The following is a 115,343-nucleotide window of genomic DNA, read 5'->3' on the forward strand; positions in this document are numbered from 1 at the left end:
GGGAGCCGGAACACAACCCCGCCCCTAGCCCCGCACCCCCCCCAGCCGTCGCCCCCTGCCACCACCCCCACCCCCGGGGATTCCACCGCTGGGGGGGCCCCCCGGGCCCGCCCCGGCCGCCCCCACACTGCTGTTCAATCCCGGTGTTCTGGTCGCTCAGTGATCGGAATAGCTGAAGTCGCCCACGGTCCAGGCGTTGATGTCCTCGATCGCGACGCGGTACATCCCGCCGGTTTCCGGGATCCCCACCGTGCCCTGCAGGATGCGGGCGACGTGGAAGTGCAGATGCGTGGGCGGCCCGTCCTTCTCCGCGGCGGTATCGAAGATGACGGAGAACTCTCCGAGATGGGTGGAGTCCGTCAGGACCTCCGAGACACGCTGGCGCCACGCTGCTTCGGGCGCCAGCCGACCGGTGATGACAGCTCCACCGGTGACGACGGTCAGGGACATCTGATTGCTCTGCCCGGACTCCACCAGGGCGGCGATGGAGACGAGCAACTCATCATGCTTCGACATGGGCGAAGTGTATTCGCCGATGCTCCGGCTGCTTCAGCGGTGGTACTACCTGGCGAGACGCGCGCTCACGATTTTACCGTCGGAGGCTCTGCGGGTGACTGCGGTGGTGCGGGCGAGGCGGTCCCCAAGGGCCAGGCGAAGCCTCCGGTTCCGCCGTTCAGCTCGGGAGCGCGACGACCAGGCGATGAACGCCTTGCTCCTACGCTCCGTCACTGTTCGAGGTCGATTGTCTCGCTGTCGAACATGCGGAAATCTGCAGTGGCAGGAGTAGACATTGGGTGGTGCGGTGGTTATGGTTTCTCTCGTAGCCGAGATCAAGCAGGGCCCGGCAGAGATGAACTGCCGGGCAGCAGTACCCGCTGGTGCAGTACGCAGGACGGTGCGGTGGTGGAGTTCCGAAGCCAGGGTTGTTGCAGGACGGTGACGGGGCTGACGACCGGACCGGGTGGCCCGCAGTGATCAGGGGCCGCCGCGAGCAGGACCGCAGTTCACGCAAGTGCAGTACCTGATAGTGCAGTTCGCAGTACCCAGCAGCGAAGGCAAGTGAGCAGCACCTCGGTGAAGGCGTCGGCTGCGGGCGCGCGCACCGGGAGGTTCGGCAGTGGGGTTCTAAGCCAGAGCGGATGCAGTACGGGCGACGGGGCTGGCTGCCGAAGAGTGGCGCTTACTCAGGTCACCAGCAGTTCGCATCACCGGTAGGACAGAGCACCACGCAGTACCAGCAATACGCTGTCCCCCTTCGGTAAGTAGTTGATCAAGAGGGAAGAACGGAGGAGCCTCGCGCCATCAGGATCGCCCGGGCGGAATGGCAGAGCCCGGGTACCGCAGGACATCGATAGTGAGGTGGTCTCCGGTCAGGCAACCGCGATCCCCGCATTACCCCTCTCCGAGTTGGGTGTGCGGAAACAGAAGGCCGGCGCAGTATCAGGGCCGGCAGATGGTGTAGCAGTTCCTCCGGGGCCCGGGTGCCAGTACAGCACCCGGGCCCCTCCATGTGTTTCGCAGTCTCCCCGACACCGGAAGTGCGTCAGTAGCCGGTGCCGCGCTTGACCTGCTCTCGCTCGATCCCGTGCGCAGCGCCCTTGTCGTCCAACGTGCGGCACGCGTCCTCGATGTCCTGGCTCAGGCGGTCGACCTGCTCGCGGCTCAGGGTCTCCTTGACCAGGGCGCGCAGGATCTTCACCTTCTCGGCGTTGGGCGGGAGCGTGTATGCCGGAACCATCCAGCCGCGCTCGGCCGAGAGTTGCCAGGCGATGTCGGACTCGTCGTAGGCGTGCTTGCCGGCGAGACGGAAGGCGACCAGCGGCAGCTGTTCGAGGTCGCTGCCGATCACTTCGAAGCGGCCGCTGCTGCGCAGGTTGTCCGCCAGGGCGCGGGCGTTGTCCTGCATGATCTTCATGACGTAGGTGTAGCCCTGGCGACCGAGCCGCACGAAGTTGTAGTACTGGGCGAGCACCATCGACGCACCGGTGGAGAAGTTCAGTGTGAACGTCGCGTCGGTCTTGCCCAGGTAGTTCTCGTAGAACACGAGGTCCTTGGCCAGGTCGGCCTCTTCGCGGAAGACCAGCCATCCGATGCCGGGATAGACCAGGCCGTACTTGTGTCCCGAGACGTTGATCGAACGGACCTGTTCGAGCCGGAAGTCCCATTTCGAGTCGGGGTAGAGGAAGGGCCATACGAATGCGCCGCTGGCGCCGTCGACGTGAATCGGGATGTCGAGGTCCCGCTTTTTGCGGACGTCCCGCAGGAGCTTGTCGATCCCGACGACATTGTCCTTGTGGCCGGTGAACGTGGTGCCCAGGACAGCGACGACGCCGATCGTGTTCTCGTCGAGGTGGGGCTCTACGTCTTCTGGGCCGATCGTGTACTTGCCCTCCGCGAGCGGCACGATCCGCGGTTCGACGTCGAAGTAGCGGCAGAACTTCTCCCACACGACGTGGACGTCCCCGCCGAAAATCAGGTTGGGCCGGTCGGCTGACAGGCCGGCCGCCTGGCGGCGCTCGCGCCACTTCCACTTCAGCGACAGCGCCCCGAGCATGATTGCCTCGGACGAGCCCTGGGTCCGGCACCCGGTCGTCGGGCCCGGCGCGTGGAAGAGGTCGGCGAGCATGCGCACGCACCGCTGCTCGATCTCGGCGGAAATGGGGTACTCCGCGTGGTCGATGAAGTTGCGGTGGAGGTTCTCGGCGATCAGCCGTTGCGCCTCCGGCTCCATCCACGTGGTGACGAACGTGGCGAGGTTGCGCTGTGGGTCGCCTTCCATGGCGAGATCCACATCCACGAGCCTCATCGCGTCCGTCGCGGCCATCCCTTCCTCGGGGAAGGTCTCCGAGGGAGCGGGCACGGTCAAGAAACGGTTCCCGAAAAGAGCGGAATCATCGTGCTTAGCCATGACTCGATCAAACAGCGCCGTGGCTTGCCGTGACGAGAGATGCGCTGGGGCGGGACGGCGGGTCCCACCCCTGGAACAGGGCTCGCGGAGCGGCGACCTGCACCTTCAGAGGTGTTGAGGTACGACGCGAACTGCCCTGCCGCCGATACGGCAACAGGGTGAACCTGCTCGCCGGAGGTGCCCTTCGCCAGCCGGCGACTCGCAAGTCGGCCAGGTCCGGATCGTTCCGGAAGCTGTTGAACGCCTCTTCGGAAGCTCCGAGGTGTGTGGCGGTGTCCGTGGGATGTCATCGGCGTGGGTCACGGCTCAGGCCGTGACCCACGCGCGGGTGGTGGAACGCGCCTTCTCGTGCGGAGCGCCAGGCGCGGGCGTGTCACTGGAACTGTGCGAAGAACCTCCAGATCTCTGCCTTGGTCCAGGTGGTGACGCCGCTTTCGCCGGAGGAGCCGTCGACCGGACCGGGTATGTGGCCACCGTCGAACGCGGCCCATTGGACCGGGTATCCGGCACGGCAGCCCGAGTAGGTGGTGGTGATGTGCGTTCGGCTGCCCGGCGCGGGCTCGCGCGGGCTCTGCGCGGTGCAGCCATTGTTGCGGACGAATGTGTCGCGCAGGGACCGTCCTTGCCCGATGTTGAGGACGTTGTCGCTGATGCCGTGGATTCCGAAGTAGGCGATGGGCTGGGTGCCGCCGCTGCATCCGCTGATCTGAGCGCCGGACATGACCGCGACGGCCCTGAAGGCGTTGGCCCGGCTGCATGCGAGTGCGTAGCTCATGCCGCCGCCCCAGCTGAATCCCGTGGCGAAGCGCTGTGCCGGGTTGACACAGAGACCGCCCTCGATCCGCCGGATCATGTCGTCGACGAAGGTGACGTCCTCGCCGCCCGAGTTGGCCCAGCCGTTTCCGAGGCCCTGGGGGGCGACGAGGATGGCGCTGTTGTTGGACTGTTCCTGTTGGCCGTAGTAGGACCAGGCGGTCCCGCTCGTGCCGCCGGAGGCCACCTCGCCGGCGGTTCCGCCGCGCCAGTGGAACGCGAAGATCAGCCGGTAGCGGTGGCTGTTGTCGTAGTTGGCGGGAACCCTGAGGATGAAGCTGCGGCTCTTGCCGCCGCTCTGGATCGTGTGCGTACCGCTCGTCAGAGTCGGGGCGCTGCCGCATCCGCCGCCGTCACCGCCACCGGTCGACAGCTTGATCATCTGCCACTGCTGGTTGGCGCCGGCCCAGTCGGAGTACTGGACGACGTTGGCACCGTCGGCGGTGGAGGCGCCCTGCACCTCAACCGCCTTGCCGCTGGTGCGGTTGATCAGCCGGACGTGGCCCGCGTCGGAGTCGGCCAGGCGGAACTGCTGATTGGCCCCGTTCTGGTCGGCCCACTGCTGGATCGCGGCACCGTCCGCGGTCGAGGCGCCGGCCACGTCGAGGACCTTGCCCGAATGCCGCGCCTTGAGCCGGTAGAAGCCGCCACCGGAGTCAACGAACTGCCACTGCTGGTTGGCTCCGTCGTGGCGCGTCCACTGGCTGACCCGCGCGCCGTCGGCGGTGGACGTTTCGGAGACGTCCAGCGCCTTGCCGCTGTTGCGGTTGACCAGGACGTACCAGGCATTGGTGTCCACCGTCGCCGCTTCGGCGGGCGCCGGGTTGACCACGGCGAGCATGCCGATCGCGAGGGCCGCCGCCACCACGGCGGCAATCCGGGACCACCAGCGATGTTTTGGTGGAGGAGCGGGAGCCGCATCGTTGGTCTTCATCGGTTCTCCCTCGTTGGTGACCGGGGCCATCAGGTGCGGGTCCAGCGTTGGTTGCTGCCGCTCGAGCAGGAGTAGAGCTGGATCAGGGTGCCGTTGGCGGTGCCGGCCGCGGCGGCGTCGAGGCAGAGGCCGGATTGGACGCCGACGATGGATCCGTCGGAGTTGAGGCGCCATTTCTGGTTGTCGGCGCCCCAGCAGCTGTAGATCTGGACTTTGGTGCCGTTGGCGGTGCCGCCGGCGTCCAGGCACTTGTTGCCGTAGACCCTGAGCTCACCGGCCGCGGTGTACGTCCACTGCTGGTTGGTGCCGTTGTTGCAGTCCCACAGCTGGAGCTGGGTGCCGTCGGTGGTGCTGCTGCTGGGTACGTCCAGGCAGCGGCCCGACCCGACGCCCTTGATCTGCCCGGCATCCGAAGGGGGCGTGGTGGTGCCGCCGTTGAGTGCGTTGAGGACGGCGGTGTAGGCGGGCTTCTTGCTGCCGTCGCCGTTGAACAGCAGCGGCGTGTCCTGCGCTCGCCAGGAGTCGGTGTCGCGCACACCCCAGACGGTGATGCCGAGGCAGCGCGAGACGGCCAGGCAGTCGTTGGTCACGTTGGCGTACGTCGTGGCCGAGGCACCCTGGATGTCGAGTTCGGTGATGGCCACGTCGACGCCGAGAGCGGCGAAGTTCTGCAGGGTGGTGCGGAAGTTGCTGTTGTAGGGGCTGCCACTGTTGAAGTGCGACTGGAAGCCGACGCAGTCGATCGGCACGCCGCGCTGCTTGAAGTCCCGGACCATGGCGTACATGGCCTGGGTCTTGGCCCAGGTCCAATTCTCGACGTTGTAGTCGTTGTAGCAGAGCTTGGCGGCCGGGTCGGCGGCGCGCGCGGTGCGGAACGCGTCCTCGATCCAGTCGTTGCCGGTGCGCTGGAGGTTGGAGTCGCGCCGGGCGCCCGAACTGCCGTCGGCGAACGCCTCGTTCACGACGTCCCACTGGGCGATCCGGCCCTTGTAGTGGGCCATCACGCCGTTGATGTGGTCCCGCATCGCCTGGCGCAGGGTGCTGCCGCTGAGGCTCTGCATCCAGCCGGGCTGCTGGGAGTGCCAGGCCAGGGTGTGGCCGCGCACCTTCTTGCCGTTCTGGACAGCCCAGTTGAAGACCCGGTCGGCGGCGGTGAAGTTGAACTGGCCCCGTTGCGGTTCGGTGGCGTCGATCTTCATCTCGTTCTCGGCCGTCACCGAGTTGAACTCACGGTTCGCGATCGACGTGTACGCCGAGTCGCCCAGCCTGCCTGAGGCGATGGCGGTGCCGAAGTAGCGGCCGCTTTGCGCCGCCGCGGCGCCCAGCGTGCTCTCGGCGGCGTGTGCGGGCGGTGGCGCGGCCAGTGCGGCGACCGTACCCAGGACGCCGGCGATGAGCGCCAGCAGCAGGCCGCGGATCTTCCGGCGGATAACGGGTCTGGGAAGGGCGTACGAGCCCATGGCTGTGCCTCCAAGGTAGAAATCACGGAAGGACTGAAACGCAGGGGAATGTGTCCGGCACGGGCGGCGCCCGGTCGGTTGTCGGGCGCCGTGCGGCGGGGCGGCGGCGGTGTTTCGACACAGGCACGGGGTACTCCATCGCGGCTCGGCCGGGGGAGCGCCACGCGCCTTCGCATACCTCTCCGACGGTGCGAAGAGCCAAGATGCGCTGGTGCGAACCTCACCGGAAACGTGACGGGGTGGCGCGGGTGCGTTGGTGCGCGGATCTGTCGTGCGGCACAGGTGGCCCAGGGGCCGACGCGATTCGATATATCGAACCTCAGCCGGGTTCTCGGGCAGCGGGTTGATTGAAGGGATGATTGAGGCATTGACGATGGACCGTCAATACTCTCCGCAGAAGAAATTTCGGTTGCGCGTCCGAAACATTCGGTAATCGCGCTGTGAACTGGCACGCCGCATCGCAAACCCCGGAGCGCTTCTGATCGGCGTGACAGTGCGTCAAGCTCTAGAGGGAAGGCGCTGTTTGTAGACAGATCGGCGACAGGCCTTGACCGGAGAGCCTCCCATTCCTAGCTTGTGGCGTCGAAGCATCCGGGAATTCTTCGAAACTTTCGGGATGCCTCTGATCCCTACACGTCCCCTCTGCGCTTCATCGGGGTCAACTCACCCCGCCCCCCAAAGGAGACCCTCTGATGTGGTTTCGCCACCCGTCCCCGGTCCGTCTCAGACGCTTACTCGCCGTCCTCGCGCCCTTGCTGCTCGTGGCCACCTTCCTCGGCGCCCAGCCCGCCAGCGCGGCGAGCGTGGACCCCAACGCCTCGTATGTGCTGGTCAACCGCAACAGTGGCAAAGCCCTGGACGTCTACAACCTGGCGACCAACGACGGCTCCCGCATCACCCAGTGGTCCAGGAACGATCAGGCCCAGCAGCAGTGGCAGTTCGTCGATTCCGGGGGCGGCTACTACCGCATCAAGTCCCGCCACTCGGGCAAGGTGCTGGACCTCTACAACTGGTCCACCGCGAACGGCGGCTCGATCGTCCAGTGGACCGACCTGAACGCCACCAACCAGCAGTGGCGGCTGGCCGACAGCTCGGACGGCTACGTCAGGCTCATCTCGCGCCACAGCAACAAGGCCCTCGAAGTACAGGGCGCCTCCACCGCCGACAACGCGAACATCGTCCAGTACGACGACTGGGGCGGCACCAACCAGCAGTGGCAGCTCGTCAAGGTCGGCGCCGACACCCCTGGCACGTGTGATCTTCCGTCGACATACCGATGGACATCAACGGGCGCGCTGGCCCAGCCCAAGTCCGGGTGGGTCTCGCTCAAGGACTTCACCGTCGTCCCCTACAACGGCAGGCAACTCGTCTACGCGACGACGCACGACACGGGGACGAGTTGGGGTTCGATGAACTTCGGTCTGTTCACCAATTGGTCGGAGATGGCCTCGGCCAGCCAGAACACGATGTCGTCCTCCACCGTCGCGCCCACGCTCTTCTACTTCGCACCGAAGAACATCTGGGTGCTCGCCTACCAGTGGGGCGGAACCGCCTTCTCCTACCGGACGTCGAGCGACCCCACCAACCCCAATGGCTGGTCATCCCAGCAGACGCTCTTCACCGGAAGCATCACCGGCTCCGGAACCGGACCCATCGACCAGACGCTCATCGCTGACGGCACGAACATGTACCTGTTCTTCGCCGGTGACAACGGCAAGATCTACCGGGCCAGCATGCCGATAGGGAACTTCCCGGGCAACTTCGGCTCGTCGTACACGACGATCATGAGCGATACGACGAACAACCTGTTCGAAGCCCCGCAGGTCTACAAGCTCCAGGGCCAGAACCGCTACCTCATGATCGTCGAGGCGATCGGCTCGCAGGGCCGCTACTTCCGCTCGTTCACGGCCACCAGTCTGAACGGCTCATGGACACCCCAGGCCGCGACCGAGAGCAATCCCTTCGCGGGCAAGGCCAACAGCGGCGCCACCTGGACCAACGACATCAGCCACGGCGAACTGATCCGCACCAGCCCCGACCAGACCATGACCGTCGATCCCTGCAACCTGCAGTTGCTCTACCAGGGGCGCAGCCCCAGCTCGGGCGGTGACTACGGCCTCCTGCCCTACCGCCCCGGCCTGCTGACACTGCAGCGCTGACAGCAGGACACGGATCCGGCTCCGGCAGGGAGCCGGCAGGGCGGGCTCGCCAGTAGGCGAGCCCGCCCCCGCGTGCGGCGCACCGCTGGCCGGGGGCACGGTCCGTGGCCGTACCGTCAGCCCCGTCGGACCGCCCCCAGTTGGGCCCGATGCAGGTCCGGGGCGGTGAATCGCTGTGCCACCGTGCGCAGGACGCGGGCCATCGCCTGGACGGGCGGGGTGGCGGGGCGTGCCGCGGCACGGGCGAGAAGGATGCGGCGGGTGGGCGCCGGGACGTCGGACGCGAACGGCAAAAGGCGTACGTCGCTGCGTCGGCTGGTGAGGGCCAGACGGGGCGCGAGCGCGATACCGAGACCGGCGGCGACCATGGCCTGCGCCTCCTGGTAGTCGTGCGAAGAGTAGGCGATACGCGGCTCGAATCCCGCCTGACGACAGCTCCGGCGCAGGACGTCGGCGACCGGGTGGTTGTCGGCACGGATGATCCACTCCTGGTCGGCGAGGTCGCCGAGGCGCACGGAGGGATGTGTGCGCAGGGGTGAGTCGGCGGGGACGACCAGCACCGTGGGGTCGTCCAGCAGGTGGGTGAGAACCAGCGCCGGATCGTCGAGGCGGTTCCATTCGTAGTCCCAGAGCAGCCCTTGGTCCACCTCGCCGGTGTGCAGCATCTCCCTGAGTTCCGCGAGGACTCCGGCGCGTACCTCGATGCGGATGCCGGTGTGGCGACGCCGGAACCGCGTGAGCGCCAGCGGCAGGAGGGACGCGCTCGCCGTGGGGAAGGAGCCGAGGCGCAAGGTGCCCTGGTCAAGGGCGGTGAAGGAGTCCAGGTCGGCCTGGGCGGCACGGAGTTCCCGGCGGATGGCATGACCGCGTTCGGCCAGCGCGGCTCCCGCCGGAGTGGGGCGGATACCGCGTGGCAGTCGCTCGATGAGGGGCTGGCCCGCCTCCTGTTCCAGCAGGGACATCTGCTGGGAGGCAGCGGAGGTGGTCATGCCGAGGGCCTCCGCCGCGGCGGTGAGGGAACCGCGTTCGGTGGCCTCGGTGAGCAGGAGCAGACGGCGGACGTTGAGCATGGCGATGACTTTAGCTGAGCTAAACCCAGGTGAAGCGAACTGCGATTGTTCCGAAGTCGCACCTCTGCGAAGGTCTCCGCAATCGCCGAGCGGTGCACCGGCTCGCAGTGCGCCGGCACCCGCCGCCTCGGCCCTCTCCCTCACTCCGTTGATCCAGGAAGAGCCTCAGACGTGTACATTCCCGCGACCCTGGTGCGTGGCGGCACAAGCAAGTGCTGGCTGTTCAACCAAGTCGATGTCCCTGCCGACCGTGACGCCCTCGAAAGGCTGCTCGTCGCCGCGTACGGCGCCGCCGACCCCGTGGAGCTGGACGGGGTCGGCGGCGCGACCCCCACCACCTCGAAAGCGGCCGTGGTCAGCGCCTCGCCCGAGCCCGGAGTCGATGTCGACTACCTGTTCGCTCAAGTCGGCATCGGGACGGGCTCGGTGGAGTGGACGAGCAACTGCGGCAACTGCGCCACCGGCGTTGCCCTGTACGCGGTCGCCAAAGGCCTGGTGCCGGTCACCGGCGACAGGACGCGCGTGGTGATGCGCAACACCAATACCGGCGCGGTCCTCGAAGGGATCGTCGACACCTCCGGAGGCGTGGTGCGCCACTTCGGCCGCCAGACGGTACCCGGCACCCGCGCCGGCGGGGTCGCCGTCGGCCTCACCTTCCGCGACCCCGCCACCACCACCGCCCTTCTGCTTCCCACCGGCCAGAGCGCCCAGGACCTGCGGATCGGCGCCGCGGAGCCGGTACGCGTGACCATGGTGACCGCAGGAGCACCGGTCGTCCTCGTCGACGCCGCCGGCGCCGGACGCACCGGTGCCGAGTCACTGGAGCGGATGAGCGCGGACGTCCCTTGGCTGCGCACTGTTCGCCACACCGCCGCACCTCTGATGGGGCTGCTCCAGCCGGGCGAAGAACCCGGCGACGCGGTGCCCAAGGTGGGCCTGGTCGGCCCGCCGGTGCCGTACACCAGCACCCTCGGTGAACGGATCGGCGCCGAGGACTACGACGTGTCGGTACGCATGCTCACCATGAACGCCCCCCACCCCGCCATCGGCCTGACCTCTGCCGTCGCCGTCGCGGCGGCCGGACTGGTGGAGGGGTCCGTGGTCTCCCGGGCCACGGACGGTCCGACCGACGGATGGCTGCGCCTCGGCACGCCCGCCGGCGTCGTCGCGGTCCGCTGCACCGAGGTGAGGGAGGGCCTGCCGCACCGGGTCACTGTGCAGCGTGCCGCTCGTCTGCTCGCCGACGCCCGCATCTACGTACCGGAAGCAGGCACTCAAGCCGCCTGAACCGCGACGCACCACACCTCGGTCACACCGGCTCCCCGTCATCCGGACCGGAACACCCTCGCGCCCTCGGGGCGCACCACCCCGTCCCCACCGCACCAAGGACAAAGATGTCTGCTGAAGTGATCTCTATAGGCGCCCTGTTGGTGATGTTCGTGGTCGGCACCGTGCTGCCGATCAACCTGGGCATCCTCGCCTTCGTCGCCACCTTCACGGTCGGGACCGCCTCACTCGGCCTCACCGAGGACGAGATCTTCGAGGGGTTCCCGGCGAAGCTCTTCGTCACCATCGTCGGCGTCACGTACCTGTTCTCCGTCGCCCGTCGCAACGGCACCATCGACTGGCTCGTCGCCGCCGGGGTGAGGCTGGTGCGCGGCAAGGTCGCGCTGATCCCCTGGGTGCTGTTCCTGGTGGCCGCCCTGTTGACGGCGTTCGGTACGTTCACCCCGGCCGCGGTCGCGATCCTCGCGCCGATCGGCATGAACTTCGCCTACCGCTACAAGCTCAACCCGCTGGTCGTCGGCATGATGGTGATCAGCGGCGGACACGCCGGCGCGTTCTCCCCACTGGCCGTCTCCGGTGCCCTGGTGCTCGGCCTCGTCGACCAGGCCGATCTGCATGTCTCCGCCGTGGCGCTGTTCAGCGCCAGCTTCCTGATCAACCTGGTGCTCTCGATCCTCACCTACGCCCTTCTCGCCAAGCGTCCCGCCCCGCTGGCCGAGGGCGCGCCGGAGACAGCCGACAACGAGGACCTCACCGTCTCCGGCAGGCCCGACTGGCGCCAGTGGCTCACCCTCGCCTGCCTGATGGCCCTCGTCGTCGGCGCGCTCGGCTTCCACCTGGAGATCGGATTCCTCGCACTGGCTGCCGGCGCGCTGCTGGCCCTGGTGGACATGAAGCGGCAGGAGAAGGCCGTGGACGGCGTCAGCTGGTCCACCCTGCTTCTGGTCGCGGGCATGATGACGTACATCGCGATGCTGGAGAAGGCCGGCGTCATCGAGGAGATCTCCGCACACGCCGCAGGACTCGGCGCCCCGGTCGTCGTCGCCCTGCTGCTGTGCTTCACCGTAGCCATCACGTCCGCCTTCGCCTCCTCCACCGCGATCCTCACAGCGATCATCCCCATCGCCGTCCCACTGCTGCTCTCCAGCCACCTCAGCGCCGCCGGACTCATCGCCGCGCTCGCCGTCTCCACGACGATCGTCGACACCTCTCCCTTCTCGACCAACGGAGCACTCGTCCTCAGCAACGCCCGTGGGGTGGACACCCGCCGCTTCTACCGCCAGGTCATCGGCTACACCGGTGGAATCGTCGCCCTTGGCCCGGTCGTCGCCTGGGGCGCCCTGGTTCTGCCCTGGTCATAGCGCAAAGACCGACGACGCACGGTGCCCTTCGTCGGCGACGGTGCTCTGCGCAGGCCCTCGGGCGTCTGGGCGTCGGCCATGTCCCGCACCTTCGTGCGGAGTTGAGCCTCGGCACGGCCTAGTTGGCGGCTCGGGCGGGGGAGGACCAGCTGTTCGTGTTCCAGCCGGCCGGACTTTGCGCGGCCCGCACCTCACGGAGCTTTTGGGAGATGAGACTGCACCGCGCGGCCCTGCCCAACAGGGGGGGGAAGGCCGCCGGAGTTGTACGACGCGATCGAGGGGGGCGGCGATGACGGAGCCATGTCCCTCGGACGGCAACGAGCCGCCCCGACACGCACGGTCACGTCGCTTCCTTGAGAGGCACACCCTCGGGGACAGGGGGTTGGCGTCGCGACATGAACAGCATCGTTGCGGCGGCCAGTGCCACGGTGACGCAGCACAGGTTCATCATCGTCACGACGCCCAGCGCCTCACTCAGCAGCGAGCCGGCCAGCATGCCCAGCAGGGAGGCTGCCGCCTGGAGAAATCCGTTGGAGGCGCTGACTCTGCCCAGTACGGCGTCAGGGGTGTGACGTGCGACGAACGTCCCGCTCGTGATGCCGAAGCAGACCATGGGCGCCCCGATGGTGAAGAACAGTACGGCGCTCCACCCGATCACAGGAGTGTTGAACGTCGCCGCGAAGGCCACGGCGAGCGCTGCGAGGGAACCCACCAGCACAGTGCGGTCGGAGAACTTCCGAGTGAGGGCGCGGTTCAGCGGCACCCCGAGCAGGAACCCCGCACCGAAAGCCCCGAAGAGCAGACCGAGGATAGGAAACGTGGCTCGGCCCGTGACATTCCGGTGACGCATCCCCGGCCCGAGCCGGCGGACCTGATCAACCGCGTCGTCCACGAGGAGGGGTATGCCGTGCCGGCGCGCATTGGCTCCTTAGCCGAGGGCAACTCTCGGCGACGGAAGGTGCCTGCGGCCAGGGTCGGCGGGCCGATCAGCAGCCGAGTACCGCGACAGCGCCGAGCGCGACGGACAGGCTGGTCAGTTGATCACGCCGATGGAACCGAGCGTAGGCGCGCCGGAACGCCCGCGGCCGCGATGGCAGGTGCGCAATAAGAAGATGGCTGGTTCACCACCCAGCGGGTGCGGCGTCAGCTAAACCCCTTTGAGACGGTTCACGATCTCTCCTAGGTTGGCCCGGATGACGATCGAGGTGCCCTACCAGCCCATTCCGGTCGACCAGTCGGACGTTCGCTACGCCCACGGCCCCGACTCGGCTCTTCAGCCGGACGTGCCCGTCGGGGAGACGACCACGTTCGACTGGAACGACAGCGCGATCTACCCGGGCACGTCACGGAAGTTCTGGGTCCATGTGCCCGCGCGGTACGACCCTGCCGAGCCGGCGTCGCTGATGGTGTTCCAGGACGGTTGGTGGTACCTGGACCCCGATGGGGAGGTCCGCGGGGCGATAGTCCTGGACAACCTCGTCCATCGCGGGGACATCCCGGTCACCATCGGAGTGTTCGTCGACCCCGGCGTCTTCCCCGACGCTGGGAATGCGAAGAACCGCAACACCGAGTACGACGCCTACGACGATTCGTATGTCCGCTTCCTCCTGAACGAGATCATCCCCGAGGTCAGAAAGCACTACTCGATCGCCGAAGACCCCGATCGGTGGGGCATCTGCGGTGGCAGCAGCGGCGGCAACTGCGCCTTCACCGCAGCATGGCTGCGCCCGGACAAGTTCCGCCGCGTCATCGGGTACCTGTCCAGCTTCGCGCAGATGCCGGACGGCAACCCGTACCCCGACGCCGTCGCCCGCGTTCCCCGCAAGCCGCTGCGGATCTTCCTGCAGGCGGGCCACCGTGACCTGCGCTGGAACGAGCCCGAGGCCAACTGGCTCGCCGACAACTTGTGTGTCGCGGCGGCGCTCGCAGAGGCCGGCTACGACTTCCGCCTTGTCCTGGGAGATGGCGGCCACAGCCCCAACCACGGTGGCGTCCTGCTCCCCGATGCCTTGCGCTGGTTGTGGCGATCCGATCACCGCCGCAACCAGCCGGTGGGATCGGGCGGAGCGACTTCGTAGAGGCGGCCGTCCCGGATCAGAGCCCACAGGGCGACGCTGACTCTGCGGCGGGCAACGGCGTTCGCGTTCCTCTTGAAGGCCGGCGCAGCCAGGGCGTCAACGTCTGGCCTGGGTAGCAGCGGGCCCCACATCCGGCTGCGTAACGGCGAGGCCAGACCTGCGCAATCGGCCCGGACGGCTGCGCACGCGCGGCTGCGACCATCCTCGTCACGGCGAGCCGCGCGACGCCGAGCGCTGAATGCGGCACTCGACGGTGCCGTCCTCGAGGGTGCCGCCAGTGCACCGTACGCCGACTCTGTCGGGCCACGACTCGCCGTGGACGGGGGCGGCTACTTGGAGTTCCTCTTGGCCAGGGCGTGTTGCAGCTTGCGGGTGAAACGGTGCATGTGGGGATCGAGTAGTTCGTCCGATTCCCCCAGCACTTGCTCGGGGGTCAGCCACCGGATCGCCTCGAACTCGTCTTCGTCGTAGGAAGTGATGGTGTTGGCGTCGGCGTTGAGGAGGTACCACAGTGAGACGTCGGTGTGGGTGCCCTGTCCGCGGGTCTGGGTGACGGTGAGGAAGAGGGGAAGCTCGCCGGTGATCGGCGATGCTTGTGCCTGGGTGCCCAGTTCCTCATGGCATTCGCGGACGACCGTGGTCCACGGGTCCTCGCCCGGCTCGACGTGTCCGCCGGCCGGTAGCCACAGGCCCGCCTTGCGGTGCGCGACGAGCAGCAACTGCCCGCGGATGTCGTCCAGGACGACGAAGTAGGTCACCAAGTGCATCGCGGGAACATCAGGCTTGCGTAGCCGGTAGATCGGGGCTCCGCTGGAGATCCACTGCGTGGCGGACGTGTGGTGGATGCGCTCCAGGTCGTCCCAGGCTTCGATGGCACCGACCAACCCCAAAAGGTGGGCACGTGGCTGATCGTCGTGGTGGGGGAGCGGGGGGCTGGTCGGGGTCATGGGCGCATCCTGGCAGGAGGCACTGACAGGCGATGCCGGACCCCGGAGTGCCTCTGCCAGGCAGGTCGATCGGCCGTGCCCAGCGGCCGGAGGGGTCCGGAGACGTCGGCCGTGACCCGGCCAACGTCGACCGCCTTCGCCTTCCCCTCGTCGCGACGATCGTCGGCGGCATGATTATCCGGCGCCCCGTCCCTGGTACTTGGGCATGGATCACGTGACGGCTCGGCGATAGACCTGCCGTGAACCGCCTTCGGGGCTGGGATCGGCGGCCCCGAAGGAGACGACCTCACTGCTGCCCGGGCCCCGCGCGAACCTGCGTATCGCCTCCGTCGTCAGCGCACGACCGGCGCACTTTCCGCGTTCCTTTTCGGAGACGACGAGTCAATGAACAAGGTAGACCAGGGCTTTTGCACCGAACAGGAGACCGCCGTGGACATCGGAGCCCGGTGGGACCGCGGCGAGCGCCCGGGACTGGCGATTGGTGTGGTCTTGGCGGGTCCGCTTCCGCCCAGCGCGTGGGCGGCTGGGCGGAAGCGGGGCGGTTTCCCCTCCGGTGGTTCTTGAGCACGAGGGGGCCGCGCGGCCTTCCAGACATGGAAGGTGCGACGCCGGGGGGCGTCCGTTCTTTATGGTCCGCCTTCCGGTGGGTGTCGCAAGGGGAAGTACGGGTTCGCCATCAAAAGGGTTCATTCAGGCATGATCTGGTGACAATATGGGTGCCGTTGCGGTAACGCGCCCTGGTATGCCGGGGGCTGACGGGGTGTCATCGACGCCGTGCGGTCGCCTGGTGACGATGTGTTCACTCGGCAACATTGTTCCGCAATCCCATGATCACGTTGAGTGGCGGCCGTCTCACACAGCATGCTGTCGTGCAACCTCTCCGGGGCGCGTGAGCACCGCCTCGGAGAGGCCTTTCCAGACACTGGTATGTCCTCCAAGGGAAGGTGCCATGACAGGCAAGCAGGTGATGACCGTCCTCGTTCTCGCGGCGGTCCTCGCATGGAGCACGGTGATGACCGTGCTGGGCCAACTCACCGCGCTGATCGCGCTGTTGCCCACACTGGGGCTCCTCATCCAACAGATCGTCTCCGCAATCGGCGGCCCGGACAGCCGGGCCACCACGGCGGCCGCCGCACCGACTGCCGTACCGGCGCCCGCGCCGGCCGCGGGGCCGGCGGGAAGTCAGGAGCCGCCCCAGTGACTACGTCCCCCATACCGGAGCGGCCCACTGATCCTCCCCATCGCCGTGGCCGCCCGCCGGAGCCGATCTGTGCGAGTGCCGGTCTCGCGCACCGCACCTGGCTGGAGCCGGTCCGCAGCCGCTTCACCGCCAGCGGCCTGACCCTGGACGACCTCGTCGGCCGGTCCGGGTTCTCCAAGACCCGCCTGTCGGAACTGATGCGGGGCAAAGGCCTCTACCCCACCTGGGAGATCACCTACAGCGTGGTCCGCGCCCTGGACTTACCCGTCGGCCCGCTGCGCCGGCTGTGGAAGGTCGCCGCGATCGAGGCGGACAAGAAGCCGTCCTGGATCGACGACCGTCTCCAGGCCGTCCCGCCCGCCGACACCGACGAACGGCCCCTCGCACACGTGGCGCTCTACCAGGCCATGGTCGTGCCCTACAACGCCTACGCCCAGGCCTTCCTGCAGTCCCTGCCCCGCGCCCGGCACGCGGTCGGAGAGGTCTTCGACCTGCTGTGGCTGACCTGGGACGAGGCCACCTCCAGCCCGGACACGCCCCGCCACGCCTGGCAGCTGCTGCGCGCCACCGTCCTGGCCCGCGCCGCCCAGCGGCCCGCCGGACACTACGACCTGCGCGCCGCGGCCTTCTCCACCGCCCACCAGGCCCAGGCCCCCCACCTGATCGAGCGCCTGGCCCGCATCGACGTCCTGGCCCGCTTCTTCGACGCGATCGCCCAGCTGCCCGACGACCAGATGGACGTCACCGTCCTGCGCTACCTGTGCGGTATCGACCCCGACGCCATTCCCGCCGTTGTCGGCCTGCCCCCGGCCCTGGTCCACACCCTGGACCACCACGCCCGCTGGGCCCTCAAGCAGCTCTTCCCCGACACCGAACCCCAGGAGTGATCCCGCCGTCATGAGCACCATCGACGACCTCCTCGCCCAGTCGCTACTGCTGCGTGACCCTCACGTCCCCGCCGACATCGTGCCCCACGACGAACCTGTCGACGACGACCTCCTGCTGGGGCAGCACCAGGCCAACGACACGACCGACACCGGCGCCGCCCACAGCCTCGACGCCCTGTGTGAAACGGTCGTCAGCCACTGCACCCCCGACCAGCTCGCCGACTTCCTCACCGACCAGATCCCCCAACCCCCCACCGCCCGCATCCTGGGCTGCGCCCTGCACCTGGCCGGCATCGACATCGGCGCCCGCTTCTGGTGGCAGTACGCCGCCGGCGCCGAAGACGCTCCCGCCTCCTACTGCCTCCACCTCCAACACCTCGCCCACGGCGAAACCCACGCCGCCGCCCTCTGGCACGCCCAAGCCGACGCCTACACCGCCGACCAGGACAACACCGATGCGCCCGAATACGCGCCGGCCCTGCAGTCGATGAACGCCGACACCAGCCTGGCCACCGTCCTGCGCGTCCTGGCCCAGCTCACCCGCACCCTGCCCACCCGACGCCACACCCCGGCCGCCCGCGCCGTCATCGAGTTCGTCGCCTCCGCCGTCGCCGGCGGCTACACCCGCCACCCCGACCTCGAAATCCCCCTGCCCGGAACCTACTTCGCCGAACAACTCGAGATCGTCGTCGCGGCCACCACCAGCACGCGCGCGCACTTCCAGCCGGCCCCCGCACAAACCGCGCCCACGAACACGTCATCGTCGGCCGATGACCTGCCCAACCGGCTCGCCCCCAACGAGGACCGCAAGCACATCCCCACCAAGACCACCCCCCGCGGCCCCGAACACCTCCTGGTCCAGGTCACCGCCGCCGACCACGAACCCACCACCGCGCATACCTTCTTCGAGAACGCCGCAGCCGTCTGCTGGAAGACCGCCACCGCCACCGAACAGGACACCCGCGGCAACTCCATGGCCTACCGCCTGCGCCGCTTCGCCCAACGCCTCTCGCCGGCGCCCTCCGGCTTCGGCCAGCTCAGAACAGCGTCACCCTCCGGCAGCGCACCGGCACCGCTGTACCGGTTGTAAGCCGACACGCGAGCCACAGCCCAAGGCGCACCCGGGCCAGCGGGGCACCGGGGCACCAGAGCACGAACAAACCTCAGGGCAGCCCTGTATGGCCGGCCATCCGTAGTGCCCGTGGCACCGAGGGGGTGTCGTGCGTGCCCAACCCCTGCTGCCGGTGCAGCGAGCGTCGGCGTCAGGCGTACGTAGTGGCGTGCGGACGCTGACCGGTCCGTATGTGTGAGGGGCCCATGAAAGGGATGCCGCAAGCGCTGCGGAAGGCGGAGATGTTGCTGCTGACGGTCAGCCTGAAAGCCGATCGGTACCTCGGCGTGGGCGGCAGGTACCGGCTTCCGGGGCCCATCGCGGTTCGCGTCGCCAGCCACCCGCTGCGCTCCGCGGCTGTCCTGGCAGTGCCGCTCGCAGCGCTGGCCGGCATGACCTTCGGGGCATTCTCCGACGGAACGCGCTTCTTGCAGGCGGCCTCGTTGGGTACTGGGCTGACGCTGTTCTTCGCACTGTGCCTGCGGCTGGAGCGCCTGACGCAAGCACCACGATCGCGCCGGCCACCCCAGTCCCCTCTCTGCCCGCGCTGTGCTGGGCGCAACTGCGGTCGGCTATTTGATGGAGGAGAACAACCGCGCACCGTGGCGGCACCGATGTGTCACAGCTCCCGGCGCATGCAGGCCCGCGGCCACCGGTCCAGGCCGTGCGCCGCTTCGCGCCGACGGATCTCCCGCAGACCAGGAGTGTGGCTGCTGTCGTCCAGGATCCGGAATCCCAAGCGCGCGTAGTAGGGGGCGTTCCACGAGACCTCGGTGAACGTGGTGAGGGTCAGTGCGGGCACTCCCTGGCTCGTGGCCTGGGCTGCCAGATGGTCCAGCAGCAGTCGGCCGATGCCACGGCGCGCGCTGCCCGGGTGCACCGATACCTGCTCGACGTGAAGGTTCCCGTCGACGCGGTCGGCGATCAGATAGGCGATCGGGGTGTCGGTGTCGTCGGCCGCGACCCAGGCCATCCCGGCGTGGTGGTAACGGGCGAGCTCACCGAGCGTGAGTGGCTCGTCGTCGGCGATCTCCGGCATGCCGATATCCCGGAAGCACTGCCCGGCGGCCCTCTCGATGTCCTGGAGGACGGTGAGTTCGTCCAGGTGCACGGCTCGGATATGCATGGATGCATTGTCCAAGGCCAGACGGATACGGCCACCGAATTAAGGTGGCCGTGACGGTGGTTCACGGGCGTTGGAGTGCTCCACACCGACCTGGATCGATGTGCGCACTCCGGAGACGTGTACTTCGGGCTTGATCTCTGGGCCGCAGCCTCAGCCCTTGGTCAGAGTGCGGCCGAGAGGGGCAACAGGCCGTCCCAGTGACGTGGCAGTGCGGCGGGGTTGAAGGCATCGGTGTCGAAATTGATCATCTGCTCCAAGGCAGTGCCGGTGACATTGGGAGCGGGCGGAGAGCCGTCAGCTTCATCGTCTGGCTTGCCCAGGTTCTTGACGGCGTGCTCGTACGCACCCTGGAGCCGATGAGGCGCGTCATCGTCGATGCCTCGTGATGCCACGCCGGAGATCAGTGGGTGAACGCTTCGGTCAGGCGTACCCGGTAGCCGTCCTCTTCCATCAGTACGACGGTGACGCCGAACGGGTCGGGGTGGTTCAGCTCGATCGGAATGAAGGCGTAGTTCACTGCGGCTTGAATCGGTGGCACGAGCTCGGCGCCGGGCTGTGGCGCAGGGGTCGGCAGCCAGTCGGGGGTGACCGACGCCCTGCCTTCGGGGCTGCGGGACAGAAGCTGTTCGGTGTAGGGGAACTGGTGCAGCACATGCTGGTCGGGGGTGGCGAGGACCATGTTCAGGCACGGGGCCGGGCCGACGATGGGCAGCTCGCAGACCGTGGCGACGTCGTGGGTCTCCCATGTGAGGACGACCTCGTCCGCGCGGGCCGCCGCGGCAATGTTCGACAGCTGGGCGATCCCGGTGAGTGCGTCTTCGCCGACCTTGAGAGGGCGGGCCCAGATCATCCCGACCAGCTCGCCGCCTACGAGCGGCATGATGAGCGGGCGCGGCACCGCGCCCTCGCCCAGGCCGGTGGCGTAGGCGCTCTTCGCCACCTTGACCAGCGCTTCCCACATCTGTGCTTCCACGGAAGCCCCTTCGTCTGCCGAATCCGATCACCGCACCCTGCCACGGGGGCTGAGGGCGTGTCAGCGAGAGGCAGCGAAAAGCCGAGACATCCGCGTTTGGATCAGTCGACGGTGATGTCGGCGGCCTTGGTGTCCAGCGTCGTGTCACCGTCCTTGGCGGTGGCCAGGACGGCGATGTGCCACAGACCACGCGGGGAGGTGTCGGCTTCGTCGCGGGTGACGGCGACCTTGTACGTGCAGCGCACGGTGTCCCCACCGGAAGGCTTGCAGTGGGCCGACTCGACGGCGGCCATGTCCTTGGCGGTCAGCCCCTGCTTGGCGAAGGACGAGTTCGCGGGCCAGGCCAGGACCTTCACGTCCTTGACGCCGGAGGAGGCCGTGACGTCGGTGGTGAAGGTCAACGAGCCGCTGCGGTCTTCGTCGGGAGTGGTGTATCGGGCGGCGCTGTGCGCAATGGCGGGGGGCTGCTCGCCGGCGTAGGCGAGGGCGTAGGCTCCGGCCCCTCCGAGGACGGCGACACCTGCGGCTACGGACAGAACGACACGTCGAGACATGAGAAGTTCCCCTATTCGAGATCCGGTGCGGTAGACCGGCGCTCTGGGCTGCGCCGTTGCACCAATACTGGCCGCGCGGCGGGCTTGGGGTATGAGCAGACGTACTCAACTCCGTTCTGAGTAGGGCCAGTCCGGGCCGATCGCGCGGTGAGCTCGGCGGGAAAGTCGCCTGGCCGTGGATGGCTGTTCGACAGCCACGACGCTGAAGCCGCGGAGGTGCTTGCGGTCGCAGCGGGGCGGACCACGGCCGTCTCCAAACGTTCTCGTTCACGCAGTCGGATTCCTGCCCGTGGCGCTCTGAGTGGCTGTCCGCTCGCACTCCCGTGGCTGGTCAGGGCCGTGGCGGATCGGAAACCAGGTGTGTATGAGCCGGTTCGCACTCGTATACTCGTGCGGGCTCATGGAGGGGGAGGTGAAGACGGTGAAGCTTGCTGAGGCACTGGCAGAGCGCGCGGAGGCGACGCGCCGTGTGGAACAGCTGCGATCGCGCGTCGTCAGCAGTGCGCGGTACCAGGAAGGGGAGACGCCCGCCGAGGATGCAGCTCAGCTGTTGGCTGAGGCCGGTGAGGTGCTGGAGGCTCTGGAAACGTTGATCCGGCGGATCAATCGGACCAATGCCGCTGTGCAGATGGGGCCGGACGGCACGCTCACCGATGCCCTCGCGCGGCGGGATGTCCTGCGGTTGCGTCACTCTGTGCTCACCGCGGCGGCAGACGCGGCGGCCGGTACGGGCGAGCGGGGATACGGCCGACAGCTCCGGTCCGAGTTGATGATGCTTTCGGCGCTTCCGGTCGCGGAACTGCGCGGTCAGGCGGATGCCGTCGCCCGGGAGATCCGCGAGGTCGATGTGCGGATCCAGCGTACGAACTGGGAGGTCGACTTGCTGGACTGAGCAGTCCAGCAAGCTGGAATGATGTGGAGCAGGTAGCTGCTTCGGAGGCGTGCACACACCGAGGGCTGGCGGTTTCCAGTCCACTCCTGGCGCGTGAAGAGCAACGCGGGGGTTCGACTCCCCAATAAACAGTGCAGCTCAGCACCGCGTACAGGTAACAGTGCACATCGCACAGCACATCACCACGTGCAGATCCGAGGCAGCGAGGGCGGGTTCGGGGCTTTCCACATCGCAGCACCATGGAGACCGCGATCTCCGGCGGAGCGTATGTTCATGCGGGGGCGTTCACCTGTCTGTCGGGTTATTGCCCGGATGGGTGAAGGTGTGCGACTGGTCGTTCGGCGACGGCGTTTCTTGCACAGCTCAGATGCTCAGCGGCTGCTCGGGTTGTGCCGGCACCCCGTCCCACACATTGCCTCCGTTCGCCCAGGTCCACAGCCACTGACGCAACGACGGCGCCGCGTACCGCAGTCCGTCGTGAGGATTCTGGCCCCGGTCCGGCTCCCAGTCGTCGGCGTCCCAGAGCAAGACCGGGTGATCGACCGCTATCAGCGAGACAAGGCCGCCTTCGGGCCCGAACCCCCTGTCACCGATTTCGGTGTAGATACGCCGGAGCAGCGAGGGCAGCCGACACCCGAGCGGTGGGAAAGCGTGGTGAGCGGTCTCCGGCGTGAAGCGCCGGGGTGTTCGGGGGCGTTGCTGGCGGTGCGGGAGGGCCGGGGAGTTTCCTTGACCTGAAGTGCGGTTGAGTTTCTAGCGTGTCCTCGAGTTGATCGTCTGACGACAGGAGGACGCGCTGATGATCCTCGTGACCGGTGCCACCGGGAACATAGGCACTGCGCTGCTGAGGGAGTTGGGTGAAGGCGGCGCGGGGCCGCTGAGAGGATTCACCCGCGACGCCGCACGGGCCGCGTTCCCCGAGGGGGTCGAGGCCGTCGAGGGTGACTTCGCGGACCAGGAGTCATTGAAGTCCGCTCTGGGCGGGGTGCGCTCGCTGTTCCTCGTATCGCGTCTGGGCTCCGATGCCGACATCCTGGACGCCGCCAAGCTGGCGGCTGTGAAGCATGTGGTGCTGGTGTCGTCCATCACGGTCCAGACCCACCCGCGCCTGGGGCCGGCAGGCGAGAACCTGGCGGTGGAGCGGCTGCTGCAGGACAGCGGTATGGCCTGGACGATTCTGCGGCCGACGCAGTTCGCCTCGAACGCTTCGATGTGGGCGACGTCGATCCGCGCCGGCGCGGGGGTGCGTGCGCCGTACGCGGATACCGGGCTGCCCACGATCCACCCCGCGGACGTCGCCTCGGTGGCGCGGGTGGCGCTGACCGAGCCCGGTCACCAGGGACGGACGTATGCCCTGACCGGCCCGGAGCCGGTGACGGCCCGCCAGCAGGTCGAGGCCATCGCCGCAGCACTCGGTCGGGACGTGCCCTTCAAGGAGATCAGCCGGCAGGAGGCTCACGCCCAGATGGCCGCGGTCTTCGGGGCCGAGGCGGCGGAGGCGGTGCTCGACGTCACGGGCGGCGACGTCAATGACGAGCTGCTGATGGTGCGCGACACGGTTGCACGGGTCACCGGGTTTCCGGCGCGACCGTTCCAGCAGTGGGCCGCGGAGAACGTCGACATCTTCCGTTGAGAGACCCGCCCGTCAGTGCCGGTCGTTTCTCGAGCGTGGGTTCCAGGTCACCGAACGTGACGCCTCCCCGTGATCAGTGCCGGCCCGCACGGGAGCGTCCTGCTCCGTCAACGAGCTGGCGCTTCGGGACGTCATCGCGGAGCTGGCCCGGCAGACCACCGTGCTGGTGGTCGCCCACCGCCTGTCGACGGTGACCGGCGCCGACCGGATCGTCGTCATGGACGCCGGACGCGTTCGGGCGGTCGGCATCCTCTGAACAGGAACGCGGTGAGCCCACGCCAGGCGCGCCGCCGGCCCTGGGCCGGCTGGTCGGGCTGGACCTGGCCCGGGGCCTGGCCGTCTTCGGCATGCACGCGGTCCACGTCGGCCCCGCCCCGGGCCAGAACGGTGTTTTCGGTTACCTGATGGAGCTGGCGCAGGGCCGTTCCTCCGCCCTGTTCGCCGTCCTGGCCGGCTTCTCGGTCGCCCTCATCACCGGGCGCCGCACACCGAAGAGCGGGTTGGCCGGCCGCCAGGCCGTCGCCAAGGTGATCATCCGGGCCGTGATCCTGATGGCCCTGGGCACCGCCCTGAGTCTGACCGGCACTCCGGTCGTGCCGATCCTCGCCTTCTACGGACTGTTCTTCCTGCTCGTGCTCCCGCTGTACCGGCTGGCGGCCAAGCCGTTGGCGCTGATCGCGGTGGCCTGGGCGCTGGTGGGCCCGCAGCTGTTGTACGCGCTGAAGCCAGTGGTGGGCGGCCGCGTATTCCTCTCCTACGGCCAGGCCGACGGCCCCGTCTCGCTGTTCTTCACCGGCGGATATCCGGCCCTGACCTGGGTCCCGTTCGTCATCGCCGGTATGGCGGTCGCCCGCTGCGACCTGGCCGCCACCGGCTACGGCGGCTCCTGGCTGGCACTGCGCCTCGTCCCCAGTGCCGCCGAAGCCGTTCGGAAAGCCGAAGGGGGGCCGGGCATGTCGTCCGTGTCATCCGTATCGCCCGACAGCATCGGCATCTTCGGCGACACCCCCGCCGGGATGCTGGCCTCCGCCCCGCACAGCGAGGCGACCCTGTCCATCGTGGCCGCCACGGGTGTGGCGATCGTGGTGATCACCTCGTACCTGGCCGCCATGGAGGCATTCCCCCGGCTGCGCCGCCTGGCCAGGCCCGTCATCGCTGTCGGCTCGATGTCTCTGACGGCGTACGTCTACCACATCGTCGCCATCTGGTCCCGCTTCTTCCAGCGGGGGCCGCTCGAGTGGCTGATGGGCCGGGCGACCGGGATCGCCCGGCGCATTCGCGGATGAGGAGGAGGCGAGGGAGGGCGGCCCGAGCCCATTGGAGGTCACCCCTGGGGCTGGGCTCCATCCGCTACGGCGGCCCGGGCGACCACGCGCCCACGGCAACCGTCCCTCGCCCGCACTCGTCTCCGCACAGGACGTGCCGACGTTCCCGCGCGCGTCGTCATACGGTGGCGGCCGGCGGGACCCACCGGTGGGTACGGGGTACGGCGCTGGTGATGCCGTAGTCCTCCTTGAGTGTTTCGGGGATCGCGTAGTGCATGACGCGTCCCCGGGTGAGGGAGGACAGCTCAAGGACTGTGGTGAGGTGGCCGAGGCGGTCCAGTGCCCAGGCGCCGAGCGGGGAGCGGTCCTCGATGGTCTCCAGGACGCCGAGGAGATGGGGTACGGCCTTGACGAGGGTGTCCCATGACGTGCGCGGGACGTGGAGCCAGTCGGCGCAGGTGTCGCCGACGAGGTGGCGGATGAGGGCGGAGACGATCGGGTCGAAGAAGGTGCCGGGTACCACCTCCTCGTAGAGGTCGATCAGCTGCCGGGTCAGATGGGTGCCCTCCTCGGAGGGGCCCATGTGCCGGAGCATGTACAGGTCCAGGAACTGGCGGGCCTCGTCGAGGGTCTGGGGGACGGCATCCTGGTCCACGCCGAGCATGGCGCCGACGACGCGCCACGCGTAGTAGTAGGCCTGCGCGCCCTCGGTCGACATGTGGATGCCCAGGCGGTGCAGGCTGTCCAGAACGAGCAGGGAGAAGAACATCTGCCCGCCGATCATGTCCTCCTGGCAGATCGGCGTTCCGTGGGCCGCGGTGTCCCACCGGTTCTCGCGGGTGAGGTGGTGGCGGATGGAGGCGTGCAGGAGGCGGACCTTCTGGGCGGCCGGGATGAAGCGGCTGCCGGCCTCGAAAGCGTCGGGCTGCATCAGATGGACGGTGAACTGACCCGTCTCCGCCATCCGTTTGGACGGGTACTTCAGGCCGTGGGTGGCCGACAGCAGCTTCGCCACGTGCGGGACGAGGTAGCAGGCGGGCATGGAGGCGAAGGACAACGCGGTGGAGATGTGCACGTTGTTGTCGATGAAGAACAGCCGTGCCTTCTCCATCTCCGCCCAGTCCACCCAGGCCGGTGGGGTGCGGGTGGCTTCCAGGTACTCGCGCGCGACGTCGGGCAGTCCGTCCGGCAGGGGCGCGCCGGCGGTGGAGACGTAGCGCATCAGGGTGTTGAACTTGCCCACCTCCCCGCGTTCGAAGAGCTCGGCGACGGTTCTGTCGGCGAGTTCGTCTCCGGCCTGGCGCAGGGTGTCCAGCGATGCGTCGGTGTACGTCATGGCGGGGTTCCTCGTCTTCGTCGGGATCGCCCGCGACGGGCGGAAGGGTCGGCAGCCCGGGACGGGGCGCCGCGGGCTTGCCTCACCTGGTTGCGGGGGTCAGGACAGGCGTACTGCCGCGGAATGCGCCAGCGCGGTCAGTCCGGTGGCGGCGTGCGCCGGTAGATCCAGTTCGTGGAGGGCGCCGAGAGCCTCCTCGACCCGTGTCCTGATCATGTCCTCGACGCGGTCGGGCGCCCTCAGTCTGCGCATCACCTCGCGCACCGCGTCCAGCCCGTCCCCGTCCAGGTCGCCCCGGCCCAGCAGGGAGTTCAACAGGTCGCGCTCCGAGCCGTCGGCGAGGCGCCAGGTCTCCGCCAGCAGGGCCGTGGGCCGACGACCGCGCACATCGTCGCCGTTGGCCTTGCCGGTGTGCGCGGGGTCTCCGAACAGCCCCAGCAGATCGTCCCGGAGCTGGAACGCCTCGCCCAGCGGCAGCCCGTATGCGGAGTAGCCCTCGCGCAGCCGGGTGCCCGCCCCGGCCAGCGCACCACCGATCAACAGGGGCTGTTCGACGGTGTACTTGGCGGTCTTGTACCGGATCACCTTCAGCGACGCCTGGGTGTCCGGGCCGGATCCGGTGCGCAGGATCTCCAGACACTCGCCCGCGATCAGCTCGCGGGCCATCACCGCCCACAACGGGCGGGCTCGGGCCAGATACGCTGCGGGCAGACCGCTGGCGGCGAACAACTGCCCGGCCAGCGCCATCAGCAGGTCGCCCACCAGCATCGCCAACGACCGCGCGGCGGTGTCCGCGTCCGGACGCGCCGCTACGGCCCCGCGCAGGGCGACATGGGTGGTGGGTCGCCCGTGTCGCAGCGGACTGTCGTCGATGAGGTCGTCGTGCACAACCGCCGCGGCATGCACCAACTCCATGGAGGCCGCCGCCCGCACCAGGGCGTCGCTGTCCGGTTGTCCCACCGCACGCCAGCCCCAATAGCAGAACGCCGCCCGTAGCCGCTTGCCGTCCGCGACCGCCGCCTCCAGCCCCTCGGCGACCGTGCCGAGCACCGGATCGATCGCCGCGAACTCGTCGGCCTCCCGGGCGACGAACTGCCGCAGTACCTCGTCCACTCGGGCCTTGAAGGCGGACCATTCCCACCGCTCAGACCCCACCGGCGGCCTTCCGGGCCAGGGCGCGCCGGGCGAGGATCTCCAAGTGGGCCGGGGGCGCGGCCGCGTACCGGTCCAGTACCAAACGTCCCCGCGTCGCGAGCTCGTTCTCGGCGTCCGCAGCCAACTCCGCGGCGTCCGAGCGGTGCAGCAGCCCGCGCACCGTCCCCAGGACCGAACCCACCGTGCTCACCGCCAGATCGGCCAGTCCGGCAGCCAGTAACAGCGCCTGCCCGTCCAAGCCCGCGCGCCGTCCCGCTTCTTGCGTCACGCCATCTCCCTCACCCGTCGTCCATCCCGGCAGCCCTGGGCGCACACCGCCCTTCCGAGCATCGCGGCCGACCGGGGGCGCCGGCGGAAGAACTCACGATCGAGTGATCCAACCGCTCGACCGTGCGGATCGTGGCTGCTGCCGTCCCAGATCTGCGGTCCAGGGTGCTCTGAGCAGCAGCGCGGGCGGCCCTCTTCAGCAAGGGATTTCGCATCGGGGCTGGCGCGATCAGAACCGCCCCTCCAGGTGATGGTCTCCGCGCGGCCGCGATTCGCGTGACCGACCCTGGCGCTCGGTCCGTCCTGTCCGCTCAGGCGCGGCGCGGCGCGGCGCGGCACGGATTCGGTCCTTGCGACCCCAGCGGCGAGCAGGGCGAAGCCCAGTGCGAAACCGGGCATTGTCCATACGCTGCGGGCCAGAAGATATGGCTGTCCGTGAAGAACCAGCCGGCTACCAGGAGGACCATCGCTCCGGGAATGACTCGCGCGCCGTGTTTCGGGAGCATGCTCGACCGCGGTCCCCGCCGCGATACCGGCCACCGCGTCGAGACCGGTGTAGAAGGCCACGTATGCGAACGCACTCGTCCAGGCCACCGCCGTGGCGAAGCCCGCGCGAGGTCTGGTCGGGGGCGGTGCCACAAAGGGACGAGGAGGCCGAGGGCAAGCAGCGGAAAGACAGGCAGCAGCGCGATGTGCAAGTGCGTCCAGTCCGCGTCTGTCGCCATGGACAGGCCGTGCCGGTGCACGACGAGCCACGAGCACCGCGAGCAAGGCCGGTCCGCAGCCCGCCGCGGTGCTGGAGGTACGGGAGCGGTCAGCGTGGCGTCTGGTCAGGGCTGGCCGGCGAGGTGGGCCGGTCGGCGGGCTGGAACAGCTCGATGAGGTTGCCCGCCGGGTCGGCCAGCAGAATCTGGCGTCCGCCGGGACCGGCGAGCACCTCGCTGCTGAAGGAGAGACCGGCGCTGCGCAGCCGAGTGATCTCGGCATCGAGGTCGTCGTAGGTGAGGTGGATGCGATTGCCGCCCGCGACGGCAAGTTCCTTCGGGGTGACCCGGGCGCCCGAACTCGCCGCGCCCGACAGCAGCAGCCGCAGCCGGCCACGGACCACGTCGGCGAAGGCGGGGACGGCGCTGGAGTGCAGGGTGAAACCGAGATGGGCGGTGTAGAAGTCGATGGCGGCCTGCACGTCATCGACGAGGTAGCGGACGCTGACGTATTCGTCGTGAGTGGTCATGGCTCGGACCTCGCAACGGTCTCGGGGGTGTTCAGGACCGGCATCAGGTACCTGATGCGGGTGTCGATGTCTGCCGCCGTGTGCTGAAAGGCCGCATAGCCGGCCTGGCCGGTGTCCCCGGCGCCCGGGTCGGCCATGCTCCAGTGGACCTGTCGCGAGCCGAACCCCGGGCAGACTTCACGGGCTTTGTCGCACAAGGTGATCACGTGGTCGAAGCGGCGGCCGACCAGATCGTCCACGTGCTGGGTGCGGCGACCGGACAGGTCGATGCCGAACGACTCGCGCAGCACCCGGACAGCGTGTGGGTGCACCTGCGGCTTGGGACTGGTGCCGGCGCTGGCCGCAGTGACGCGGCCGGCGGTGTGGTGGTGCAGGAGGGCTGCGGCGATCGGCGAGCGGGCACTGTTGCCGGTGCACACGAAGAGCACTGCAACACGTCGGGTTCGCGAGTAGACGACCGGACGGCCCGGCGGGGAGGGGGTTTGGCGCAGCGCCGGGTGCAGGGCGGCACCGCTGGCCGTCAGTGACTCGGCGCAACGCTCCAGGTCCAGGCGGTAGTAGCTGTCCCGGCCGTCGAAGCTGCTGCGCCTGGCCGTGACCAGACCGCCGCCGCGTAGCAGCCGCAGGTGATACGAGACCAGGTTCTGCGGCTCCCCGACGCGTTCCACCAGTTCACGGACCCGCAAGTCCCCGTCGCCGAGTTCTGTCAGCAGCCGCCAGCGCAGCGGATGCGCAGCCAGCCGGACGAACTCCGGCGGCGCTGCGGCCGCATCCGAGGATTGGGATCCCATATGTCGAAAATACATCAATCTGGATTGATGTATCAACGCCATCTGATCGGATGTCGGCGTACGCGGCGGCGTCGCCGCCATGGCACGAGACCAATTTGCGGCCGACTGCCGCACCTGCCCCCACCTGCGTCACTGCGAATCAGCTCGCCGAACGCCACATGGTCACCCTGCGCCACCGCGCTGAGGACGAAGCCGCGTCCAGGGTTCGAGCCAGGCAGCAGACCGGTACCTGAAGGAGCGCTACAAGATCTGGTTCTCGCCGCCGCGCCCGGTCGTTTTTCTCGCCGTAGAGCTCGAAAAAATCTGTTCTGGCTGGAGTAGACATTCGGTGGTGGATCTGGCTATGGTTTCTCTCGTAGCCCAGAGAGACAGCAGGGCCCGGCAGACACGAACTGCCAGGCAGCAGTACGTAGTTGCAATGCGCAGGACGGTTCGGTGGTGGAGTTCCGGAGCCAGGGTTTTTGCAGGACGGTGACGGGACTGACGACCGGCGCAGCAACAGGGCCGGCAGATGGTGTAGCAGTTCCTTCGGGCCCTGGCGCCGTACGGCGCCAGGGCCCTCCACGTGGTCCAGAGAGGTCAGATGACAGCAGACGACTCGTACCGCCGTCTCGACGATGACGACTACCCCGCCTACACCATGGGCCGGGCGGCCGACATGCTCGGCACCACCCAGGGCTTCCTCCGCGCCATCGGCGACGCCCGCCTCATCACCCCGCTGCGCTCCCCGGGCGGACACCGCCGCTACTCCCGCTACCAGCTGCGCATCGCCGCACGCGCCCGGGAACTTGTCGACCAGGGGACCCCCATCGAGGCCGCCTGCCGCATCATCATCCTCGAAGACCAACTTGAAGAAGCCCAGCGCATCAACGCCGAATACCGCCGCACCACACCCCGGCACCGGGCCGACGCCTGACCCGCCTCCACGGCGACAGCGCCGGACCGTACTCTCCCGTCCAAATGAAGAATATGAGCGCATGATCGCCGACGATGCCCGGCCGCCGGTCCACGGACGGGACTTCGAGTCCCGTCCCGGCACCCCGCCCGACACCCTGCCCACCCCTGAGACCGCTGCGCCTGCTCGCGCGACCGACCACCCGACTGCCGGGCAGAGCGCCGGCAAGCTGGAAGCCGGAGTGGAGCGGGCGGCCGCTGCGCTGAAGCCTAGGATGCGCGGTTGGCTGCACGCCGGCGTGTTCCCCCTGGCGTTGGCCGGTGGCATCGTCCTGATCGCCGTTTCGCGCACCGGCGCGTCCGTGGCGGCCTGTTCGGTGTACGCGCTGTCGGCCTGTCTGCTGTTCGGGACCAGCGCGGTCTACCACCGCGGCACGTGGGGTCCGCGCGGGGAAGCGGTTCTGCGACGGCTGGACCACGCGAACATCTTCCTGATCATCGCCGGCACCTACACCCCGCTGGCGGTACAGCTGCTGTCCGGGCGCCGGCGGCTGGTGCTGTTGACCGTGGTGTGGGCGGGCGCCCTGGCCGGCATCGCCTTCCGCATCCTGTGGATCGGGGCTCCCCGGTGGCTGTACACCCCGTGCTACATCGCTCTGGGCTGGGTGGCCGTCTTCAACCTCCCCGACTTCGCACGCGCCGGCGGCACCGCGGTCGTCGTACTCGTCACCGTCGGCGGTCTGCTCTACACCGCGGGCGCCGTCGTCTACGGCCTCAAGCGCCCGGATCCCTCACCGGCCTGGTTCGGCTTCCACGAGGTCTTCCACACCCTGACCATCGCCGCCTTCACCGCCCACTACACCGCCATCCTCCTCGCAGTCACGTGACGGTGTTACGCAGCGGGCAGACGCCGGGGCCGGGCGCCCTCGTGCCCGGGTCCAGCTCTTCTGGGCCGACGGACGTCTGGAGCTCCTGGCAGGATCTGGTCTCGTGAGCGAGCGTTCGTTGTCGTCAGCCTGGCTCTCTTCGTGGGCGAGTGCGGTCTCGGGCGTACTGGCCGAGATGACGGAGGAGTTCGAGAGCAAGCACGGTTTCCCACCCGGAACCAACCAGATCCGCCTGGCCGACCACGGCGATCAAGAGGTGGTGCGTGTTCTGGGCAGCGACACTCGGGCGTCCGCAGACCTGGTCACCTTCTACGGAAACATCGGCGATGTCTCCTGGGAGGACGTCGGCAACGGCTACTTCATCCATCCTGCGCGTGACGTCCTTGAGCACTTCGCGGTTTACGGAGCCGTCCGGATGGGCGAACGCCAGGAGCCGTGCGGGGTGGTGATCGGCTCGGACGGAGGCGGCCTGTCCTACGTCCTGGGCCCTGAAGGCTCGGTCCACCGGATGCGGGCAGCCTCGCTGGATGACCCTGAACTCGACAAAGTGGCGGACGATCTGCGCCACTTCCTGGAGTTGTTGGAGCGGTCCTTGGCCCGGTTCGTCGCCACGGGAGAACCCGGGTATCTCTAGTCTCCGGGCAGACCAGTAGCGCTTCGGCAGGACGGTGAGCGGAACTCTGAGGGCATATGGCCGAGTTGACTGCGCTGTACACGTCGGCTCAGCAGCGGTTGTCGCGATTGGAGATCGCCCGGGAAACGGTCACCGCGATCCTTGATGAAACCATGGGAGTGCTGACGGTGCGGTCCTGCCGTCCGAGTCTGGACACCATGGTGCTGCCGACCGCCTGTCAGGACCTCATTGAGGTGATCGCTGATGCCGGCCGTCAGATGCGGGCCATACGGGCTGCGGTCGAAAATGAAGAGGCCGGTGGAACTCGCTAGTTGACCAAGGACGAGCCCGGCAAGCTCACGCTGCCGTCCCGAGATGGTGGCGCGTCGTGAAGTGATGGCGACCGAGGAAGCGGGGGAGCCGGCCTTTCGTGTGGCGTAGGCGGCTGGCCTGCGGTGCCTCTTCGTGGAGGGAAGGGGCCATCTGATGGTGGGCGTCATTTGAATGCGGCTGCGGGCAATTCTGCTTCCGTCTCTTCCCAGGGAAGCCAGAGGCCCAGTGCGTCCTCCAGGAACCGCAGGAAGGCTACGTCGCCGGGCTCGTGTCCGCTGTGGACGAAGCCGAGCGCCGCTTCGGCTGATGTCCCGTGGGTGAGGTGCGGCAGGCCGGGCTCGAAGGATGTCACCGGCTTGCCTTGGAGGGCATAGTCGATACGGCTGAAACCCTTGGCATTGCGGTGGATAGACCACGCCCGCCCTCGCTGGGACAGCGCCGCGAGATAAGTTCCCGTACGACAGTGGAATTCCTCCAGCGCATACGCCCAACCCGCCACCGCGCCCGCCCTGACGATCGTGTCCGGCGGGGTCGGCAGAAAGCCCCCACTCGTCAGCCGGGCAACAGCCGCTTCGTCTTCCCAGTCCAGGAACTGGAGGTCGCTGATGTGGTCCTCCTCGTCCCTGGTCAGTAACTCGAGCGCCGCGGAGCGGGTCAACGGGACAACGTGCTCTGCGTCGGCGCCAAGGCTGCCCAGAAGCTCTTGCGCCGCGAGACCCTCGCTGAGGGTGAGCGTGAAGCTGATGGGGTAGGCATCGGCTATCCAGCGCAGCCCGTTCTGTTCGTGTCTGCCGTCCATCAAGTCACCCTCCCTGCATGGTGGTCCGCCGAGATGGCAGCCCTCATGAGCAGAACCTAACTCTCGCCACTGACACCTCGGGGCAGGCTCTGGGACCACACCACTTGGAGCTGCCATCGTGCTCCGCACGACCACCCCGCTGTGGGGATTCCATCTGTGCCGGGGTGGCGGCGATGGCGAGGTCTTTGTTGCCGAAGACCCGTCTCTATTTCTTTGTCACCGGTGTATGGCGAAGGCCCAGGCTCTTCGGGCGGGGTCTTCGGGCATGGCGCCCTACTTCCAGGGATACTGCTGTGGTGTTGTTGACGTGGATCGCTGAACTGGCGGACGAGCCTCTGGTCCTGGAGCCGGCTGACCGGCGAGTGGAGTTGGAAACCAACACGTGGTTGCTGGGTGCGGCTGACGAGGACAGACGTTCGTTGTCCGTCGGCGAGGTGGTGGCTGCCTTCGAGCGGACTGCTGCTGCCATGCGGGAACGCGTCGGCGCCATGGGCTTCTCGGGGGTGGCGACGTTCTATGTATGGCACGACGAACAGGCAGGACAACTCCGGTGCTCGACCGGTTCTGTGGCCCCGGATGCGTTGCCGTTCGGAGGCACCTATGTGGCTTGCGGCGATCTTGGTCCCGTCGTCGAAGGATTTCTGGCCGACAGCGAGCCAGGCTTCGTCGCCTGGTCGGACCTGGATGACGTGCAGAGCCTCGCAGAGCAGACCGATACCGAGCCGGAGATCAAACCCTTCAGCGTCTGGGTCAGCAGTGTCGGAGTCTCACGCTGACTTGTGATGCCCGTCCACGCGGACAACGAGTCGGTGGTGGCAGATGAGGGCTGCGGCTATGTCGGCGAAGGCAAGGAAATGTTCTGCCTTGCCTTCGTAGCGGCGGTGGAGTCGGCGCCAGCCGGCGAGCCAGGACGTGGTCCTCGCAACAACCCATCGGTGGCGGCCGATCCGCTGCGAGGACTCGATCCCTTTGCGGGCTATGCGGTGGCGGATGCCACGCACGAGTGCATGTTGGCAGCCGAGATACTCAGCGACAGGGGGAGTCCGTTCCGGTCCTTGGTCAGGTTGCTTTTCGATCCCAGCTTGCCGCGGGCGGTCGGATTCGGTCCGGTCAGTGGCCCCTTTTGCCGCCCGGAGGCTGACAGAGTCGATTGTGCACCGCGACCAGTCGAGCTCACCGCAGGCGCCGAGTTCGTCGAGGACGACACGGTGGAGCCTTGCCCAGACGGCGGGCCCGGCTCCACTGAGCCTCGCGGCCATCTTGTTGAGGTGTGCTGGTAGGGCGCGGCCGCTCCGATTTCTGAGATGCGTGTCAGGAGTCCGCCGCGTACCGCCAGAACTCCGTGATTACCGGTGCCGGCGTCGGACCCATCGTGCAACCTGAGTCAGCAGGATGGTGACCGTACCCGGGGCCGGGATGATGTGCGCCGCTGTGCCCGTGCCGCCGATCCAGCCGTAACAGCCAGGGACATTACACGGGTTGGTCCGCTCGATGTCGACCGAACCGCCGAAGCCCCAGCCTTGGCCCTCCAGGAACAGTTGGCCGATGTCGCGCTGTGCCGGATTCGTATGGTCGCTGGTCAGCATGCGTACGGAGTCGGTTGACAGCACCCGGCGGCCGTCGGCCGCCACCCCACCGGCCAGCAGCATCCGGCAGAAGGCCAGCCAGTCGTCTGCGGTCGAGGCCAGCCCGCCGTTGCCGAGCGGCAGCGCGGGTGGGCTGCTCCATTCGCCGTCCGGGCCGTCGGCGAGCTCCAGGCTGCCGCCGTCGCTTGGCCGGTAGAAGCTGGTGAACCGGTCCCGTTTGGCGGCGGGCACCTCGAAACCGGTGTCCAGCATGCCCAGTGGCCCGAAGATCCGCTCCGCCAGGAACGTGGGCAGCGGCTGTCCTGAGGCCCGCGAAATCAGCACTCCCTGCAGTACGGAGCAGGTGTCGTACAGCCAGGCAGCGCCCGGCTGGTACAGGAGCGGGAGGCGGCCGAGCGCCGCCATCCACTCGTCGGCCGGTGGGAAGTTGCTCGGCACCCGGCCGTCCTTTTGGACCGTGAACAACTCCTGCATCGCCGGCAGGGTGAAGTCGGAGGGGAATCCGTACCCGGCCGAGGAGGCCAGCGCGTCGAACACGGTGATGGGCCGGTCGGCCGGCACAACGTCGCCCACCGGGCTCGCCGGAGTGCGCACGACCATCGGCTTCGCCAGCTCCGGCCGCCACTTGCCGATCGGCTCGTCCAGCGCGACCCTGCCCTCCTCCACGAGGATCAGCAGTGCGGCGGCGGTGACGGACTTGGTGATCGAGGCGACCCGGAAGATGGAGTCCCTCGCCATCGGGGTGCCGTCACCGGCGTCCTGCGTGCCGACGGCCACCGCCTCCAGCTGGTCGCCATTGCTGTCGAAAGCACAGACTTCCGCACGGGCCGACGGGCCGGGAATCATCGGCGTCGACAGGTTGGAGACGTTCTCAAGTACGGTTCCGCGCAATAGAACGTTGAGCGTATTGGCGGGCGGTCGACGGAAGGCCTCCTCGATCTCCGGGAACACGCCGGGCCAGATTGCTGCCGTGACGGCTCCGTACGGCTGTCGAAGAAGGCTCGGTTCGGCTCGGTGGCCGCGTTGATGCGACGGTCAGAACTCATCACCTCGACCTCAGCAGCTGGAACAATGAAAGATCTTGCACACGTCACCGGGGAGATTCGGCTGTGAAGGTCGGACTGGCACGTTCCGCTGCGATCCAATGGGTTGCGCAATACGCCCAACCCGATGCTGGCTTCCGAGGGGCGTACTTCAGCGGCTCGACCGTCGGGCTGCCGGACGACGCGGAGCTGTCACCCTCCTCCGACGTCGACATCTTCGTCGTCACCGCCCAGGAGAATCCACCGGCCAAGCCAGGGAAACTTCGCTTCCAGGACGCTCTGCTGGAAGTCAGCTACCTGCCCTGGACCGAACTCGCCTCCGCCGACGACGTCCTGGCGTCCTACCACCTGGCCGGCAGTTTCCGCACCGGCGCGATCATCGATGACCCCACGGGCGAACTGCACAAACTGCACGCACACATCTCGCGCCACTTCGCCGCTCGGACTTGGGTCCGCCGCAGGTGCCAGGATGCCCGCCGTCGGATCGAAACCCGCCTCGCTGCGATCGACACCTCGGCGCCGTGCCACGAGCAGGTGCTCGCTTGGCTGTTCCCCACTGGCGTGACCTGCCACGTCCTCCTTGTCGCCGCCCTGCGCAACCCCACCATCCGCCTGCGCTACGTGGCTGCTCGCGAGGTCCTCACCGAATACGGCCACCTCAGCCTCTACCCGGAACTTTTGAACCTTCTCGGTTGCTCACACCTGCCCGCGCCGCGGGTCCAGCACCATCTGCGTGAACTCGCCGCGACGTTCGACGCCACCGTCGAAGTGGCGAAGACCCCGTTCTTTTTCAGCAGCGACATCACGTCCACCGCACGGCCGATCGCGATTGGCGGAAGCCAGCGGCTCATCGACTCAGGCGACCACCACGAGGCTGTCTTCTGGATCATCGCGACCTTCGCCCGCTGCCACACCATCCTGGCGGCCGATGCCCCCCACTTGCACGAAGCCCTCGCCCCAGCCTTCCGGGCAGCCGTCGCCGACCTCGGTATCAGCTCCACCCACGACCTCATCCACCGGGCCGAAGAGGTGACCCGGTTCCTGCCCCGGCTCTGGCAGACCACCGAGGACATCCTGCGCAGCAACTCCAGCATCACCGAATAGCAGAGGAAAGACATCAACCTGGCCGCCGAGCGGTGTCAGTTCCGGCAAGTCTGTCGTGGTGGCGTCGAGGGGGCGCCGGTTCGTCCGGCAGACGGCACGGCTGCGATGGACGCACATCTCGGCCGGCCTCGCGCTCACGGGCCGGGTCGGCGCCCGTATCGGCGGACGACTTCGGGGCACCGGTCAGACGGAGCACGGGGGTGCGGCTGATCGCTTCGTTCCCGGGTCCGCCCATTGCGAGCAGGGGCGTGCCGGGCACCTGCTCGTCGAAGAATCCGACCACTGGTCGAAGGCCGTCTGACCCTGGCGGGCATGTGCCGTGGCACGCTCCTCGCGGGATGGTCGGCGACCGGGTGGAAATGGTCTTTCCCCTGCTGGGGATCAGCTGCTGAGGTCGAACACGCCCCACGCGGTGAACGGCTCGGCCTGGACGTAGATCTTGCTTCCCCGGCTGACGACGCGTTGGCGGCCGGGGGCAGGGCCGTGGGGCAGGGTGAGCAGGCCGACGTCCGTTGGCTCGACGGATGTTTCGGTGATCTCGCCGTGGGTGAGTCGGTCCCGCTCCTCGCCGTAGCCGCCGTAGAAGGCGACCCGATCGCCGTGGACGGCCAGCGCACGGGCGCCTCGTACGTGGTTCGCCCACACTGCTACGGGGCGGTCGGGGCGTATCTCGACGAGCGGGAAATCCGTGTAGGGGCACGCCCAAGCGGTGGTGCCCGACACATTCAGGGCGTAGCAGTCGAAGAGACCGGGGATGCGGGCGCTGTCTGACGTCCAGGCGAGCTGGCCTGTGGTGCTCCAGCGGCGGATTCCGGCCGGATTCTCGTCGAAGTGCCCGACCCAGATATGGCCGGCCTCGTCCACGAGCAGGTGCTCGATGGCGTCCCCGACGGAGAAGGACGAGGTCTCGCGGCCGAGCACGTCGAAGACTTGGACCTGGTTCGCGTCCTCGTGCCGACTCGCGCGAGACGCGGCCACGACGAACCCGCCGTCGGGCAGGCGGTCCAGGCGCGGCCAGCGGGCCCGCACAGCGCTCAGTTCGGTGAGTTCGACGTTGCCGCCCGGATCGACGGAGACGACCAGGGCGTCGAAGGGCAGGACATCGACGCCGGGCTGCGGAGCGCGTTCGGCAAGCAGCCAGTGGGCGGCGCCGAAGACGTCGACCGTACTGGTCAGGACGTGGCGGTTGTGGTGCGCTCGGGGGAGGTCGGCGTAGGGAATGAGGGCGGTCTTCTGCACGGGCGGCTCTCCTGGGTTGCGGTCACGGCCATTGGGCGGGTGAGTGGCAGCCGGCGGCGCGCGAGCAGTGGAGAGGGGAGCGGGGCGCCTAGACGGCATGGCCCTTTCTGGTCGTCATGAGGTGATCATTGTCGACGTCCGACCTCGTGACAAACCCATTTGCTGCACAGGACCTGCTGGGTCGGTCGTGGCGCGCGAACCGGGTTACCACCGGGCGCGCAGTACACCGTCGCTGTCTGGGAGGGCAGCACAGAGCAGTGGGCGGTGTGCGGCCAGAGACAAAGGCAGGGCGCAGGCGGCTCGGGCATCGGCCACGTGGACGCTGAGTTCTTGGTAGTCGGTGTCGTCGACTATCGCGTGGCTGATCGTCCCGTCCTGCGCCTCCCAGACGAACTCGACGGCCTCCTCCTGGGGCAGTGCGGCGAGGACGGCGCCAACGTTCGGGGTCAGGTCGGGCCAGACGGTCAGCAAGGCGCGCGGGCGGAGACCCGCGCGCACCGTGTTGAGGTTCTTCGGCGTGATTCGGTGCCAGCGTGAGGCGCCGCGGACGTGGCTTTCCTCGAGGAGCAGCGCATGGCGCGAGGCCAGCGCGGCGTGCACGCGTATCCAGAAGTGCTCGTCGGCGGGCTCCGTCACTTCCGCTTCGTCGAACTCGGCCGCGTAGGGGGAGGACGGCAGTGGCTCAATGAAGAGGCCGAGTTCGCGGGTACGTGCCACGGCTTCCGCGCAGGGCCGGTCGCTGCCCACGTACATGTATTGATCCCACCCGACGTGCACGGTGAAAACGTCGCCGACCTCCAGCCGACACCAGGCTCCCTGGTCGCGGAGCATCACACGAACCAGCTCCAGAGCGACCGGAAGGGAGACCTGGGCCCCGTCGTGGTAGCCGGTGAGGTCGGGTGGGAACAGCCCGCTGAGGCCGTGCCCCGCAACTGAGGGCTCCACGCCGAAGTGGACGGAGCCGGTGACGTAAGGATCGCGGATCTCCAGCCGGTCGATGCCCGAGCTTTCCGCGAAGGCGGCCATCGCCGCGAGGTAAGCCGCTTCGACGGGTCCGTGGTCGCTGGTCGTGTCCTCGGCGCCGGTGTAGTGACCGTGCTCGTTGCGGTCGGCGGGGTCGTATTTGGTGATTCGGTGGACGAAGACGGGCGGCACGCTGCTCCTCGGACGGGGCGGAAGAAGCCCAGCGTAGGTCTCGGTCCTGACTCCGCGGTCCGGGGGGCGGCAGCCCCTGCGTCGACGGGTTCGAGTGTCGATGATCGTCCACTCGGGCGCGGTGAGACTCGTCGAGGAGGACGGCTCGGTGAGGGCGGCGATTTCGGCGATGCGCTGAAGTGCGTCCTGGCAGGCATCGGCGTTGCCCGGCACTTCTGCCAGGTGCGCATGGCGCGTAACTCGGCCGCGTGGCGTGAGGTTGGTATCAACCGTAGGACCAGGACCAGGACCCGGTGGAGGCTCGGACGGAAGGTCGTTGACCGGGCAGGCTGTGAACGCGTCTGTGCGCCGATCGCCGAACGATGGGGCACCGTTGAGGTGTCGCGCCGCGCTATCTGTCCGAAAATGAGCGGACCGTCATCACCGACCTGTTCCGGGCCAAGCAGTCCCTTCGGGCTGGCTCGAAGGAGGGGTAGGTACGGTGCGATCCAGAGCTGAAGGAGTTCATTCAGCAGCACCTGGACCGCCGTTGGAGCCCGGAGCGGATTAGCCAGGTCCTGCGCGCTGCCTTCCCGGACGGGTCTGACCGCCATCAGGCGCACGAGACCATCTACCAGGCGATCTACCTGCCGCATCGCCGTCGTCGCCGTGTTGCTGGGCGAGCGGCTCGCTTCATCGACTCGGGCACCCTGATCAACCAGCGCCCGGCTGAAGTCGCGGGCCGCCAGATTGCCGGATATGGAGGGCGCCCGCTCCTTGACCTGGAAAGGCAGGGAACCGGGCTGACGAGCTCGCCGAGGAGTTCGGCGAAGGCGGGAGGGCGTCGCGGACGCACTCGGCTCCCCGACCGTCGGGCAGGTGCAGGAGCTTGACATAGCGGCTGGTGCGGTCGACCAGGATGCCCACGCCGATCTATTGTCCTGGCCGCTATGCGGTCGACCTCTCACCGGCTGAGCGCGCTTCACTATGCTCGTGGCAAGACTGCAGTGATCACGTGTTGCGACGCTCGCGTTCGCAGGACCGGTCGGGAAGGCACGCCCCATGCCCAGGGTAGTCAGCGACGACGGCACCACCGCCAACGGTTCTTCCCTGATCCACGAGACAGTCCGGGAAGGGGCGAGAACGGCCGCGACCGCCGCGCTGGAAGACGAAGCCAACGCCTGCATAGCCGAGTTGGCCGACCAGCGCGACACGTACGGTCGGCGGCTTGTGGTCCGCAACGGCTACCGCCGGCCCAGGAAGGTCACCACCGCGGCCGAGGTAGTGGAAGTGAAGGCCCCTAGGGTGAACCACAAGCGGGTCGACGAGGCCACCGGCGAGCGCAAGCGGTTCTCCCCGGCGATCCTGCCGCCGTGGTGCCGCAAGTCCCCACCGCCGCCCTGGCGATGGTCTTCAGGCTTGTCCAGTCCGTTCAGCGGTGGTGGCGGCCCGTGAACGCACCCCACTTCGTCGCCATCGGCCGCGCCGGAGCCCGCTTCGAACGCGGCCAGCTGGTCGAACGTCCTGAGGCGGTCGCTGCATGAGCCGACCGTCGCACGGCATGCTGCATCACCTCGAGCTGTGGGTGCCAGACCTTCATCGCGCGCTCGCCTCTCTCGGCTGGCTGCTGGAAGCGCTGGGGTACGCCCACTTCCAGAGCTGGGAAGGCGGACGCAGCTGGCGGCTCGGGGCGACCTACCTGGTCATCGAGCAGTCGCCGGCCCTCACCGCCGAAGACCATGATCGCTGCCGCCCAGGGCTGAACCACCTGGCCTTCCACGTCGACGATGCCGCCACGGTCGAGAAGCTGGTGGCCGACGCCGCCCAGCACGGCTGGCACCTGATGTTTCCCGAGCGGCATCCCTATGCGGGCGGCGGACAGCACTATGCCGCCTATCTGGAGAACGACGACGGCTTCGAAGTCGAACTTGTCGCGATCAACTCACCTGAACGAAAGTGAGATCGACAGGGTCGGCAGCCGTCCCGACGAGGGCAGCATCGGCTTCTATGCCGACGTTGTCGTCCAGGGCGAGACGGCCTACGTTTTCCACTTCACGCACCCGGGCCGCGTGGCCCGGTCACCGACGACGACGGAACCTACGCCACCCGCCGCTCCTCCCTCCAGGGCGCCGTCGCCAGGGTCGTCGACGGCAGGCTGCACTGCGCCGCGACGAGCCCGTACGGCTCGAGCTGCACCCTGATCCCGGACAGTCGGTGCAACGTCCCCGACCGTCGCCACCGACAGCAAAGGAACCTGAACGACATATGCGTTATCGCGAACTCGGCCGTACCGGACTGACCGTGTCCGAGATCGGTTACGGTGCCTGGGGGTTGGGCCAGGGGGCGTGGGTCGGCGCCGACGACGACTCCGGCGTCCGTGCCCTGCACCGAGCCCTCGAGCTGGGCGTCAACTTCATCGACACCGCCAGAGGGTACGACCGCAGCGAACGCGTGGTCGGCCGTGCGCTCAAGGAGCTCCCGGGCGGCGGCGACGGTGTGTACGTCGCGACGAAGGCCGGGCCCCGTGTCCCGGTCCCGCTGGAGTCCAGCGGACTCGACGTCACGGAGACGTTCCCCGGCTGGCACCTGCGCGAGAGCGTGGAGACCAGTCTGCGCGAACTGGGCCGGGACCACGTCGACTTGCTCCAGTTGCACACCTGGGAGGACGAGTGGACCGGCCGCGGCGACCTCCTGGAGACCGTTGACGCCCTCAAGCAGGAGGGCAAGATCAGGTTCTTCGGGATCTCGGTCAAGGACCACCAGCCCGACAACGTGCTCGACGTGCTGCGCACCGGGGTGCTGGACACCGTTCAGGTCATCTACAACATCTTCGAACAGGCCCCCTCCCAGGCTCTGTTGCCGGCCTGCGAAGAGCACGGCGTGGGCGTGATCGGGCGGGTCGTCCTCGACGAGGGCGCTCTGACGGGCTCGGTCCGCTCCGGGGTCACCTTCCCCGAGGGGGACTGGCGCAACTGGTACTTCCGGGAGGACCGGCCCGCCCAGGTCGAGAAGCGGGTGGACGCCCTCCTTGCCGACCTGGGAATCGCCGTCGAGGAACTCCCGTCCCTCGCTCTGCGGTTCGCGCTCGCCGGGCCGGCGGTCTCCACCGTGATCGTCGGGATGCGGTCGCTGACGAACGTGGAACGCAACGCGGCGGTCGCCGTGGAACCGCCGCTGTCCCCCGAGCAACTCGCGCTGCTGGCCAGGCACCGCTGGCAGAAGAACTTCTACAGCTGAGCCGGCCGCACGGCCCCTGCCCTGCCCTGCTTTTGGCAAGAACCTGCGGAGTGGTGCGGTCGTTCAGCCGCACCTGTCCGTTGACCTCTTCGCCGCGTACCGCGAGGCCCTGGGCGATGTTCGCGCCGGGGCAGGAGGCGGCGTAGTCGCGTTCGGTGGTTCCCAGGCCGCTCATGGCGTGGGTGGTGACCGGGTTGAGGGTCTTGCCGCGGAAGTCGAGGGCTTCGGTGAACGTCGCCATGATCATGGGTGCGCGAACGTTCCACATGGGGCTGGCCAGGAGGATGATGTCGTAGCTTTCGAGGGAGGGCGGGCGGCCTTCGATGGCCGGGCGGGCGTCAGCGGCCTGCTCGCGGACGTTGCGCTGGAAGTCGCGTCGTAGTTGTGCGGGTAGGGGTCGGCGGCTTGGACGCGGTGGGTGTCGCAGACGATGCGGCCGGCGATCTTTTCGGCGAGCACCTCGGTGTTGCCGACGGCCAGGTTGGTACGGCCGGCGTAGTGGTAGTTCTCGCCCGGGCGGGAGAAGTAGGCCAGCAGGACTCGTTTCCCGTTGCTTCCGGTCGTCGCGGGGGAGTGGGAGGCGTGGGGATGCCGGACCGCGGTGAGGACGGTGAGCAGCCAGCCAGGGCGCCGTGGTGCTGCGGCGTAGTCATGGTGGGCGGCTCCCGGTGAACCGTGGAAGCCGGGCGGGTGCCCCGGGCATTCGCTTGAGGGCACCCGCGGCCGGCGAGGGGCAGTGGGTGAGGCGTTCAGTTGTCCAGGCGGCGCCCTGCGAGCCAGGTGACCATCTCGGGGTCGTGGTGGTCGAAGAACAGGGAGCTGCCGGTGTCGAGGGTGGCGATCTGGGCCATCTGCTCGTCGGTGAGTTCGAAGTCGAAGACGTCGATGTTCTCGGCCATGCGCTCGGCACGTACGGACTTGGGGATGGCGACAACGCCGCGCTGGGTGAGCCAGCGCAGGACGACCTGGGCGACGGACTTGTCGTATGCCTTCCCGATCTCGGTGAGCAGCGGGTTGGTGAACAGGTCGTTCTTGCCTTCGGCGAAGCCGCCCCAGGACTGGATCTGCACCCCGTGCTCGCGCATGAGGGCGTGGTAGTCGGCGCGCTGGAAGAAGGGGTGGGTCTCGATCTGGTTGACCTGCGGGGTGATCTCGTTGTTGATGATCAGGTCGATCAGCCGGTCGGGGTAGAAGTTGGCGACCCCGATCGCCTTCGTCAGGCCTTCGTGGCTGAGGGCCTCCATGGCGCGCCACTGGCCGTAGACGTCGCCGAAGGGCTGGTGCATCAGGTACAGGTCGAGATGGTCCAGGCCCAGCTTGTTGAGGGACGTCTCGAACGCGCGGCGGGTGTTGTCCTCGGCGGGGGCGTCCTGGACCCACAGCTTGGTGGTGACGAACAGTTCCTCGCGCGGGATGCCGCTGGACTTGATGGCGCGGCCGACGGCTTCCTCGTTGCCGTAGGCGGCGGCGGTGTCCAGCAGGCGGTAGCCGGCGGCCAGTGCCTCGGAGACGGCGCGCTCGGTGTCCTCGGCGGGGATCTGGTAGACGCCGAAGCCGAGGATCGGCATCTCGAGGCCGTTGTTGAGGGTGACGGTCTGCATGAGGGCAAAGTCCTTCTGGAGAGCGGGGCCGGTGGTCAGGGGCGGATGAGGGCCTTGAGGACCTGGCGGTCGGCCATGGCCCGGTAGGCGTCCGGTGTCCGGTCGAGGGTGAAGTCCTGGTCGAAGACGCGGCCGGGGGTGATGGTGCCGTCCAGGACGTCGGGCAGCAGCTGCTCGATGTAGGCGCGGGCGGGGCTGGCGCCGCCGGTGAGGGTGATGTTGCGCATGAACTCGGCCGGGCCGATCGGTCCCTGCTCGTACTGGGGGACGCCCAGGCGGCTGATGGTGCCGCCGTCGAGGACCGCCCCGAGCGCGGTGTCGAGGGCCTGGCGGGTGCCGACGGCCTCGATCACCTTGGCCACGCCGCCGGTCAGCTCGCGGATGCGGGCGATGCCCTCCTCGCCGCGCTCGGCGACCACGTCGGTGGCGCCGAACTCGCGGCCCAGGCTGGTGCGGGCTTCGTGGCGGCCGGCGAGCACGATCCGCCCGGCGCCGAGCCGCTTGGCGGCGATCACCGCGCACAGGCCGACCGCGCCGTCCCCGACGACCAGCACCGCGTCGCCGCGGCCGATCCCTGCGGTGACGGCGCCGTGATGGCCGGTGGTCATCACGTCGGAGAGTGCCAGCAGCGACGGCAGCAGCGCGGAGTCGGCGGCCACCGGCAGCTTCACCAGGGTGCCGTCCGCGTACGGGACGCGGACGGCTTCGCCCTGCCCGCCGTCCACGCCGTCGAAGCCGTACCGGCCGCCGTTGCGGCACGAGATGTGCAGGCCCTTGGCGCAGTAGTCGCAGGTGTTGTCGCTGTAGGTGAACGGGGCGACGACCAGATCACCGGCCTTGAGGCCGGTCACGTCCGCGCCGGTCTCCTCCACGAGGCCTAGGAACTCATGGCCCATGGGGCGGCCGGTGTCGGTGGCGGGCATCGACTGGTAGGGCCACAGGTCGCTGCCGCACACGCACGCGGCCAGCGTGCGCACCACCGCGTCGGTCGGCTGGAGGATTTTCGGGTCGGGCCGGTCCTCGACGCGGACGTCTGCGGCTCCGTACATCACTGCTGCACGCATGAAAGGTGTTACTCCAAACGAGGGGCGGGGGGCCACGCGTAGCGCGGCGTGCCGGTGCGGGGTCAGCGTTCGAGCATCCGCGCCTGGGCCTCGGTGTGGGTGTCGCCGGCGGCGGGCGGCAGGCTGGAGAGCGTGTCGAGCTGCTCGGCGGTCAGCGTGACGGCATCGGCGGCGGCGTTCTCCTCGACCCGGCTGACGCGCTTGGTGCCGGGGATGGGGGCGATGTCGTCGCCCTGAGCGAGCAGCCAGGCCAGCGCCACCTGACCGGGCGTGGCACCGGCCTCGTCGGCCAGGGCCTTGACCTCGTCAGCGAGCGCCAGGTTGTGCCGGAAGTTCTCGCCGGTGAAGCGCGGGTTGTCGCGGCGGAAGTCGTCTTCGTCGAACTGGTCGGTGGAGCGGACGGCGCCGGTCAGGAAGCCGCGGCCGAGCGGGGAGAACGGCACGAGACCGATGTTCAGCTCCCGCAGTACGGGCAGGACACGGTCCTCGATGCCGCGGGTGAACAGGGAGTACTCGGACTGCACCGCGGTGACCGGCTGCACCGCGTGGGCGCGGCGGATCGTGTCCGGGCCCGCCTCGGAGAGGCCGAAGGCGCGGACCTTGCCCTCGGCGATCAGCTCGCCCACGGCGCCGGCGGTCTCCTCGATCGGCGTGTTCGGATCCACCCGGTGCTGGTAGTACAGGTCGATGTGGTCGGTGCCCAGCCGCTTCAGGGAGCCTTCGACCGCGGTGCGGATGTTGGCCGGGCTGGAGTCCAGGTTCCACGCGCCCTCACCGGTGTGCGAGACCAGGCCGAACTTGGTGGCCAGCACCACCTTGTCGCGGCGGCCCTTCAGCGCCCGCCCGAGCAGTTCCTCGTTGGTGTAGGGGCCGTAGATCTCGGCGGTGTCGATGAGCGTGACGCCCAGCTCCAGCGCCCGGTGCACGGTCCTGATCGACTCCGCGTCGTCGGTGCCGGAGCCGGTGTAGCCGTGGGACATCCCCATGGCGCCCAGCCCGATCCGGGAAACTTCCAGGTCACGCAGTTTGATGTACCGCATCTTGCCCTCTTCCGATCATGGTGTCGCCTGGCCTCTCGCGCTCGCCCGGTCCGGCAGGTCGTGTCGGTTGAAGCCCGGGCGGCAGCCAAGGGGTCCGGCGTCTTCCTCACTCACCTTCGCCCGGAATGCTCCGGTGTGGCAGGGCGGGCTCTTCGGGGGTAACGACAGGGCCCCCCTCCCGCCCGCGAAGCGAGTGCCCGGCGGGTGAGACTGGAGCCATGGCATCGACGAGCGCGCACAGCGAGGGCGCCGAGCTGGGCCGCTTCCTACGCGCCCGCCGCACCCAGACCAATCCCGAACACGTCGGCCTCACCGTCGGCGCCGGCATTCGCCGCACCCCCGGCCTGCGCCGCGAGGAGCTGGCGACCCTCGCCGGGATCAGCATCGACTACTACGTGCGCCTGGAACGCGGCAAGGAGACCCGTCCCAGTCCCGCAGTCCTCGACTCGCTCGCCCGCGCTCTGCAGATGGACGACCAGGAGCACCAGCACCTGCGTGAACTCGCCACCCGTGCGGCCCGCTACGCCCCTGAGCCGCCACCGGCCCCGAGCCGCACCGTGCGCCCCCACCTGAAGCTGCTGCTGGAGTCGCTGCGGCCGAACCCGGCCTACGTCATCAGCCGCAGCATGGAGATGCTGGCCTGGAACCCGGGCGGCCTCGCCCTGTACGCGGGCCTGGAGGACTGGCCGGCCAAGCATCGCAACCTGGCCCGCTATCTCTTCCTCCACCCGGCCGCGCGGGATCTCTTCGGCGACTGGGACCGCCAGATCACGGGCTGCGTCGCCAGGCTGCGCGCCGTCGCCGGCACCGCCCCCGACGCTCCCGACCTGACCAACCTCGTCGGCGAGCTCCTTCTCAAGAGCCCCGACTTCGCCCGGCTGTGGGAGCGTTACGAGGTCACCGGCCGCAAGCCCGCGCAGAAGACCTTCCAGCATCCCCGCGTCGGCACGGTCACCCTCACCTCCCAGTCCATGCACCTGGAAGGCACCCCCGGCCAGCGCATCGGCGCCTACACCGCCGAACCCGGCACACCCGACCACGACGCCATGACGCTGCTCGACATGACCGCGCCCGCAGCCGCGCCCAACCGGGAAATTCCGCACACGTCACCCTGACCGTTGTCCTCACAAACGGTGTCGAGCTCGGCCTTCGATGCCGTCGGCGGTGTGGTCGGCGAGCCGCGCGGCCGCCTGTTCCGGGTCGGTGGTGGGTCGGGCACAGTGACCAGGGCGCCGCCGGGCCGTGCGATCAGGTGGGCGGGAGCGCGACGGCAGCGCAGGCTGCACTGCGGCGGCAGGCGCGGCTGGGACGCTCGAACGCGAGACGGCCCGCCTCCCGCACGATGAGCTCGCCGTCCGGTGCCGTCGAGCCGGGCAGCCGGCTGTTCCCGGATGCGGTCTCCGGGAGCGAAGCCGCCATGCTCGTGCCCCGCAAAAGGGGATGGGCGGCGGGCCCTGGTCTGCGTCGACGCGGGCCCAGTAGTGCTGCACTCACGGTCGGCGCACCTGCTCACCCTGGCAGCAGTGCGGTCGGCAATCCGAGTGCGCGTGCGCCCCCGGCTACTGCGCTGACCATGGTTGTTCAGCGCAGTAGCCAGGGGCTGTGTTGTCGTGCGTTCTGATGCCGCGGTCGCTCACCGTCCGCAACGCACCTCACCGCCCCGGCGGTGGCGCCGGGACGGCTGAGAGGTCTGGGCCGATTCCGGGAATCAGACGGCGACGAGTTCCGGCTCGCGGTCCAGTGTTTTGACCGTGGGCTTCTCGTTCGGCTTGTTCGGCTTGTTCGGCAGGGAGAGCCGGACGACCTTGTGCCACGCGGAGAACACCTGCTTGGGCAGCGGGCCGGTGACGTATTCCAGCTCGTACTTCTCGAACAGCGCGCGTACCTTCACCGCGACCTCGGCGTACCGGTTGCTGGGCAGGTCCGGGAACAGGTGGTGCTCGATCTGGTGCGACAGGTTGCCGGTCATGAAGTGCATGGCCTTGCTGCCGCTGATGTTCGCCGAGCCCATCATCTGGCGCAGGTACCACTGGCCGCGCGTCTCGCCCTTGATCGAGCGGCGCTCGAAGACCTGCACGCCCTCGGGGAAGTGCCCGCACATGATCACCGAGTGGGACCAGACGTTGCGGACCAGGTTCGCGGTGAACGTGGCGGCGAGCGTGGGCAGGAACGACGGGCCCGACAGCAGCGGGTGGATCACGTAGTCCTTGAGGACCTGCTTGCGGATCTTGCGGCCGACGGCCTTGGCCCGCGCGCGGAACTCCGGGTTGTTGCGGCGGCGCTTGTGCAGGTTCTTGCCGAGTTCCAGGTCGTAGGCGGCGATGCCGTACTCGAAGAAACAGGCGTTGAGGAAGTTCCACAGCGGCTGGCCGAGGTGGAAGGGGTGCCACTTCTGGTCCTCGTCGACGCGCATGATGCCGTAGCCGAGGTCGTTGTCCTTGCCGATCACGTTGGTGTACGTGTGGTGCAGCTCGTTGTGCGAGTGCTTCCACTGGTCGGCCGGCGAGACGTGATCCCATTCCCAGGTGGTGGAGTGGATCTTCGGGTCCCGCATCCAGTCCCACTGGCCGTGCAGGATGTTGTGGCCGATCTCCATGTTGTCCATGATCTTCGCCACGGACAGGCCGGCGGTGCCGAGCACCCACGCGGGCGGGAAGATCGAGAACAGCAGCACGCCCCGGCTGACCAGCTCGAGCGTGCGCTGCGCCGAGATGACCTTACGGATGTAGGCGGCGTCTTTCTCGCCGCGGTCCGCGATCACCTCGTCGCGGATGGCGTCCAGCTCGCGGCCGAGCTCTTCGATCTGCTCCGCGGTCAGGTGGGCGGTGGGGTCGATGGCGGTCACGGTGCTCCTACCGTTCGATGTCGCAGGGGCCCGCCGCGGCGGACACGCAGGTCTGGATGAGGACGCCCGGCTCGGCCTCGGTGATCTCGCCGGTGCGCAGGTCGCGGACGGCGCCTGCCTTGAGCGGTGTGACGCAGCCGAAGCAGATGCCCATGCGGCACCCGGAGGGCATGAGCACGCCGGCCCCCTCGCCGACGTCCAGCAACGGCGTGGCGCCGTCCGCGTCGACGGTCTTGCCGGTGGTGCTGAACGTGACCTCGCCGCCGTCGCCGGTGACGACGATGCTGGGGCGGAAACGTTCGGTGTGCAGGCGCTCGTGGACGCCGTGATCGCTCCAGTGCTTCTCGGCGGCGTCGAGCAGGCCCGCGGGCCCGCAGGCCCAGGTCTCGCGCTCGGCCCAGTCGGGCACGAGTTCGTCGAGACGGGTGATGTCGAGGATGCCGTCGGTGTCGGTGTGCACCTCGGTGAGCCGCAGCTTCTTGTCCGCGACCAGGTCGTGCAGTTCGTTGCGGAAGATCACGTCGTGCGGCTGTGGCGCGCAGTGGACCATGACCACGTCGTCGAACTCGGTGTCGCGCAGCATGCCCATCACGGGCGTGATGCCGCTGCCGGCCGTCAGGTAGAGCACCTTGGCGGGCTTGGTCCGCGGCAGCACGAAGTCACCGGTCGGGTGGTCGAGGTGGATCAGCGTGCCCGGTTTCGCTCTGCGGACCAGGTGGTTGCTGACCTTGCCGTCCGGGATCGCCTTCACGGTGATCGTGACGCGGCCGTCCGGGCGGTTGGTCGGCGAGGTGAGGGAGTAGGCACGCCACAGGCGCACCCCGTCGACGTCGACCCCGATCCGTACGTACTGACCGGCCGTGTGGCCGCGCCAGCCCCGTCCCGGCCTGATCACGATCGTCGCGGCGTCACCCGTCTCGGGGTGCACGGCCTCGATGCGCCCACGCAGGTCTGCGCCCGCACGCAGCGGGCTGACCAGGTCGAGGTAGTCCGACGGCAGCAGCGGCGTCGTGACCATCTCCAGCAGTTTCCACGCCCTGCTGCGGAGGGCTGTACTCGTCATGACTCCAGCTTGCTGCGCCTCAAGGCGTAAAGTCCTGACCGTAGGACGTAAATCTGGCTGGCTGAATTGTTCGCAGGGAATAGAAACGTGAGCCATGCAACCCAGAGGGCCAGCGAGCTGGCCTTGGACGAGACGACGGTCACCGCGCTTCGGGCCGCGCTGAAGAGCACCGCCGACGAGGTCGTCCAGGCGATCATCGACGAGGTCCCTCCCTACGCCAACGCCCTTGCGGGCCACATGGGCGCCACCATCCGCCGAGCCGTCCGCACCGCCCTGGGGCACTACCTGGACCTCGCGAGCGGGAACGCCACCGGCGGCGACGCCGGTGACGCGGCCTACGAGCTGGGCCGCGGCGAGGTGCGCGACGGCCGTTCGATGGACGCCCTGCTCAGCGCCTACCGCGTCGGCGCCCGTGTGGCCTGGCGTTGCCTGGCAGCGGGTGCCGTACCCGCGGGCCTGCCCGCTGCCGAGGTCGCCAAGTTCGCCGAGCTGACCTTCGCCTACATCGACGAGCTCTCCGCCGCGAGCGCCGCGGGCCATGCCGACGAACTGGCCGCCCGGGGCAGGGACCAGGAGCGTTACCTGGAACACCTGGCCCGCGATCTCCTCGCCGGCGCGAGCCCGGACGTGCTGCTGGCCTCTGTCCAACGGGCCGGATGGCAGCCTCCGGTTTCGCTGACCGCGGTCCTGCTGCCCGCCGCCCAGGCCCGGCCTGCCTACCGCGCGCTCGACCCGAACACCCTCGTCCTGGACGATCTGCCGGACGCCACCGGTGTGCTGCTCGTCCCCGATGCCGATCGATCACATCTCCTACGGCAGCTGACCGACCGCACCGCCGTGGTCGGCCCACCTCGGCCATGGACTCGTGCGTCCGCCTCCTACGCACGCGCCGTACGCGCGCGCGTGCTCTCCTCCGATATTCGCGACACCGAGGACCACCTGCCCGAGCTGGTGCTGAGCGCCGACGCGGACGCGTTCGCGGACCTGCGCGCCCGAGCCCTCGCACCGTTGCACCCCTTGCCGGCCGCGACCGCACGGCGGCTGGAGGAGACGTTGCGGGCGTGGCTGCTGCACCAGGGCAGGCGGGAGGAGGTGGCGGCGGCGTTGTTCGTCCATCCCCAGACGGTCCGGTACCGGATGTCGCAGGTGCGGGAGCTGTTTCCGGATCTCGCATCGCCACACCGGGTCCTTGAACTGACGCTTGCGGTCGGCCTGGGGGTCAGCTGACGCGAACGTCGGCCGTCCATGACCAGGCGACCGCGAGCGGTCCACGAATCGCGCCGCGTTTCCCGGTGCCGACAACTGCCCGCGCGTCCCGGGGGAGAGGAACGCTGTGGCGGATACGGCTCGACTGGATGCGGCGGGCCGCTCGCGACGGGGACCAGCGTGGTTCTGTGACGGCCCCGGCCCTCCTTGCGACAGGTCAGTCGGACGACCGACCGGAGGTCGGCCTGGCACGTCGCGCGAGGGATGATGGGGATGCAATGACGGAACGTGAGGTCAGGAGCTTGCATGGCGCAGCGGGTCCACCGACCCCGTGAGGACGCGGAGTTCGATTTCATCCTCGGGATGAGCAAAGTCCCGGTCCTCGCGTATTTCACCGGGACATGGCCCAAGGCAATCGAGCCCTGCCGGGTGATGGACCTCGTCGTGGGCGGCGTCGCCGACGAATACACGGGCCGCCTGACGGCAGTCCGCACCGACATCACGCGTTGTCCGGCCGCAACCGAGCGATACGGGATCACCGGAGCCCCGTCCTGCGTCCTGCTGAAGGAGGGAGAGGCGGTGGCACACACCACGGGGCCTATGACCACCGCCGAGGTACGGAAGTTCCTGGACGACCACCTCTGAGAGGCCGCTGCGGCAGGAGGCCGTGACGCTGGTCACCTCTTGTCCGGGGGGAGCTGCGCCGTACCTTGAGCGGAAGAGATGCTGGTGCTTCTCGCCAGTCTCGGAGTCGAGCTGGACGGCGCGACGAGACGAACGCCGTCTGATCGTTCACTCGTCGTAGTGCTGATCCCGGTCGCGATCTGTGCAGCGGCGTACGTTCCGCCGACGGCGCGGCCAGAAGCACTACTCGGGCACGTACTGGCCCTCCATGATGCGCGAACGTGCCGTCTACGAATCACGGCTTGAGCCGCCGCGCCTGCTCTGCGTCGACTTCGGCCAGGAGGTTACGACGGCCCTCGCCAGCCGTTCCTGCGCGAGGGTGCGCGTCACCCGTAGAGGTTCGAGGTGACGGTCAGGAAGACGAGGAGGTTCGGCACGGTCTCGACCTTGGCGAGCGCCCAGGCCTTGGGCTGCCCGTGCTGCCGGACGGCCACGAAGCCCCCGCCGACATCGATCGTCGCGACGGCCGACCAGGGCAGGACCCCTTCGCGTTCGGTGGAGATACCGGTGGCGTCCACGCTGAACGGGCCGTGGCTCACCTCGTGACCCGTACGGACCGCCTCCCACACCTTCTGGGTCTGGGCGCGGGCGATGGCCTCGGAGATCAGGGGCAGCCAGGTCCCGAAGTCGGCGAAGCGGGACGAGATCTGCGCTCTGGTGCCGTTGGGCGCTACCAGGGTGGAGGTGTGTGTGGTGTTGACAGGGGTCTTCGTGCCCTTGTAGATGATCACTTCCTGGACGGTCTCCTGGTAATGGACCGCCTGGTCCCAGCGAACCGCGAACAACTGCCCGGCGCCCCTGTCCACGAGCAGACCCCTCTCGAAGAGGTGCAGGCGTTGACTGCCGAGTCTCTTCCGGAAGTTGGGGCTGTTGAACAGGGCACCTATGCCAAGCGCGGAGAAGAACAGGGGATACCAACCCACCCACCAGCTTATGTGGACCCACAACAGGATGCCTCCGGTCGCCAGGCCGGCGATGCCGGTCAGGGAAGCGGCGAAGAACAGTCCTCGGTACTTCTCCTGCACGTTGACCTCCTTCCTCGGCAGGAAGGTGTGCTCGAGTCGGCCGAAGCCTCTACGGGAAGCCAGTTGGGCGACTTGAGGGGACGGGGAACCCGGCACGCTCATACAGGAGCCTCTGTTTCGTTTCGGAGCGACACTCGTCAAGGCCGCTTCAGCTGGTCACGTGGTCAATGAGTCGAGCGAGCAGACGAGTGCGGGGGATCATCCGGGCGATTTCGACGTACTCGGTGTCCGCGTGCGCGCCACCGCCCACGGCGCCCAGGCCGTCCAGCGTCGGACAGCCCGCCGCCGCGGTGTAGTTGCCGTCCGAGGCGCCTCCGACGGCGATCCCCCGCAGTGGTTCCTGGCCCAATTCCGCGGCGAGCCGGGAGGCGAGGGCGAACAGTTCGGCGGAGGACTCCGGTTCCATCGGCGGCCTTCTCCTGCCGCCCAGTACCTCCAGTCGGGCTCCGGGCAGCCGGGCGACGAGCCCCCGCATGAACTCGTCTATCCGGTCCTGCGCCGCCAGGGTCGGCACGCGCACATCCACCGACACCTTCGCCAGCCCGGGCACGGTGTTGAGAGTGGTGCCGGCCGTCAGCAGGGTGGGCGTGATGGTCGGTGCACCCAGGGTGGGGCAGGAGGCTCCGGTGGTGCCCATTGAGCCTGCGATCTCGGCGACGGCCAGGACCTGGTGAGCGGCCTCGATAGCGGCGTTGACCCCGTTGTGCGGTTCCAAGCCCGCGTGTGCGGCACGGCCGTGCACTACGACCTCGTACCGCGAAGTGCCCTTGCGGGCGGTCTTGAGCGCGCCTTCCTCGTCCGCGGACGCCTCCAGCACCAAGGCGGCCGCGCACCCCCGCACGGATTCCTCGATCAGCTGTCGGGAGGTCGCGGAGCCGACCTCCTCGTCCCCGTTGACCACAACACACACCCCCTCCGGGGAGGGCAGGGAGGCCAGCGCGTGGAACATCTGCACCAGGCCCGCCTTCATGTCCAGGACCCCGGGGCCGCGGGCGATCCCGTCGGCCACCGACCAGGGGTGGTTCTGAAGCGAGCCCATGGGCCACACCGTGTCGTGGTGTCCCACCAGCAGGACCCGCGGAGTGCCGAAGCTCCACCGCAGATGGGTCACACCGTCGACCACGATCACCTCCGGCCCGGCCCCCAACAGCCTGGTCCCCAGGGCGCTGACCACCTCGGCGCTGCGCGCCAGTGCCGCGTGGTCCGCGGAGAAGGACTCGCAGAGTACGAGGTCCTCCAGATCGGCCAGCATCGCCGGCAACGCGAGCGCGGCCCCGCGGGTCATCGGTCCCGCCCCATCTCAACTCCCCTTCGCATCAACACACTTCTCCCTCGGATTTCGTGGGCCACTGGAGAGCGCCGGCGCTCGCCCCCCTCAAGGCACCGCCGCGTGAACGACGTTAGGGCGAGGTATGGCATTCCACCAGCGACTGGATTGCATAGGATCCATGCATCTGAGGAATGCATCGGCGCAAGCTGGTGAGGGCCGCAGGAGAGGACCTCGGAGGAGGGGGAACGTGTTCGACATCGACGCGCTGCGGCTGCTCGTGACCGTGGCCGAGACCGGATCGTTCACGAAAGCGGCGGCCCGGCTCAACTACACGCAGTCCGCGGTGTCCCGGCGGATCGCCGCGCTGGAACAGCGGGCGGGTGGACCGCTGTTGGAACGGCTCCCCCGGGGCGTACGGCTGAATCCCGCAGGCCGTACCCTGCACCGGCACGCCATGGAGGTGCTCGACCGGCTGTCGCGGGCGGAGCGGGAACTGGCCGTGCTGCACGCGGGCCACGGCGGGCTGCTGCACATCGGCGCGTTCGCCACCGCCAACATCTCGCTGGTGCCCACCGCCTTGCGGACACTCCAGGACGCCAGGCCGGATGTCGAGGTCGTCGCGGTCGAGGGCCCGACCGACACGCTGATGGCGCGCCTCGCGGACGGGGTGCTGGACCTCGCCATCGTCAGCGACTACCCGTCCGGTCTGCCGTCGGCCGACGGCGTCACGACGACCGCGTTGTGCGAGGACGAGTTGTTCGTCGCTCTCCCACGGGGGCACCGCCTGGCCGAAGCCGGGACGATCGACCTGCGTGAACTGCGCGATGAAGCCTGGCTCCAGAACGCGTACGGTGACCGTCCCACGATGCTCGCCGACGCCTTCGCCAGAGCGGCCTTCACCCCCAGGAAGATCATCCGGATCGCGGAGTGGTCAGGGAAGTTCGGCTACGTGGCCGCCGGGCTGGGGGTGGCGCTGGTCCCCTCGCTGGCCGCCTGGGCGGTCCCCGACGAACTCGTCCTGCGCAGCCTCACCGATCCAGCCCTGCGCCGGACCGTACATGTGGCGCTGCCTGCCGTCCCGATACCGGCGGCACTGAAACTGCGGGATCTGCTGCACGACGCCGTCGGCTGAGCCGTTTTCCGGAGCGACCGGCCGGTACGCGAGGTGAGTGTGGGCACAAGGCGCCGGCTTCACTCCGCGTTGGAGCTCCGGCGGCACAGAAGGCGCCGTGAACCGCATCAAGAGGATCAAAAAAGCAGCTCTACGGACGCGCCGGATTCGCACTCCTGCGCAAGGCGATCCTGCTTCAGCGACCCTCCGCGACTACGTCCCACGGCGTGGTGCCAGAACCGCCTTCTGCTGTCACTCGTCAGACGCCTGGCCCGACAGTGGGATGCGAGGCCAAGACGCGGGCTGCGATCCGCAGCTGCGCTTCCCACGCCGTCTCCTCGAGCCCCAACGTGTACGCAGTGCAACACGCGCAGGGTGGGAGGAGCGCCAGGAATGCCTGCTCCTCAGCGGTCTCGACCTCTATATCCGACCACTCGTCCGACGCCAGCTCGGCGAGAGTTGTCTGACCGACGGTGAATCTCGTGGCCAGCCTGCGCAGCGCGTACCGTTGGGCCAGGCTGGAGTCGGGCAACGCGATCCCCAGTTCTGAGAGAGCGTGCTCGAATGTGTCGCGGATGTCCCGGGGGTCCGCGTGGCGGGGCAGACCGGCAAGCTCGCACAGGGCAGGAGTATCCACCCCCACCGCGAGCGCCTGGGCGGCGATCATCGGCAGGTCTTCCGGGCACGTCTGATCCGTCTGATAGAGCCAGGCTGCCTCTTCCAGAAAGAGAGGCACGCCGTGTGCAGGGCTGTCAGGCTCGGGCGTGTCTTCTATCGCTGGCATGGCGCATACCATGCCAGCACTACTCGCAAGAATGCCCGTAAATATGAGCGTCGGCGGATTTCCCCGTGACCCTGAGGGCTGGCCCAGAACTCGTGCCGTTTGCCGAGGTAGCCGTCCGCAACCGCTACCCAAGATCTGTGCCAGAGCCAAGTCTGGGCGTCACCGCATCCGTTGCCGGTTCCGTCCGGAACGCAGTGCGCCATTCGCGGTGATCGTATGGAGAGGCGCCGGACCCGACCGACGAGGCTGGCTTGGGGCTTCGCGCACTGTGAAACTGGCAGCCGGCCGTGGCGGCCTGTCCGAGCAGCATGCGGGGCCGCTGACATCTCACTGGCCGATCGTCGATCGAGGAGTCCAGATGCGTCTGCGCAAGCGTGCGGTTGCCGCCGTGTTCGTGACCACCGCAGCCTTCACCGCCATCGCCCCCCAGGCCGTGGCCGTCCACATGCCCTGGGAGACCAGCAGGACTCCCGCGGCCACGACCACCGACACCAACTCCACAGTTACCGGCGAGAGCGGCACGGTCACCGTGCTGTGCACCGGCGGCTGCTACCAGTAGGCGGCCAACTCGGGTACGTGAAGGTCCCGAGCAACGGGGGGCTTGACGCTTCCCGGCCCCGGTCCTCCGTAAGACACAACAGGCGTGCGGTGCCGACAACCGCTGAGAGCGGTGGGTGACTCCCGAAGCCAGGTGTTCCCCGAAACCCGCCGTCAACGGTGCTGAGTTCATAAGATCGCCAATGTTGCGACGCCCTGCCGAGGTCCGCACGGCCCGGCGTGAAGAAGGTCCTGCACGAGACATGACCTACGGCGCGAAGCTCCCCAAGGCCGTCAAGAGGATCACCGACGGCGTGGACCTGCTGCTTGCCTTCCACGGCTTCCCCGCCGAGCACTGGATCCGCTTGCGCACCGCGATGCTGATGCGTCGGCTTTAGCCACTTTCCGGCTGCGGACCAGGTCGCCCGGGGGCGTTGGCGGCGCAGCTGCCGCCCTGGACATGGCCGGCAAGCTCGTTGAGTCCGCCCAGCAGTGGTGGCGGGCCGTGCACGGACCCCACCCGTCGCCCGGTCCGTGCCGGAGCCCGCTTCGAGCGGCCGGCGCGCCAGCCTGTCGCAGGGTTGATCCTAGAACCATGCGGCCTGAACGAATTGATCCGCGGGGCATGACTCCTGCCCCCCTCTGAGCCCTCACGGCCCGAAGACGACGTGGCTCACGGACCCGGACGGATACCGGATCGAGTTGGTGGCGTGGCCGTCCGGACATCCCGACAGCATCACCGCAGCAGACTTCGCATGAGGCGGCCACGGTCTGCGGAGTGTCGAAGTTTTCCCTCGGCGTGACCGTGGCGCAACGTGCGGCTACATCCCACCCAATCCATCCACCGGGCCAGCCAAATCCCTCTGCAAGCCACGCAGTTGGTCTTCGAGAGCCAGCTCGCCCTGCCCATGGGTGGACATCCACCTCACCGACACCCCCGGCCCGGCCGGCGCACGCCCGCGCGCGCAGGCTACGCATGACTCTTGGACGGGGAAGACACAGGCATTGAGGTGGCTGAGGAGATCGGTGGTGCCCCGGCACACCGCGGGGGTGCGGGGCACGGTCCTGGTGAATGCTTGGCCTGTATCCGAATTCTTGAGGCGGGAGCCGAATACCGTGACCGATCTCGATCCTTTCACCGATCTGCTCAACTATCCGATGTACGTCGTGACCGCGCAGGCCTACGGGGAAAAGGCCGGATGCCTGGTCGGATTCGCCTCGCAGTGCTCGATTCAGCCCGCCCGGTTCATGGTCTGGCTGTCCAGAGCCAACCGGACCTACCGGGTGGCCGAGCGCGCCGACCGACTCGCGGTCCATCTTCTGCGCCGCGACCAGGACCGGCTGGCCCGGCTCTTCGGCGGTGAGACGGGCGACCACACCGACAAGTTCACCGAGGTCGCCTGGCACGCGGGACCGGGCGGTCTACCGGTCCTGGACGAGGCTCCCGCCTGGTTTGTCGGTCGCGTGGAGAACCGGATCGACGGCGGCGACCACATCGGCTTTCTGCTCGCCCCCGAGGCGGCGGGCAGGCTCACGGGCAGCCGCACCCCCGTTCTGACGTTGAACGACACCCGTGACATCGCTCCGGGCCATCCAGCGAACTGAGCGGCACCCCGTGCTGGGCTCCGTATCGGGGTTCCGACGTAGTCCGAGGTCCTGCGCGAGGGCGCTGTCTTCGGAAGCGGTAGTGGGCCTCGTTCCTGACCGGCTGCGCCGCGCGGGAGGAGTTCCGAGGCCGCGCTCGGAATGCCCCGTGATCCGGCCATGCAGAGGGTCTGTTCACTCGCAGACGCGAGTCTTCGGCCGTATGTTCACGTGGGGCAGATCTCCGGTTCAGGGATGCCGACCGCGGTTCTCGCAGATCATGGACGAGACATGAGCCTGAGCCTGAATCCACTCCTTCTCGTGCGGCCCGGCCGCCTGTTGGCCGACGGCGCGGTCGGAGCAGGAGTGTTTTCGGCCGTGTCCTTCGCGCTGCTCACCACGGCGCTCGCGGCCCTGGGCTATCACCTGGCCTTTGCGGAGGCGGCCTCTGGCACCGCATGTCTGGCCGCGGTGGTCGGTCTCTTCGCCGGGCGCCTTCTCTGTGTGAGGCGACCCAGGTCTCTGCTCTTCGACGTCGGTGCCATAGCTCTCGCGCAGGTGTCCACGTGCTGCTGGTTCGCGTGCCACAGCACCGACCTCAATCTTGTGCGCGCGGCATTTCACGGTGAGGTGGGGGGTGCTGTCCACCTCATGGCGACGATGGTCGCCGTGGGCGCTCTGCGCGCCGCCGGAGTCCCCCGATTCTGCATGTCCACCGTGGTGCAGAAGGGGCTGAGTGCCTTCGCGTACCTTCTGCGCGTGCTGATCTCCGCGCAGACCGCGGCGGCGCCGGCTGCCTACGTCAGTGGGTGTACCGGCGCCCGACGCAGCGGAGACGAGGAAGCCGTCTCCGAAGTACTGCCGGCCGGTGCGGTCGGGCGTCGCGGTCCTCCCTGAGCCGCCCGGCGCCCACCCGGTCGGCCCGCCGGACTCCTCACCGCGTGCTGCCGGGTACGCCGAAGCAGTGCCGTTTGCTTCCCCTTACTCTCCGCGCACTCGGGAAACCAGATGACCACACCACGTATCGACATCGTGCACCCTCGCGATCTGACAACCGGCGACCTCTGTCTCTGGAACGAACTCCACGCCCGGGCCGCCCCCGTGGCCAACCCCTTCATGAGCGCACAGTTCACCCGGTCCATCGGCCGTGTTCGGTCCGACACCCGGGTGGCGATCGTGCGAGACGGGAAGGAGCCCGTCGGCTACTTCCCCTACCAGCGCGGTCGGTGGGGTCACGGCCGGGCTGTCGGCTTCGGTGTTTCCGACTGTCAGGGTGCGGTGCTGCGTCCCGGCGTGGAGCTGGACCCTCACCACCTCATGCGTGCCTGCTCCCTGAGCGCGTGGGAGTTCAACCACCTCGAAAGCAGCCAGAAGGCCTTCCTGCCTTACGCGACAGGCCAGTTCGCCTCACCCTTCATCGACCTGAGAGCCGGCTTCGAGTCGTACGAGAGCCATCTGCGCGGACAGTCGCGCCGATTCCTGAAAACGGCGTGGGCCCAAGAACGCCGTATGAGCCGGGACATCGGCCCACTTCGTTTCGTGTACGACGAGAAAGACCCCGCGGCCCTGCACGCCCTCATCGCCTGGAAGTCCGCCCACTATCGCCGTACGGGCCGCCGTGATCCCTTCACCCGGCCGTGGATCACCCAACTCGTTCTCCAGCTCGCCGATGCCACCGAGCCGGCCTGTTCAGGCGTTCTCTCCGTGCTCTACGCGGCCGATCGACCCGTGGCCGCCCACTTCGGCCTGCGCTCCCGCACCGTCTTCTCCTGTTGGTTCCCCTCCTACGACCGGACCGTCGCCACCTTCTCGCCCGGTCGCATCCTCTATCTGCGCATGATCGAAGCCGCTGCGGCATCCGGCATCCACGTGTTCGACTTCGGCAGAGGCGCCGCCGCGTACAAGGACGCTTTCAAGACGGGGGACCTCCTGGTCCACGAAGGAGCGATGCGTGTCGCCGGCCCAGGTGCCGCCCTGCACTGGCTCCGCCGCGAACCCGTGCGAGCCGCCCACCGGCTCGTGCGTGAGCACCCCATTCTGAAGGGCGCGGCGGTACGGACCCTCGAAGCCGTGGGGACGATGAGGGGACACTGATCGGCCAGGACGAGCGTGATGCTTTCCGCCGTCAGTGTGTCGATGTCAGGTCGGCGTTGACGAGGGCCCGGAAGTAGAGCGGGTGGCCGGTCCGCGGTGGCTCAGGGGTGGCTGGTGAGGTATCCGCCCATAGAGGTGAAGTACTCGGTCGCGCCCAACTCCCTCCCGTCTTCCGTGCGTACGCGTGTGATGGCCAGGCCGTGGTTGCGGCCGGTCCGGGCGTCGGCGCCGGCGACGATCACCACGCCGTCGCCCTCGCGATAGAAGATGCGGCCGGGGGTGCCGCCGTAGAGGCCCTCGGAGACCACGGCGGCAAGGACCTCGAGTCGTTTGCCCTTGTGGAAGGTGAAGGTGCTGGGGTACGGCTCGGACTGGGCGCGGATCAGACGCTGGAGGTCCTCGGCCGGCCAGGTCCAGTCGATGCGGCTGTCCTCGATGGACCTCTTGTGGAAGAAGCTGGCCTGGGAACGGTCCTGCGGGGTGAACTCCGTCTGACCGGCGGCGATGAGGTCGAGTGCGCCGATGGTGACCGGTGCGATGAGGGCGACGGTCTTGTGGAAGAGGTCGGTCGCGGTGTCCGTCGGTTCGACCGGCACCGACTCCTGGCGGACGATGTCGCCCGCGTCGAGTTCGGCGTCCATCATGTGCGCGGTGACGCCCACTTCGGGCTCGCCGTTGATCAGGGCCCAGATCAGCGGGGAGAAGCCGGCGTACTTCGGCAGCAGCGAGTCGTGCACGTTCAGGGTGCCGTGGCGTGGGAGGCCGAAAATGTGCGGAGGGATCCAGGTCCGCCAGTTGTTGGCCACGATGACGTCCGGGTCGGCTTCCTTGAGGCGCTCGAACAACTCGTCGTCAGGGCGGTTGCGGATCACCACCGGGACGCCGTGCTCTTCGGCAAGGTCGGCGACGGAGTCGCTCCAGATCTTCTCGTACGCGTGCTCGCTCTTGGGGTGCGTCACGACCAGGACCACGTCGTGTTCGGAGTCCAGGAGGGCTTGCAGGGTCCGGTGCCCCCAGGTCTGGTAGCCGAACATGACGACCCGCATGGGGTTCCTCCTCGGAGCAGGGACTGACCGAGAGAAGTAAAGCAAGGCTTGCCTTAGTGCACAACGGGTAGGCCTGATCGGACAGTTGAGCGGCTTTTGACGCTTCGTTGCCCGCTCGGGTCTATCGACAGCCTCACAGGTTTAGCTTAGGCTCACCTAAGTTCCCGGTTTGGCGCTCCGTCAGCGTGCCTGCTTTTCCGTCCTTCCTCACGCCTGACAGGCGACTGCCCCCGCACGATGGGAGAGACATGTCACGGGTTCTTCCTGGTGACGCAACACCGGTTCACGACGTCATCGGCATCGGCTTCGGACCTTCCAATGTGGCCATGGCGATTGCGCTCAGCGAGCACAACGCAGGTGCCGGCAGGCAGGAGTCGATCACCGCTCACTTCTTCGAGCAGCAGCCGTGCTTCGGGTGGCACCGCGGCATGCTCCTCGACGACGCGACCATGCAGGTGTCCTTCCTCAAGGACCTGGTGACGCTTCGGAATCCGACCAGCGAATTCAGCTTCCTCTGCTACTTGAAGAGCAAAGGGCGGCTGATCGACTTCATCAACCACAAGAACCTCTTCCCGCTGCGGGTCGAGTTCCACGACTACTTCGAGTGGGCCGCGGCCCAGGTCGAGGACATGGTCTCCTACGGTCACGAGGTCGTCGGCGTCGCGCCCGTGATCCGTGACGGAGCCGTGGAGTACCTGGAAGTGACGGTCCGCTCGGGGGAGGGGCTCGTGGTGCACCGCGCTCGCAACCTCGTCATCGGCACCGGGCTGCGTCCCCGCATGCCGGAGGGTGTGGACCGAGGCGACCGGGTGTGGCACAACTCCGAACTGCTGAGCAGGGTGGATGAGTTGGACGCATCCACCTCGCCCACTCGGTTCGTCGTCGTCGGCGCCGGTCAGAGTGCCGCCGAGAACGTCGCCTATCTGCACCGCCGTTTCCCCGAGGCCGAGGTCTGCGCGGTCTTCTCCCGCTACGGCTACAGCCCCGCTGACGACAGCAGCTTCGCCAACCGGATCTTCGACCCCGAGGCGGTCGACGAGTACTTCGCCGCGCCCGAGCACGTCAAACGTCAACTGATCGACTACCACGGCAACACCAACTACTCCGTGGTGGACATCGATCTGATCGACGACCTCTATCGGCGGATGTACCAGGAGAAGGTCCTTGGGGCCGAGCGGCTCCGCTTCCTCAATGTGTCCCGGCTCAGCGACCTCAAGGAGACACCGGAGAAGGTTCGGGCCACGGTCACGTCCCTCGTCAGCGGCGAGGAGACCCTCCTGGACGCGGATCTGGTGGTATTCGCCACGGGCTATCTCCCCACCGACCCCCTCGGCCTTCTCGGAGAGGTCGCCGACCGCTGCCTCCGCGACGACGAGGGGCGCATCCGCGTGGAGCGTGACTACCGCATTGCCACGGACCCCGAACTGCGCTGCGGCATCTATCTGCAGGGCGGCACGGAGCACGTCCACGGCATCACCTCGTCCCTGTTGTCCAACACGGCCATCCGGGTCGGCGACATCCTGGACTCGCTTCTGGACCGAGGGCTCAAGTCCGCTTCGGACGAGGTCCGTACGGTCGCCGACGGAACCGGCAGCGCCGCCCGCTAGTCATCGAGCAGGGGATAACGTACGTCGACATGGGCACGACTGCAGTCGAGCGCCCCGCGTCCAGGGGCACACCAGGCACAACTCCCGTCCGTCGGCGGCGGGTTGTGGGCCTGGGCATGCTTGTGACGGTCCTGGTGATCGCAGGCGTGGTGTCGTTGGCCGTCGGGGCGCGCGCGTTGAGCCCTGCCGAGGTGTGGCACGGTCTCTTCGCGGCGCCGGAGTCCGACCGGCGGCTGACCGAGATCAGGCTCATCGTGGAGACCGTCAGGGTGCCCCGGACGGTGCTCGCGATCGTGGCGGGCCTCGCCCTGGGTGTCGGCGGTGCGCTGATCCAGGGATACACGCGCAATCCGATCGCGGACACGGGCCTGTTGGGGGTGAACGCCGGCGCCTCGTTCGCCGTGGTGTCGGTGATCGCCTTGTTCGGGTTCACCGACCCGTTCCAGTACGTCTGGTTCGCCTTCCTGGGGGCGGCGGTCTCCGGGGTGGTCGTGTTCGGGCTGGCCAGCATCGGCCGGGGAGCCGGCAATCCGCTGACGCTCGCCCTGGCCGGACAAGGGATCGCGGTGTTCCTGGCGGCGATGACGACAGCGATCTCGCTGTCGGACCAGGCGGCGTTGAACGCGCTGCGGTACTGGAACGCGGGCTCGTTGGCCGGTGTCGGGTTCGATGTCATCTGGCCGGTGACCGCGTTCATCGCGGTGGGGCTGGTGCTGGCGCTGATCACTCTGCCCGCCATCAATCTGCTCAACCTGGGTGACGACGTGGCCCGGGGCCTGGGCGTGAACATCGCGCTGAGCCGGACCGTCGGCATCGCCGCGATCACGCTGCTGGCGGGGGCGGCGACGGCCGCGTGCGGTCCCATCGCGTTCCTCGGGCTCATGGTGGCCCATGTGGCCCGGTATCTGACGGGGCCGGACTATCGCTGGCTGGTGCCTTACGCGGGCCTGCTCGGCGCCATCGTCCTGCTGGTCTGCGACATCGTGGGCCGACTGGTGGTGCGGCCGGGGGAGTTGGACGCGGGCGTGGTCGTCTCCCTCCTGGGAGCGCCGTTCTTCGCGGCTCTGGTCTGGCGCGGAAAGCTGAAGAACGCATGAGCGGGGCAGGTGTGAAGCCGGTCGGGGCGGACACGAAACCGTCTGCGCTGCCGGGCGTGCGGTTCAGGGGAGTGTCGTTCGTCTGGCGGCCCTGGCTGGTCCTCGTGACGCTCCTGCTGGCGGTGGCGACCTTCCTGTTGTTCTGCTTGTCCATCGGCGTGGGGGACTTCCCCATCGGTCTGTCCCGGGTGATGGCCACGATTGTGGGGCGGGGGGAGCGGGTCGACGAGTTCGTGATCATGGATCTGCGGATGCCGCGGGCCCTGGCCGGGCTTGTCGTGGGCATCGCGCTCGGTGTCTCCGGGGCCATCACGCAGTCCATCGCGCGCAATCCGCTGGCCAGCCCGGACGTCCTGGGGATCACCGGGGGCGCCAGTGTGGTCGCGGTCTTCCTGGTGACCGTGTCGGGCGGGACCGCTGCCGCGATCACCAACTCCGTGGGATTGTCCGCGGCGGCGCTCATCGGTGGTCTGGGCACAGGGCTGCTGGTGTACCTGCTGGCGTGGCGGCGGGGCATCGACGGCTTCCGGCTCATCCTCATCGGCATCTCGGTCACCGCCGTGACCCAGGCGATCACGACCTGGCTGTTGGCCACGGCCGACATCAGGGACGTGGCCCGGTCCCAGGCGTGGCTGATCGGCTCGCTGGACAACCGGTCCTGGGGCGAGGTCCGGGTGGCGTCGTGGTGCACGCTGGCGCTGCTGGTCGTCGTGTCCTGCGTCGCGTTCCAGTTCAAGCCCCTGCATCTGGGCGACGAGGTCGCGGCTGGGCTGGGCGTGCGCTTCTCGGCTGTCAGGGCGGTCATGCTGCTGTGTGCGGTCCTGCTGGCCGGCGCGGCGGTGAGCGCGGCCGGCCCGGTGCCGTTCGTCGCGCTGGTGGCGCCGCAGGTGGTGATGCGGCTGGCGAGGTATCCGACGCCGCCCATGGTGGCCTCCGGCCTGGTGGGCGCGTTGCTGCTGATCGGCTCGGATCTGGTCGCACGGGCGGTGCTGCCGGTCAGCCTGCCGGTCGGCGTGGTCACGGCCGCGATCGGCGGCCCCTTCCTTGTCTATCTGCTGGTGCGGGCAAACCTCAGATAGCCGGTGCAGAGGTCAGGAAGCGTAAGCGGAAGGGGCATTGTGGTCGCTCAGGACATCACCGAGATCAAGTCCGATGTCGTCGGCACCTCACGGCTGGAGGCCAGAGGCGTCACGGTCGGGTACGGCGACAGGACGGTCATCGACGATCTCGATGTGGCGATCCCGTCAGGCTTGGTCACCACGATCATCGGCCCCAACGGCTGTGGGAAATCGACCTTGTTGCGCACCCTGTCGCGCCTGCTCAAGCCCGCCGAGGGGACAGTCGTCCTCGACGGCGACGACATCGCCAGGCTCAGGACCAGGGACGTGGCGAAGAAGCTCGGCCTGCTGCCGCAGGCGCCCGTCGCGCCGGACGGGCTGACGGTCGCCGACCTCGTCGCCAGGGGCCGTCATCCGCACCAGAGTTGGCTGCGGCAGTGGTCCTCGGACGACGCCGACGTCGTGGAACGCGCCCTGGCCATGACCGGTGTGGCCGACCTGGCCGACCGCCCGGTGGACGAGCTGTCCGGCGGCCAGCGCCAGCGCGTCTGGATCTCCATGACCCTCGCCCAGGGCACGGACCTGCTGCTCCTGGACGAGCCGACCACCTATCTGGACCTGGCGCACGCCATCGACGTACTCGACCTGGTGAACGATCTGCACACGTCGGGGTGCACCGTCGTCATGGTGCTGCATGACCTCAACCTGGCCGCGCGCTACAGCGACAACCTCATCGTGATGAGGGAGGGGGCGATCCTCGCCCAGGGGCACCCGCGTGACGTGATCACCGCCGAGCTGCTGCACGAGGCGTTCGGACTGCGTGCCCGGGTGATCGACGACCCGGTGGGCGACCGGCCGGTCATCGTGCCGATCGGGCGCGTCAACATTCAACTCCCCTAGATCACTACAAAGTTGGAGAAGTTAGGCTAGGCTTACCTCATCCGCTCACGCTAAGGTTTGCCTGCCCTTACACAGGGGTGTAGCGGACAGTGCGAAAGCAAGGGGATTGCGGATGCTCCTCCACAGAACGACGCGTACGAAGTCCTGGCGACGGTTGGCGGCTGTACTGTCCGCCGCGGCCCTCGGCGCCGGCCTTCTCGCGGGCTGCGGCGACGACTCGTCCGACTCGGCGGACAAGGCGAGCGACGACACCGCGACCACCGCAGCCGGTGCGTTCCCGGTCACCGTGGAGCACGCGTTCGGATCCACGACGGTCACCAAGACCCCCGAGCGGGTCGTCACCGTCGGCTATACCGATGACCAGACCGTCCTGGCCTTCGGCATCAAGCCCGTCGGTATGACCGACCAGTACCCCAACCCGACCGGCCAGAGCCCCGACATCAACACCCAGTGGCCCTGGACCAAGGACAAGTGGGGCGACACCAAGCCCGACGTCATCATGAAGAACGGCGACTCCGGCCCCAACTTCGAGAAGATCGCCGCTCTGCGGCCGGACCTGATCATCGCGGTCTACTCCGAGGTCGATCAGACCGCCTACGACAAGCTCTCCAAGATCGCTCCGACGGTGGGCCGTACCAAGGCCGAGAAGGAGCCCTTCAGCGCGCCCTGGCAGGACAACGCCCTGCAGATCGCCACGGCCCTCGGCAAGGTCGAGGAGGGCGAGAAGATGATCGCGGACATCCAGGGGCAGCTGGACGCGGCCAAGAAGGCGCACCCCGAGTTCGCCGACCAGAAGGCCGTCGCGCTGTCCTGGTACGAGGACTCGGTGGCGCCGTTCACCTCGACCGACGTGCGAGGCCGGCTGGTGTCGGGCATCGGCTTCCCGTACCAGACCGAGATCGACAAGGTCGCGGACGGCAGCTTCTACACCAAGCTCTCCCCGGAGCGCATCGACCTGGTCGACGTCGACCACATCTTCGTCATCAACGACAAGGCGGACACGGAGGCTCTGAAGAAGTTCAAGCTGTTCGCCAACCTGGACGCCGTGAAGAAGGGGAACGTGTCCTACCTGCTGGACAGTGAGGGCCCGGCGGTCGGCGCGGCCATCTCGCAGGGCACCCTGCTCTCCATGCCCTACGCCATCGACGAGCTCGTGAAGTCGGCGGCCGAGTAGGTGTGAGCGGCACCGACACGCGCGTCGCCCCGGCGAAGCTGCACACGGCGACCGGACGCGAGGCCACTCGATGGGTCACGGCGCACTGCCGTGAAGTGCCCTGGCTGACGGTCGCCACCGTGCTCACCACGGTGGCGGGCGCGGCACTCCAGGTGCTCCCCCTGCTCCTGCTCGGCCAGGTGGTCGACGGCGTCGTCGAGGGGGAATCGCGCGCGGTACTGGTCACGATCGGGGCATTGATGGTGGCCGCCGCCCTGCTGGGCGCGGCGGCCGCCGCGGTGTCCACCTACCTGATCGGACGGCTCGGCGCCGACCTGCTCGCGCAGCTGCGCGAAGGCGCCGTCCGCGCGGTGCTCGGGATGCCGAGCGCTCGCATCGAGCAGGTCGGGCGCGGGGACGTGCTCTCCCGGGTCGGTGACGATGTGGCCGTCATCTCCAAGGGCATCCGGATGGCCGTCCCGACGGTGTTCTCGGCGGGCGTGCTGGTGGTCATCGCCACGGTCGGCATGTTCGGGCTGGACTGGCGGCTCGGCCTGGCCGGGGCCGGTGCGCTGCCCGCGTACGCGCTCGCCCTGCGCTGGTACCTCCCCAGGTCCGCCCCGCTCTACCAGCAGCAGCGGGCGGCCCAGTCCGACCGCGCCCAGGCGCTGATCGGCGGACTGGACGGGATCGACACGGTCCGGGCCTACCGCCTGGAGGAAGCCTTCCGCGAGAAGGTCACCGCCGAGTCGTGGCGGGTGCGCAATCTCGGCATCGACGTCTTCCGCTTCTTCGGCCGGTTCGTCGGCCGGGAGAACCGCGCCGAGTTCATCGGCCTCGTCCTCCTCCTCGTCGTCGGATACGCCCTCCTGGAGGCCGATGCGGCGACCCTCGGCGAGGTGTCCGCCGCCCCGCTGCTCTTCCACCGGCTGTTCGTACCGCTGGGCGCCATCATGTTCACCTTCGACGAGGCACAGAAATCGGGTGCGAGCCTGACCCGGCTGGTCGGGGTGCTGGGGGAGGCGGCGGAGGAGCGGCTGGTGGGCGACACGGCCGTGTCGGCAGCGGAAACCGGCTCCTGTCCGGTGACGGTGGAGAGCCTGACCTTCAGCTACCCCGACACCGAGGAGCCGGTTCTCAAGGACGTCAATCTCGTGATCCCCGCCGGGAGTTCGCTCGCTTTGGTGGGAGCGACCGGCGCCGGCAAGACCACGCTCGCCGCGCTGATCGCCGGCATCGGGACCCCGCAGGCCGGATCGGTGCGCATCGGGTCGACCGACCTCGCCGCTCTGGACGAGGCCGGGGCACGGGCCATGGTGAGCATTCTGACCCAGGAGACGCATGTGTTCTCCGGCCCGATCGCCGACGACCTGAGACTGGCCGCCCCCGAGGCCACCGACGCCGAACTGAGGGACGCGCTGCGCACGGTCGGCGCCGACGCATGGGTCGACGCCCTGCCCGACGGGCTGAAGACCCTGGTGGGGGAGGGCGGCGAGCGCCTCGACGTCACCAAGGTCGCCCACATCGCCCTGGCCCGGCTGGTGTTGGCGAAGACGCCGGTGGTGGTGCTCGACGAGTCCACCGCCGAGGCAGGCAGCGCGGGCGCCGCCGAACTGGAGCGCGCGGTGGTGGCCGCCTGCTCCGGCCGTACCACGCTGCTCGTGGCCCACCGGCTCACCCAGGCGATGGCCGCGGACCGGATCGCGGTACTGGACGCGGGCCGCGTCGTGGAACAGGGGACACACGAGGATCTGGTGGCCCTGGACGGCCGGTACGCACGGCTGTGGCGGGCCTGGCGAGAGGGCAGTTGAGCACCCCCGGATGTGAGTTGGGCCGACCTTCGTACGGTGAAAGGAACGCGGAGTCTTCGATGACCGAACCGAGCGCTCGTCACGTACTGCTGTCCCCCGAGCAACTGGCCGACGTACGCCGCCGAACCGGCGACCATGGCGACCGGACCATCACCGAGGCGTGCGCCATCGGACTGGCGTACTGGGCGACGGGGCTCGGCCCCGACGGAATCGATCTCACCCCCGGCACCTTGTTCACCGAAGTTCTCGGCTGGGTCGACAACGGCGGTGACGGGCCCGGGGGCTGGGAGGTCGGAGCGGACGGCCGGAGCATCGCCGTCCCGGACGGTGTCCCGGCCGCCGACGCGCAGCTCGCGCTGGACGATCTGGCCGACTTCCCGGACCGGCCCGTCGGGACCATCGGCCCGTCCACTGTGGCAGCGCGCCTGGAAGCCCTGGCCGAGTGGAACGACACCCGGGCCGACCGGGCGCGGCCGACCATCGTGGAGATGTTCCGTGAGCAGGTGCGCACCAGGCCGGACGCGGTCGCCATCGTCGACGAGCGCCGCTCACTGACGTATCGCCAGACCGCCGCACTCTCCGCTCAGTTGGCCCACCATCTGGTCGAGCGCGGACTCACCGCAGAGCAGGTCGTGGGCATCTCGCTGGGGCGCTCCGCCGACATGGTGATCGGGCTGCTCGCCGTGCTCCAGTCCGGCGGCGCGTTCGTGCCGCTCGATCCGCAGTGGCCGGCCGCACGCCGTGCCGTCGTCATCGAGGACGCCCGGGTCGTGGTGCAGCTCAACGACTCGGGCGAGCACACCCCGGACGAACCGGAAGCCGTGGCCGTCGACTTGGACGACTGGACGTTCGGCTCCCATCCCACCGAGGGGCCCGAGGCCACCCTCCGCGGCGACGCCCTGGCCTACGTCATCTTCACGTCCGGTTCCACCGGGCGGCCCAAGGGCGCGATGATCCGGCACGAGGCGATCAGCGAGCGGCTGCTGTGGCAGGTCAACGAGATCCTCGGCTTCGGCCACGAGGACGCGTCGCTCTTCAAGGCGCCGTTGTCCTTCGACATCTCCATCAACGAGATCTTCCTGCCGCTGGTGTCCGGCGCCCGCCTGGTCGTCCTGCGGCCCGGTGGCGAACGCGACCCGCACCACCTGCTCGGCGTCATCGCCGAGCAGCGCGTCACCTTCACCTACCTGGTGTCGTCCATGCTGGACGTGCTGCTGGACATCGCGGGCGACTCCGGAAAGCTGGCCAGCCTGCGCCATGTGTGGTGCGGCGGCGAGGTGCTGACGCCGGAGCTGTACGAGCGGTACCGCACCCAGCTCGACATCCCCATGTACCACGGCTACGGCCCCGCCGAGACGACCATCGGCGTCTCGCACGTCATCTACCGGGGCGCGGCCGAACGCCTGTCGACGTCGATCGGCAAGGCCAACCCCAACACCCAGCTGTATGTGCTCGATGACGAGTTGCGCCCCGTCCCGGTCGGCGTCGGCGGCGAACTCTACGTGGGCGGATTCCTCCTGGGACGCGGGTACGTGAACGCGCCCGGCCTCACGGCTTCCCGGTTCGTCGCGAACCCGTTCGCGAACGACGGGTCCCGGCTGTACCGGACCGGTGACCTCGCGCGGTTCGCTCCGGACGGGTCGCTGGACTTCCTCGGCCGCGCCGACAACCAGATCAAGATCCGCGGTATGCGGCTGGAGATCGAGGACGTCGAGGTCGGTCTCGCGGAGCATCCCGGCGTCCGCCACACCTGCGTCGTCGCGAAGAAGAACGCGGCGGGCGGCACCTACCTGGTGGGGTACGTGATCCCGGCCGCCGGAGCCCAGGAACTGCGGGCGGACGAGGTCAAGACGTGGGCCACCGCGCACATGGTGGAGTACATGGTGCCCGCCCACATCGTGGTGATGACGGAGTTCCCGCTCACCGCGAACGGCAAGCTCGACCGCAACGCGCTGCCGGAACCCGAGCTGACCACGGGCTCGATCGTCCGGCCCACCACCGAGAACGAGCGCGCGGTGTGCGTGGCGGTCGCGGCGGTGCTGCGGCTGGACGAGGTCGGTGTCGACCAGGACTTCTTCCGACTCGGCGGGGACAGCATCCTGGCGATCTCGCTGCTCGGCGCGCTCCGCGACGCGGGGCTCCATGTCACGACACAGCAGATCTTCGCCCACAGCACCGTGGGCACACTGGCGGCGGTGGCGAGCCGCCAGGAGGCCGCCGCGGCGGACCCCCGCGATGTCGCGACCGGTCCCGTCATCGGATCACCCATCGTGCGCTGGCTCGGCGAGACGACGGACGCGATCGACGGCTTCGTCCAGTCGGTCGTGCTGAACACCCCGGCCGACCTGACCGCCGACGCCCTCGACGAGATCCTCACCGCCCTGGTCCGGCACCACGACATGCTGCGCGCCAAACTGGTGCGCGGCGACCACTGGAGCTTCGACATACCCGAGGCCGGAGGGGCCACCGTGGCCTGGCGGGAGAGCGACCGGCCGCTCGACGAGTGCGTCGCGCTCGCCACCGAGGCGCTGGACCCGGCGGACGGTGTGATGCTGCGGGCCGTCTGGCGCCGCGAGGCACGGCAACTGGTCCTGGTCGCCCATCACGTGGTGATCGACGGTGTGTCCTGGCGGGTCCTGATGGAGGACCTGGCCACCGCCTGGCGCCAGTCGACCTCGGGCACGCCGATAGAGCTGCCCCCGGTCGGTACGTCGTTCCGCCGATGGACACGGCTGCTGGAGCGCGCCGCGTTCGACGCGGACAGCTCCTACTACCGGCGTGAGCTGCCGGGAGTGGACCAACCGGTGGGCAGGCGCGCGCTGGCCGCGGCCGACACCGTCGCGCGGGAGCGGATACGGACCATCACGGTCGCCCCGGAGGTCACGGGCGCGCTGTTGGGCGAGATCCCCGCGAAGTTCCACGCGGGCGTCAACGACGTACTCCTGACCGCGCTCGCCGTCGCCCTCGCTCGGTGGCGCCGTGACCTGGGGCAGGACCAGACGTTCGCGCACATCGAGCTCGAGGGCCACGGCCGCGAGGCACGGTTCGTGGCGGGCTCCGTCGGCTTCGAGCCGGAACTGTCACGGACCGTGGGCTGGTTCACCACCCTGTTCCCGGTGGTCGTGGATCCCGGGGCCGCAGCCGACTTCACGGCGCCCGACTATCTGACCGCCGCGCTCAAGGCGGTCAAGGAGAACCTCGCCCAGGTGCCGGACAACGGCGTCTCCTACGGCGCCCTGCGCTACCTCACCCACTGCGAGTTCGCCGCGCCCGCACCGCAGGTGCTCTTCAACTACCTGGGCCGCTATGACGCGGGCGCCGCCGGGGAGTGGCAACTCGCGGGCAGCACAGGCCAGCTGGGCGAGCGGCGCGACCCGGCGATGCGTCTGCCGCGTCCCCTGGAGTTCAACGCCATCGCCGAGCCCGCCGCCACCGGCGGGTACGAACTCGTCACCAACATCTCCTGGCCCGACGGCATGTTCACCGACCAGGACATCGCGACCCTCGGCGACTACTACCGGATGGCCCTGGCCGGACTGGCCGCGCTCGAGCGGGGCGGCCACTCGCCCAGCGACTTCTCCCTGGTGCCGCTCACCCAGGCCGACGTCGACGACCTGGACGGCCCGCACCTGCGGAACATCCTGCCGCTGACCCCGTTGCAGGAGGGTCTGTACTTCCACTCCGTCTTCGACGACGACTCGGCGGGCGCCTACGTCGAGCAGCAACTCCTCACCCTGGAAGGCGAGGTGGACGCGGACCGGCTCGCGGCGGCGACCACCCGTCTGCTCACGCTGTACCCGAACCTGGCCGCGCGGTTCGTGTCCCTCGGCGACGGTCGCGTCGTCTCCGTACTGGAGAGCGGCGTGGAGGCGCTCTTCACCACGCTGGACCGGCCCGGCATCACCGACACCGAGATCCGCGACCTCGCCGAGCGGGACCGATGCGCCGGGTTCGACCTGGCCACGGGCCCCCTGATGCGGTACACGCTCATCCGCGCCGGCTCCGGCCGCAGCGTCCTGGTGCAGACCGTGCACCACATCCTCGCCGACGGCTGGTCCGTGCCGCCGATGCTCCGCGCGCTGCTGGCCGAGTACCACGCGCCGGGGACCGTGTACCCGGTCGGGGGCTTCCCCGACTATGTGCGCTGGCTCGCCGGACGCGACGACGACGAGAGCGACCGCGTATGGCGCGTGCAACTCGCCGATCTGCCCGGCCCCTCGCTGGTCGCCGAGGGGCACATACCGTCCGAGCGATTCGCCGACACGGCAGTCGAACCGGAGGGCGACATCGACGCGGCCGCCCGCAGAGCCGACGTGCCGCTGAGCGTGGCCGTGCACAGTGCCTGGGCACTCACGCTGGGCTCCCTCCTGCACGGCAGGGATGTGGTGTTCGGCTCCACGGTCTCCGGGCGGGACGCCGAGGTGCCCGGCATCGAGAACATGGTGGGCCTGTTCATCAACACGATCCCGGTGCGCGCGCGTTGGGCCGCCGGCACCACCGCGCGCGACCTGCTCGCCTCGGTGCGCGAACACCACAGTGCCGTGCTGCCGCATCAGCATGTCTCGCTGGCGAGGACCGGTCGCCTGGCCGGCTCCGGCTCGCTGTTCGACACCCTGGTGGTGTTCGACGTGGCGACCGACGTGGACGCCCTGCGGCGGCCCGGCGACACGCTGGTCATCACCGACGTCGTGAACGAGGGTGCTCCGCACTACCCGTTGACGCTGGTGGTGGAACGCGCGCTCGACGGCCGTCCTCGCTTCAACCTGATCTATGACGGCGAGCTGCTGCCAGTGACCACGGCCCAGGCGGTCCTGCACACCTTCACGCGGACCCTCACCGGCCTTCTCACCCGGCCGGACGTCCTGGTCGACAACCTCGTGACCAAGGATGCCCGGCCTCCCGAGCGGATCACTCCGACGACCCTGGGCGCACTGTTCGACGCCGCCGCCCAGCGTGACCCGGCGGCCACCGCCGTCACGCAGTGCGGCCTGGACGGTGGTACCCGCTCACTCACCTACGGCGAACTGGCCGACACGAAGAACGAGTTGGCCTCGGCCCTGCGCGCGGCCGGTGTCGCGCCGGGCAAACGGGTCGCCGTCGCCGTCCCGCGCTCCGTCGAGCAGGTCGTCGCCCTGGTCGCGATCGTCAGCGCGGGCGGCGCGTACGTACCGCTGGATCTGGCGTACCCGGACGAACGGCTGGAATACATCCTCGCGGACGCCGATCCGCAGGTCGTCCTCGTCGACCGTGACCAACGCGACCGCTTCACCGAGCTGCTGGCCAGGGCGGGTGTGCCGGCCCGGGTGCTCGTGCAGGGAGACGAGTCGCCGACGGCGGAGACCGCCGCGCCCGACGTGAGCTGGCACGACGCCGCGTACGTGATCTACACGTCCGGGTCGACCGGGAAACCCAAGGGCGTCGTCGTCCCGCACTCCAGCGTGGTGACGCTGCTCGCCAACACCCAGCCCGACATGGACTTCGGACCGCACGACGTGTGGGTCCAGTTCCACTCCTTCTCCTTCGACTTCGCGGTCTGGGAGCTGTGGGGCGCCCTGGCGTACGGCGGTGAGCTGCTGGTGCCGGAGTACGGGCTGACCCGCTCCCCGGTCGACTTCCACCGGCTGGTCCGCGAGCGCGGGGTGACCGTGCTGAACCAGACCCCGTCGGCGTTCTACCAGTTCATCGAGGCCGATCGGCAGGCCGACGAGCCCCTGACCGCACTGCGCCGGATCATCTTCGGCGGCGAGGCGCTGGACCTCGGGCGGCTGCGCGGCTGGGCCGAGCGATACGGCACCGGTTCGCCCGAGCTGGTCAACATGTACGGCATCACCGAGACCACGGTCCACGTCACCCACCGGGTGCTGACCGACGGCGACTTCGCACTCGGCGACGACGTCAGCCCGATCGGCGGCCCGATCCCCGGCCTGGTCACGCACCTGCTCGACGACCGGCTCCGTCCGGTGCCGCCGGGCCGGGTGGGTGCCATCTACGTCGCCGGCGACCAGGTGTCGCTCGGCTACCTGGGCAGGCCGGGGCTCACCGCGGGCCGCTTCGTGGCGGACCCGTTCGCGGGCGACGGCTCCCGTATGTACCACACGGGCGATCTGGCCCGCCGTACGCTCGACGGCGAGCTGGAGTTCGTCGGGCGTGCGGATGACCAAGTCCAACTCAAGGGGTTCCGCATCGAGTTGGGCGAGGTGGAGTCGGCGATCAGGGACCTCGACGGCGTGGTGGACACGGCCGTCACCGTGGCGGACGGCGGCGATCATCTGGTCGCGCATGTCGTGGGCAGCGTTCCCGATGCCTTCACCGAGCTGCTGTCCCACAAGCTGCCCGCGCACATGGTGCCGGGCCGGGTGCTGTCGGTGGACGCGCTGCCGCTGACGGTCAACGGCAAGCTGGACCGCAAGGCCCTCATCCGGCAGGCCGCACAGGACGACACCCCGGTGGCCGGGAGTGATTCCGCGCTCGCCGCGATCGTCGGCATCTTCGCCGAGACACTGCCCGGTTCCGCTGTGGACGGCGACACCGACTTCTTCCGAGCCGGAGGCGACAGCATCGTCGCCATCACCGTCGTGAACCGGGCCAGGGCCCTCGGCCTGCCGATCGTGCCCCGGGATGTCTTTCTGAGCCGGACGCCGCGCGCGCTGGCCCAGAACCTGGCCACGCGTACACCGCACACCGCCGCGCCCGCCCCGGTCCGTCGCGAGGACGGACCGCTGACGCCGACGCCGATCATCCTGCGCCAGCGCGAGCTGGACGGATCGCTCGCCCTGTTCGCCCAGGCCAGGACGCTGGTCGCTCCCGAGGGCGCCGGCTTCACCGACGTGGAACGCGCCGCGAACGCCATCGTGGCCGCGCACCCGGTGCTGCGGCTGCGGCTGCGCGTCGACCACGGCGTCTGGGCCCTGCGCACCGAACCGGCCCGTGCGGTCACCGTCGTACGACCGGACACGACCGACGCGACGACGGCGGCGAACGAGGCCGCAGGGCGTCTGGATCCCGAGGCGGGGGACGTCATCGCGTTCTCGTGGCTGGAGACGAGCCGGACCCTGGTCGTCACCGTCCACCACCTCGCCGTCGACTCGGTGTCCTGGCTGGTCCTCCTCGACGACCTGACCACCGCCCTGCGCGGGGAGCCCTTGGCGCCGCCGACCACGTCCTATGCCGAATACGCCGAAGCACTGACGCTCCAGTCCGCCCACGCCACCGACGACCTCGGGCACTGGATCACCACCCTCCGGGCTCCGGCGCTGCTGCCCACGGTCGACGGCCTGCGCGAGACCACGGTCGTACTGCCACCCGAAGTGAGCGACCGCGTGACCCGCACCGCACCCGCCGCCCTCGGCGTCGGCCTCACCGAGCTGCTGTGCGGGGCCCTGCGCACCGCGCTGACACGGATCCAGCCGACGCCCACCGACCTCGCGATCGACCTGGAGCGACACGGCCGGGTCCCCGTTCTCGAACACCACGACTACACGCGTACGGTCGGCTGGTTCACCTCCATCGCGCCCGTACGGCTCACTGCGCACACCGATCCCGTCGTGGCCGCCCGCGAGATCGCCGCACGCCAGCCGGACGAGCGCGGGCACGTCGCCTACGGCCGGCTCAGGTACCTCAACCCGCAGACGGCCCCGCTGCTGCACGCCCGCCCGCAGGTGCTGTTCAACTACCTCGGCCGCGGCAGCGAGTCGCAGGCACTGCACATCACCGGCGGCGAACAGAGCAGCCCGTACGGCGTGGAGGTCAACGCGTGGCTGGACGAGGCCACCGGATGCCTGCACGCGGCCTTCACCCTCGCCGAGGGCATCGGCGACGAGATCACCGAGCACTGGCTCAGCGCACTGCACACCGTCGCGGACGCCTCCGCGACGGCCGAGCGCACGGCACCGGTCACCCCGCTCCAGCGCGGCCTGTACTTCCAGGCACAGATGGCGGGCACGGCCGGACACTACGTCGCGCAGAGCTGGTTCACCTTCGACCGGCGCCTGGACACCGACGCGCTGGCCGAGGCGATGGCGCACGTGATCGCACGGCACCCGGTCGTGGGCGCCGGCTTCACCACCGACGACGACGGAAACCCGGTCCAGGTCCTCAAGGCCGGGCGTCGCATCGCTGTGCGTACCCTCGCGCTGTCCACGGACGCGGAGGTCGAAGTTCTGCGCGCCCGGGACCGTGACACCGGGTTCGACCCCGGTGAGCCACCGCTGATCCGGATGACCGTGGTGCGCCTTCCCGACGACCGCGACGGCCTGCTGCTCAGCTACCACCTGCTGCTGTGGGACGGCTGGTCCCGCGAGATCGTGCTGAGGGACCTGTTCGACGCCTATCAGGCCGTCCTGACGGGCGAGTTGTCCGACCCGACCCCGGCCACGCCGAGCTTCGAGGAGCACGCCCGGGCGCTCGACGCCAAGGACGCCGCCGTATCGGAACGCTTCTGGGCAGCGCACCTGGCGGGCGTCCCCGGCCCGACGCTGCTCGCGGGTCCGGCACCCGCCCTCTCGGACGACCTGCCGCGCGCCCTGGTCCACTCGCTCTCCGCCGAGCAGTCGGACCTGCTGCGGGAAGCTGCCAGGGCGCACGGCGTCACGCTGAACTCGGTGCTGACCGGCGGGTTCGGTCTTTTGCTGGGTGCTCTCACGGGCCGCAGTGACGCCGTGTTCGGTGTGACCGTCTCAGGCCGGGAGGGCGAAGGGCTGGACGGCATCGTGGGCGTGCTGCTCAACACCGTGCCGATGTGGACGCGGGCCCGGCCGGACAGCACGGTCCGGGCGTATCTGGCGGCCGTCCAGGCGGGCCGGGTCGAGGCGATGGAGCACGAGCACCTGGGGCTCGGCGAGATCCAGCGGGCCAGCGGGCACGACACCTTGTTCGACAACCTGTTCGTACTCCAGAACTTCCTGGACATGGACGCCTTCGCCGAGATGAACGCCAGGCACGGCATCACCTCGGTGAAGGCCGACGACTCCACCCACTATCCGTTCACCTGGGTCGTCACGCCCGGCGACCGGCTCACGGTCAAGCTGGAGTACCGCGCCGGGGACACCGACAACGCCCGGCGTCTCCTCGACGACTACCTGCGCGTACTCGAGGACCTGGCGCGGGCGACCGGACCGGTGGGCGCGCTGCGGGGGCTGGGGCCGGAGCCCTCGCGGGGGGAGCGGACGGACGTCGGCACGGACACCGTCGTCGACCGGTTCGACCAGGCGGCGGATCGCGACCCGGAGCGGACCGCTCTCGTCGCCCACGGCTCCACCATGACCTTCGCAGAGCTCCGGGACCGCAGCCGTGCGGTGGCCGGGGTGCTCGCCCGGCGGGGCATCGGTCCCGAGACGACCGTGGGTCTCGCGATCCCGCGCTCCCTCGACTCGATCGTGGCACTGTTCGCCGTGCTGCGTGTCGGCGCCGCGTATGTGCCGCTGGAGTTGGATCACCCGGACGAGCGGATCGCCGTGATCGTCGAGGACGCCCGGCCGGATGTGATCCTCACCGTGAGCTCCGTGTCGCCCCGGCTGATCCCGCTCACCGGCGACCTGATCGAGCTGGACCGCCCCCTGCCCGAGGGTGAGCCGTTCGTGACCTTCACGCCCGACGACCCCGACCGGCTGCGGCACCCCGCGTACACGATCTACACCTCGGGATCGACCGGGAAGCCCAAGGGCGTGGTGACCGAGTACGCCGGGCTCACCAACATGCTGATCAACCACCAGCGCCGGATCTTCGAACCGGTGCTGGCGGAGCACGGGCACCGGGTCTTCCGGATCGCACACACCGTGTCGTTCGCGTTCGACATGTCCTGGGAGGAACTGCTGTGGCTCGCCGACGGGCATGAAGTGCACATCTGTGACGAGGAGCTGCGCCGTGACGCACCCCGGCTGGTCGAGTACTGCCTGGAGCACGGCATCGACGTCATCAACGTGACGCCGACCTATGCGCAACAGCTGGTCGCCGAGGGCCTGTTGGACGACCCGGAGCGACGGCCGCCACTGGTGCTCCTCGGCGGTGAGGCGGTCACCCCGACGCTGTGGCGGCGGCTCGCCGAGACCCAGGGGACCGTCGGCTACAACCTGTACGGACCCACCGAGTACACGATCAACACCCTCGGCGTCGGCACCTTCGAGTGCCAGGACCCGGTGGTGGGCGTGGCGATCGACAACACGGACGTCTACGTGCTGGATCCGTGGCTGCGGCCGCTGCCGGACGGAGTCCCCGGGGAGCTGTATGTGTCGGGAATCGGCATCGCGCGCGGCTACCTCGGGCAGTCCGCCCAGACCGCGCACCGCTTCGTCGCATGCCCCTTCGGCGCACCCGGCGAGCGCATGTACCGCACCGGCGACCTGGTGGTCCGTCGGCCCGACGGCAACCTGATGTACCTGGGACGCACCGATCAGCAGGTCAAGATCCGGGGCCACCGGGTCGAACTCGGCGAGGTCGAGGCCGCCTTCGCGGCGCACCAGGCGGTGCGCTTCGTCGCCGCCGTGGCCCAGCCCGACCCGCAGGTGGACGGTGCCTACCGGCTGGCCGCCTATCTGGTGCTGGAGGGAGCGGAGTTGGCGACGGTCGCCGCACAAGTGGGCGCCGGGCTGCCGGACTTCCTGCGCCCGACGCACTACGCCCAGGTCGACAGCATCCCGTTGACGGTGAACGGGAAGGCTGACACGAAGGCGTTGCCGGAGGCCAAGCCGCTCGGCGCGTTGACCACGGCGGGGGAGCGGGCGCCGGAGACCGAGACCGAGACCGTGGTGTGCGAGTACTTCGCCGAGGCACTGGACCTGGACGACGACGAGGTGAGCGCGGTGAGCGACTTCATGGCCCTGGGAGGGCATTCCATGCTGGCGGTGCGGCTGACCGGGCTGCTCCGGCGTGAGTACGGTCCCGTACTCACGATCCGAGACCTGTTCACCCTGCGCACCCCGGAAGCGATTGCCCGCCACCTCGATGACCACTCCTGACAAGCAGCGGCCCCGCCCGGGGTCCGACATCCTCCGCACCGCCCTGCGGCGCAACCGCAGCGCCATGGTCTGGGGCACCGTGCTCATGGGCCTGTACCAGGCGGGCGAGACGGCCTTCCCCATCGCACTCGGCCTGATCGTCGAGCACACGTTGAGAGACCGGAGCCCCGGCTCACTGGGTCTGTCGATCGCTGTGCTGGCCGTGATCATCACGACGGTGTCGCTGTCGTGGCGGTTCGGGATGCGCGTCCTGCAGAAGGCCAACACGACCGAGGCGCACCGTTGGCGGGTGGAGGTCGCGGCCTGCGGCCTCCAGCCGGTTGCCAGGGACACCGAACTGAAGTCCGGCGAGGTGCTGACCATCGCCACCGAGGACGCCGACCAGACCGCCGACATCATCGAGGTGGTGCCCCTGCTCATCAGCTCGCTGGTGGCGGTGGCCGTCGCGGCCGTCGCGCTGGGCCTGGCCGACCTCCGGCTCGGCCTGCTGGTGATCGTGGGAACCGCCGCGATCATGTCGATCCTGAGTGTGCTGTCCAAGCGGATCGGCTCCAGCACCCAGGAGCAGCAGGCCCGGGTGGCGCGGGCGGGCGCGAAGGTCGCCGACCTGATCACCGGCCTGCGCCCGCTGCACGGCTTCGGCGGCAACCACGCGGCGTTCCGTTCCTACCGCAAGGTCAGTACGGAGGCGAGGCATCAGGCCATCGCCGTCGCCAGGGTCAACGGTGTGTACGCGGGCACGTCTCTGGCCCTCAACGCGGTCCTCGCCGGCGCCGTGACCCTGACGGCGGGCTGGCTGGCCTTCGACGGTCAGATCACCATCGGGGAACTCGTCATGGCCGTGGGGCTGGCGCAGTTCATCATGGAACCGCTCAGGCTGTTCTCCGAGATGCCGAAGTACGTGATGATCGCGCGCGCGTCGGCCGAGCGGATGGCGCTGGTGCTGACCGCGCCGCCGGTCGCGGCCACTGGGCCCCAACGCCCGGCCGCAGGCGGGGACTTGGAGATCGACGGCGTCCGGCACGGAACTCTGCGCAAGCTGAAGTTCCAGGTGGCCGCAGGGGAGTTCGTGGCGATCGCCGCCTACCAGCCGCGTGCGGCGGCAGACCTCGCCTCCATCCTGGCCGTGAACGTCCCGCCCGACGCGTACGAGGGTGTCGTCAGGGTCAGCGGCCAGGACCTCGCGGATCTGTCGATCGAGGCGGTACGCGAGCATCTGCTGGTGAACCCCTATGACGGGGAGATCTTCGCGGGCACCCTCCGCACGAACATCGACCCCTCGGGCACCAGCCGGACGGTTGGCGAGGCGGTCGAGGCGTCCCTGCTGACCGACGTCGTCGCCCTGCACCGCGAGGGCCTCGACCACCCGGTCCGCGACCGTGGCGCGAACCTCTCCGGGGGACAGCGCCAAAGGCTCTCCCTGGCCAGGGCGTTGGCCGCCGACACCGACATCCTCGTGCTGCACGATCCGACGACAGCCGTCGACGCCGTCACCGAACAGCTCATCGCGCGCAACGTCGCGAAGCTTCGCAGGGGCCGCACCACGATCGTGCTCACGAGCAGTCCGGCTCTCCTGGACGCCGCCGACCGCGTCCTCGTCCTGGACGACGGCGTCATCACCGCGGAGGACACGCATCGCAACCTCCTGGCCACCGACGAGGGTTACTGCCTGGCCGTAGCCCGCTGACCCGACCCGCTAACCGAGGGCCCAGGCGACATCCCTGAGCAGGGCATGCCGCCAGCCCGCCCGGTCATGACCCGAGGCCGACCGGGAGACGCGCACGGTCGCACCGGCCTGCTCGGTCAGGGACTCGGTGAGTTCGCAGTGGGGCAGCATCCCCGTCTCGTGCTCCCCGACGTCGAACGCGATCCGCAGACCGGACAGTCCGGGATGCTCCCGCAGACGCGCGGCGATGGTGCCGCCGACCGGGCCGCTCATCGGGTCCGGCAGGTCCATGGCGTCGGGCGTCCACCAGAACGACCCCGACTGGCAGGCGACTCGGGACACCAGCTCCGGGAACTCCAGCGCCGCGTACAGCGCGCTGAGCCCGCCGAGGCTCTGCCCGGCGACCACCAGCCGGTCCGGGTCGGCGGGTACTCCGGACTCCGCGACCAGCGGCAGCAGTTCGTCCCGGATCGCCTCCCACAGAGTCGGCCGGCACGCGAACTCGGCCGCCCTGTCCTTGGCCGGCAGGAAGACGAGCGTGACCGGGGCGACCTGGCCACTGGCGACGGCCGAGTCGAACGCGGTCATGGCCGGGTGCAGATACAGCCAGTCGTCTCCGTCCAGCAGCAGGACCACCGGTCCGCCGCCGCCCGCCGGATGGATGCGTACGGTACGCCGCCCACCGAGCCGTTCACTGGCCCAGCGGATCCGGGCACGGGGCAGGGGCAGGACATCGGAGGCGCCGACGTCGGGCCAGTGCGGCTGGTCCGGAGTGTCCGGGGTGGCGGCGATGGACCGGTCACCGCCCGCGCCCACCGGGTTGAACGGGTCGGCGTACGCCGCGCCGCCCGCCAGGAACCGATAGGTCACCCGCAGCCTCGCGGGCATGCGCACCTCGGCGTACCAGCAGTCCGTGTCGCCCCAACGGCGCAGGGGAACCGGCGCCGACCAGATCTCGAACTCGATGCTCGCCGCTTCGGAGCCTCGCCACAGGAACAGGGTGGTCCAACCGCCGTCCTCGGCAGGAGCCGACGCAGGTGTTCCTGCCGCCGCCCAGAACTCGTCGGTGCCGGGTGTGCCAGGCAGTCCGAATGCGGCGAAGGCGTGCTCCGTGTCGGCGGTGACCGGGCGCATGAACGTCTCCTTGTGAGAGGGAAACGGCGACGGCTAAGCTGCTGTCAATTAGGTCAGGCTAACCTAATGTTGCCGTTTCCGAGGAGGCGCCGAGCATGAGCACCAACCCCTTCGACGACAACGAAGGCCGTTTCCGCGTCCTGGTGAACGACGAGGGTCAGCACTCCCTCTGGCCGGCCTTCGCCGAGGTGCCCGGTGGGTGGACGGTCGCCTTCGAGGAGAACACCCGAGAGGCTTGCCTGGAATACGTCGAAGCCCACTGGACCGACCTGCGTCCCCGATCCCTCTCGGCGTCGATGGAGAGCTGACCCACGTGGCATGACGCAGAGCACGGCTCGGCTGCTCGCTGCTCCACCGTGACGGCGGACCAGGCCGTAGGACATCAGGAAGACCCGAGCGGCCGGTGGCAGCGGCGAGCCCGTGTCCGACCGGCATTGCGATCGCCTGATCAGCCCAACATGCGGTTGGCTCTCGCCGCTCCTACCGTGGATGCGTAAGCGGCTGGCGCGGGAGGGGCCCGTGGCCTAACGGATGTGGCGTGTGTCGGCTCCGAACACCACCGGAAGGCGGCCTTGGCATGGCCATGCAGTCAGACACTCCCGTTCTCGACACGCTCGTCGCTATGACGGTCGATTCGATCGAGCGCTGCGGCCTGGACGAGAAGACGTTCCTTCTCACCCGCCTGGCCGCGCTCGCGGCCATGGACGCCCCGGCCATCTCCTACCTCGCGCATGTCGACCCCGCCATCAAGGCAGACCTGACCCCCGAGGAACTGCAGGACGTTCTCGTTGCCATCGCGCCCGTCGTCGGCACCGCACGCGTCATGTCGGCCGCAACTCACATCACCGAAGCGCTCGGCATCACCATCGCGCTGGCCGAGGCCGAGGCCGAGGCAATGGCCGAGACGGAAGCCCAGACCCGGAGCAGGCCCTGACCTGCTCTCTCGATCTGGCTCGGGCCGGTACCCGTCCTCGTGGCACGACGGGTACCGGCAGCTGAGCACGGCGACCGCATGACCGTAAGCGGACCGCATGCACCATCACTCGATACCTCCGATACAAGAAACGGGGGAGCCACATGTGCCGCTGGATCGCCTACTCGGGGACGCCCGTCCTTCTCAGCCAAGTCCTGTTCGAGCCGGAACACTCCTTGATCGACCAGAGCCTGCACTCCCGCATGGGGGTGGAGACGACCAACGGCGATGGTTTCGGCATCGGCTGGTACGCGCGGGACACGGACACTCCGGCGGTGCTGCGGGATGTCGGTCCGGCTTGGAGCAACCGCAATCTGTCGGAGGTCGCCCACCACGTTCGCTCGGGTCTGTTCTTCGCACACGTCAGGGCCTCGACCGGGACTGCCGTGCAGCAGACCAACTGCCACCCCTTCCGGCACGGTCGCTGGATGTGGATGCACAACGGGGCGATCAGCGGGTTCGACCGGCTCCGGCGTGACCTCACCCTGGCCGTCGATCCGGCCCTGTATCCCGACATCGAGGGTTCCACCGACTCCGAGCTGATGTTCTTCCTGGCCCTCACATTCGGCCTGGCGGAGAATCCTCCCGATGCCGTGGCGCGTATGGCCGCCCTGGTCGAGAAGGTGGGGCACGCGCACGGCATCCGCCACCCGCTGCAGATGACCCTCGCGATGGCCGACGGGGAACGTGTCTGGGCCTTCCGCTACTCCAGCGAGGGCCGCTCGCGGTCGTTGTACTTCAGCACCAAGGTGGACGCCCTGCGTGCGCTCCACCCTGATGCCGCGTTCCTGCGGGACATCTCCGACGACACCCGCCTGGTCGTCTCCGAACCGCTGGGCGCCCTGTCCGGCGCCTGGAACGAGGTGCCGGAGAGCAGTTTCGGCATCATTCAGCCGGGTGGGGACGCGCTCCATGCTTTCCGGCCCTCCCCGCAAGGCGCATCGGCCTGAAGCCGGCCAGCGATGCGGTGGAGGGGGCCATCGGCCCGGGGCGCCGCGCGCCGGGGCGGCAGGGCTGGGAGGCTGGGAGTGAGTGCTGCCCGTGAGGTGCCCCTGGCGGAAGGGTGGTGAGCCCCATGGCCGAGACCCACGACAACATCCAAGGACCGATTGTTCCGGCCGTTCAGTGCGCCGATCCCCTGGGAAACCCGCTCCTGCGCACCCGGTTCGCCCTCCCCGCCAGGTCCGCAACCTTCCTTCGGCGCCAGCGGCTGGTCCAGCACCTCGACCAGGCTCTGCGGACTCCGCTGACACTGGTCAACGGGGCGGCCGGGGCCGGTAAAACCCTGCTGGCCGCCGACTGGGCTGCCGGGCTGCGGCCGCCGGTCGCCTGGCTCACCGTCGAAGTGGGGGACCGGCGTCCCGGAGTCTTCTGGGCATACGTCCTTCAGGCACTGCGCGCCTGCGGTGCACCGGTATCCGACGCGGTCGGGACCCCTGCGGACGCGGCCGGGGTGGACCAGAAGCTGCTGGCGGCCCTCGCCGCCGAGCTGAACGACCGCAACCGGCCCGTGGTCCTCGTCCTCGACGAATACGACCGTGTGACGGCCCCGGAGGTCGCGGAGCAGCTGGAGTTCGTCCTGCACCACGCGGGGGGCGGACTGCACCTCGTCCTGGTCACCCGCACCGAACCGCTGCTTCCGCTGCACCGTTACCGCGCGGCCGGCGAGCTGACGGAGATCCGCGGCGCTGAGCTGGCCTTCACCGCCGAGGAGGCCGTCGCACTGCTGGAGCTGCACGGTCTGAGCCTTCCGGTCCACGCCGCGGGTGCCCTGGTGGACCGCCTCCGGGGCTGGGCCGCCGGCCTACGCCTGTCCGCCCTGGCCGCTCGAGAGAGCGCCGACCCGGAGCTCTACCTGAAGGAGTTCGAAGCGGACCACAGTACGGTCGCGGATTTCCTGCTGGCCGAAGTTCTCAAGAGACAGCCGGACGAGACACAGGACCTTCTGATGCGGGTGAGTGTCCTGGAGCGTTTCTGCCCGGACCTGGCCAACGCGCTGACCCTCCGTGCCGATGCCGAGCCCATCCTCGCCGGGCTGCATCGCGACAACGCTTTCGTCGAGCACCTCGGGCACGCGTGGTACCAGCTCCACCCGCTGTTCGGGGAGATCCTCCGGGCCCACCTGCGGGTGCGCCTGCCCGGGGTGGAGCCGGAACTGCACCGGCGGGGCGCGCGATGGCTGCGCCGGCACGGCTTCCTGACGGAGACACTCGCGCATGGCGCCGCCGCGGGGGACTGGGATCTGGCCGCCGGTGCGCTCATCGACGACCTGGCGATCGGACAGCTCTTCACCGGCCTGCGCTCGGATGACCTGACCCAGTTGTTCTCCCTCATGGGGCCCGAGGCCAGGAGTCCTGCGACAGACCTGGTCCGCGCGGCGCACGACCTGTCCCGGCGTGACCTCGACCGCGGTCTGACTCGCCTGCGCCACGCTGAGGAGCACCTGGCCGACGACCCGGACAGCCTCGCGGCTGCCCGGCTGAGCTGCGCACTGCTGGAAGCTTTGGCAGCCCGGTTCGCCGGGTGTCCTCCGCAGGCCGAGAAGGCCGCCGCAGCCGCCGACGAGCTGCGGCGGGAAGTCCCTGGGCACCTCCTGGACAAGCATCCCGAACTCCACGCTCTGCTGCTGACCCATCTGGGCTCGGTGCGCCTGTGGGCCGGGCATTTCGATGACGCGCGCGCTGCCCTGACCGTCGTGGCCGGTTCTGACGACGGCGCCTGCACCGTGCTGCCCCGGGAAGAGTCGATGGGGCACCTGGCCCTGCTGGACTACCTGAACGGCTGGCTCGGCCGGGCGGAACGCAAGGCCCTGGCGGCGATGTCCGAGGCGGAGCGAGTCGGTCTGCCCCAGCCGTCCGGCTCCGGCATCGAACGGCTGGTCCTGGCCGCCGTGGCCGTCGACCGCCATGAACTGGACCGGGCCCAAGCCCTCCTCGACGAAGTGGACCTCCCCCCGGGAGCGCATGATCCAGTACTGACGGCGGGACAAGCCCTCGCCACCGCTCGTCTGCTGCTGGCCAGAGGCAAGGTACGAGCCGCCGTCGAGGCGGCGAACCCGGCCGTCTCCACCGCCGTGGCATCACCTTGGGCGGCAGGCCATGAAGCACTCATCGTCTCCGCCGCCCACCTGGCCGAAGGACGGCCGGACGAAGCCACCGAGGCACTCCAGCACGTGTCCGGCGACCAGCCGGCGTGCGCCGTGGAGGCCGCGGGGCTCCAGCTCGCCGCAGGGCGTTCCGAGGCGGCCGTCAACCTGCTCGACAGCATCCGCACCCAGGGCGGGACAGGTCCTGCGGTGACGGTGAGGGCAGCACTGGTGAGGGCCCAGGCCGCGGAGTGGGCGGGAGACACCGCCACCGCCCGCAGACTCCTGGCCCAGGCGCTCCTCGACGCCCGGCGCGAGCGGCTGAGGCGTCCGTTCCTCGACGCCGGAGCGTGGATCCGGCCCCTCCTGGCGACGGCCTCACTGCACGAACTGGCGGCGGGCTGGCTCACGCCCGGTCCGGCCCCCGCGCGAAGGAGCGGGCGCTCCGGCGCGGAAGCGCCGCCTGCGCCGCTCGTCGCGGTGGAGCTGAGCGGACGCGAGCGTGACGTCCTGGAGCGGCTGGCCGGGATGATGTCGACGGAGGAGATCGCCGCGGATCTCTACGTGTCGGTGAACACGGTGAAGACCCACCTCAAGAGCGTGTTCCGGAAGCTTGCGGTGAACCGGCGAGGCGACGCGGTGCGCCGCGCACGCGAGCTGCGCCTCCTGTGATCGCTTGCCGGACCGCGGGTCGGCAGGACGCTCGTCCGGCGCGGAAGACCGTTCAGGGGACGGGCGGCAGCGTCTGCTCGGTCCAGATCGTCTTGCCCGGAACCGCGTACCGCGTGCCCCACGCCTGGGCGAGCTGGGCAGCGATGAACAGCCCGCGTCCACCCTCCTCCGCCGCGCCGGCGTGCCGCAGGTGGGGGGAGGCCGACCCGGCGTCCCGCACCTCGCACGTCAGACTGCGGTCAAGGATCAGGCGGAGCTCGATGGGAGGGCTTCCGTACCGCACGGCATTGGTGACGAGTTCGCTGATGATGAGCAGGGTGTCGTCCGCCGTCTCGTCGTCCACGTCCCACGCGGCGAGCCGTTCGCGGGTACGGCGTCGCGCGTCGGCGACGGCCGCGGGATCCGGGTCGAGCTGCCACGAAGCACATCGCTCGGGTGGAAACGACCGGGTGCGCGCGACGAGCACGGCCGCGTCGCCGATGCCCAAGTCCGCCGGAAGCGCGTACACGAGTGCGTCGCACAGGTCCTGGAGCGTGCGATCGCGGAAGTGGGGTGCCAAGGTCAGCGGCCCTGAGACTTCTGCCAGGTACGACGTGAGCACCGGATCACTGGTGAAGACCAGCACGCTGCCGTCCGGCACTTCCACCTCGCTGGCCGCGAAGAGCGCGTCCTGCGCCGTGCCCAGGCGAGGCCCGGCCATCGTGGCGGGGACGGCCACGGTGGCGTCGGGGCGCACGACGAGCGGGGTGAGACCGCCGGCCGTAGCGAGGGTGCAGGTGCCGGTGAGGGGATCGTGGACCGCGTACACACAGTCGACGGTGAGTGCTTCGCGGCGCAGCGGATCCACAAGGGGGAGGCCGGCGCGTTCGGCGGCCAGCTGACCGGCGGTGCCGTGCATCCGCGCCAAGAGCTCCTCGGGAGGCAGGTCGAACGCCGCCAACGAGCGCACGGCGGTGCGCAACTGGCCCATGGACGCGGCCGCGTTGAGGCCGCGTCCGGACACGTTGCCGACGACCAGGGCGGTGCGGGCGCTGGAGAGGGCGATCGTGTCGTACCAGGCGCCGGGGTTGGCGCCTGTGAGGGAGAGGTAGGCGGCCTCGAGCCAGGCGTGGGTTTCCGGGCGGCGGGGCAGCAACTGGCGCTGCACCGTTGCCGCGACGGTGTGCTCGCGCGAGTAGCGGCGCGCGTTGTCGATGCAGAGGGCCGTGTGGGCGGCCAGTTCGACCGCCAGTTCCTGGTCGCCGGCGTCGAAGGCGGGAGACTGCCCGGCGCGATACAGACTGACCAGGCCGAGGGCCGCGTCGCGCAGCGTCAGGGGGACGACGAGGAGGGAGTGGGCCTGCGTCGAGCGGATCGTCTCCGCCCGCGCGGGATCGACGGACAGCCACGGGGTGGCGGCCTCCAGGGGGACCATGCGGGGACGCAGGTCGGCGAGGGCCTGGGTGAAGGGCGTGGGGACGGGCAGACCGCAAACGTCCCCCACCGCAGGGGCCTGGGGCGGGTGCGGCAGGCTGCTGCGGAACGCGGTGCGCATCACGGGTGTGCCCGGCGGCAGTGGGGCCAGTGGCGGGTCGTTGCCGCGGATCACCGCGTCCACCACCTCCACGACCGCGACATCAGCGAAAGCGGGGACCACGGCGGTCACGAACTCCTCCCCGGTCACCGTGGGATCCAGTGTGAGACCCACGCCCCTTCGTACGGCGTCGAGCACGTCGGCACGAGCCCGGGCCCGCTCGCGTTCGGTGACGTCGACCACGGCGACCGCCACGCCGAGCACCCGTCCGTCCGGGCTCTGCAGGCGCAGCGCGGTCACCTCGTAGTCCCGCGGTTCCCCCTCGACGCGGGCACGGACGATGCGTCCCCGCACCGGCACGCCGGTGTCCAGGACCTCGTGCAGAAGTGCCTCGACATCGGCGTCGACCATGCCGTAGACCTGGCGGGCCGGACGACCCGTGAGCTCGTCCGCGGCCAGATCTTGCATGGCTGGAGTCGCGGTGTTGACCCGTACCACCCGCAACGCGGTGTCCAGCAGATGAAGCCCGATCGGTGACTGCTCGAACAACGCGTCCAGCATCGCAAGGGCTGTCTCGCCCGCCACCCGGCCGGCAGCGTCGTGTGCCATGAATCGCCTCCCGATACCCTCCGGCGCACCGCCGCCGAGCACCCGCACGTCCTTCCAGCGTCCTCCGCACACCGGGCCGCTGCATCCGCGGGCGCGAGCCGTGGGCGGAGAGCCGCAGCCCTCGGGAGGACTCACCCGCAGCGGGGGAGGCCGGCACGGTCCGTTGTGGCCATGGTGGGCATACACCGGGCGCTCCAAGGCGACCGGCACGTGCCGCCGGAAGGAGCACCGATCATGCGACGCTATCCGCCGATCGCCGATCACGGGATGGTCGGCGACTTGCAGACCGCCGCACTGATCTCCTCCGACGGCACGGTCGACTGGCTGTGCGCGCCCAGGTTCGACTCGCCCAGCGTGTTCGCCTCGCTGCTCGACCACGACCGCGGCGGCCACTTCAGCATCTGGGCTGACACTCCACGGCCCCCGATCCAGCTGTACCTCCAGGACACCGCTGTGCTGGTGACCCGCTTCCTCGCGGAGGAAGGCGTCGGTGAGGTGGTCGACTTCATGCCGGTGGAGAACCCGGAGCGAGCGGCGGGGCGGCATCGGCTGGTCCGCATCCTGCGGGTGACGCGCGGCCGGCTCCGCTTCACCCTTCAGTGCCGCCCCCGCTTCGACTACGGCCGTGCCGGCCACCGGCTCGATCTCGCCGAGGACGCCGTCCGTTTCGACGGGCCCGCCGTCCGGGCCACGCTGCAGACCGTCGGCCCGGTGATATGGACCGGGGAGGGAGATGACGCCCGGGGCGAAGTGTTCCTGGGGCCGGACGACTTCGCCGCCGTCGTCCTGACGATCGAGGATTCGCCCGATGCCCCGCAGCCACCGCTGAGCCGGGCGGACGTGGTGACGCTGTTCGAGCAGACCCGAGACTTCTGGCACACCTGGGTCCGCCGCAGCCGGTACCGGGGACGCTGGCAGGACATGGTGAACCGAGCGGCCATCACGCTCAAGCTGCTCACGTACGCGCCCACCGGAGCGCCCGTCGCGGCCCCCACGATGGGGCTGCCGGAGCAGATCGGCGGAGGACGCAACTGGGACTACCGCTACACGTGGGTCCGGGACGGCTCGATGTCGGTCGGCGCGCTGCTGGGGCTCGGCTATCTCGAGGAAGCGCACGCCTTCCGCAGCTGGCTGGGCGACCGGCTCAAGGCGAACCGTACGGTCAGCGGTGAACCCCTGCAGATCATGTACCGGATCGACGGCGACCCGCACCTGCCGGAAGAGGTCCTCGACCACCTGGAGGGCTACCGGGGATCCGCACCGGTACGCGTGGGCAACGAGGCGGCGGGCCAGCTCCAGCTCGATATCTACGGAGAGGCGGCCCTCGCCCTGTCCCAGGCGGCCGAGGACACCGCCCACGTCCCGCCGTACGACGGCTGGCAGTCCCTTGCCGGTGTGCTCGACTGGCTGGTCACAGCGTGGGACCGGCCCGACGAGGGAATCTGGGAGACGCGGGGCGGGCAGAAGGACTTCACCTACAGCCGGCTGATGTGCTGGGCGGCCTTCGACCGAGGCATCCGCATGGCCCGCGACTTCGCCCGTCCCGCCGACATCGCGGGGTGGAGCGCGGCACGGGACGACATCCTGCGCCAGGTGATGGAACGGGGCTGGAGCCCTGGGCGCCAGGCCTTCGTCCAGCACTACGACGACGTCACCCTCGACGCGTCCCTGCTGCTCATGCCCTCCGTCGGATTCATCGCGCCGGACGATCCGCGCTGGCTGTCCACGTTGGACGCGATGGACCAGGAACTCGTCTCCGACAGCCTCGTCTACCGCTACGACCCCGAGGCGTCCCCGGACGGCCTGCGCGGCAGCGAGGGCACGTTCTCGCTGTGCAGCTTCCTCCACGTGGACGCGCTCGCGCGGGCGGGACGGCTCGGACAGGCCCGGTATGCCTTCGACAAGATGCTCACGTACGCCAATCACGGCGGTCTGTTCGCGGAGGAAATAGGTCCCACGGGAGAGCAACTCGGCAACTTCCCGCAGGCTTTCACCCACCTCGCGCTGATCACGGCCGCGCTCTCCCTCGACGAGCAGATGGACGCCGCTCGCTGAAGCATCACCTGGGACGGGTGTGCGGGCCGGACACCACCCGTCCGAGCCCCTGCGGAAATCAGGCCCTTCCCCCTTCCCGGGTGAGGCGCGAGGCGGGTGACATCGGGTGCGATGGATGGGCGGCAGCACCTGCCCCGCCTGGTGCGCGGCGACTGCGCCGGCACTCCGGGCCTACTCGGCGAGGTGGACAGCGTGAAGCACTGGCGGGCTCTGATCGTCCTCGGTACGGCCCAGTTCCTGATGGTTCTGGACACCTCCGTCATGAACGTGTCCATCAGTCAGCTGGTCGAGGACTTCGACACAGAGGTCACCGCCATCCAGGCCGTCATCACCCTGTACGCGCTGGTCATGGCCGCGTTCATGATCATCGGTGGCAGGTTCGGGGACATCCTGGGGCGCCGCCGCATGTTCCTTGTGGGGCTGTCCGTCTACGGTGTGGGATCGGCCCTGACAGCGGTGGCGCCCACGCTGTGGGTCCTCACGCTGGGCTGGTCGGTCATCGAGGGACTCGGGGCGGCCATGGTGCTGCCGGCCATGGCCGCTCTCGTCGCGGAGTCGTACCGCGGGCGGGACCGGGCCATCGCCTACGCGGTCATCGGCGGGCTCGCCGGCGCCGGAATCGCGGTCGGTCCGCTCCTGGGCGGCTGGGTGACGACGTATCTCACCTGGCGGCTGGTTTTCGCCGGCGAGGTCGTGGTCGTCGTGGCCGTCCTGCTGTGCCGCCGGGTGATCGCGACGTCCGCCCCGACCGGCCCACGCCCCCGGCTGGACTGGGTCGGGGCGGTGCTCTCCGCGACCGGGCTGGGGCTGGGTGTGCTCGGGGTCCTGCAGAGCAGCACCTGGGGATGGGTGCAGCCGCGCAACCCGCCCTTCACCGTCCTCGGTTTCGCCCCGACCCTGTTCGTCGTCGGCCTCGGGGTGGCCGTCCTGGCCCTCTTCCGGTGGTGGGAGCGGCGGCGGGAGCTGCATGGGGCCGACCCCCTCGTGCATCTCTCCCTGCTGGGCAAGCCCGTGCTGCGGTCCGGGCTGATGACGCTGCTGAGCCAGAACCTCATCCTGCTGGGGCTGTTCTTCACGATTCCGCTGTACTTGCAGGTGGTGCAGGGCTTCGACGCCTTCGAGACGGGGCTGCGTCTGCTCCCGGTGTCCGCCACCATGCTGGTGACCTCCCTGTCCGCGTCCTCGCTGGGCCGGGTGTGGGGGGCGCGCCGGGTGGTCCGGCTGGCCCTGGCGACCCTGACGGCGGCCATCGTGTGGCTGCTGGCCACCATCGACCCGGTCATCGACGACGGGCAGTTCGCCGGAGCGATGGCCCTGCTGGGCGTGGGCGTGGGCCTGCTCGCCTCACAACTGGGCAACGTCGTCCAGTCCGGCGTCGGCGAGGACGAACGCAGTGAGGCGGGAGGACTCCAGTTCACGGCACAGAATCTGGGCTCCGCGCTGGGCACCGCGCTCATCGGGTCGATCCTGATCGGTGCGCTGGCCCACGCCTTCACCTCGCAGGTGACGGACGACCCGCGGCTGTCCGAACAGACCCGTGACGAGGTCGGTGTCGCTCTTGAGGCCGGGGTCACCTTCGTCCCCACCGATCAGGTGCGCTCGGCGGCCGAGAGTGCGGGTCTGCCGCCGGCCCAGGTCGACGCCGTCGCGGACTCCTACGCCTCCGCGCAGCTGGACGGCCTGAAGGCGGCGGTCCTGGCGACTGGTGGCATCGCTCTCGCCAGCTTCCTGGTCACGCCGAACCTGCCGACCGCCAAGGGAAGCCGTCAGCGGCGGCCGGATACCGATGTTCCGGCCGGTGCGGTCGGAGAGACGCGCTGAGTGCGGAGGGAGCCACCGGTGTCCAGGATGAGAGTCACGACCGACCCGGCCCGGAGGGAGCACCGTGCCGAGCGCCGAGCCCGCGCGGACTACACGGGCGGCGTCTACGGTTCCATGCTCGCGGCTTCCGTGGTGGTCGGCGCCGGCTCCCTGGGCTCGTTCCCCCGCGCCGAGTTGGTGGTGCTGCTGTTGCTCACCGGTGTGGTGTTCTGGATCGGCCACGTGCATGCCCAGCTCTTCGGGGCGCGCCTGGCGCAACAGGCTCCGGACCGCCGGGTCGTATGGAACGTGTGCCGTGAGGAGTGGCCGATCGTCAAGGCGGCCATCCCGCCGGCCGCCGCGGTGCTTGCCGGTCCGCTCTTCGGTCTGGACGTGCGAGGTTCCCTCTGGCTGGCTCTCTGTGTCGCCGTGGCGGGCCAGGTGGGCTGGTCCGTGGCTGCGGCACGCCGCGCCGGTGCTTCGCCACGGCTCATGGTCGTCACCGCATCGGTCAACCTGTTGCTCGGCCTGCTGATCGTTTCCTTCAAGATCTTTCTGAAGCATTGAGCACCGCCGCCCGGTCGCCGGGCGACGGTCACCTCTACCGGGTGAGGCCCCAAGGAGCACAAAGGCCGACGATCGTAGGGAAGGGGCGCCGTCCGCCTGTTCGAGGCAGTCCAGGAAGGACCGTTCGTGCGCTACGAGATCCGAGTCGAGGGACACCTGTCGGAAACGATGGCCAAGGCGTTTCCGGAGCTTGGTCATGTGGTGATGTCCGGCCAGACCATCCTGTTCGGACCCGTCGTGGACGAAGCGCACCTGTACGGACTGCTGGCCCGCTGCCAGTCACTGGGACTGCGGGTGTTGGAGATGCGCCCCCTGCCGGAGTGACGGGCCAGGTCCGCCGCCATGATCGCGTCCGCGCCACGATCGAAGCGAACGCCGACTCGAGCATGCGGCCGTACCGGATCGGCGCCAACTCCGTTACCGGCTCGGCTGACTGACGCTCCACCACCTCGACGGGGCTCAGTCGCTGGTGTGCGGTCTCGTACCAACCGTGCGACGAACGCGGTGCCCGTCTCGCTCTTTCCTGCCGTATGTCGCCCGTTCGGCCAGAGACACGGACGTAGTGAAAGTGCTTGGAACGGCCATGGTCGCGCCTCCTTGTCGGGCGTTGCGGCGTCAGCCCCGGAAGGCGCCTCGGCCGACGGCTCGCGGAGCTGCTGGCGCAGCCCGGCCTCAGCAGGCCGCCCAGGGGCAGCGCCGACGGGCCAGCCGTACGGTGCTCGTCCGGAGACAGCGGGTAGCAGGCGGTGACCAGGCCGACCGCGAGGAAAACGGCCTCCGCCTCGCCGCCGTGGCGGCGTCGAGGGCTCACCCGTGGTGGGTGAGCCGGTCACCGGGCAGCGGCCTGACCCTGAAGCGGTCAGGCGTTCGCACACTGCCCTCCCCCCGCCTCGTCAGCTTGCGGAGGCGACGGCTGATCACGTGAGGAGGAGCCATGTCCATGCCGCATGATCCGGCATCACACACCCGACAGGAACAAAGGCCCGACAGTGCGGCCCCCGATCCGATGGGCGACTCCGCGGACGTACTCGGGCGGCTCGGCCGTTCCTGGACCTGGATGTTGGGCGCGGCCCTGGCGACCTTGGTGCCGGGCCTCCTGATACTCGTCTGGCCGGACGCGACCCTGCACGTCCTGGCGGTCCTCATCGGCCTGTACCTGTTGTTGACCGGGGCGTTCCGGTTCGTGGGCGTCTTCGCGCGGGCGGCGGACGAACGGGTGCCGGGACTGCTCCTGGCCGTGCTGTACGTCCTTGCCGGGGTGCTGTGCCTGCGGAACCCGCTGCAGACGATCGCCGCGCTGTCATTGATCACCGGAGGTGTCTGGCTCGTGTCCGGCATCCTCACCCTCTACACGGCCGTCGCCGTCCGGGACCTGCCGCACCGCGGCGTCGTCATGCTCGTCGCGGTGCTCGGGATCGTCGCGGGGATCGTGGTGCTCGCCCTGCCTACCGAGTCGGCCCGCGCCCTGACACGGCTGCTCGGCCTGTGGCTCGTCCTGCTCGGCCTCGGCGAGGCACTGGTCGCCCTGGCGTGGCGGGCCGCGCTCGCGAAGACGTCCACGGCAGGACCGCGCGCCCCCGCCGGGAGCGCCTGATGCCCTGCCCGCCGCTCCGGCGGGCCTGACAGACGCACCCACCGGCCCCGCACGGTCTCCTCCCACTGCGTCATCCCGAGCGGCGACCGTCGCGGCCGGGGCGGCGCACCCACGGAAAGGGAGCATCCATGAACCCGGCCGCCACCCCGGACCCGCCGGACCCCGGCGGAGCCTCCCACCAGGAACATGTCATGACCGCCGAGGAACGAGCGGAATACGAGCGACTGCGCCGTCACGCTGCGACACGCCACCGGCGGCTGCGCCAGGTCGGCTCCTCGGTCCTGCTTCTGCTGGCCCTGCTGCTCGCGCCCCTGGCCGTAGCCGCGGCCTGGGTCCAGGACACGGTCTCCGACACCGACCGGTACGTCGATACCGTCGCTCCGCTGGCGTCCGAGCCGGCCGTGCAGGACGTCGTGATCAACCGGCTCACGAACCGCGTCGTCGCCAACGTGGACGTCGCGGCGGTGACGGACTCGCTCAGCAAGGCGCTCCAGGAGTCCGGAGCGCCACCGCGCGTCGTGGCGGGGGCAGAGTCCCTCGAAGGACCGCTGCGCAGCGCGGTCAGAAGCGTCGTCGACCGCACCATCACCCGTGTGATCACCGGCGACGCCTTCCAGCAGGCGTGGGAGGGCGCCAACCGGCGCTCGCACGCCGCGGTGGTGAACATGCTCACCGGCCAACGCGAAGGTGCCGTGCGCGCCGAGGGCGACACGGTCCAGCTGGACGTCGGAGAGGTCATCAACGAAGTACGGGAGCGGCTCGTCGCCGCGGGCTTCGACAAGGCAGCCGCCATCCCGGACACGGACCGGACCATCACGCTGTTCCAGACCGAGGAACTGGGCAAGGCACAGGACATGATGCGGCTGCTGGACATCCTCGGTACCTGGCTGCCCGTCCTGACCATCGCGCTCGCCGCGCTCGCCGTCTGGACCAATCCGGCACACCGAGTGATGGTGATGATCACTGCGCTCGGCGTGGCCGTGATGATGGGGGTGCTGCTCATCGCGCTCGCCGTCGCCAGAAGGGTCTACCTGGACTCGGTCCCGCCCACGGCACTGCCCACCGACGCGGCCGCGGCGATCTACGACACGTTCGTCCGCTTCCTGCGCGACAGCACGCGCACCCTGCTGGTCCTGGCAGTGATCATTGCGCTGGTCGCCTACCTGTACGGTCCCGGACGCCCCGCGCGCGCCCTCCGCGCGGTGACAGGTCGGGGAACGACTGCCGCCGGCCAGCGGCTGAGCCACGCCGGACTGCGCACCGGGGCCACCGGCCGCTGGCTGACAGACAACCGGGCATGGACTACCGGCGGTGTCATCGCTGCCGGAGCCCTCGTCCTGGTGCTCTGGAACCACCCCACGGTCGGGGGAGTGGTGCTGGTTCTCGGCATCGCCCTGGTGGTCGTGCTCATCCTGGCGATCCTCGCGGCGGCCGCCGGACCGGCCGGCCATGCGGGGGACCGGGCGACGGAACGGGCGGCCCCGTGAGCCATGATCGGGAAACCCGGCCCGGGGCACACATCCCGCAGCCGCACGGTCGCGCGGGCCGCGGCAGCCCTGCAGTCCGGGGCCGCGGCCCGGCTGCTGACCCGCCTGTCGGCACTCAATGTCGTGGAGGGCTCCGTCCGGCTCGCCGCGCAGGCATTCCTCACCGCGCTGCCGCTGCTGATGACCGTCGCGGCGTTCGCTCCCGGCTGGCTGCAGGACCTGCTGGCCGACTCTCTCAGGGCCGTTCTGGGAGTGCGTGGCGACACCCTCGACGAACTGCGGAAGGTCTTCTCCGCGACTGGCACGACAGGGAAGACCGCCGGAGGCGCGGGTGTCATCGTGACGCTTGTGTCGGCCACGGCGTTCAGCCGGGCACTTCAGGCGGTGTGCGAGCGGTGCTGGCACCTGCCGCGCACACCGGTGCGGGCCGCGCTGTGGCGCTGGCTGCTCTGGCTGGTCGTCTGGCTGGGCTTCCTCCTGCTCCAGGCGCCGCTGCGCAGCGGGTTCGGCGCCGGTGGAGTGACCGGCATCGTGCTGTCCCTGCTCTCGGCGACACTGCTGTGGTGGTGGTCCCAGCATTTCCTGCTGGGCGGCCGGATCGGCTGGTGGAGCCTGTTGCCGGGAGCGCTGCTGGCCGGCACCGGTACGGTCCTGCTGAGCCGGGGCGCCCGCGTTCTGTTGCCCACGGCGATGGAGCGCAGCCTGGACGAGTTCGGCCCCCTGGGCCCCGTCTTCACGTTCCTTTCCTGGCTGATCGCCGTCTTCCTCGTGGCCGTCTCGGGCCTGGCCCTCGGCGAGTACGTCTCCTCCACCACCTGGTATCGGTCGGCCTCCGCACCCCGCGGTGGTGGGCACATCGCCCCCTGACCAGGCCGCCGGAGCGCGTCAACCGGGGTCACGAGGCTGCCGCAGGCTCACCCGCGTCGGGTGAGGCGGAGCGGTCCTTGTCCTGCGCACGCTGAACACAGCAACGGCGGCCGGGCTTGACGCCCGGGACGGAGGAGAGAAATGAGCGCGCAGACGTACCTGGCGTACGACTACCCCCTGCTGAGCGTCTTCTGGAGCATGCTCCTGTTCTTCCTGTGGATCATGTGGTTCGTCCTGCTCTTCCGGATCATCACCGACATCTTCCGTGACGACGCCATGAGCGGCTGGGCGAAGGCCGGATGGATGGTGCTCACCATCCTGCTGCCCTTCCTGGGCGTCTTCATCTACGTGATCGCCCGCGGCAAGAACATGGGCCGCCGGGAGATGGCGCAAGCGCGTGCGCAGCAGGAGGAGTTCAACAGCTACATCAGGCAGACCGCGGCCGGCGGGACCAGCAGCGTAGACGAACTCGCCAGGCTGTCCGAGATCCGCTCCCACGGCGACATCACGGACGAGGAGTTCCGCAGGGCGAAGGAACTGGTCCTCGCCGGCCACGGCCCGACGGAACCCACGGGCTCCACCTCCCGGACCGCCCCTCACTGAGCATCCGGACCACACGAAACGAGGCTCAAGATGACCGCCACACACTCCCGGCCGGCACACACGGCGAAGCAGGAATGGGCAACCGGCCTGACAGCCTTCGCGGCCGTGATGCTCTTCCTCGTCGGCCTGCTCGACCTCTTCCGGGGCATCATGGCCATCGCCGAGGACGACATCTTCGTCACCACGCGCAACTACGTGTTCGAGTTCGACCTGACCGGCTGGGGCTGGATCCACCTCGCCCTGGGCGTGGTGGCCGTGATCGTCAGCATCGGGCTGCTCCGGACCTCGACCTGGGCGCGCGTTCTCGGCGTGGCCATCGCCGGACTCGTCATCATCGCCAACTTCCTCTCCCTTCCGTACTACCCGGTGTGGTCGGTCGTGATGATCGCCATCTCGGCCTTCATCATCTGGGCGCTGTGCGTGGTCCCGCGCGGCAACCTCTACGACCTGTCAGAGGAGGGCCAGATGCAGGACGAGCGCCCACCGCGCAGGGTGTGACGACCTGCATCTGGCGGCACCAACACCTCATCGACACCGGACAGTTGTCCGGCCTGAACAGCAGCGCCCTTGTCCGAACCGGCCGCGGCCCGCCCTGAAACGCGAAGGGCGGGTCCTTGGCCGTCCAGGCTTGCTACCGGGCGGTGGGCCTTGAGTGCAGCTGGTCGCTGGGGAGGCCCACACTCGACCAGGCGTCAACGACCCCCTCAGTCAATGGGGACGAAGGTCCCCGCGCTCTCCTACGGCCTGGTGGAGCACCTGCGCATCCAGGACATGCTCCGTCAGTACGGCTGGTCATCGAGGCGCTGCATCCCGCACGGCGGGCGCCAGTTCTCCCTGCACATCGCAGCCGCCCTCAAGCTCGGCGGCAACGAGTCCAACCCGGGCGAGTTCCAGCCCACCGGCGGCTTCGCCGACGACACCGTCGTCGAGAAGAGCCGCGTCGGCCTGACCGGCACCCCCGGCATCGGCTTCGAGAGCAAAGCCGCCTTCTACAAGGCGCTGCGCGCCCTGCACAGCTGACCGTCGCCGCAGGCCGTCTTCCATACCGGCGGCCTGCGGTCAGATGACCGTCGGGACGTGTCGCTGCGAGCGCCCTCGGTGTCGGCCGTACGAGGGGCTTCGCGCGGGCGGGAGAGGATCAGGTACACGAGCTCGGAGCCGGTCAACACCGAGGGCCTGTCCAGCCGTTGTGGTCCCGTCGGCTCGTCGTCGGTCTTGTGAGGAGGGGCTGGACAGCATTCGTCACGGTGCGGGAGCGGCCCCCGCTCACAACCGGCGCGTGAACTCCTGGCGGTCGGCGAAGTTCTCGTAGCCTGCCCGTTCGAAAGCCATGATCATGGCGGTGTTGGCCGCGTCGCAGTCGCCGCGGATCTCCTCGGCGCCCGCTTCGACCAGCAGCCGCGTGCCGCGGGTCACCACCGCCGTCGCGTAGCCGTTGCCGCGGCAGGCGGGGGACACAGCCACCAGGCCGATCACGGCGGCCGAGGGGTTTCGGGCGGGGAGGCTGAGGGCGGCCGGCGTGCCGTCCGGAGCGTAGCCGAGTTCCCACCACGAGGGCTCGTACGACAACTCCTCCATGTCCGCGAAGAGGCTCTCCGCGGCACGCCGGGCGCCATCCCGGGCGACCTTGGCGGCGAGTTGGGCGTCGGCGCTGGTCGGCAATGCCTCGGCGAGGAGAGCGATGAACGGCTCGCGGCCCAGACTGGGCAGGGAGTGCCAGGTCAATCGGTTGTCATGCGAGGGGAGTTCTCCCCCGGAGCGGCGGCGGTAGCGGCGACCGTCACGGGCCCGCTCGAAGCCCGCCAGACGGAGAAGCTCGGCGCGCCGTTCCGGCTCCGCCTGGAACTGCGGCGGCTGCGTCGGCGAGTCAATGACGTGCTCCAGCTCACTGGCTCCGAGCGAGCCGGCCAGGGCGACGGCCTCGGCCAGCAGCGCCTGGCCGGTGGCCAGGCCGGGTTCGTCCCACGGTGCCTCAAGGAGCACCAGGGCCATCGGGACGTCGTTCCCGGGGAGGGTCCACAGCGCGGTGGCGGCGGTGAGCCGACCGGCCTCGTCCTCCGCGACCAGGCACCACTCCGGCCGGGTGCACTTCTTGGCGAGCAGGTCGGTGAGGTAGGCGGCCGTTCCGGCGTTGCGCTCGGGCTGGGCGGAGTGCTGGACGAGGGCAGGTAGTTCGTCTGGGCGCGCGATACGTATGGGCATCTGCTGGAAGCATCCTGTCTCTCGATGGCGTAGCTGGCTTTGCACGAAATCGCCGCCCAGTGGCACCGGCGGGCCTGGGACTGGACACTGTCGCCCCCGCCGCAGCGGTGGATCCCACGGCCGATCGGCGGTGGCCGTGGCCTGGCGCGGGGCGGTGCGGCGTAGGCGTCTCATTCCACCGGGTAGCGCACCACCAGCACCCCCTCCACATCTGTCCCTACCGCCTCGTACTGATGCGGTACATCCGCCGCCCACCGGGCGTGGCCGCCCGGGCCCACCTCGAGCGGGGCGGAGGCGGGACCGACCCGCGCCGTGCCGCTGAAGACCAGCAAGTGCTCCTCCGTGCCCGGCACATGAGCGGCCGAGCGCTGCACCGCGCCGCTCTGAATGCGGATGCGATACACCTCCGACACCGCAGCCGCGTCCTGCACGCGGTCCGTCAGCACCGCGTGCACCGCCGCGCCCTGCACCGGGGCGGGGCCGACGACCATGCTCAGCGGCGCCTCGAGGGCCGTGGTCAGCGCGTACAGCGTCTCCAGGGTCGGATTGCGCCGGCCGGTCTCCAGTTCCGAGAGCGTGCCCTTGCCGACGCCGGAGCGGCGGGCCAGTTCCGACAGCGACAGGTCACGGTCCTGGCGCAGACGGCGCAGCCGCTCGCCCACCTCCTGGGCCAGTTCCATAGCTTTCCGCCCCTACCGCGCCGGTGACACGACCAGCGTTCCACAAACAGAACGTTCTGTAAACGGAACGATCGTGGCGAAACCCCGACCGTCTGGCCACCGCGGCATCCTTTGCCGCCCCTTGCGGTGCCGGCCCCGTGGAAGCATCGTCCGGAACGACGGGTCACCGGGGGCAAGCAGGAGCATCAAGCTAACCTCACCCGCTATGAAGCAGCGGCAGCAGAAGAAGCTCTCCCATCGCCTCTTCAGGGCAATCCTGTCGGGTGACGCCAAGAGCGTGAGGACACTGCTGCGCAGTGGAGCGAGTCCGGAGAGGAGGAACGCTGACGGCACCACTCCTCTGTACCTGGCATCGGTGCAGGGGGAGGCCGAGGTGGCCCGCTTGCTCATGGAGGCCGGGGCTTCCCCTGACGCTGAAAGCCGCGGCCCCGGCTCGGAGGGCACGCCGCTGTGCGCAGCCGCGTGCTGGGGACACACCGCGACGGCGCGGGAACTGTTGGCGCACGGCGCCGATCCCCTCCTCCGTGAAGACCGCGGCGCAGGCTGGTCCCCGCTGGACTGGGCGGACCATGGTCACCACCCCGACACTGCCGAAGTCCTCAGGGCAGCGGGAGCGCACCCGCCTGGCTGACGTGTCTGGAGTCCGGATCCGAGAGCCGGGACCGCTACGGCTGACAGCGGAGACCGGCTGATTCCACTCATAGCTCTTCGAGTTGGAGGGTCAGCCGGGCGGCGGCGGTGACGGTGGAGTCGAATTCCCGGCAGGAGACCACGGCGTGTGTGATGCCGGTCGCCGCGCGGATCAGGTCGAGTCGTGCGGTAGGGCCCGCCTGCGGGTGCAGCCGGGCGTCCACCCAGGTGGTGGTGGTGCTGACGTCCGTGGTCCGGGTGCGTTCGCCGTGCAGGAGGCGTGTGCCGTCGTGCACCGCGGTGGTGCGCAGTTCGGGGAGGTCGGCGTCCAGGGTGGTGAGTGTCCCGTCGGGGCTCAGTGTCCAGTGGGCATGGGCGAGTCGGTCCGCGATGTCTTGAGCCTGCGTGAGTGACCCGGACAGTGGTTCGACCGAGGCGACACGGAGTGTGCGGAAGGAGCGCTTCGGGGTGTCGGTGGGTGCGGCGGAGCCCGTGGTGTCCGGCCTCAGCGGGGTGTCGAGGGACGGGAGTCCTTCGGGTCGGGCGGGAGCCGCGGGCTTCGAAGGACTGGGGCAGGGTGTTGGCAGGGTAGGTTCTGCGGCCTTGCTGCCGCCTGCCGCAGGGGCGGCCGTGGCATCCGGGACGCGGGAGTCGGCCTGGGAGGGCTCGCCGGGTTTCGGGACGGCCGGGAGTAGTCCGAGGATCAGGATCAGCACGGGGAGCAGGGCGGAGGTCGCGTACACGGCGGGTGAGAGGGTGCCGACCGCTCGCCCACGCCACCCCCACAGCCGTGGCCACAGGCCGGCAAGCAAGGGCCAGACGGCCAGAGCGACCAGCATCGCCCACCATGTGGGACCCGAAGTGAGCTGTTCACGGGCGAGTGACACGGCCTTCGTGGTGGCGTCGCCGGCCGGCGAGTCGCCGAGCAGGCGGTAGGCCAGCGCGGCACCGAACAGGTCCAGCAGGTTCTCGGCGAGCACCGCCGCGGGCCACAGGAGGACCAGCAGGAGCTGGGCCACCGGCTGTTCGGTACGGGCGATGAACCACAGGCGCAGGCGGACGGGCGGGTGGTAGAGCCGGGCCAGAGTGTCCCGGGGGGACTGTGTGAGAGCGTTGAGTGCCCGCTGCTGCGCTGTCCGTACGGCTGTTCCGGCTGCGTACCGGTCCGCGGTCAGTTCCGCCGACCAAAGGGCGCTGACCACGATCAACAAGGTCTTGGGCACACTCAGGACCACCAGGACGATCTGAGCGGACATCAGGGGAGCGGTGGCGTTCCCGGCGGCGAACAGCAGGGCCACAGGCAGCAGGCCGAACACCGCGAAGACGTACGGCCAGGCCCTGACCAAACCGGTGAACGGGCTGCCGAGCCCGGCGACATGCTGTTCGCCGTACCGGAGGTGGCCGATCTCGTGCAGCAGGACCGCTTCGGCCGCTTCCCGGTCCCTCTGCCACAGGCTGACCAGCGGGCTGAAGACGCCGACCCGTGTGGTGCGCCAGCCACCGGGATAGACGCGGGCGAGCAGGTCCCGGCGCACGCTGACCCGCAGTTCGGTGCCCGGTGCCCGGTCGGTGAGGAGGCGCCGCATCTGGTCGTAGACGTGCGGTGTGCCGTCCGGCTCGTGGGCCGGCGGCTTCAGCTGGAAGCGCCGCTCGACCCACCATGTGCGTGGTTGGGGCGGGACCACGGAGAGCGCACCTGCCAGCAGGAAGACCATGGGGAGCAGCCGCATGAGGGTCAGCGCCACAACCGTGAGCATGGCGGGGCTGCGGCCGTGCTGGGTACCGCTCCTGGACGCCGCCCACACCAGCCAGTCGACCAGCAACGGGACCTGTACAGCGAACAGTCCCAGGGTCAGCCACAGCCAGGGCGGCGGACCCCACAGCCGTGCGGGCCGGCTGCCGGGCGCGCTTGCCGGTGGGGCTGGGCAGCGACCGGGGTCCGCCGGGCTCATGCGCCGCCCGTCTCCTCTGGCGTCGTGGGAGGCCTTCCCGGCATGGGGTCGGCTCCGGGCACCGTGCGGCGACGCAGCGGGCTGAAGAGGGCACCGGTCAGACGGCGCACAGGGGTGAGCAAGCGCCGGGATGTGTGTACGGCCGGTGCGGGCGGCTCGTTCGCCACCAGGGCGTCGAGGAAGGCCGCGACGCCACCGCGGTCCTCCGCGGCCAGTAGCTGGGCGGTCAGCTGGGCCACCAGTTCCTCGGCCGTGGCGGTGTCGACACCACGGGCGCGCAGCCGCCCGCACATGCGCAGCGCAGCCAGTACGGCCTCGCCGGAGGGCTGCTGCGGCGCGCCCGGAGTCCGGCTGTCCGCGTTCTCCTCGTCGGTGCGGACATACGTGGCCCCTGTGCCGCTCCCTTGCGTCAGCCCGTCGGCGGAATCCGCGCCAACGGGACCAGTCCGCGGGCCCTGCTCCTGCCCGGTGCGCTGCGCCCGCAGACTGACCAGCAGGGCGGCTGCGGTGACGCCATTGGCGAACTGCGGGCTGCCCAGGGCTGCCTTCACCGCGTCGGCAGCGTAGGCCAGCGCGTCCAGCAGGTCGGGCAGCAGGGTGGCGATCCCGCCGCCGAACCCGCCGGGCGCGAGCCCTCCGGTCCGGAACAGCTCCCGGCGTCCCTTCCCTCCGGCGGCGTAGGCGCGGGTGATCTGCGCGGCGAGAACGGTTTCGTCAGGTGCCGCCCATCGCGCTATCTGCACCCCCCACTGGTCGAGGTCCTCACCAGCCACAAGACCCTCCGTCCCCCGCTGTCGGCGCCTTTGCCGTGCGTCCCCTCGCGCGGATCACGTCGAGGCCCCGACGAAGTCGAAACGGAACTCCAACTGGCCGTCGCCGGTGCTGCCTTGCGCTGTCAGGTTCGCGTTGCCGCCCTCGATGTCACCGTCGAGCGTCGTGCCCTCGGCTACGGCGTGCGGGTATCCGCCCGGCAGTTCGCCGAGGTCGGAGCGGCAGGGGACGAGGAGACTGGGCCAGTTGAGCAGGTTGAGGGCGACGGCCTGCTCGGTGTGGGGGTCGGTGAGCCGTCCGCTCAGGTCCCCGTCGTCCCACGCCAGCTCCCAGTAGGTGAGCAGCAGGTTCGGGTCACGCGGGTTCCCCGCCAGATCCTGGCTCGAAACGGTACTGACGGCCGACGACCAGAACGACATCGCGCCCGCCTCGGAGGGCTGCCCCACGGCGAGCTGCAGGGAGAACGGGTTGCTTTCGGTCCCGTCCTCGCCGGTGCGGGGGCGGTCGAGGTCCAGCGTGGCGTTCATGGAGTACGTCTTGGTGTCCGCGAACCGCCGTGAACCGTCGGCGCTGCAGTAGTCGTACACATCGACGGTGACCTGTGCCGTCCCGCTGTACCGCTGTCCCCACAGTGCGGAAGTGCCGGTCGGCTCACTCGGCAGAGTGTCGGCCGTGGAGGGCGCCGGGGGCGGAGCCGCGGTCACGGCCACAGGGGAATCCGTGGGCACGGAGGTGGGTTCGGTGGTGGCGGGCGAGGGTGGGGTGCTGTCCGCCGCGGACGCGGATGAACCCTGCGGCTCCGCCGCGTCGGACGATCCGTCAGCCGAGCAGCCGGTCAGCAGCACACCGAGCAGCCCCGCGCACACACCGGCCGCCACCACGGTGCGGGCGCACCGCACACCCGTCCCAGAAAGGAATGTCACAACGCCCCCTGCCCCCCACCGGGCCTCCAAATGCGACGACCCGGGGCAGAGATGCTACGGTGCGCAATCATTCAACTACGCATGATCAGCGCTTTGTTACCGTTCCGTGCTCGGTCATCTGGCCTGTCCGCTGCCGGAGACGGCGACAACGGACAGTCGCCGCGGCGACTGCGGGCCCGGAAACGGTTCTGACTCCTGACTCACGGCAGATTCCCTGGTCGCCGCCCACCCCTGTAATCGACTCTGTTTGCTTCATTGACATCTCTCTCAGAAGTCCTAGCGTTGGGAGCGCTCCCATAACAGCCTTGCAACTGGAAGGAGTCCCCCCACATGCGCAAAAAGATTCCGTTAACCAGGCGTTCGCGGTCGTCGCTCCGCCGGCCTCTCCAGGCGCTCGTCATGCTGTTCGCCGTGGTTGTCGGCGCGCTCACCTGGTCGGCCCCCGCCCAGGCTCACGGCACCATCGTCGACCCCGCCTCCCGCGCGTACCAGTGCTGGAAGACGTGGGGCAGCCACCACACCGACCCGGCCATGCAGACCGAAGACCCCATGTGCTGGCAGGCTTTCCAGGCCAACTCCGACACCATGTGGAACTGGATGAGCGCGCTCCGCGACGGCCTCGGTGGCCAGTTCCAGGAGCGGACCCCCGACGGCACGCTCTGCAGCAACAACCTCTCGAGGAACGCCAGCCTGGACAAGCCCGGGCCGTGGAAGACCACCACCATCGGCAACAACTTCTCGGTCCACCTGTACGACCAGGCGTCCCACGGTGCCGACTACCTCAAGGTCTACGTGAGCAAGCAGGGCTTCAACCCCCAGACCCAGACACTGGGCTGGAGCAACCTCGACTTCATCACTCAGACCGGCCGCTTCGCCCCGGCGCAGGACATCACGTTCCCCGTCCAGACTTCCGGCTACACCGGACACCACATCCTGTTCGTGATCTGGCAGGCCTCGCACCTCGACCAGGCCTACATGTGGTGCAGCGACGTGAACTTCGGCTGAGCCGGGAAGCGCCCCACGCGGCACCGGTCTCTGCCGGGCGCCGGTAACTGTCGCCCGGCGGACCGAACTCCGTCGGGGCGGGAGAGCCATTTGGTCACCCTGCCCCGACGGGGCTTTCTGCGCTCCTGGTACTCCAAGCCGTGGATCGTGCCATTACAGGGAAGGGCGTTACTGCCCGCCGAGTCGGAGTACGGCAACCACGTCCGGTTTAAGGACACGGCTGGGAGAAGGAAGGCGAGAACCGTGTGGAGTACGAGCCCCCGCCCTGGGGCAAGGTCGCGCACCAACCGGGTCCGGGACGTGCTGCCGTACGAGAAGGCCTCAGCAGCCGGACGGTGGTGATCCTGTCGAGGTCGACGGACCGTTCGCCGGTCAAGGTGTGCGCAGCCAGGTGCGACGACGAGTGCCGGAACGGGGCTCGCTCCTCGCACAGTGCCGGTAGCAGGACGGTCCGGCGATCACGGACAGCAGGCCACCAGGCCCGGTCTCATGTGTGCACGCGCCACGCTGCGGGTTGTGGTTGCTTCCATTGACGCCCCCCGTTTCTGCCGGCAGTTGCTGGGGAATTCGCCCCGCTCCTTGCACCTCACGCCGACAATGCCGATGCGCTCTCACAATGGATCGCCCAGGCCAACGCCGCCCTCCCGGTTCACGTACAGCAACGGCTCCACCGAGGGCGCATCTGTATGTCCGGCGGACTGTGAGCGTGGTCATCCCGGTGGGTTGAGTGTCGCTGTTCGGTCAAGGTGCTGGCGGTGTCGCGCAACGTTCCAGCAGTCCACCTGGTCGTCCGGCATCGGTGGGGAGGGGGCTGTGGTGTGCAGCGGGGAGGGGCGGCTCGTGCTGGTGCGGTGCTCCGCGGCGTAGCAGCGGACCAGGTGATGGACGACGTACTCCTGTGGCCCGTCCTCGGCCAGCAGATGCTCCCGGACGAGGGCGCCCAGTACCCGCTCCGCCTCCGCCGGTGTGCACCGGGCTTGCGTGGCGAAGTGCTCCGCGCTGAACGAGGTGGAGGGGACACAGCCCAGATACGGGAAGAGTGACTGGGCCTGGCGGGGCAGGGACGCGAAGGATGTGTCCAGCAGTGTGCGCACGGAGATGATGTCGGACGAGTCGGTGCGCAGCACGTTGAGCGGTGAGCATGCGTCTAGTTGCCGGGCGGCGGTGGCCAGGGAGGCTTCCGGGCGCAGTTGCAGTCGGGCGGAGAGTACCTGGATGGCGTACGGCAGCCCCCCGCAGGCCTCCGTCAGCCGGGCGGCTGCCTCCGGCTCGGCTTGAGTCCGGCACGGACCGACGAGCAGCTTGAGTAGTTCGGTGGACTCCGGGGCGGTGAGGGCGGGCATGGTCAGCCGTTGGGCGTGGTGGTGGACCACGAGGCGGTCCAGGCGTCTGCGGCTGGTGATCAGGGTGGCGCAACCGTGTCCGCCGGGCAGCAGGGGTTCCACCTGCTCGGCGTCGGCGGCGTCGTCCAGGAGCAGGAGGAGGCGCCGTTCCGCGACGACCGACCGCCACAGCGCGGACAATTCGTCCCAGTCACCTGGGTTCGGGGTGACGGAGATGCCGAGCTGGCGCAGGCAGCGGGCGAGGGCGGTCGCAGGGTCGAGCGGGGGCTGGGGACCGCTGCCGTGCAGGTCGAGGTACAACTCGCCGTCGGGGAAATCCGCTCGGGATCGGTGGGACCAGTGCAGGGCGAGCGTGGACTTGCCGATGCCTGCCAGCCCTTCCACGACCACGGTCCGTCTCTGGCTGGATCCGTTCGTCAACGCTTCATCGAGTAAGCGCAGTTCCTGGGCGCGACCGGTGAACGTGGGGCAGGCCGGGGGCAGCTGGGCCGGTCGAGCCGGCGCCGGGATTCCCGGGCCGGATTCGGTGAGCGGGGCCGGGGGTTCCGGGGCGGTGCCTGCCATGGCGGTTGCCCGGAGCAGTTCCTGGTACAGCTCCTGCGAGGCTGGGCTGGGGTCGAGGCCGAGTTCGTCGGCGAGGAGTCGGCGGGTGTGGTTGTAGCGTGCGACGGCTTCTGCGCCGCGGCCGCAACGGTGCAAGGCCGTCATCAGGTGGCGCAGCGAGGCCTCGTCGTAGGGGCGCTCGGTGGCGATGGCTTCCAGTTCCGGTAAGAGCGTGAGGTGTCGTCCGGCCCGCAGCTCGGACGCGTGGCATTCCGTCAGTGCGGAGGTCCGCTCGACGGTGAGAGCCTCGCGCACCGTCTCCACCCAGGGGCCGGTGAGGCCGAGCAGGGGTTCGCCCTGCCACAGGCCCAGCGCGGCACGGTAGCGCTCGGCGGCGAGCGCCGGTTCGGACGAGGCGACCGCGCGGGCGGAGGCGACCAGTCCACGGAAGCGGTGCAGGTCGACACGGGACGGGGGAACCCGGGCCATGTAGCCGCCCGCCGAGTGGACGATGGCAGGCCCTTCGGGCTCCGCCGCGATGCGGGGCAGTAGTCGGCGGATCCTTGCCACGTAGCTGTAGAGGACTGCGCGGCCGGTGGCCGGAGGTGCGTCGTGCCAGACGCGGTCGAGGAGCGCGTCGACGGGGATGACGCGGTTGGCGTCTATGAGGAGGGCGGCCAGCACGCACTGCTGTTTCGCGGGGCCGAGTCTGATGTGGCGATAGCCCTGACGTGCGGTCATGGCTCCTAGCAGGCGAAAGTTGAAGTCAGCGGACACAGCCGTTCCTTCGTCAGTTGTGGGGGACTGCATCACCGCGCACATCAGAACACGTGACCGAGACGTCACGGTAGGAGGCCCTGGCCCCTGCCGGGTGTGCAACGCATGTGATCAGCCATTGCAGATTTGTGTCAGGTTGATTCCAGACCGGCCGGACATGATGTGCCCACTCACTGGAAACCAGTGCGGGCTGACGCGGGCCATTGCCCGACGGGATGGGGGATACCTATGGGAACCGATGCGAACGAAGCCGGCACCGAACTGGACGGTCTCACCGCGGCTGAGCGCATCATCGTCGAGGGAGTCGCCGACTACTACTGGCGCAACGACGGCATGCCGCACGAACGCGGCCACGTCATCGGCTGGCTCATGATCAGCGACCCGGTCGAGCAGACCACCGCGGAACTCATCGCCCGCCTCGGCACCACGCGCGCGGCCATCGACCGCGTCGCCGACCAGCTCGTCCCGGCCCGAGTGGTCCTGCGCAGGGACATCCCGGGCACCGACGAGTACGCGCTGCACATGAACGACGAGTCCTGGCCCAACGCCGTTCTCGAGGTCTTCGCGAACATCCCGGAGTTCGACGGCATCCTGCGCGACGCGCAGGAGACGCTCAAGGACGAGGCCCCGGAGCGCCGGCAGCGGCTCGACCGCACCCAGCATCTCTTCGGCTTCATCGCCCGGGAGATCCCCAACGTGCTGACGACCTACGCGGAACGCGAGAAGACCGCCTCCCTGGGCGGGTGATCGCGGGCCGTGGCGCCCGCAACCGGTCCATCCATCGGCCGACCTCACCCGAACCGGACATCGTCCTGCGCCTCGCCCGGCCCGTACCGGGCGAGGGGGAGGACATCCGCCAGAACCGCCTGCGGTTGCTCGCCTCCCAGGAGCGACGGCGCGCCGAAGGCTTCCTGCGGTCCGCCGACCGCGACGAGTACATCCGCGCCCACTGGCTGCTGCGGCACGCACTGTCCGAGGGGACGTCCGTGCCGCCCGAGGACTGGGACTTCACCCGGGACCGGTACGACAAGCCTCGCATCGCCGAACGCTTCGGCGACAGGCGGGAGTTCAGCCTGTCCCATTCGGCGGGTGTCGCTCTCGTCGCGATCTCCACGGGCAGACCGGTCGGGGTGGACATCGAACGGCTCGCGGACGACGATCCGCCCCCGCTGCGCAGCTGCCTGACTCCCGCCGAACGGACAACGCTGTCCGCGCTGCCGGACCGCGATCGATATCCCGCCTTCGTCCAGCTGTGGACGTTGAAGGAAGCCCTCGCCAAAGCCATGGGTATCGGACTGCGTCTGCCGTTCGGCGACGTGGACTTCACCTGGCAGGACGGGCGTCCCGTGCTGCGCCCTACCGCCTCCGTGGTGGCGCCCGAACTGTGGACGTGCCACCGCCTTGACGCCCCCGTGGGGCTGCGTGCCGCGCTCTGCGTACGCGGGCCGCGCCCCCGCGGCCGCACCTATCCGAGGAGTACGCACCAGATGACCACCCTGGACGGGTTCGCACCCGCCGGCGTACGGCAGGCCGACGGCGAGGCGCTCGGCAGCGCCGCGTTCCGCCGTCGTCACGGTGTACGCCTCGCCTATGTCAGCGGCTCGATGTACAAGGGGATCGCCTCCGCCGCGCTGGTCGCCAGGATGGGCCGGTCGGGGCTGCTCGGCTACTTCGGCACCGGCGGTCTGCGCCCCGAACAGATCGACGAGGCCATCACCCGCATCCGTGCCGAGGTCGGCCCGGAGGGCCCGTTCGGCATGAACCTGCTGGCCCATCCGGACCATCCGCGCCGGGAGGAGCAGACGGTCGACCTCTTCCTGGCCCGTGATGTCCGGTGCGTGGAAGCCGCGGCTTTCCTGCAGCCCAGCGCCGCGCTGGTCCGCTACCGGCTCACGGGCGTGCATCGGCGCAGCGACGGCTCCGTGGCCGTGCCGAACAGTCTGCTCGGCAAGGTCTCCCGGCCGGAGTCCGCCCGCGCCTTCCTCTCACCTGCCCCGGCCCACCTGGTCTCGGCCCTCCTGCACAGCGGTGCGCTGAGCGCGGAGGAGGCCGCGCTGGCGCCGTATCTGCCGATGGCGGACGACCTGTGCGTCGAGGCGGATTCCGGCGGGCACACCGACCAGCGGCAACTGATCACCGTGCTCCCGGAGATCGTGCGGCTGCGCGACACGGCCGCAGGCGTCGGGCATTCCGTGTGCGTCGGCGCGGCGGGCGGCCTCGGTACTCCCGAGGCGATCGCTGCGGCCTTTCTGCTCGGTGCCGACTTCGTGCTGACGGGCAGCATCAACCAATGCACGCCGGAGGCCGGCACCGCCGACGACGTCAAGGATCTGCTCCAGTCGGCCGGCGTCCAGGACACCATGATGGTCCCGGCAGGCGACATGCTGGAGATCGGCGCCCGCGCCCAGGTGCTCGGCAAGGGTCTGTTCTTTCCTGCCCGCGCCAACAAGCTCTACGACCTCTACCGTCGCTACGACTCCCTTGAGGCCATCGACGCGCCCACCCGCCGCCAGCTGCAAGAACGCTTCTTCCAGCGGCGCTTCGAGGAGATCTGGCAGGAGACGGCCAGTTACTACGCCACGCGCGACCCGGCCGAACTCGCGCGTGCGGACGCCGACCCCAAGCACCGCATGGCGCTCGTCTTCAAGTGGTACTTCGTGCAGTCCACCCGGCTGGCCATGTCCGGCAGCAGTGACCGCCGGGTCGACTACCAGGTTGCCTGCGGACCTGCCATGGGCGCCCTCAACGGCTATCTCGCCGGCACCGAGTTGGAGAACTGGCGCGCCCGCCATCCCGACACGCTCGCCGACCTGCTGATGACCGAGGCCGCCCGACTGCTGCGGACCCGGCTGGCAGCACTGGTCCGCGCCTGAAGCAGCCGGCCGCGCGCGCCGTCCGTCCGGCCTCGCGCGCCCCACCCGCGCCTACCTCTTCTCGGAGGACCCGTCATGACCCTTGTCCACCTCTTCCCCGGCCAGGGCGCCCACCGGCAGGGCATGGGACGCGAGCTCTTCCCTCGCTACCCCCACCTGGTGAGGCGCGCGGACGCGCTGCTCGGCTACTCGATCGAGGAACTCTGCCTGGAGGCACCGGCGGACAAACTGGCCGACACCCGCTACACCCAGTGCTCGCTCTACGTCGTCGGCGCACTGGGCTATCTGGATCTGGTGCGCGAGAGCGGCGAGGTGCCCGACTACGTGGCCGGACACAGCCTGGGCGAGTTCGTCGCCCTGTTCGCAGCCGGCGCCTACGACTTTCTGACCGGCCTGGAAGTGGTGCGGCACCGTGCCGAGGCCATGGCCAAGGCCGGACCGGGCGCGATGGCGGCCGTGATCGGACTGTCCGAGGAGGACGTCCGCGACGTGCTCGCCGCGCACCCGGAGGTCGACATCGCCAACCTCAACGCCCCCACCCAGATCGTCGTCTCCGGTGCCGAGGACGCGGTCCGGGACGCCGGCCGCACGCTCGGCACCCATGCGGAAGCCGTGATCCCGCTCAGGGTCAGCGGGGCGTTCCACTCTCGCCACATGGCTGCGGCCGCCGAGGAGTTCGGCCGGGTCCTGAGCCGGCATCGCCTGGCCCCGCTGCGTATTCCGGTCGTCGCCAACACCACCGCCCGGCCGCACACCGACGACCGGCTGGCGAGCGAACTCAAGCGGCAGCTCACCTCACCGGTGCGGTGGACCGAGTCGGTGCGCTACCTGCTGCGGCTGCCGGCACCGCACCTGCGCGAGGTGGGTCCCGGCCAGGTGCTCACCGGGCTGATCGACAAGATCCGTGACGCGGCGCCGGCCGGCGCGGAGAGGTGACCGAGGTGTCTTCGAGCGAGTTCCGCATCACTGAAGAGGACATCCAGCGCTTCGCCGCCGCGAGCGGTGACACCAACCCCCTGCACACGGACGCCGACTACGCCGCCCGCACCTCCTTCGGCCGCCCCATCGCGCACGGCGCGCTGGTGACCCTGCATGCCCTCGCGGCCCTGCCCGCCCGGCGCACAACCCGTCGCCTGACCGGGATCGCCGCTCGTTTCCACGCGCCCGCCTACCCGGACCAGCCCTACCGCCGCACCGTCGAACGCACCGAGGACGGCTTTCGCGTACGGGTCATGGACGGCACCAGGCTGCTGCTCGACCTCATCGTCACCGCCGTGGCCGGCCGGACCGCGGCCGACGTCCCGGCGGACGTCCCCGGCCCCCGGCGGACGACTGCCGCGACCGTGACCGCCGACCGGGCACGGCCCGGTCGCCGGCGTCGTGCCGGCTGCCCGGTCGCCGCCGACCAGTGGCGCGAACTGCTCCAGGACATCGGCGCCCACGCCGCCGGAATCTCCGTCCGCCAGGCTCTGCCGCTGGGGTGGGCCAGCTATCTGGCGGGCATGGAACTGCCCGGCCGGGACGCCCTGGTGTCCGGCCTGACCGTCCACTACGACGGCGGGGACAGCGGCGAGGGTGGGGACGGTGGGGAGTGGGAGGTGGCCTCGGCCGACTCCCGCTACGGACTGATCGACCTGACCGGCACGCTGGGTGGTCTCGGCCGCGTCGAGGTGCGGGCCCTGGCGCGGCGTGCGGCCCCACTGTCCGATGTGGGCCGGCTGCGCGAGCTGGTCCCGGCGGGCGAGCCCGGAGCCGGCCGCACGGCGCTGGTGGTCGGCGGCAGCCGGGGTCTCGGCGCGAGCCTCACCCAGGCCCTCGCCCTGGCCGGATACACCGTCTACCTCGGGCACCGGCGCAGTGCCGACGAGGCCGCACAGGTCCGTTCCGGCCTCGCCGACCATGCCGACCGCGTGCGTCTGCTGCCCGGCGACGCCTCCGACCCCGCTTGGGCCGAGGCCGCCCGCGACCGTATTCTCGGCGCACACGAGCGCCTGGACGTGCTGATCCTGAACGCTTTCCCGCCGGTCACCGCTCTTGCCCTGGAACCGGAGACCGACGAGCGCGCCGCCGGCTATCTGCGCGATGCCCTGCAACTGGCCAGGGTCCCCCTCGCGGCGCTCCTGCCCGCGCTCGCCGAGAGCGCCGGGCACCTGGTGGCCGTCTCCACCGCGTGGGTGGACTCGCCGCCGCCCGGCTGGTCGCACTACGTGACCGCCAAGCTGGCGCTGGAGGGCCTGGTGAGGGCCGCGGCCGCGGATCATCCCGAGCTGGCCTGCACCGTCCTACGCCCGGGACGGATGCCCACCGCATTCTCCGACTCCGTGCTGGACAGCGAGCCCGCCCTGGCCACCGAAACGGTCGCGGCGACGGTGGTCGCCCGGCTCGGCACCGCGTCCGAACGTGGACAGGTCGCCGTCGTGGACCGCTTCGAGACCCCCGGTGGCGAGGAGGAGCCCCAGGAGCGCACCGGGCGCCTGGTGGTGGCCGCCACCTTCACGACCGACCCGCTGCACGAGGGCCTGCGCTCCTGGACAGCCCGCCTGGACCTCGGCCTGGAGCCCATGTTCGCCGACTACGGACAGGTCTTCCAGCAACTCCTCGACCCGGCCAGCGACATGGGCCGTAACCGGGTCGGCTGCAACCTGATCCTGCTCCGTGTCGAGGACTGGCTCGGCAGCAAAGCCGCGGATACCGTCGACGAGTTCGCCCGCGCCGCGGCCGGGCTGTGCGCGCGGTCCGCCGTACCACTGTTGGTCCTTTTGTGCCCCGATGCCCCGCAGTCGGATGCCGCGGCTACGGACCCGCTGCGCACGCGGCTCGTCGAGGCCCTCGCGCCGGTCGCGGGAGCGCATCTGCTCGACGTCGAGGAGTGGCGCGGCGACGGCCCCGCCCTTGCCGGACTGCACGACGCCGGACGGCTGCGCATGGCGCACATTCCCTACACCGCCGCCGGATACGCCGCCCTCGCCACCGCCGCCGCCCGTGTCACGCGCGCCGCGCTCGTCCCCGCCGCCAAGGTGCTGGTGCTGGACTGCGACAACACCCTGTGGCGCGGTGTGCTGGCCGAGGACGGCCCGCACGGCGTCACGGTCGAGCCCGGACACCGCCGACTGCACGAGTGGGCCCTGCAGCTGCGTTCTCGCGGGGTCCTGCTCTGCCTCGCCAGCAAGAACGAG

General features: G+C 69.4%; 95 protein-coding genes and 4 pseudogenes (1 of these 99 running past the window's edge). 58 read left to right on the forward strand and 41 right to left on the reverse strand.

What is annotated here, in order from left to right:
• Positions 1-156: 156 nt before the first annotated feature.
• The 4 genes from ACIOHP_RS35740 to ACIOHP_RS35755 all read right to left on the reverse strand — a co-directional run bounded on the left by ACIOHP_RS35740 (position 157) and on the right by ACIOHP_RS35755 (position 6,115).
• Positions 157-516: a hypothetical protein gene (locus tag ACIOHP_RS35740; RefSeq protein WP_361551095.1), complete on the reverse strand. Its 360-nt coding sequence runs from the start codon at positions 514-516 to the stop codon at positions 157-159.
• 1,027 nt (positions 517-1,543) lie between these two features.
• Positions 1,544-2,908, reverse strand: a complete 1,365-nt coding sequence (locus ACIOHP_RS35745) for a glutamate decarboxylase (RefSeq protein ID WP_401893905.1) — start codon at positions 2,906-2,908, stop codon at positions 1,544-1,546.
• Between the two features lie 373 nt (positions 2,909-3,281).
• On the reverse strand, positions 3,282-4,589 hold the full coding sequence (locus ACIOHP_RS35750) for an RICIN domain-containing protein (protein ID WP_401894148.1): 1,308 nt from the start codon (positions 4,587-4,589) through the stop codon (positions 3,282-3,284).
• 95 nt (positions 4,590-4,684) lie between these two features.
• Positions 4,685-6,115: an endo-1,4-beta-xylanase gene (locus ACIOHP_RS35755; RefSeq protein WP_401893906.1), complete on the reverse strand. Its 1,431-nt coding sequence runs from the start codon at positions 6,113-6,115 to the stop codon at positions 4,685-4,687.
• 692 nt (positions 6,116-6,807) lie between these two features.
• Here ACIOHP_RS35755 and ACIOHP_RS35760 point away from each other — a divergent pair.
• Positions 6,808-8,274: a non-reducing end alpha-L-arabinofuranosidase family hydrolase gene (locus tag ACIOHP_RS35760; protein ID WP_401893908.1), complete on the forward strand. Its 1,467-nt coding sequence runs from the start codon at positions 6,808-6,810 to the stop codon at positions 8,272-8,274.
• 116 nt (positions 8,275-8,390) lie between these two features.
• Here ACIOHP_RS35760 and ACIOHP_RS35765 read toward each other — a convergent pair whose 3' ends face one another.
• Positions 8,391-9,344: a LysR family transcriptional regulator gene (locus tag ACIOHP_RS35765; protein ID WP_401893910.1), complete on the reverse strand. Its 954-nt coding sequence runs from the start codon at positions 9,342-9,344 to the stop codon at positions 8,391-8,393.
• Between the two features lie 171 nt (positions 9,345-9,515).
• Between ACIOHP_RS35765 and ACIOHP_RS35770 the strand changes: the two genes are divergently transcribed.
• Together ACIOHP_RS35770 and ACIOHP_RS35775 are read left to right on the forward strand one after the other, a co-directional pair.
• On the forward strand, positions 9,516-10,631 hold the full coding sequence (locus tag ACIOHP_RS35770) for a PrpF domain-containing protein (RefSeq protein ID WP_401893912.1): 1,116 nt from the start codon (positions 9,516-9,518) through the stop codon (positions 10,629-10,631).
• Positions 10,632-10,738: 107 nt separating this feature from the next.
• Positions 10,739-11,992 (forward strand): SLC13 family permease, encoded by a 1,254-nt coding sequence (locus ACIOHP_RS35775; protein ID WP_401893914.1) that lies wholly within the window; start codon positions 10,739-10,741, stop codon positions 11,990-11,992.
• Positions 11,993-12,332: 340 nt separating this feature from the next.
• Here ACIOHP_RS35775 and ACIOHP_RS35780 read toward each other — a convergent pair whose 3' ends face one another.
• Positions 12,333-12,842 (reverse strand): MFS transporter, encoded by a 510-nt coding sequence (locus ACIOHP_RS35780; protein ID WP_401894150.1) that lies wholly within the window; start codon positions 12,840-12,842, stop codon positions 12,333-12,335.
• A gap of 343 nt (positions 12,843-13,185) precedes the next feature.
• Here ACIOHP_RS35780 and ACIOHP_RS35785 point away from each other — a divergent pair, with 343 nt between their 5' ends.
• Positions 13,186-14,070 (forward strand): alpha/beta hydrolase, encoded by an 885-nt coding sequence (locus tag ACIOHP_RS35785; protein WP_401893915.1) that lies wholly within the window; start codon positions 13,186-13,188, stop codon positions 14,068-14,070.
• A 329-nt stretch (positions 14,071-14,399) separates the two neighbouring features.
• Here ACIOHP_RS35785 and ACIOHP_RS35790 read toward each other — a convergent pair whose 3' ends face one another.
• Positions 14,400-15,017 (reverse strand): NUDIX domain-containing protein, encoded by a 618-nt coding sequence (locus ACIOHP_RS35790; RefSeq protein WP_401893917.1) that lies wholly within the window; start codon positions 15,015-15,017, stop codon positions 14,400-14,402.
• Positions 15,018-15,966: 949 nt separating this feature from the next.
• On the opposite strand from ACIOHP_RS35790, the gene ACIOHP_RS35795 reads away from it, so the two are divergent.
• From ACIOHP_RS35795 to ACIOHP_RS35805, 3 genes are read left to right on the forward strand one after another with little or no spacing between them, the layout of a single operon-like run.
• Positions 15,967-16,218, forward strand: coding sequence for a hypothetical protein (locus ACIOHP_RS35795; RefSeq protein WP_401893918.1), 252 nt, complete (start codon positions 15,967-15,969; stop codon positions 16,216-16,218).
• Positions 16,215-17,105 (forward strand): XRE family transcriptional regulator, encoded by an 891-nt coding sequence (locus ACIOHP_RS35800; RefSeq protein WP_361551125.1) that lies wholly within the window; start codon positions 16,215-16,217, stop codon positions 17,103-17,105. Before ACIOHP_RS35795 ends, ACIOHP_RS35800 begins: the two co-directional genes overlap by 4 nt.
• 10 nt (positions 17,106-17,115) lie before the next feature.
• Positions 17,116-18,195, forward strand: coding sequence for a hypothetical protein (locus tag ACIOHP_RS35805; protein ID WP_401893920.1), 1,080 nt, complete (start codon positions 17,116-17,118; stop codon positions 18,193-18,195).
• Positions 18,196-18,835: 640 nt separating this feature from the next.
• Here the strand turns inward: ACIOHP_RS35805 and ACIOHP_RS35810 are convergent.
• From ACIOHP_RS35810 to ACIOHP_RS35825, 4 genes are all read right to left on the reverse strand, one after another.
• Positions 18,836-19,342 carry a GNAT family N-acetyltransferase gene (locus tag ACIOHP_RS35810; RefSeq protein ID WP_401893922.1) on the reverse strand — a complete coding sequence of 169 codons (507 nt, stop codon included), beginning with the start codon at positions 19,340-19,342 and terminating at the stop codon, positions 18,836-18,838.
• A 161-nt stretch (positions 19,343-19,503) separates the two neighbouring features.
• Complete coding sequence (locus ACIOHP_RS35815) at positions 19,504-19,734, reverse strand: hypothetical protein (RefSeq protein ID WP_401893923.1); 231 nt, start codon at positions 19,732-19,734, stop codon at positions 19,504-19,506.
• Between the two features lie 8 nt (positions 19,735-19,742).
• On the reverse strand, positions 19,743-20,303 hold the full coding sequence (locus tag ACIOHP_RS35820; protein ID WP_401894151.1) for a hypothetical protein: 561 nt from the start codon (positions 20,301-20,303) through the stop codon (positions 19,743-19,745).
• 113 nt (positions 20,304-20,416) lie between these two features.
• Entirely contained in the window at positions 20,417-20,869 is a 453-nt protein-coding gene (locus ACIOHP_RS35825; protein ID WP_401893925.1) for a DUF5707 domain-containing protein, read from the reverse strand.
• A gap of 421 nt (positions 20,870-21,290) precedes the next feature.
• Here ACIOHP_RS35825 and ACIOHP_RS35830 point away from each other — a divergent pair, with 421 nt between their 5' ends.
• Positions 21,291-21,761, forward strand: a complete 471-nt coding sequence (locus ACIOHP_RS35830; protein ID WP_401894153.1) for a DIP1984 family protein — start codon at positions 21,291-21,293, stop codon at positions 21,759-21,761.
• Between the two features lie 363 nt (positions 21,762-22,124).
• On the opposite strand, the gene ACIOHP_RS35835 is transcribed toward ACIOHP_RS35830, so the two are convergent.
• A complete protein-coding gene (locus ACIOHP_RS35835; protein ID WP_401893927.1) occupies positions 22,125-22,289 on the reverse strand; it encodes a hypothetical protein in 165 nt (54 codons plus the stop codon).
• Positions 22,290-22,560: 271 nt separating this feature from the next.
• Between ACIOHP_RS35835 and ACIOHP_RS35840 the strand changes: the two genes are divergently transcribed.
• The 3 genes and pseudogenes from ACIOHP_RS35840 to ACIOHP_RS35850 all read left to right on the forward strand — a co-directional run bounded on the left by ACIOHP_RS35840 (position 22,561) and on the right by ACIOHP_RS35850 (position 24,680).
• Entirely contained in the window at positions 22,561-23,394 is an 834-nt protein-coding gene (locus tag ACIOHP_RS35840; RefSeq protein ID WP_401893929.1) for an NAD(P)H-binding protein, read from the forward strand.
• Between the two features lie 103 nt (positions 23,395-23,497).
• A pseudogene (locus tag ACIOHP_RS35845) lies at positions 23,498-23,641 on the forward strand (ABC transporter ATP-binding protein); the annotation flags it as partial.
• A gap of 49 nt (positions 23,642-23,690) precedes the next feature.
• Positions 23,691-24,680, forward strand: coding sequence for a heparan-alpha-glucosaminide N-acetyltransferase domain-containing protein (locus ACIOHP_RS35850; RefSeq protein ID WP_401894155.1), 990 nt, complete (start codon positions 23,691-23,693; stop codon positions 24,678-24,680).
• 157 nt (positions 24,681-24,837) lie between these two features.
• Here ACIOHP_RS35850 and ACIOHP_RS35855 read toward each other — a convergent pair whose 3' ends face one another.
• The 5 genes from ACIOHP_RS35855 to ACIOHP_RS35875 form a co-directional block, all read right to left on the reverse strand.
• Positions 24,838-25,995, reverse strand: coding sequence for an oxygenase MpaB family protein (locus tag ACIOHP_RS35855; RefSeq protein WP_401893930.1), 1,158 nt, complete (start codon positions 25,993-25,995; stop codon positions 24,838-24,840).
• A 99-nt stretch (positions 25,996-26,094) separates the two neighbouring features.
• Entirely contained in the window at positions 26,095-27,150 is a 1,056-nt protein-coding gene (locus ACIOHP_RS35860) for a polyprenyl synthetase family protein (RefSeq protein WP_401893932.1), read from the reverse strand.
• On the reverse strand, positions 27,140-27,418 hold the full coding sequence (locus ACIOHP_RS35865; RefSeq protein ID WP_401893933.1) for a polyprenyl synthetase: 279 nt from the start codon (positions 27,416-27,418) through the stop codon (positions 27,140-27,142). The genes ACIOHP_RS35860 and ACIOHP_RS35865 overlap by 11 nt, the downstream gene beginning before the upstream one ends.
• Before the next feature lie 813 nt (positions 27,419-28,231).
• Positions 28,232-28,651, reverse strand: coding sequence for a VOC family protein (locus tag ACIOHP_RS35870; protein WP_401893935.1), 420 nt, complete (start codon positions 28,649-28,651; stop codon positions 28,232-28,234).
• Positions 28,648-29,523 (reverse strand): helix-turn-helix domain-containing protein, encoded by an 876-nt coding sequence (locus tag ACIOHP_RS35875; protein ID WP_401893937.1) that lies wholly within the window; start codon positions 29,521-29,523, stop codon positions 28,648-28,650. Before ACIOHP_RS35875 ends, ACIOHP_RS35870 begins: the two co-directional genes overlap by 4 nt.
• 502 nt (positions 29,524-30,025) lie before the next feature.
• Here ACIOHP_RS35875 and ACIOHP_RS35880 point away from each other — a divergent pair.
• From ACIOHP_RS35880 to ACIOHP_RS35895, 4 genes are all read left to right on the forward strand, one after another.
• Positions 30,026-30,358 carry a MerR family transcriptional regulator gene (locus ACIOHP_RS35880; protein WP_401893939.1) on the forward strand — a complete coding sequence of 111 codons (333 nt, stop codon included), beginning with the start codon at positions 30,026-30,028 and terminating at the stop codon, positions 30,356-30,358.
• Between the two features lie 61 nt (positions 30,359-30,419).
• A complete protein-coding gene (locus tag ACIOHP_RS35885; protein WP_401893941.1) occupies positions 30,420-31,223 on the forward strand; it encodes a hemolysin III family protein in 804 nt (267 codons plus the stop codon).
• A 103-nt stretch (positions 31,224-31,326) separates the two neighbouring features.
• Complete coding sequence (locus ACIOHP_RS35890) at positions 31,327-31,857, forward strand: SMI1/KNR4 family protein (protein ID WP_401893943.1); 531 nt, start codon at positions 31,327-31,329, stop codon at positions 31,855-31,857.
• A 56-nt stretch (positions 31,858-31,913) separates the two neighbouring features.
• Positions 31,914-32,168, forward strand: a complete 255-nt coding sequence (locus tag ACIOHP_RS35895; protein ID WP_401893944.1) for a hypothetical protein — start codon at positions 31,914-31,916, stop codon at positions 32,166-32,168.
• 164 nt (positions 32,169-32,332) lie between these two features.
• Here ACIOHP_RS35895 and ACIOHP_RS35900 read toward each other — a convergent pair whose 3' ends face one another.
• On the reverse strand, positions 32,333-32,968 hold the full coding sequence (locus ACIOHP_RS35900; protein ID WP_401893946.1) for a DUF6461 domain-containing protein: 636 nt from the start codon (positions 32,966-32,968) through the stop codon (positions 32,333-32,335).
• 293 nt (positions 32,969-33,261) lie between these two features.
• On the opposite strand from ACIOHP_RS35900, the gene ACIOHP_RS35905 reads away from it, so the two are divergent.
• Positions 33,262-33,744, forward strand: coding sequence for a hypothetical protein (locus ACIOHP_RS35905; RefSeq protein ID WP_401893948.1), 483 nt, complete (start codon positions 33,262-33,264; stop codon positions 33,742-33,744).
• Here the strand turns inward: ACIOHP_RS35905 and ACIOHP_RS35910 are convergent.
• Together ACIOHP_RS35910 and ACIOHP_RS35915 are read right to left on the reverse strand one after the other, a co-directional pair.
• Positions 33,736-34,222: pseudogene (locus ACIOHP_RS35910) on the reverse strand (IS5/IS1182 family transposase); the annotation flags it as partial. The gene ACIOHP_RS35905 and the pseudogene ACIOHP_RS35910 sit on opposite strands and share 9 nt — an antisense overlap.
• Positions 34,223-34,314: 92 nt before the next feature.
• Positions 34,315-35,505: a serine hydrolase domain-containing protein gene (locus ACIOHP_RS35915; RefSeq protein WP_401893949.1), complete on the reverse strand. Its 1,191-nt coding sequence runs from the start codon at positions 35,503-35,505 to the stop codon at positions 34,315-34,317.
• 158 nt (positions 35,506-35,663) lie between these two features.
• Here ACIOHP_RS35915 and ACIOHP_RS35920 point away from each other — a divergent pair, with 158 nt between their 5' ends.
• Positions 35,664-36,701 carry a hypothetical protein gene (locus ACIOHP_RS35920; protein ID WP_401893951.1) on the forward strand — a complete coding sequence of 346 codons (1,038 nt, stop codon included), beginning with the start codon at positions 35,664-35,666 and terminating at the stop codon, positions 36,699-36,701.
• Positions 36,702-37,082: 381 nt separating this feature from the next.
• On the opposite strand, the gene ACIOHP_RS35925 is transcribed toward ACIOHP_RS35920, so the two are convergent.
• Positions 37,083-37,940: a hypothetical protein gene (locus tag ACIOHP_RS35925; protein ID WP_401893953.1), complete on the reverse strand. Its 858-nt coding sequence runs from the start codon at positions 37,938-37,940 to the stop codon at positions 37,083-37,085.
• Positions 37,941-38,144: 204 nt separating this feature from the next.
• Positions 38,145-39,095: an RNA-binding protein gene (locus ACIOHP_RS35930; RefSeq protein WP_401893955.1), complete on the reverse strand. Its 951-nt coding sequence runs from the start codon at positions 39,093-39,095 to the stop codon at positions 38,145-38,147.
• 1,041 nt (positions 39,096-40,136) lie between these two features.
• On the opposite strand from ACIOHP_RS35930, the gene ACIOHP_RS35935 reads away from it, so the two are divergent.
• The 3 genes from ACIOHP_RS35935 to ACIOHP_RS35945 all read left to right on the forward strand — a co-directional run bounded on the left by ACIOHP_RS35935 (position 40,137) and on the right by ACIOHP_RS35945 (position 42,311).
• A complete protein-coding gene (locus tag ACIOHP_RS35935) occupies positions 40,137-40,529 on the forward strand; it encodes a hypothetical protein (protein WP_401893956.1) in 393 nt (130 codons plus the stop codon).
• Between the two features lie 85 nt (positions 40,530-40,614).
• Positions 40,615-41,034, forward strand: coding sequence for a VOC family protein (locus tag ACIOHP_RS35940; protein ID WP_401893958.1), 420 nt, complete (start codon positions 40,615-40,617; stop codon positions 41,032-41,034).
• Between the two features lie 305 nt (positions 41,035-41,339).
• Positions 41,340-42,311 carry an aldo/keto reductase gene (locus ACIOHP_RS35945; RefSeq protein WP_401893960.1) on the forward strand — a complete coding sequence of 324 codons (972 nt, stop codon included), beginning with the start codon at positions 41,340-41,342 and terminating at the stop codon, positions 42,309-42,311.
• A 148-nt stretch (positions 42,312-42,459) separates the two neighbouring features.
• On the opposite strand, the pseudogene ACIOHP_RS35950 reads toward ACIOHP_RS35945, so the two are convergent.
• The 4 genes and pseudogenes from ACIOHP_RS35950 to ACIOHP_RS35965 all read right to left on the reverse strand — a co-directional run.
• Positions 42,460-42,933, reverse strand: a pseudogene (locus tag ACIOHP_RS35950) (flavodoxin); the annotation flags it as partial.
• 127 nt (positions 42,934-43,060) lie between these two features.
• A complete protein-coding gene (locus ACIOHP_RS35955) occupies positions 43,061-43,912 on the reverse strand; it encodes an aldo/keto reductase (RefSeq protein WP_401893962.1) in 852 nt (283 codons plus the stop codon).
• 35 nt (positions 43,913-43,947) lie between these two features.
• Positions 43,948-44,976: a zinc-binding dehydrogenase gene (locus ACIOHP_RS35960; protein WP_401893963.1), complete on the reverse strand. Its 1,029-nt coding sequence runs from the start codon at positions 44,974-44,976 to the stop codon at positions 43,948-43,950.
• 62 nt (positions 44,977-45,038) lie between these two features.
• Positions 45,039-46,016 carry an aldo/keto reductase gene (locus ACIOHP_RS35965; RefSeq protein WP_401893965.1) on the reverse strand — a complete coding sequence of 326 codons (978 nt, stop codon included), beginning with the start codon at positions 46,014-46,016 and terminating at the stop codon, positions 45,039-45,041.
• A gap of 218 nt (positions 46,017-46,234) precedes the next feature.
• On the opposite strand from ACIOHP_RS35965, the gene ACIOHP_RS35970 reads away from it, so the two are divergent.
• The gene (locus ACIOHP_RS35970) at positions 46,235-47,131 is read left to right on the forward strand and encodes a helix-turn-helix transcriptional regulator (RefSeq protein ID WP_401893966.1); all 897 of its coding nucleotides are present in this window, start codon (positions 46,235-46,237) and stop codon (positions 47,129-47,131) included.
• A 133-nt stretch (positions 47,132-47,264) separates the two neighbouring features.
• Here ACIOHP_RS35970 and ACIOHP_RS35975 read toward each other — a convergent pair whose 3' ends face one another.
• From ACIOHP_RS35975 to ACIOHP_RS35985, 3 genes are all read right to left on the reverse strand, one after another.
• Complete coding sequence (locus ACIOHP_RS35975; protein ID WP_401893968.1) at positions 47,265-47,435, reverse strand: hypothetical protein; 171 nt, start codon at positions 47,433-47,435, stop codon at positions 47,265-47,267.
• 289 nt (positions 47,436-47,724) lie between these two features.
• Positions 47,725-48,861, reverse strand: a complete 1,137-nt coding sequence (locus ACIOHP_RS35980) for an acyl-CoA desaturase (protein WP_361551234.1) — start codon at positions 48,859-48,861, stop codon at positions 47,725-47,727.
• Between the two features lie 7 nt (positions 48,862-48,868).
• Positions 48,869-49,924, reverse strand: a complete 1,056-nt coding sequence (locus tag ACIOHP_RS35985; RefSeq protein ID WP_401893970.1) for a ferredoxin reductase — start codon at positions 49,922-49,924, stop codon at positions 48,869-48,871.
• A gap of 87 nt (positions 49,925-50,011) precedes the next feature.
• On the opposite strand from ACIOHP_RS35985, the gene ACIOHP_RS35990 reads away from it, so the two are divergent.
• Both ACIOHP_RS35990 and ACIOHP_RS35995 read left to right on the forward strand, forming a co-directional pair.
• Positions 50,012-51,151, forward strand: a complete 1,140-nt coding sequence (locus tag ACIOHP_RS35990) for a PucR family transcriptional regulator (RefSeq protein WP_401893971.1) — start codon at positions 50,012-50,014, stop codon at positions 51,149-51,151.
• Positions 51,152-51,436: 285 nt separating this feature from the next.
• Entirely contained in the window at positions 51,437-51,775 is a 339-nt protein-coding gene (locus tag ACIOHP_RS35995) for a thioredoxin family protein (protein ID WP_401893973.1), read from the forward strand.
• 365 nt (positions 51,776-52,140) lie between these two features.
• Here the strand turns inward: ACIOHP_RS35995 and ACIOHP_RS36000 are convergent, their stop codons facing one another.
• Positions 52,141-52,839, reverse strand: coding sequence for a DUF6585 family protein (locus ACIOHP_RS36000; protein WP_401893975.1), 699 nt, complete (start codon positions 52,837-52,839; stop codon positions 52,141-52,143).
• Between the two features lie 148 nt (positions 52,840-52,987).
• Positions 52,988-54,124: a M20 family metallopeptidase gene (locus ACIOHP_RS36005; RefSeq protein ID WP_401893977.1), complete on the reverse strand. Its 1,137-nt coding sequence runs from the start codon at positions 54,122-54,124 to the stop codon at positions 52,988-52,990.
• 232 nt (positions 54,125-54,356) lie between these two features.
• On the opposite strand from ACIOHP_RS36005, the gene ACIOHP_RS36010 reads away from it, so the two are divergent.
• Complete coding sequence (locus ACIOHP_RS36010; RefSeq protein WP_401893979.1) at positions 54,357-55,241, forward strand: LysR family transcriptional regulator; 885 nt, start codon at positions 54,357-54,359, stop codon at positions 55,239-55,241.
• Between the two features lie 238 nt (positions 55,242-55,479).
• On the opposite strand, the gene ACIOHP_RS36015 is transcribed toward ACIOHP_RS36010, so the two are convergent.
• Positions 55,480-56,004, reverse strand: a complete 525-nt coding sequence (locus ACIOHP_RS36015) for a hypothetical protein (protein ID WP_401893981.1) — start codon at positions 56,002-56,004, stop codon at positions 55,480-55,482.
• Between the two features lie 358 nt (positions 56,005-56,362).
• Here ACIOHP_RS36015 and ACIOHP_RS36020 point away from each other — a divergent pair, with 358 nt between their 5' ends.
• The 6 genes and pseudogenes from ACIOHP_RS36020 to ACIOHP_RS36045 all read left to right on the forward strand — a co-directional run bounded on the left by ACIOHP_RS36020 (position 56,363) and on the right by ACIOHP_RS36045 (position 60,219).
• Positions 56,363-56,563 (forward strand): hypothetical protein, encoded by a 201-nt coding sequence (locus tag ACIOHP_RS36020; protein ID WP_401893982.1) that lies wholly within the window; start codon positions 56,363-56,365, stop codon positions 56,561-56,563.
• A gap of 241 nt (positions 56,564-56,804) precedes the next feature.
• Positions 56,805-56,939, forward strand: a complete 135-nt coding sequence (locus ACIOHP_RS36025; RefSeq protein ID WP_401893984.1) for a hypothetical protein — start codon at positions 56,805-56,807, stop codon at positions 56,937-56,939.
• Positions 56,940-57,180: 241 nt separating this feature from the next.
• Positions 57,181-57,300, forward strand: a pseudogene (locus tag ACIOHP_RS36030) (VOC family protein); the annotation flags it as partial.
• A gap of 357 nt (positions 57,301-57,657) precedes the next feature.
• Entirely contained in the window at positions 57,658-58,146 is a 489-nt protein-coding gene (locus tag ACIOHP_RS36035) for a flavin reductase family protein (RefSeq protein ID WP_401893985.1), read from the forward strand.
• A 270-nt stretch (positions 58,147-58,416) separates the two neighbouring features.
• Positions 58,417-59,022, forward strand: a complete 606-nt coding sequence (locus ACIOHP_RS36040; RefSeq protein ID WP_401893987.1) for a hypothetical protein — start codon at positions 58,417-58,419, stop codon at positions 59,020-59,022.
• Between the two features lie 111 nt (positions 59,023-59,133).
• Complete coding sequence (locus tag ACIOHP_RS36045) at positions 59,134-60,219, forward strand: GNAT family N-acetyltransferase (protein ID WP_401893989.1); 1,086 nt, start codon at positions 59,134-59,136, stop codon at positions 60,217-60,219.
• 101 nt (positions 60,220-60,320) lie between these two features.
• Here ACIOHP_RS36045 and ACIOHP_RS36050 read toward each other — a convergent pair whose 3' ends face one another.
• Entirely contained in the window at positions 60,321-61,265 is a 945-nt protein-coding gene (locus tag ACIOHP_RS36050) for a methionyl-tRNA formyltransferase (RefSeq protein WP_401893990.1), read from the reverse strand.
• Positions 61,266-61,513: 248 nt separating this feature from the next.
• Between ACIOHP_RS36050 and ACIOHP_RS36055 the strand changes: the two genes are divergently transcribed.
• The 8 genes from ACIOHP_RS36055 to ACIOHP_RS36090 all read left to right on the forward strand — a co-directional run bounded on the left by ACIOHP_RS36055 (position 61,514) and on the right by ACIOHP_RS36090 (position 81,530).
• Positions 61,514-62,872 (forward strand): lysine N(6)-hydroxylase/L-ornithine N(5)-oxygenase family protein, encoded by a 1,359-nt coding sequence (locus tag ACIOHP_RS36055; RefSeq protein ID WP_401893992.1) that lies wholly within the window; start codon positions 61,514-61,516, stop codon positions 62,870-62,872.
• A 29-nt stretch (positions 62,873-62,901) separates the two neighbouring features.
• The gene (locus ACIOHP_RS36060; RefSeq protein WP_401893993.1) at positions 62,902-63,969 is read left to right on the forward strand and encodes a FecCD family ABC transporter permease; all 1,068 of its coding nucleotides are present in this window, start codon (positions 62,902-62,904) and stop codon (positions 63,967-63,969) included.
• The gene (locus ACIOHP_RS36065) at positions 63,966-65,048 is read left to right on the forward strand and encodes a FecCD family ABC transporter permease (RefSeq protein WP_401893995.1); all 1,083 of its coding nucleotides are present in this window, start codon (positions 63,966-63,968) and stop codon (positions 65,046-65,048) included. The genes ACIOHP_RS36060 and ACIOHP_RS36065 overlap by 4 nt, the downstream gene beginning before the upstream one ends.
• Positions 65,049-65,087: 39 nt before the next feature.
• Entirely contained in the window at positions 65,088-65,927 is an 840-nt protein-coding gene (locus tag ACIOHP_RS36070) for an ABC transporter ATP-binding protein (RefSeq protein WP_361551276.1), read from the forward strand.
• 112 nt (positions 65,928-66,039) lie between these two features.
• Complete coding sequence (locus tag ACIOHP_RS36075; protein ID WP_401893996.1) at positions 66,040-67,101, forward strand: iron-siderophore ABC transporter substrate-binding protein; 1,062 nt, start codon at positions 66,040-66,042, stop codon at positions 67,099-67,101.
• 2 nt (positions 67,102-67,103) lie between these two features.
• On the forward strand, positions 67,104-68,891 hold the full coding sequence (locus tag ACIOHP_RS36080) for an ABC transporter ATP-binding protein (RefSeq protein ID WP_401893998.1): 1,788 nt from the start codon (positions 67,104-67,106) through the stop codon (positions 68,889-68,891).
• A 59-nt stretch (positions 68,892-68,950) separates the two neighbouring features.
• Positions 68,951-79,843, forward strand: coding sequence for an amino acid adenylation domain-containing protein (locus tag ACIOHP_RS36085; RefSeq protein WP_401894000.1), 10,893 nt, complete (start codon positions 68,951-68,953; stop codon positions 79,841-79,843).
• The gene (locus ACIOHP_RS36090; RefSeq protein ID WP_401894002.1) at positions 79,830-81,530 is read left to right on the forward strand and encodes an ABC transporter ATP-binding protein; all 1,701 of its coding nucleotides are present in this window, start codon (positions 79,830-79,832) and stop codon (positions 81,528-81,530) included. The genes ACIOHP_RS36085 and ACIOHP_RS36090 overlap by 14 nt, the downstream gene beginning before the upstream one ends.
• A 9-nt stretch (positions 81,531-81,539) precedes the next feature.
• Here ACIOHP_RS36090 and ACIOHP_RS36095 read toward each other — a convergent pair whose 3' ends face one another.
• Entirely contained in the window at positions 81,540-82,643 is a 1,104-nt protein-coding gene (locus tag ACIOHP_RS36095; protein ID WP_401894003.1) for an alpha/beta hydrolase-fold protein, read from the reverse strand.
• Positions 82,644-82,738: 95 nt separating this feature from the next.
• On the opposite strand from ACIOHP_RS36095, the gene ACIOHP_RS36100 reads away from it, so the two are divergent.
• The 4 genes from ACIOHP_RS36100 (at position 82,739) to ACIOHP_RS36115 (ending at position 87,373) form a co-directional block, all read left to right on the forward strand.
• Complete coding sequence (locus tag ACIOHP_RS36100) at positions 82,739-82,951, forward strand: MbtH family protein (RefSeq protein ID WP_361486361.1); 213 nt, start codon at positions 82,739-82,741, stop codon at positions 82,949-82,951.
• A 269-nt stretch (positions 82,952-83,220) separates the two neighbouring features.
• On the forward strand, positions 83,221-83,577 hold the full coding sequence (locus ACIOHP_RS36105; RefSeq protein ID WP_401894005.1) for a carboxymuconolactone decarboxylase family protein: 357 nt from the start codon (positions 83,221-83,223) through the stop codon (positions 83,575-83,577).
• Positions 83,578-83,720: 143 nt separating this feature from the next.
• Complete coding sequence (locus tag ACIOHP_RS36110) at positions 83,721-84,566, forward strand: class II glutamine amidotransferase (protein ID WP_401894007.1); 846 nt, start codon at positions 83,721-83,723, stop codon at positions 84,564-84,566.
• A 125-nt stretch (positions 84,567-84,691) separates the two neighbouring features.
• Complete coding sequence (locus tag ACIOHP_RS36115) at positions 84,692-87,373, forward strand: LuxR C-terminal-related transcriptional regulator (RefSeq protein WP_401894009.1); 2,682 nt, start codon at positions 84,692-84,694, stop codon at positions 87,371-87,373.
• Between the two features lie 52 nt (positions 87,374-87,425).
• Here the strand turns inward: ACIOHP_RS36115 and ACIOHP_RS36120 are convergent, their stop codons facing one another.
• Positions 87,426-89,495 carry a SpoIIE family protein phosphatase gene (locus tag ACIOHP_RS36120; protein WP_401894010.1) on the reverse strand — a complete coding sequence of 690 codons (2,070 nt, stop codon included), beginning with the start codon at positions 89,493-89,495 and terminating at the stop codon, positions 87,426-87,428.
• A 234-nt stretch (positions 89,496-89,729) separates the two neighbouring features.
• Here ACIOHP_RS36120 and ACIOHP_RS36125 point away from each other — a divergent pair, with 234 nt between their 5' ends.
• From ACIOHP_RS36125 to ACIOHP_RS36170, 10 genes are all read left to right on the forward strand, one after another.
• Positions 89,730-91,550 carry a glycoside hydrolase family 15 protein gene (locus tag ACIOHP_RS36125; protein ID WP_401894011.1) on the forward strand — a complete coding sequence of 607 codons (1,821 nt, stop codon included), beginning with the start codon at positions 89,730-89,732 and terminating at the stop codon, positions 91,548-91,550.
• A gap of 192 nt (positions 91,551-91,742) precedes the next feature.
• Positions 91,743-93,371, forward strand: a complete 1,629-nt coding sequence (locus tag ACIOHP_RS36130; RefSeq protein WP_401894156.1) for an MFS transporter — start codon at positions 91,743-91,745, stop codon at positions 93,369-93,371.
• Between the two features lie 27 nt (positions 93,372-93,398).
• On the forward strand, positions 93,399-93,917 hold the full coding sequence (locus tag ACIOHP_RS36135) for a hypothetical protein (RefSeq protein WP_401894158.1): 519 nt from the start codon (positions 93,399-93,401) through the stop codon (positions 93,915-93,917).
• Between the two features lie 126 nt (positions 93,918-94,043).
• Positions 94,044-94,241 carry a hypothetical protein gene (locus tag ACIOHP_RS36140; protein WP_307021709.1) on the forward strand — a complete coding sequence of 66 codons (198 nt, stop codon included), beginning with the start codon at positions 94,044-94,046 and terminating at the stop codon, positions 94,239-94,241.
• 610 nt (positions 94,242-94,851) lie between these two features.
• Positions 94,852-95,511 carry a DUF308 domain-containing protein gene (locus tag ACIOHP_RS36145; protein WP_361551316.1) on the forward strand — a complete coding sequence of 220 codons (660 nt, stop codon included), beginning with the start codon at positions 94,852-94,854 and terminating at the stop codon, positions 95,509-95,511.
• A gap of 128 nt (positions 95,512-95,639) precedes the next feature.
• The gene (locus ACIOHP_RS36150; RefSeq protein WP_401894013.1) at positions 95,640-96,998 is read left to right on the forward strand and encodes a hypothetical protein; all 1,359 of its coding nucleotides are present in this window, start codon (positions 95,640-95,642) and stop codon (positions 96,996-96,998) included.
• Positions 96,999-97,001: 3 nt separating this feature from the next.
• Positions 97,002-97,865: a YhjD/YihY/BrkB family envelope integrity protein gene (locus tag ACIOHP_RS36155; protein WP_401894015.1), complete on the forward strand. Its 864-nt coding sequence runs from the start codon at positions 97,002-97,004 to the stop codon at positions 97,863-97,865.
• Positions 97,866-98,006: 141 nt separating this feature from the next.
• Positions 98,007-98,468 carry a PLDc N-terminal domain-containing protein gene (locus ACIOHP_RS36160; protein WP_361551324.1) on the forward strand — a complete coding sequence of 154 codons (462 nt, stop codon included), beginning with the start codon at positions 98,007-98,009 and terminating at the stop codon, positions 98,466-98,468.
• A 30-nt stretch (positions 98,469-98,498) separates the two neighbouring features.
• Positions 98,499-98,966 (forward strand): hypothetical protein, encoded by a 468-nt coding sequence (locus ACIOHP_RS36165; RefSeq protein ID WP_401894017.1) that lies wholly within the window; start codon positions 98,499-98,501, stop codon positions 98,964-98,966.
• A 213-nt stretch (positions 98,967-99,179) separates the two neighbouring features.
• Entirely contained in the window at positions 99,180-99,488 is a 309-nt protein-coding gene (locus ACIOHP_RS36170; RefSeq protein WP_401894018.1) for a hypothetical protein, read from the forward strand.
• 246 nt (positions 99,489-99,734) lie between these two features.
• Here ACIOHP_RS36170 and ACIOHP_RS36175 read toward each other — a convergent pair whose 3' ends face one another.
• Together ACIOHP_RS36175 and ACIOHP_RS36180 are read right to left on the reverse strand one after the other, a co-directional pair.
• Positions 99,735-100,670, reverse strand: a complete 936-nt coding sequence (locus ACIOHP_RS36175) for a GNAT family N-acetyltransferase (RefSeq protein WP_401894020.1) — start codon at positions 100,668-100,670, stop codon at positions 99,735-99,737.
• Positions 100,671-100,840: 170 nt separating this feature from the next.
• The gene (locus ACIOHP_RS36180; protein WP_401894022.1) at positions 100,841-101,350 is read right to left on the reverse strand and encodes a helix-turn-helix domain-containing protein; all 510 of its coding nucleotides are present in this window, start codon (positions 101,348-101,350) and stop codon (positions 100,841-100,843) included.
• Between the two features lie 205 nt (positions 101,351-101,555).
• Between ACIOHP_RS36180 and ACIOHP_RS36185 the strand changes: the two genes are divergently transcribed.
• Positions 101,556-101,981: an ankyrin repeat domain-containing protein gene (locus ACIOHP_RS36185; protein WP_401894023.1), complete on the forward strand. Its 426-nt coding sequence runs from the start codon at positions 101,556-101,558 to the stop codon at positions 101,979-101,981.
• 67 nt (positions 101,982-102,048) lie between these two features.
• Here the strand turns inward: ACIOHP_RS36185 and ACIOHP_RS36190 are convergent, their stop codons facing one another.
• Genes ACIOHP_RS36190 through ACIOHP_RS36200 form a run of 3 tightly spaced genes read right to left on the reverse strand, consistent with a single transcriptional unit; the run spans position 102,049 to position 105,626 of the window.
• Positions 102,049-103,932, reverse strand: coding sequence for a M48 family metalloprotease (locus ACIOHP_RS36190; RefSeq protein WP_401894025.1), 1,884 nt, complete (start codon positions 103,930-103,932; stop codon positions 102,049-102,051).
• Positions 103,929-104,705 (reverse strand): hypothetical protein, encoded by a 777-nt coding sequence (locus ACIOHP_RS36195; protein ID WP_401894027.1) that lies wholly within the window; start codon positions 104,703-104,705, stop codon positions 103,929-103,931. The genes ACIOHP_RS36190 and ACIOHP_RS36195 overlap by 4 nt, the downstream gene beginning before the upstream one ends.
• Before the next feature lie 54 nt (positions 104,706-104,759).
• Positions 104,760-105,626: a hypothetical protein gene (locus tag ACIOHP_RS36200; protein WP_401894029.1), complete on the reverse strand. Its 867-nt coding sequence runs from the start codon at positions 105,624-105,626 to the stop codon at positions 104,760-104,762.
• A 399-nt stretch (positions 105,627-106,025) separates the two neighbouring features.
• Here ACIOHP_RS36200 and ACIOHP_RS36205 point away from each other — a divergent pair, with 399 nt between their 5' ends.
• The gene (locus tag ACIOHP_RS36205) at positions 106,026-106,631 is read left to right on the forward strand and encodes a lytic polysaccharide monooxygenase (protein ID WP_401894031.1); all 606 of its coding nucleotides are present in this window, start codon (positions 106,026-106,028) and stop codon (positions 106,629-106,631) included.
• A 710-nt stretch (positions 106,632-107,341) separates the two neighbouring features.
• Here ACIOHP_RS36205 and ACIOHP_RS36210 read toward each other — a convergent pair.
• On the reverse strand, positions 107,342-109,258 hold the full coding sequence (locus ACIOHP_RS36210; protein ID WP_401894033.1) for a BTAD domain-containing putative transcriptional regulator: 1,917 nt from the start codon (positions 109,256-109,258) through the stop codon (positions 107,342-107,344).
• 264 nt (positions 109,259-109,522) lie between these two features.
• Here ACIOHP_RS36210 and ACIOHP_RS36215 point away from each other — a divergent pair, with 264 nt between their 5' ends.
• From ACIOHP_RS36215 to ACIOHP_RS36230, 4 genes are all read left to right on the forward strand, one after another.
• Entirely contained in the window at positions 109,523-110,041 is a 519-nt protein-coding gene (locus ACIOHP_RS36215) for a hypothetical protein (RefSeq protein ID WP_361551354.1), read from the forward strand.
• Positions 110,038-112,167, forward strand: a complete 2,130-nt coding sequence (locus ACIOHP_RS36220; RefSeq protein WP_401894035.1) for a PfaD family polyunsaturated fatty acid/polyketide biosynthesis protein — start codon at positions 110,038-110,040, stop codon at positions 112,165-112,167. Before ACIOHP_RS36215 ends, ACIOHP_RS36220 begins: the two co-directional genes overlap by 4 nt.
• 75 nt (positions 112,168-112,242) lie before the next feature.
• Entirely contained in the window at positions 112,243-113,103 is an 861-nt protein-coding gene (gene fabD, locus ACIOHP_RS36225; RefSeq protein WP_401894037.1) for an ACP S-malonyltransferase, read from the forward strand.
• Positions 113,104-113,108: 5 nt separating this feature from the next.
• Positions 113,109-115,343, forward strand: the start of a protein-coding gene (locus ACIOHP_RS36230) for an SDR family NAD(P)-dependent oxidoreductase (RefSeq protein ID WP_401894039.1). It continues 10,242 nt past the right edge of the window; the window shows 2,235 of its 12,477 coding nt (coding positions 1-2,235); the start codon lies at positions 113,109-113,111; the stop codon falls past the right edge of the window.

It is taken from the genome of Streptomyces sp. NPDC087859 (genome assembly GCF_044742595.1).
In the GTDB taxonomy this organism is placed as follows: domain Bacteria; phylum Actinomycetota; class Actinomycetes; order Streptomycetales; family Streptomycetaceae; genus Streptomyces; species Streptomyces canus_F.

Excerpts from the sequence above, each read along its gene's own strand:
- ACIOHP_RS36095 (WP_401894003.1), bottom strand. The coding sequence starts at position 82,643 with ATGCGCCCGGTCACCGCCGACACGGAGCACGCCTTCGCCGCATTCGGA.
- ACIOHP_RS35755 (WP_401893906.1), bottom strand. The coding sequence starts at position 6,115 with ATGGGCTCGTACGCCCTTCCCAGACCCGTTATCCGCCGGAAGATCCGC.
- ACIOHP_RS36135 (WP_401894158.1), top strand. The coding sequence starts at position 93,399 with ATGAGAGTCACGACCGACCCGGCCCGGAGGGAGCACCGTGCCGAGCGC.
- ACIOHP_RS35940 (WP_401893958.1), top strand. The coding sequence starts at position 40,615 with ATGAGCCGACCGTCGCACGGCATGCTGCATCACCTCGAGCTGTGGGTG.
- ACIOHP_RS36060 (WP_401893993.1), top strand. The coding sequence starts at position 62,902 with ATGGGCACGACTGCAGTCGAGCGCCCCGCGTCCAGGGGCACACCAGGC.
- ACIOHP_RS35775 (WP_401893914.1), top strand. The coding sequence starts at position 10,739 with ATGTCTGCTGAAGTGATCTCTATAGGCGCCCTGTTGGTGATGTTCGTG.
- ACIOHP_RS35855 (WP_401893930.1), bottom strand. The coding sequence starts at position 25,995 with ATGACGTACACCGACGCATCGCTGGACACCCTGCGCCAGGCCGGAGAC.
- ACIOHP_RS36100 (WP_361486361.1), top strand. The coding sequence starts at position 82,739 with ATGAGCACCAACCCCTTCGACGACAACGAAGGCCGTTTCCGCGTCCTG.
- ACIOHP_RS36175 (WP_401894020.1), bottom strand. The coding sequence starts at position 100,670 with ATGCCCATACGTATCGCGCGCCCAGACGAACTACCTGCCCTCGTCCAG.
- ACIOHP_RS36170 (WP_401894018.1), top strand. The coding sequence starts at position 99,180 with ATGGGGACGAAGGTCCCCGCGCTCTCCTACGGCCTGGTGGAGCACCTG.
- ACIOHP_RS35970 (WP_401893966.1), top strand. The coding sequence starts at position 46,235 with ATGGCATCGACGAGCGCGCACAGCGAGGGCGCCGAGCTGGGCCGCTTC.
- ACIOHP_RS36075 (WP_401893996.1), top strand. The coding sequence starts at position 66,040 with ATGCTCCTCCACAGAACGACGCGTACGAAGTCCTGGCGACGGTTGGCG.
- ACIOHP_RS35935 (WP_401893956.1), top strand. The coding sequence starts at position 40,137 with ATGCCCAGGGTAGTCAGCGACGACGGCACCACCGCCAACGGTTCTTCC.
- ACIOHP_RS35765 (WP_401893910.1), bottom strand. The coding sequence starts at position 9,344 with ATGCTCAACGTCCGCCGTCTGCTCCTGCTCACCGAGGCCACCGAACGC.
- ACIOHP_RS36190 (WP_401894025.1), bottom strand. The coding sequence starts at position 103,932 with ATGAGCCCGGCGGACCCCGGTCGCTGCCCAGCCCCACCGGCAAGCGCG.
- ACIOHP_RS35975 (WP_401893968.1), bottom strand. The coding sequence starts at position 47,435 with ATGGCGGCTTCGCTCCCGGAGACCGCATCCGGGAACAGCCGGCTGCCC.
- ACIOHP_RS36105 (WP_401894005.1), top strand. The coding sequence starts at position 83,221 with ATGGCCATGCAGTCAGACACTCCCGTTCTCGACACGCTCGTCGCTATG.
- ACIOHP_RS36015 (WP_401893981.1), bottom strand. The coding sequence starts at position 56,004 with ATGCCAGCGATAGAAGACACGCCCGAGCCTGACAGCCCTGCACACGGC.
- ACIOHP_RS36210 (WP_401894033.1), bottom strand. The coding sequence starts at position 109,258 with ATGACCGCACGTCAGGGCTATCGCCACATCAGACTCGGCCCCGCGAAA.
- ACIOHP_RS36125 (WP_401894011.1), top strand. The coding sequence starts at position 89,730 with ATGCGACGCTATCCGCCGATCGCCGATCACGGGATGGTCGGCGACTTG.
- ACIOHP_RS36120 (WP_401894010.1), bottom strand. The coding sequence starts at position 89,495 with ATGGCACACGACGCTGCCGGCCGGGTGGCGGGCGAGACAGCCCTTGCG.
- ACIOHP_RS35885 (WP_401893941.1), top strand. The coding sequence starts at position 30,420 with ATGATCGCCGACGATGCCCGGCCGCCGGTCCACGGACGGGACTTCGAG.
- ACIOHP_RS35955 (WP_401893962.1), bottom strand. The coding sequence starts at position 43,912 with ATGCAGACCGTCACCCTCAACAACGGCCTCGAGATGCCGATCCTCGGC.
- ACIOHP_RS36085 (WP_401894000.1), top strand. The coding sequence starts at position 68,951 with ATGACCGAACCGAGCGCTCGTCACGTACTGCTGTCCCCCGAGCAACTG.
- ACIOHP_RS36090 (WP_401894002.1), top strand. The coding sequence starts at position 79,830 with ATGACCACTCCTGACAAGCAGCGGCCCCGCCCGGGGTCCGACATCCTC.
- ACIOHP_RS36180 (WP_401894022.1), bottom strand. The coding sequence starts at position 101,350 with ATGGAACTGGCCCAGGAGGTGGGCGAGCGGCTGCGCCGTCTGCGCCAG.
- ACIOHP_RS36215 (WP_361551354.1), top strand. The coding sequence starts at position 109,523 with ATGGGAACCGATGCGAACGAAGCCGGCACCGAACTGGACGGTCTCACC.
- ACIOHP_RS35825 (WP_401893925.1), bottom strand. The coding sequence starts at position 20,869 with ATGTCTCGACGTGTCGTTCTGTCCGTAGCCGCAGGTGTCGCCGTCCTC.
- ACIOHP_RS36150 (WP_401894013.1), top strand. The coding sequence starts at position 95,640 with ATGAACCCGGCCGCCACCCCGGACCCGCCGGACCCCGGCGGAGCCTCC.
- ACIOHP_RS35995 (WP_401893973.1), top strand. The coding sequence starts at position 51,437 with ATGGCGCAGCGGGTCCACCGACCCCGTGAGGACGCGGAGTTCGATTTC.
- ACIOHP_RS35870 (WP_401893935.1), bottom strand. The coding sequence starts at position 28,651 with ATGACCACTCACGACGAATACGTCAGCGTCCGCTACCTCGTCGATGAC.
- ACIOHP_RS35880 (WP_401893939.1), top strand. The coding sequence starts at position 30,026 with ATGACAGCAGACGACTCGTACCGCCGTCTCGACGATGACGACTACCCC.
- ACIOHP_RS35945 (WP_401893960.1), top strand. The coding sequence starts at position 41,340 with ATGCGTTATCGCGAACTCGGCCGTACCGGACTGACCGTGTCCGAGATC.
- ACIOHP_RS35780 (WP_401894150.1), bottom strand. The coding sequence starts at position 12,842 with ATGCGTCACCGGAATGTCACGGGCCGAGCCACGTTTCCTATCCTCGGT.
- ACIOHP_RS35820 (WP_401894151.1), bottom strand. The coding sequence starts at position 20,303 with ATGTGGGAAGCGCTGGTCAAGGTGGCGAAGAGCGCCTACGCCACCGGC.
- ACIOHP_RS35875 (WP_401893937.1), bottom strand. The coding sequence starts at position 29,523 with ATGGCGGCGACGCCGCCGCGTACGCCGACATCCGATCAGATGGCGTTG.
- ACIOHP_RS35810 (WP_401893922.1), bottom strand. The coding sequence starts at position 19,342 with ATGCATATCCGAGCCGTGCACCTGGACGAACTCACCGTCCTCCAGGAC.
- ACIOHP_RS36005 (WP_401893977.1), bottom strand. The coding sequence starts at position 54,124 with ATGACCCGCGGGGCCGCGCTCGCGTTGCCGGCGATGCTGGCCGATCTG.
- ACIOHP_RS35805 (WP_401893920.1), top strand. The coding sequence starts at position 17,116 with ATGAGCACCATCGACGACCTCCTCGCCCAGTCGCTACTGCTGCGTGAC.
- ACIOHP_RS36115 (WP_401894009.1), top strand. The coding sequence starts at position 84,692 with ATGGCCGAGACCCACGACAACATCCAAGGACCGATTGTTCCGGCCGTT.
- ACIOHP_RS35790 (WP_401893917.1), bottom strand. The coding sequence starts at position 15,017 with ATGACCCCGACCAGCCCCCCGCTCCCCCACCACGACGATCAGCCACGT.
- ACIOHP_RS35985 (WP_401893970.1), bottom strand. The coding sequence starts at position 49,924 with ATGACGAGTACAGCCCTCCGCAGCAGGGCGTGGAAACTGCTGGAGATG.
- ACIOHP_RS35895 (WP_401893944.1), top strand. The coding sequence starts at position 31,914 with ATGGCCGAGTTGACTGCGCTGTACACGTCGGCTCAGCAGCGGTTGTCG.
- ACIOHP_RS36185 (WP_401894023.1), top strand. The coding sequence starts at position 101,556 with ATGAAGCAGCGGCAGCAGAAGAAGCTCTCCCATCGCCTCTTCAGGGCA.
- ACIOHP_RS36160 (WP_361551324.1), top strand. The coding sequence starts at position 98,007 with ATGAGCGCGCAGACGTACCTGGCGTACGACTACCCCCTGCTGAGCGTC.
- ACIOHP_RS35900 (WP_401893946.1), bottom strand. The coding sequence starts at position 32,968 with ATGGACGGCAGACACGAACAGAACGGGCTGCGCTGGATAGCCGATGCC.
- ACIOHP_RS35740 (WP_361551095.1), bottom strand. The coding sequence starts at position 516 with ATGTCGAAGCATGATGAGTTGCTCGTCTCCATCGCCGCCCTGGTGGAG.
- ACIOHP_RS36020 (WP_401893982.1), top strand. The coding sequence starts at position 56,363 with ATGCGTCTGCGCAAGCGTGCGGTTGCCGCCGTGTTCGTGACCACCGCA.
- fabD (WP_401894037.1), top strand. The coding sequence starts at position 112,243 with ATGACCCTTGTCCACCTCTTCCCCGGCCAGGGCGCCCACCGGCAGGGC.
- ACIOHP_RS36045 (WP_401893989.1), top strand. The coding sequence starts at position 59,134 with ATGACCACACCACGTATCGACATCGTGCACCCTCGCGATCTGACAACC.
- ACIOHP_RS35965 (WP_401893965.1), bottom strand. The coding sequence starts at position 46,016 with ATGCGGTACATCAAACTGCGTGACCTGGAAGTTTCCCGGATCGGGCTG.
- ACIOHP_RS36205 (WP_401894031.1), top strand. The coding sequence starts at position 106,026 with ATGCTGTTCGCCGTGGTTGTCGGCGCGCTCACCTGGTCGGCCCCCGCC.
- ACIOHP_RS35745 (WP_401893905.1), bottom strand. The coding sequence starts at position 2,908 with ATGGCTAAGCACGATGATTCCGCTCTTTTCGGGAACCGTTTCTTGACC.
- ACIOHP_RS36025 (WP_401893984.1), top strand. The coding sequence starts at position 56,805 with ATGACCTACGGCGCGAAGCTCCCCAAGGCCGTCAAGAGGATCACCGAC.
- ACIOHP_RS36145 (WP_361551316.1), top strand. The coding sequence starts at position 94,852 with ATGTCCATGCCGCATGATCCGGCATCACACACCCGACAGGAACAAAGG.
- ACIOHP_RS36165 (WP_401894017.1), top strand. The coding sequence starts at position 98,499 with ATGACCGCCACACACTCCCGGCCGGCACACACGGCGAAGCAGGAATGG.
- ACIOHP_RS36050 (WP_401893990.1), bottom strand. The coding sequence starts at position 61,265 with ATGCGGGTCGTCATGTTCGGCTACCAGACCTGGGGGCACCGGACCCTG.
- ACIOHP_RS36055 (WP_401893992.1), top strand. The coding sequence starts at position 61,514 with ATGTCACGGGTTCTTCCTGGTGACGCAACACCGGTTCACGACGTCATC.
- ACIOHP_RS35960 (WP_401893963.1), bottom strand. The coding sequence starts at position 44,976 with ATGCGTGCAGCAGTGATGTACGGAGCCGCAGACGTCCGCGTCGAGGAC.
- ACIOHP_RS36040 (WP_401893987.1), top strand. The coding sequence starts at position 58,417 with ATGAGCCTGAGCCTGAATCCACTCCTTCTCGTGCGGCCCGGCCGCCTG.
- ACIOHP_RS35840 (WP_401893929.1), top strand. The coding sequence starts at position 22,561 with ATGATCCTCGTGACCGGTGCCACCGGGAACATAGGCACTGCGCTGCTG.
- ACIOHP_RS36155 (WP_401894015.1), top strand. The coding sequence starts at position 97,002 with ATGATCGGGAAACCCGGCCCGGGGCACACATCCCGCAGCCGCACGGTC.
- ACIOHP_RS36110 (WP_401894007.1), top strand. The coding sequence starts at position 83,721 with ATGTGCCGCTGGATCGCCTACTCGGGGACGCCCGTCCTTCTCAGCCAA.
- ACIOHP_RS35785 (WP_401893915.1), top strand. The coding sequence starts at position 13,186 with ATGACGATCGAGGTGCCCTACCAGCCCATTCCGGTCGACCAGTCGGAC.
- ACIOHP_RS35795 (WP_401893918.1), top strand. The coding sequence starts at position 15,967 with ATGACAGGCAAGCAGGTGATGACCGTCCTCGTTCTCGCGGCGGTCCTC.
- ACIOHP_RS36065 (WP_401893995.1), top strand. The coding sequence starts at position 63,966 with ATGAGCGGGGCAGGTGTGAAGCCGGTCGGGGCGGACACGAAACCGTCT.
- ACIOHP_RS35760 (WP_401893908.1), top strand. The coding sequence starts at position 6,808 with ATGTGGTTTCGCCACCCGTCCCCGGTCCGTCTCAGACGCTTACTCGCC.